Raw genomic sequence first — 101,346 nt, 5'->3', positions numbered from 1 at the left:
CACCGGCGGGCTCGGCGGCCGGCACGGGCCAGACGGCGGGGCCGCCGGCGAGCGCCTCGGCGAGCAGCGCGCGCAGCGCGGCGACCTCCGTCACCGGCACCTGCAGCAGCGGCTTCATCGCGGCATCCGTCGACTCAGTAGTGCCAGGGGAACGGGCCCCAGTCGGGATCGCGCTTCTCGAGGAACGCGTCGCGGCCCTCGACGGCCTCATCGGTGCCGTACGCGAGTCGCGTGGCCTCGCCCGCGAACACCTGCTGGCCGACGAGCCCGTCGTCGACGGCGTTGAACGCGAACTTCAGCATGCGGACGGCGGTGGGCGACTTCGTGAGGATGGTGCGCGCCATCCGGATCGCCTCGCGCTCGAGGTCCGCGTGCGGCACGACGCGGTTCACGGCGCCCATCTCGTAGGCGCGCTCGGCCGAGTACTCCTCGGCGAGGAAGAAGACCTCGCGCGCGAACTTCTGCCCGACCTGCCGGGCCATGTACGCCGACCCGTAGCCGGCGTCGAAGCTGCCGACATCGGCATCCGTCTGCTTGAACCGCCCGTGCTCGCGGCTCGCGATCGTCAGGTCGCAGACCACGTGCAGCGAGTGCCCGCCGCCCGCCGCCCACCCCGGCACGACCGCGATGACGACCTTGGGCATGAAGCGGATGAGCCGCTGCACCTCGAGGATGTGGAGTCGGCCGACCGCGGCGTGCGTCGCGCCCTCGACCACCGCCGTCTCGCTGTCGGAGTACTTGTAGCCGTCGCGGCCGCGGATGCGCTGGTCGCCGCCCGAGCAGAACGCCCAGCCGCCGTCCTTCGGGCTGGGGCCGTTGCCGGTGAGCAGCACGACGCCGATGCGGGGGTTCGTCCGTGCGTCCTCGAGGGCGCGGTAGAGCTCGTCGACCGAGTGCGGGCGGAACGCGTTGCGCACCTCGGGCCGGTCGAACGCGATGCGCGCGATGCGCCCGTCGGTCGAGTGGTGGTACGTGATGTCGGTGAACCCGCCAGCGCCGGTGACGGATGCCGCGGCATCCACCCACTCGCTCGGATCGAACAGTTCCGACACCTCGCCTGCCATGCCGTCCAGCCTACTTCCGCGCCCGCGGGCACGACGCGCCGAGGCGCGGGCTCAGACCGCGGTGCCGGTGACCTCCGCCGGACCGCCGGTGAGGAACGACAGCACGGCGGCGTACACGATCGACCCGACCCAGACGGCGCCGTAGACGAGCGGCACGAGCGCCGCGATGACCACGGCGATGCCCACGACGGCGATCCACGCGTTGCGCGCGGCGGAGTCGTGCACCTCGACGGCGTCGACGCCGAGCGCGTCGATGCCGTCCGTCGTGTCCGCCGGACGGTCCGCGACCGTGCGCTCGTCTGCCATGCGTTCCAGCCTACGTCGCCGGTTCCCTTCTCAGGAGTCCCCGGCGGGATCGCCCGGTTCCTCAGGACGACACGCCGGGCCCTGCAGGCGCCGGCGGCGCGCCGTCCTGAGAAACGCAGCGCGGTGGCAGACTCGGGGCATGAGCGACGTCGCCCTGCCGCCCCTGTCCGACCTGCTCGGCACCGCGCGGGTGGTGGCGCTCCCGCTCGTCACCCGGTTCCGCGGCATCGACGTGCGCGAGGCGGTGCTGATCGAGGGCCCCGAGGGGTGGACGGAGTTCGCGCCGTTCGCCGAGTACGACGACGAGGAGGCGGCGACCTGGCTCGCCGCCGCGGTCGACTTCGGATGGCAGGCGCCGCCGCCGGCGCGCCGCGATCGCGTCCTCGTCAACGCGACTGTGCCGTCGGTCGATCCCGACGCGGTGCCGTCGGTGCTCGAGCGGTTCCCGGGGTGCCGCACCGCGAAGGTGAAGGTCGCGGCATCCGATCAGACCCTGGCGCAGGATGTCGCGCGCGTCCGCGCGGTGCGCGACGCGATGGGCCCCGAGGGTCGCATCCGGGTCGATGGGAACGGCGGCTGGAACATCGACGAGGCCGAGCACGCCATCCACGCGCTCGCACCGTTCGACCTGGAGTACGTGGAGCAGCCGTGCCCGACGGTCGGCGAGCTCGCCGAGATCCGCCGTCGCACGAAGTACATGGGCATCCCGATCGCCGCCGACGAGAGCGTGCGCCGCGCCGAGGACCCGCTCGCCGTCGCGGAGGCCGGCGCCGCCGACCTGCTCGTCGTCAAGGCCGCCCCGCTCGGCGGAATCCGACGCGCCCTCGACGTCGTGGCGCGCGCCGGCCTGCCGATCGTGGTGTCGAGCGCCCTCGACACGAGCGTCGGGCTCGCGATGGGCGCCCACCTCGCGGCATCCGTCGACGACCTCGAATACGACTGCGGACTCGGCACGGCCTCGCTGCTCGCCGCGGACGTGACCCGCGCGCCGCTCCTTCCCCGCGAGGGCGCGATCGAGGTGCGGCGCGTGGTTCCGGACCCGGCGCTGCTCGAACGCCACGCCGCCGATGAGGAGCAGACGGCGTGGTGGCTGGCGCGGCTCGAGCGCTGCCACGCGATCCTCGCGTCCTGAATTATTGAGAACGGTTCTCATTACGCTACGCTGACCGGTGCGCGCGCACGTCACCCGTGTCCACCGACCAGAGAGGATGCCGCGGCACCACCGCGGCGCCACCCACATGATCCGAACCACCACCGTGGGCGCCCTGGCGCTCACCGCCGCAGCCGCACTCGCCCTGAGCGGGTGCGCCACGCCCGGCGGCGCCGCCTCGGCACCCGAGGAGACCGAGGCCGCCTCCGACGTCGCCGAGCTCGACGCGCCCCGGCCGCGCCTGGCCGTCACCCACGACGACGGGGTCGTCGTGCTCGACGCCGCGACGCTCGACGTCGTTGCGGACATCCCGACGGACGCCGCGCCGCGCGCCATCGCCGCCGAGGACGGCCGCCACGCCTTCCTCACCGACCCCGAGGGCGTGAGCGTGCTCGACCTGGGCGTGTGGTCCGACGCCCACGGCGACCACGGCCACTCCTACGAGACCGAGCCCGCCCTCACCGAACTGCGCTTCGAGCTCGCCAAGCCCAGCCACGTCGTCGAGCACGATGGCGTGACCGCCCTGTTCGGCGACGGCGAGGGCGAGGTCGTGCTCGTCGACACGAGCGACCTGGCCGACGGGGCCGACGAGCTCCGCCGCATCGAGCTCCGAGCGGCCCACCACGGCGTCGCGTTGCACCTCGAGGACGGCGTCGTGCTGACGACCGACGGCGACGAGACGGCGAACGACTCCGTCGTCGCGCTCGACGCCGACGGCGAGGAGCTCGCCCGGACGGACGACTGCACCGGCATCCACGGCGAGACGATCGCCGCCGGTGAGACCGTCGCGTTCGGCTGCATCGGCGCCGTGACCACCTACGCCGACGGCGCCTTCGACCGCATCGCGCTCCCCGACGCCGACGGCCGCGTCGGCGGGCCGAAGGGCGACGCGGAGTCGCCCGTGCTGTTCGCCGACTACTCGCGCGAGAGCCAGGAGGGCCGCGACACCGTGGCGCTCATCGACGTCGAGTCCGGCACCGTCCGGCTCGTCGTCCTGCCGACCGGCTACTCGTACAGCTCGCTCGCGCGCGACGGCGAGGACCGCGGCGTCGTGCTCGGCCTCGACGGTGCGCTCCACCTGATCGACCTCGAGACCGGTGAGATCACGGCGTCGATCCCGGCGATCGATGCGTGGACGGCTCCTGAGGGGCACGGCACGCCGACCCCGGGCGTGGTCGTGCACGACGGCGTCGCGTACGTCACCGAGCCCGCCGCCAACCGGGTCACGGCCGTGGACCTCGACGGGGCTTCGGTCCTCGCCGAGGCCGAACTCGACGTGGCCCCGCGCCAGGCTGCGGTCGTCTCCGGCTGAGATCCCACTCGGACGCCCGACGCGGAGACGGACCCGCGTCGGGCGTCCTCGCGCGTCCTCGAGCACTCCAGACGGCGCACCCGAGCTCGGGGTCAGCACGGATGTCCCGATCAGGCGCTCGATCCACGGTAGAGACGGCCGGCCATCGCCGGCCTCGCGAAACCCGATCGAGAAGGAAGACCATGATCTCCAGGACCATGACCAACATCGGCGCCGGCGTTGCACTGGCCGCCGCAGCGGTGCTCGGCACGGGCGCCGCCGCGTACGCCCACGAGTGCTTCAACCCGAACCGCTCGGAGCAGGGCAACGCGGGCGCTTCGAACTCGCAGGCGTGGCTCACGGTGCACGTCGAGGAGCTCACCTCGCACCTCGACGACGTGACCGCCTCCTGCGTGCTCGACGCGTACGCCGAGACCGGCGCACCCTCGTCGTTCACCATCTTGGTGAAGGGCGCGAACGGCCAGGGCGGCACGATCGCCTCGAACAACCCGCACCCGGACAAGGCGTCCGACGGCACCGGCATCGACCAGATCTTCGCCGCCCACGGCACCGACATCATGGGCAGCTTCGACGCCTGCGGGGCCGAGCTGCCGTTCTGAGGATCCGGCCTCCGCACCGCGGTGCGGACACGACGATGCCCGGCGCGTAGGGAGCGCCGGGCATCGCCGTGTGCGCGGGTCGTCGCCCGGGCGGGGGGACCCGGGCGACGGGCCGAGCGTCCGGGCGGAGCGGCGCACACCCGCCCCGCCAGGCCGCGTCAGGCCGTGCCGCGCAGTCGCCGCACGCGGGGCGCGGCGAGCATCAGGCCGACCGCGAGCAACGCGATCGCGAGGAACCCGGCGAGGCTCGCCTGCAGGCCCGTGAGACCGAGCGAGTTCACCGCCGTGAGCTCCGCCACCGCCTCGGTGCCCGAGGCGACGCCGATCAGCCGGATGTGGTGGTCGCCGAGCTCGGTGCCCTCGGGGATGCCGATCTCGAACTCGACCGTGCCGTCCGCGGAGGCGGGCTGTGCCTCCATGAGCGTCGGAGTCGACTCCAGCCACACCTGCACGAGCTCGCCCTTCGCGAAGCCCTTCCCGGACACGGCAAGGGTCGAGCCGGTCTGCACCGACGCCGCGTCCAGGCGGACGACGGGCTTGCCGGGCTGCTCGGGCTTGCCCGGCTTCTCCGGCTTGCCCGGCTTCTCGGGCTTGTCCGGCTTGCCGGGCTTGTCCGGCTTGCCGGGCTTCTCGGGCTTGCCCGGCTTGTCGGGCTTGCCGCCGCCGGGCTTGGCCTGGTCGTCGACGAGCACCGCGGCCGTGCGGGCCGGGATCGTGAGCGTGCCGGTCGCGGCCTCCCACGCGGTCTGCTTGACGACCGCGTCGGTCCCGTTCGCGAGCGCCGGGGCGAGGGCGAACCCGCGACCGGCGAGTCCGTCCACCGCCTCGGTGATCGGCTCGGCGGAGGCGTTGAACACGACCAGTGCACCCTCGAGCTCGGGGTCGACGTCGTCGCCCACGAGGTCGTCGATGAGCATCACGATGAGCCCGTCCGTGGCATCCGCACCGCTGTTCGGGAACGACACCTTCTGCGTGATGAGCTCGGCCGAGCCCAGCTTGAGCAGGTCGACGCTGTCGCGCACGCGCAGCAGGTCGAGCGCGGCGGCCTCGGCCGCGGCGATGTCCGCCGGAGCGGGCTCCAGCGCCGGGTCGGCGAGCAGCGTCGCCATCGTCGGCCAGTGGTCCTCGTTGTCGGACTTCATCGGCAGGCCCGACCCGAAGGTCGACTCCTGGCCGGTCCAGTCGATCCGGTTGAACCAGTCGCCCGAGTTGTAGCTGTTGCGGTCGAGCGACTTCGAGCGGAGCAGCTCGGTGCCGGCGTGCCAGAACGACGGGCTCTGCGAGAACGTCACGGTCGCGAGCGACAGCGTGTTCATGCGGATGCGGTCGGCCATCGACGTCTCCTGCGGCAGCTTCAGCACGCCCAGGTCGAACAGGGTCTCGTTGTCGTGCGCGTCGACGTAGTTGATGACCTCCTCGGGGTGGTCGGCGTAGCCGGCCGGCGACCCGTTGTAGTCGACCTCGGCGCCCGACTTCAGCACCCCGTCGTATCCGGTGAACCGGAAGTCGCGCAGGTTGCCCGCGAGGCCGATCTTCACAAGGTCGGTCTGCTGGCCGAGGTTCCGGATGCCGTCGCGCTGGGGCAGGCCGTTCGGCTCGCCCGCGAGGCCGGTGCCGAAGCCCTGCTCGTACTTCGAGTCGCCCGCGACCGGGCTGCCGCCGTGCACGCCGTCACGCAGCCGGTCGTTGAACGTCGCGATGCCCGTGCCGCCGAGCTGGCCCTGGGAGGCCTGCTCGAATCGCGCGTTGTTCGCGACCTCCCCGAAGTTCCAGCCCTCGCCGTAGAGGAAGACCTTCGAGCCGTCGACGCCGTCCTCGGCGAGCGTGAGCTCGTCGAGCGCCGCGCGCACGGCCAGGAGGTTCGCCTTGGAGTGGTGGCCCATCAGGTCGAAGCGGAAGCCGTCGACCTTGTACTCCTTCACCCAGAGCACGGTCGAGTCGACCATGAGCTTCTCTGCGACGGCGTGCTCGGTCGCGACGTTCTGGCAGCACGTCGAGGTCTCGACGCCGCCGGTCGCGTTCAGGCGGTGGTAGTAGCCGGGCACGACCTTGTCGAGCACCGACTTCTGGCCCTGACCCGACTCGGCGGTGTGGTTGTACACCTCGTCGAGCACGACCTGCATGCCCGTGGCGTGCAGGGCGCCGACCATCTCGCGGAACTCCGCGACGCGTGCGCCGCCGTCGGGGTCGACCGCGTAGGAGCCCTCGGGCGCCTGGAAGTGGTACGGGTCGTATCCCCAGTTGAAGCCGTCGAGGTCGCGGATCGCCTCGATGCAGGCCTGCTGCTCCTCCGACGCCGGACCGTACGACTCGAGGTCGCAGTCGGGGGTCGCCTGCTGGTCGCGGCGCTCCTCGATGGTCGCGATGTCGAACGTGGGCAGCAGGTGCACCGTGTTGATGCCGGCCGCGGCGAGCTCGCGCAGCTGCGCACTGCCCGCACTGTTGCGGGTGAACGCCCGGTAGGTGCCGCGCTCGGCCTCGGGCACCGTCTCATCGGTGATCGAGAAGTCGCGCACGTGCAGCTCGTAGATCGCCCGGTCGACCTGCCGCTCGACGACCGGTGCGGGCGTCTCGGCCCACAGCTCGGGTGCGAGCGCCGGGTCGTCGAGGTCGACGACGACGGTGCGGGCGGAGTTCACGGTGAGCGCGACCGAGTACGGGTCGGTCACCGAGTTGCGCTCCACCTTGCCGGTGGTCGGGGCGTACACCTCGACGAGCCAGCGGTACTCGTCGCCCGCCTCGACGCCCTCGTCGACCGACCACGCGCCGGACTCGGCGTCGAACTCGGCCGGCAGCACCTCGGGGTCGCCGGTCGCGCCGGCGGCCCAGACCTGGGCCGACACCGACTTCGCGGTCGGCGCCCAGACCGAGAGGCTCGCGGCGTCGCCGTCGACCGTGGCGCCGAGCGAGGCGGATGCCACGCCCTGGGCGTAGAGGTCGTCGAGCACGCCCGGCAGCTGCACGCCGGTCATCGCGGTGAGCTCGTCGCCGGCGCGCTGCGCCACCTGGAGCTCGCCCGTGACGAGTTCGGCGATCGCCGCGCGGTCGAGACCGAGGGGCCGGAGCGCCACGTAGCTCGCGAGGTGCGGGAACCGCACGGTGAGCTCCGCGCCGATGCCCGCGGGCTCGTGGGCGAGCTCGACCGTCCGGTCGGCGCCGGTCACGGCGCCGTCGGCGGTCCCGAGTCCGCCGTCGGCGGCGAACTCGAGCGTGTAGGCGCGGTCGGCCGCGTTCGCTCCGCCGAGGAGCGAGGCGGGCCAGGCGAGCGTCTCGGCGTCGAGCCAGTACGCGCGCTGCTGTCCGGTGCCCGCGAGCGGCGGGTCGGCCACGACGACCTCGAGCACGTGGGTCTCGAGCGTGTAGCGGAAGGTGACGAACTCGCCGGCCTTGCCGACGACGAACGAGATGTTGCCGCCGTTGCGGACGCCGTCGACGCCGTAGTTCTCATCCCACGACAGGCCGTGCGCGACCTTCAGTTCGTAGGAGCCGGCCGGCAGGCCGTTCGTCGAGAACTCGTAGACGCCGTCCTTGTCGCCGTCCTGCGCGAAGGTGACCATGCAGTCGGGCTGCCAGTCGCCGGGGCAGCCGAGTTCCGACTGCATGCTGCCGGGCAGCGTGACGATCGGCCCCTCGGCGGTCGACGAGAACACCTTGCTGCGCGGGTCCCAGTAGAAGGTGACCGCGCCGCCGCTCGTCGTGTAGGTGGCGTTCGGGCCGTCCTGCACGCCGTTGGCGCCGTAGTTCAGCGCCCAGCTGCCGTTGATCGCGACCTTGTACTCGTACGTGCCGGCCGGGATCTGGAACGTGCCGGCGTAGATGCCGTCGGCGCGCTTGGTGAGCTTCGCGGCCTCGCAGCCGGGCTGCCAGTCGCCCGGGCAGCCCATCTCCGAGTTGTGGCTGCCGGGGACGGTGACCAGCTCGATGTCGGTCTCGGGCTCCTCGACGACCGCGAGGTTCACGGCGTTGCCCACCGAGGCGTAGGTCGATGCGGCGGCGCGGTTGCCCGCGGCATCCGTCGACACGGCCCGGTACTCGACCAGCGTGCCCTTCGCGAGGCCCGCGGTGTCGTGGTAGACGCGCGGCGTGGTGTCCTCGGCGGTGCCGAGCGGCGTCCACTCGTCGGAACCGGCCACGCGCCAGGCGAAGCTCGTCTCCTGCCAGGTGGCGTCGGCGACGTCGGCCGAGACGGGTGCGATGCCCGTGACGCCGGCCCCGGCGACGGGCACGTCGACGGCGATGGCGGATGCCGCCTCGGGGGCGGTCACCTCGCGGTCGGCCTTCCACACCACGGCGCCGAGCGCCGGCACGGTGACGGATGCGACGCCGTCGGCGTTCGCGGTCAGGGCCTGCCCGTCGCCGTACAGCACCGCGAACGCGCCGTCGGCGGTGAGGGTGGAGACCTCCACGGCCTTGGCCTGGTTCGCGTTGTTCACGGCGACCAGGTACTCGACCTTCTCGTCGCGGTCGACGCGGCTGAACGCGTACACGCCGGCGCCGTCGGCGACGAAGCGCTCGATCTGCGCGCCCTGCTCGAGCGCCGGGTGCGCCTTGCGCAGCTCGGCGAGTCCGGCGATGTGCTCGTAGAGCGGCGCGTCGGTGCCGTAGCGGTCGACGCTGCCGGCGTTCTCGCCGGTGACGAGCGGCTGGTTCACGTACTCGTCGACCTGGCTCGCGAAGAGCGTCTGGCGGGCGTCCTTGTCGCCGCCCGTGCCCGCGAAGCCCTGCTCGTCGCCGTAGTAGACGACCGGCTGGCCGCGCGTGAGGTACATGAGCTCGTGCGCGAGCTCGTTGCGCTGCACCGCGGTGGCGCCCGAGTTCGCGAGGAAGTAGCCGATGCGACCCATGTCGTGGTTGCCGAGGAAGGTCGGCAGTGCGGTGGCCGACGAGTCGGGCGTCGTGTAGTAGTCGTCACCGGCGAACAGCGACTGCAGGTTCTTCGCCGAGTTGCCCGCCGCGAACGACACGGCCTGCGACTGGAAGGTGAAGTCGAGGACCGAGTTCATGTCCGTCTTGCGCACGTACGGCGAGAGCTTCACCGGGTCGGCGTCGTAGACCTCGCCGAACATGAAGAAGTCGGGCTTGCCCTGGGCGTGGGCGTACTCGAGGACCTCGGTCGACCACTCCTCCCAGAACTCGAAGTTCACGTGCTTGGCGGTGTCGATCCGGAAGCCGTCGATGCCGAGGTCGACCCAGTCCTGGTACACGTCGATGAAGCCGTCGACCACGGTGGGGTGCTCGGTCATCAGGTCGTCGAGGCCGACGAAGTCGCCGAACGTCACCGATTCGCCCGACCAGGTCGAGTCGCCGCGGTTGTGGTACAGCGTCGGGTCGTTGAGCCACGCGGGGACCTTGACGTCGGCATCCTCGGGCGCGACGGTCGGCGTGTACGGGAAGCTCGTGGCCGGGTCGAGCGCCGGGAAGTCGGCGCTGCCCGCGATGGTGCTCGGGTCGAACACGTTGCCGTCGGCGTCGCGGTACGGGCTCGTGGCCTTGTCGATGTACGAGTACTGGCCCTCCTCGTACGAGATCACGTCGGCCGTGTGGTTCGTGATGATGTCGAAGTAGACCTTGATGCCGCGCTCGTGCGCCTCGTCGATGAGCGCCTCGAGCTCGGCGTTCGTGCCGAGGTGCGGGTCGATCTGCGTGAAGTCGGTGATCCAGTAGCCGTGGTAGCCGGCGCTGGCGTTCGCGCCCTCGCCCTGCACGGGCTTGTTCTTGAAGCTCGGCGTGAACCAGATCGCGGTCGTGCCGAGGCCCTCGATGTAGTCGAGGTGATCGCGGATGCCCTGGATGTCGCCGCCGTGGTAGAAGCCCTTGTCGGTCGGGTCGAAGCCGTGCGCGAGGTGGTCTCCCGCGATGCCGGCGGTGTCGTTCGACTCGTCGCCGTTGGCGAAGCGGTCGGTCATGACGAAGTAGAAGTTCTCGGCGCTGCCCGGCTGGCGGACGGGCGGCAGCGCGAGTGCGGCATCCGCCTGCTCGTCGTACGCGCCACGGGTGCTCAGCAGCTCGAGGCCGACGCGCTTCTGGGTGTCGTCGAACACGACGCGCACGTCGGTGTCGCCGCCGACCGTGAGCGGGATGTTGTCGCCGCCCCCGTCGAGACCCCACGAGGCATCCCACGAGTCGTTCGCCGCGACCTTGTACTCGTACGAGCCCGCCGGGACGGTGAACTCGGCGGCGTAGAGGCCCGCGGTGTCGGTGGGCAGCAGCTCGGTGGCCTCGCAGCTCGGCTGCCAGTCCTCGGAACAGCCCAGTTCGCTCTGCAGCGAACCGACGAGTGCGAACGTGTCGCCCTCCTCGGCTGCAGCCCCGATGGGAACGACGGCGAGCACGGATGCCGCGACGGCGCCCGTCACCCCCAATGCCAACCAGCTGCGAGCGCGCGCTCGATGCGTCATCTTCGACTCCCGATTTCACGGCACGACGACGTGCCTGAACGACATTGGGTGCGACGCTATCGCGGCAGCACGGTTAATGCAAACGCTTGCAACACACCTCTTGCGCTCGTCGGACCTCGTGCCTATCTTGGGGGGCAGTCGTCGTCGTGACGCGGCTGCCGCAGCGACGCGGCAGTGGCGCGGTCTTCTCAGGGATCCCGGCCTGGAACCGCAGAACTGCAAAGGAATCGGCTCCATGACAGGCCTTCCCGACTCCGGGACGCTTCGACGCCCCGGCCCGCGCAAGCGTTTGCGAACGCTGATCGCGGTCACCGCCGCCGCGGTCCTCGCCGGCCTCGCCGCCATCGGTCCCGGCGCGCCCGCCGGCCCCGCCGAGGCGGCCGCCCCCGGCCCGAAGGACGCCACCGCGGTGCTCTTCTCGTACACCTGGAACGCCATCGCCCGCGAGTGCACCGAGAACCTCGGACCCGCCGGCTACGGCTACGTGCAGACCTCGCCGCCGCAGGAGCACGTGCAGGGCCCCCAGTGGTGGATCCACTACCAGCCCGTCAGCTACCGCGTCGAGTCGCGCCTCGGCACGCGCGCCGAGTTCAAGGCCATGGTCGACACGTGCCACGCGGCCGGCGTGAAGGTCATCGCCGACGCCGTCATCAACCACATGAGCGGGTACAGCGCGGGCGGCGTCGGCTGGGCCGGCTCGTCGTTCCAGCACTACTCCTACCCCGGCATCTACCAGTCGCAGGACTTCCACTCGTGCCGACGCGACATCGCGAACTACCAGGACCGGTGGGAGGTGCAGGAGTGCAACCTCGTGAACCTCGCCGACCTGAACACCGGCTCGGCCTACGTGCAGGGCCGCGTCGCCGCGTACCTCAACGACCTCGTCTCGCTCGGCGTCGACGGGTTCCGGATCGACGCCGTCAAGCACATCTCGGCGGCCGACATGAACGGCATCCTCTCGCGCGTCAACGACCGGGCGCGCCTCTACCTCGTGCAGGAGGTCATCCGCGCCAACGAGCCCGTGCAGCCCGAGGAGTACCTGGGCCTCGGCGACATCCACGAGTTCGCGTATGCGCGCAAGCTCAAGGAGGCGTTCGGCGGCCGCACCCTGAACTGGCTCATCAGCGGCGCGGGCATCGGCCCGAGCTGGGCCGGCTTCCTGCAGAACGCGGATGCCGCGGTGTTCGTCGACAACCACGACACCGAGCGCAACGGCGAGACGCTGAGCTACCGCGACGGCGCGGCGTACGACCTCGCGCAGGTGTTCACGCTCGCGTGGAACTACGGTTCGCCGTCGATCCACTCCGGCTACCAGTTCTCGAACAAGGACGCCGGACCGGCGCTCGCGGGCAACGGACGCGTGGTCGATCCCGTGTGCGGGCAGAACGGCTGGACCTGCAAGCACGCCCAGACGAACATCGAGAACATGGTCGGCTTCCGCACGGCCACCTACGGCACCGCCATCACGAACAAGTGGGACAACGGTTCGTCGGCGATCGCGTTCGGTCGCGGTGACAAGGGCTTCGTCGCCATCAACCGCGGCACCGCGGCGGTCGACCGCACCTGGCAGACGTCCCTGCCGGCCGGGCGCTACTGCAACGTGATCGTCGGGCTGCCGACGGCGAGCGGATGCAGCGCCGGAGGCGTCATCACGGTCGACTCGAGCGGCCGGTTCGCGGCATCCGTCGCCGCCGACACCGCGCTCGCCCTCCACGTCGGCGCGAAGGCCGGCGGCACCGGCACGACCCCGCCGCCGACCGGATCGACGATGACCGTGTACTTCGCGACCACGAAGGGCTGGACGAACCACTACGTGCACCACCGCGTCGGCTCGGGCGCATGGACCGCCCTGCCCGGCGCAGCGATGGCGGCGGCCTGCACCGGTTGGGTGTCCAGGACCATCGACCTCGGATCGGCGACGGGCATCACCGCGGCCTTCACCAACGGCGCGGGCGCGTGGGACAACAACGGCGGGCGCGACTACGCGCTCACCGGATCCGTCGCCGCCGTGAAGGACGGGGTCGTCACCGCGACGAACCCGTGCGCCGCGCAGCCCACCTCGACCACGGTGTACTACGCGACCGGATGGAGCACCGCGAACATCCACTACCGCGTCGGGTCGGGCGCCTGGACGGCGGTGCCGGGCGTCGCGATGGCGAACGCCTGCGCGGGCTGGAAGTCGAAGACCATCGAGCTCGGCGCGGCATCCGGCATCGCCGCGGCCTTCAACAACGGCGCCGGCACGTGGGACAACAACGGCGGGAAGGACTACGCGATCGGGGCGGGCGCGATGAAGGTGCAGAACGGCACCGTCACCGCCGGTAACCCGTGTAGCTGAGAGACCTCACGGCGGCCGGGGCTTCCGGCGCCGTGAGCCGGGAAGGGGCGGCATCGGCGCGAGCTCGCGTCGATGCCGCCCTGTTGCGCGTCAGCGCGGCCGCGGCAACGCTGCGTCACGGCAGGCGTTCGAGTGCGCGATTCGACGACGAGCGCGCGTGCCGGCGCCCGCGCACTCGTCGCGAGAACGCGCGCTCGGCGACCGGGGATCCGCCGGGCGGTCGGATCAGAGACCCGAGTACGCGTGCAGTCCCTTGAAGAACAGGTTCACCACGGTGAAGTTGAACAGCACCGCCGAGAAGCCGATGATCGCGAGCCACGCCGAGCGGGTGCCGCGCCAGCCGCGCGTCGCGCGAGCGTGGATGTAGCCGGCGTAGACCACCCAGATGATGAAGGTCCACACCTCCTTGGTGTCCCAGCCCCAGTAGCGACCCCAGGCCTTCTCGGCCCAGATCGCGCCGGCCATCAGGGTGAAGGTCCAGAGGATGAAGCCGATGATGTTGATGCGGTACGCGAGGTTCTCGAGCGAGGCCGCGCTCGGGAGGGTCGCGAGGAACGACTTCTTCGCGGCATCCGCCGTCGCCGCGATCGCCTCGCGACGCGACTGCATGAGCTGCACGACCGACAGCGCGAAGCCGAGCGCGAAGAAGCCGACCGCGGCGGTCGCCACGAACACGTGGATGACGAGCCAGTACGACTGCAGCGCCGGCGGCAGCGGGACGACGCTGACGTAGAAGTTCACGGTCGCGACGCCGAGCGAGACGAGCACGAGGCCCGTGATGAACGTGCCGAGGAAGCGCAGGTCGGTCGTGCGCGAGAAGGTGATGACGACGAGGTAGACGGTCGTGATGACGAGGGTGCCCGTGAGCGCGAACTCGTACATGTTGGCCCACGGCACGCGCTCGGCGGCGATACCGCGCAGCACCGTCGCGGCGAGGTGCAGCGCCCACGCGATCACCGTCATGGCCACGGCGACGCGCAGCGACGGCGAGCGGCCGTACGCGACGGCGCCGTCGCCACCCGGTCGAGCGGATGCCGCCTTCGCCGGGGCGTTCGCCTTCACCGCGGTCTGCACGGAACCACCGGCCGCCGCGGTCGCGGCAGCCTTCGAGGTCGTGCCGGACGCGGCCGCGACCTGGGCGTCGGCCGCCGTGGCGGACGCCGCCGATCGCTTGGCGAGGTCGATCGAGTAGGCGATGAACGCGATCGCGTACACGGCCATGGCCGAGTACACGGAGAGGATGGAGATCTCGTCGAGCGTCACTGTTCTACCTTACGTCGAAGAATGTTCGGGTTCGCTGGGGGGTCTCGGTACGCGTGCGGCTCCGCCGCGCGCTACTCGGCCACCGGTTCCTTCCCGGCGTGCGCGTCGGCGAACTCCTCGACCGCGCGCTCGAGGCCCGGGTCGTCGCCGCGGGCGAGGCCCGCGTACTGCAGCACCGTCGAGCCATCCGCTCGGGTCACCGCCTTGACCCACATGCGCCGGCGCGGCACGAACAGCGACAGCAGCAGCCCGCCGAGGATCAGCACCGAGAACACCAGCACCCAGCCCTGCGACGGGTCGTGGTGCACGTCGAACGAGGCGAACCGCGGCACGCTCTCGGAGTAGTCGCCGTCCGCGGCATCCGGGGTCGCGTTCTCGAACTCGACCGTGCCGAGCCCGTTCGGCAGCTCGGCGGACTCGCCCGGCATGAGCTCGATCGAGTCGACGCCGGTCTGCCCGCCCGTGAGCTGCTCCATGCCGCTCGTGTCGAGCTGGTACACCGACCGCGGGGTGCCCTCGTTGATGCCGAGGTCGCCCTGGAACACGTTGAGCGTCAGCACCGGATACACGAGGTCGGGGTACGACGACGTGAACGCGCCGGACGACAGCGTGGTCTGCGTCGGATAGAAGAAGCCGACCATGCCGACCTGCTCGTCGAGGCCGTCCGGCACCTTCACGACGCCGATCGAGGTGAGGTTCGCGTCCTGCGGGAGGAACGGCACCGAGTCGGTGAACACGACCTCGCCGTCGGGGTCGCGGACCGTGATCGTCGGGGCGTACCCGTTGCCGAGCAGGTACACGTCGGTGCCGTACTCGTAGAGCGGCTCGTTGACCTTGAGCTCGCGGGCCGCCGCCTCGCCGTCGCCCGTGATCGACACACGCGCCGTGAAGTCGATCGGCTGCCCGAGCGCGTCGCGGTTCTCGGTCTCGTAGACCGCCTCGAGCTCGTCGAGCGTGAGCCGGTACGGGGTGAGCGACGTGTCGTCGAAGAACCGGCCGGGGTTGAACGAGTCGTAGGCGGCGAGCGTGTTCACGAACGACTGCCCCTCGACGATCACGCGCTGACCCGAGAAGCCGAAGCCGCCGCCGATGCCGACGGCGACGAGCACGCCGACGAGCGCGGTGTGGAACACGAGGTTGCCGGTCTCGCGCATGTAGCCGCGCTCCGCCGAGACGGACGGCGCACCGCGCACGTCGTAGCGCTCGACCCGGTACCCGGCGCGCTTGAGGTCGGCGGCGGCGCGCTCGATCGCGGCCTCCGAGGTCGGGGCCCCGTCCGTCGCATCCGACGAGGCGAGGGGGCGCTCGACGTACGCCGGCAGCCGCTCGAGCCGCGCCGGGGTCTTCGGCGGCCGAGCACGCAGCGCCTGGAAATGGTGCTTCGTGCGCGGCACGATGCAGCCGATGAGCGAGACGAACAGCAGCAGGTAGATCGACGAGAACCAGACCGACGTGTACACGTCGAACATCTGGAACGAGTCGAGCACCGGCGCGAGGTCGGGGTTGTCGGCGAAGTACTGCACGACGCCGTTCGGGTCGCTCGAGCGCTGCGGCACGAGCGAGCCGGGGATCGCCGCGATCGCGAGCAGCAGCAACAGCAGCAGCGCCGTGCGCATGCTCGTGAGCTGCCGCCACGCGAAGCGCAGCCACCCCACCGGTCCGAGCTTCGGCCCCGTGACGGCGTCGCCCCGGTTCCGGTCAGCGGATGCCGCGCGGCCGGGGTCGCCCGCGTCCGCGCCGGCGCCCGCGTCCGCGCCCGTCGTGCCGTCGTCGTAGTCGGAGGGGCGCAACGGGTCGACGCCGGTGTCGCGCGCGGACGCGGCATCCGCTCGCTCAGCCTCAGATCGCCGGGACGAAACCACTGATCACCGCCTGCAGGTCGTACATCCAGATGGTCCACAGGCCCGACACCATCAGCAGGCCGATCACGATGAGCAGCGCGCCCCCGACGATGTTCACCGCGCGGATGTGGCGCCGCACGAACGCGAGCGCGTTCGCCGCCCAGCCGAACCCGAACGCGACGAGCACGAACGGGATGCCGAGGCCGATGCAGTACGCGAGGCCCAGCAGCGCACCGCGACCCGGGTTCGCGGAATCCGCGCTGAGCGCGAGCACGACGGCGAGGGTCGGGCCGATGCACGGCGTCCACCCGAGGCCGAACACGATGCCGAGCAGCGGCGCGCCCGCGAGCCCCGTCGCCGGACGCCACGACGGCTTGATCGTGCGCTGCAGGAACGTGAACTGCCCGATGAACACGAGGCCCATCACCACCAGCACCACGCCGAGCACCCGGATGATCAGGTCGGAGTACAGCCGCAGCCACGCCCCGAGCACCCCGAACGCGGTCGTGAAGACGAGGAACACGAGCGTGAACCCGGCGATGAACAGCAGCACCCCGAGCAGCAGGCGACGGCGGGCGCGACGCTGCTCGTCGACCTCGGCGCTCGCCTCAGCGAACCCGCCCAGGTAGCCGAGGTACCCGGGCACGAGCGGCAGCACGCACGGCGACAGGAACGACACGAGGCCCGCCGCGATCGCGATGGGCACGGCCACGAGCAGCTGGCCGCTGAAGATGATCTCGCCGAGTTCCATCCGTCGCCGCCGCTACGCCGCCGCGGCCTCGTCGACGAGGTCGCCGACGATGGTCGACAGGATCGACGCGTCCTTCAGCTGGCCGAGGATCCGCGCTGCGACCCGGCCCTCGGCGTCGAGCACGAGCGTGGTCGGCACGGCCGACGGGGGCACGTCGCCCGCGAACGCGTACTGCACGGCGCCGTCGTTCACGTCGATGATCGACGGGTAGGTGATGCCGTAGTTCTGCTCGAAGGATGCCGCGGTCGCCGCCTGGTCGCGCACGTTCACGCCGACGAACGCGGCGCCCTCGCCGTCGAACTCCTCGTGCACCTGCTGCAGCAGCGGCGCCTCGGCGCGGCACGGCGCGCAGCCGGCGTACCAGAAGTTCACGACCACGACCTCGCCCGCCAGGTCGGCCGAGTCGATCGGCTCGCCCTCGATGGACTCGCCCGCGAACTCGACCGGCTCGCCGCGCTGATCGGCGGGGAACTCGGCGATCGTGCCGTCACCGGCGATGTAGCCCTTGTTGTCGCCCGCGCGGTACTGCTCGGCCAACGGGTCGCTCGAGCATCCGGCGAGCACGAGCACGGATGCCGCGGCGAGCGCCACCGCGGCGGAGAACCTCCGGTGGCCCATCACACCGCCCCCACATCGGTCGCCTGCTCCTGGAGCCCGGCGGCGGGATCGCGGTACCCGACCTCGACGAAGCGGCGGCCGCGCCGCTCGAACGTGGTGATGCTCGAGAGCGCGCAGCGGCGGCGGCGCGGGTCGTGCGCGAGGGACTTGCCGGCCACGCGGCGATGCACCATCCAGATCGGGAGCTGGTGACTGACGAGCACCACGTCGCCGCCGTCGACGGAGTCCGCGGCGTCGGTCATCGCGGCGAGCATGCGGTCGGCGATCGAGCGGAACGGCTCGCCCCAGCTCGGCTCCCACGGGTTGACGAGGAACGCCCAGTTGCGCACGTCGCGCAGGGCCGAGTCGCGCCCCGACATCCGCTTGCCCTCGAACCGGTTCGTCGGCTCGATGATGCGCTCGTCGAGCGTCGGCTCGAGCGAGAACGCCTTGCCGATCGGCTCAGCCGACTGCTGGGTGCGCTGCAGCGGCGAGGAGATGAGCGCGGCGACGTCGCGCTTGCGCATCGCGAGGTCGACCGCGGCCGCTTCGGCCATCGCGTGACCGAGGTCGCTCAGTCCGAAACCGGGGAGGCGACCGTAGAGCACGCCCTGGGGGTTGAAAACCTCGCCATGGCGCACGAGATGGATCTGCTCGGCCGGCACGCCCTCCAGTCTACGAAGCGGTTCCCTTTGAATCCCCCGAGCGCCGGCGCGGGAGCGGGAAGGAGCCCGGTCGGGCGGGGAAACCGCGGCCGGTAGGATGGGCGCTCGTGAACACGCGCACCCTGGTCAAGCAGCTCGCCGCCCTCCCCGACGGCTCCGTCACCGTCGCCGGATGGGTCGAGACCGTCCGTGATCAGAAGAAGGTGCAGTTCATCATCCTGCGCGACGAGTCCGGCGCGGTGCAGCTCGTGAACCCGGCCGTGCGCGAGCTCGACCCCGAGGGCGTCAGCGTCGGCGCCGCCGAGGCGTTCGCGCTGACCGAGCAGATCTCGGCGCTCGGCCACGGCACGTTCATCACGGTCACCGGGCAGCTGAAGCACGACGAGCGCGTGAAGCTCGGCGGGCTCGAGGTGAAGATCGAGTCGCTCGAGATCGTCACCGAGGCCGAGGAGACGCCGATCGCGGCCGACTCCAGCCTCGACAAGCGCATGGACTGGCGCTTCCTCGACCTGCGCCACCCGAAGCAGAACCTCATCTTCCGCGTGCAGACCACGTTCCTGCACGCGCTCCGCACGTACTGGGTCGAGCGCGACTGGGTCGAGATCCAGACGCCGAAACTCATGGCCTCGGCATCCGAGTCGCGTGCCGAGCTGTTCGAGCTCGGGTACTTCGAGGGCAAGGCGTACCTCGCCCAGAGCCCGCAGTTCTTCAAGCAGATGGCGCAGCCCGCGGGCCTCGGCCGCGTGTTCGAGGTGGGCCCCGCGTTCCGCGCCGACCCGTCGTTCACGTCGCGCCACGCGACGGAGTTCACGTCGATCGACGCCGAGATGAGCTGGATCGACTCGCACGAGGACGTGATGCGCATGCACGAGGAACTCCTCGTCGCGGGTTTCACGGCCGTGAAGGAGAAGCACGGCGCCGAGATCGCCGAGCTGTTCGGCGTCGAGGTGACCGTGCCGACCACGCCGTTCCCGCGCATCCCGCTCGCCGAGGCGAAGGAGATCGTCGCGTCCCGCGGCTACGTCGTGCCTCGCGCCGACGCCGACATGGACCCGGAGGGCGAGCGCCAGATCTCGCAGTACGTCAAGGAGGAACTCGGCCACGAGTTCGTGTTCCTCACCGACTACGCGTCGAGCATCCGGCCGTTCTACCACATGCGCCACGAGGGCGACCCGTCGCTCACGAACTCGTACGACCTGATCTACAACGGCGTCGAGATCTCGACGGGCGCGCAGCGCGAGCACCGCATCGACGTGCTCGTCGAGCAGGCGAAGGAGAAGGGCCTCGACCCCGAGGAGCTCGGGTTCTATCTCGACTTCTTCCGCTACGGCGTGCCCCCGCACGGCGGCTTCGGCATGGGCCTCGCGCGCCTGCTGATGCTCATGCTGCACGAGCACTCGATCCGCGAAACGACCTACCTCTTCCGCGGTCCCACCCGCCTCCTCCCCTGACCGTCGTCCTCCCGTGAGCGCGTCGAGATGACGCGAAACGCCGTCGACCCGCCGGCGAACAGCCGATCGCGTCATCTCGCGGCCGACGCGGTCCAGCCGGCGGCGGTGAGGGCGTCGCGCACGCGTTCGATGCGGTCGCTGCGGCGACGGCCGACGTGCGTGGCGTTGAAGCGGATGACGCGCCACCCGGCGTGCGCCAGGTCGTCCAGCCGATCGACGTCGCGGCCGTACTGCCGCCGCTCGAGCCGGTGGTGCTCCCCGTCGTACTCGACGATCACGCGCCACTCGGGGTAGACCAGGTCGGCGATGGCGATCTGCCGCCCGTGGGCGTCGTGGATCGCGACGTTGACCTCGGGCTCGGGCAGCCCCGCCTCGATGAGGTCGAGCCGGAGCTCGGTCTCGGCCGGCGAGTCCGTGCGCGGCCGCACCTTCGCGAGGGCCCGCACGAGCTTCCGGCTCCCGCGCCGCCCGGCCATGCGCCGCGTCGCGGCCCGCAGCTGCTCGAGCGTGGCCGATGCATGGCGCCGGCGCACGAGCGCGTCGCCCAGCACGACCAGCTGCCGCTCGGTGAGCTCGGCCGCGAGCTGGCACCACGCGTCGACCGCCGACACGACCCGCAGGCCGTCGAACTCGACGACGCGGACCAGGTCGGGTCGGAGGCGGTGCCCGCGGACCCCGCGCGCTCGCGGGATCCCGTGGGGTTCGCACGCCCCGACGTCGATGAGCCCATCGCCTCGCGAGGGAACGGGGAGGCCGTGCAGTGCTGCGGCGGTCCGATGCGTGAAGGCCTCGCAGGGCCGCATCCGCTCGCCGTACGCCCGGCATCGCACGCGCAGGTCTGGGTCGACGGATGCCGCGAGCCGGACTCCGTGGAACGGCCGGGTGAGATCGGGCCCCCGGAGCCGGCCCGGCCCGAGGCCGGCGGCCCGGCCCCGCTCGACGGAGAACGGGCCGCTCGCGACCTCGTCCGGCAGTCTCACGCGCGCACCCACCGCGCCAGTGTCCCGCTCGCGCGCCGACGCCCACGCCGGACCCCCCTTCCCCGTGGACGCGCCCCCGTCTCCCCGCCCTGTGGAGAACCAGTCCCCCCTCCCTCCCCCTCCCACCCCGGGCCGTGAGATGACGCGAAGCGCCGCTTGGGCGCGCTCCAGAAGCGATTCGCGTCATCTCACGGCCCGGCGCAGAGGGGCGGGCGTAGGCTCGGGGGGTGGGGGCGACGACGACCCGGATGGTGCGGCTGCCCGGCGGCGCGTTCCGCATGGGCTCGACGGAGCAGCCCGAGGAGGGCCCGGTCCACGTGCGCGAGGTGCCCGCGTTCGAGCTCGACGTGCACCCGGTGACGAACGCGCAGTTCGCCGCGTTCGTCGACGCCACCGGATACCTCACGGTCGCCGAGCGCGACCTCGACCCGTCCGACTTCCCCGGCGCCGACCCGGCCGAGCTCGTGCCCGGGTCGCTGGTGTTCACGCCGACCGACGGGCCGGTCGACCTGCGCGACTGGCGCCAGTGGTGGCGGTGGGTGCCGGGCGCGAGCTGGCGGCATCCGTTCGGCCCGGGAACGACCGTCGACGATCGGCCGGACCACCCGGTCGTGCACGTCGCCTTCGAGGACGGCGCCGCCTACGCGGCCTGGGCCGGCAAGCGGCTCCCGACCGAGGCCGAGTTCGAGTTCGCGGCGCGCGGCGGGCTCGACGGCGCCCGGTTCGCGTGGGGCGACGAGGAACGCCCGGGCGGCCGCCTCATGGCGAACAGCTGGCAGGGCGACTTCCCTTACCGCAACACCGGGGCGAGCGGATGGCGCGGCACCTCCCCCGTCGGCACCTTCCCGCCGAACGGCTACGGCCTCGTCGACATGACCGGCAACGTGTGGGAGTGGACGACCGACTACGCCACCCCGCGCCACGTCGTGCCGGGCGCCGAACCGGGCCGGGGCGTCGAGCGCGGCGGCCGCCGCGACCTGTTGGCGGATGCCGCGGCGAGCGCCGAACCCGGGTCCCGCATGCCGCGCCGGGTGCTCAAGGGCGGTTCGCACCTCTGCTCACCGCAGTACTGCCTCCGCTACCGGCCGGCAGCCCGGTCGCCGCAGGCGGAGGACTCGTCGACGACGCACGTCGGGTTCCGCTGCGCGCGGGACGCCTGAGGCGTCATCCGCTCGTCGTCGCGCCGCGCGTGGCGGCGGGACCGGGTGCTGCCTCGCCGCCCACGGCAGCCGGCTCCTCGACCCCGGCGTCGCGCTCGGCGGTCGCGCTCGAACGCGCGGCGCGGAGCAGGACCTCGAGCGGTGCGGCGTCGGCGCGGGCGAGATCGGCGACCGCGGGGCCCTCGATGCGTCGTCCTCGGTGGTCGAACCGGGAGGCGTGCAGCGGGCAGTCCCAGGTCGACTCGGCGGCGTTCCAGTTCAGCACCCCGCCGAGGTGCGGGCACACGGCCGACACTTCGCACGTGTCGCCGCCGACCGTCGAGATGCCCACCGGGCGGAGTCCGCGCCGGGCGATGCCGCCGGCCCCCTCGGGGGGCGTCGGTGCGATCTCCGCCTCGGGCGAGCGCAGCGCGCCGACCCAGCCCTGCACCGCCGCGACGCCGGTCCGGATACCGGCCACGGCCCCGTTCGCGAGGTCGGCGGGTCGGGTGAGCCGCGTGCCGATCGTGCGGGCCCAGTCGGGTCGGCGAGCGCCGAGGATCTCGTGCGAGATGCGGATGCCGGCGGCGACGCCGTTGGTGAGCCCCCACTTGCCGTACCCGGTGCCGAACCAGACGCGGCCGCGGCCGCGTGGCATCCGCCCGACGAACGGCACGGTGTTGAGCGAGTGGTAGTCCTGCGCGGCCCAGTGGTCGGGGTCGCCCGCGTCGGGCCACCATGCGCGGGTCCAGTCGAGGATCTCGTCGAGCAGTTCGGCGGTGTCGGCGCGACCGGTCGGGTGGTCGCCGCCGCCGATGATGAGGCGGGTGCGTCCGCCCCAGTCGGCCGAGCGGATGCTGCGCGACGGGTCGTCGACCGACAGGTAGAGGCCGTCGGGCAGCCCGGTTCCGGCGCCCGGCGATCCGACCGGCCCCGCCGACGGCAGCTCGAACGACACGAGCATCGAGCGCACGCCGCTCGCCTTCGCCCAGTACAGGCCGCGGTCGAGGATCGGCGTGCCGGTCGCGATGACGACGGATCCGGCGGTGAAGACGCCCGCCGAGGTGCGCACGCGCACCGGGTCGGTCGCCCGCACGCCCAGCACCCGGATGCCGGTGACGAGGTCGCCGCCTGATGCGACGAACAGCTCGGCGAGTCCGCGCATGAGCTCGGCCGGGTCGAGCGCGAGCTGCCCGTCGAGGGCCGCCGCCCCGGCGAGCGGGAACGGCACGTCGTCGGCGACATCGCGCACCCGCCGCACCGGCAGCCCGGCTTCGCGCCCGGCGCGCACCTCGGCGTCGACGGCATCCAGTCCGTCGACGGACTGCGCGTAGCTGTACGCCGTCGCCTCGCGGAAGCCTACTCCGGCGCGCTCGCACGCACGCCGCAGCCAGTCCTGCCCGGCCCGGTTGGCCTGCGCGTAGGCCCGCACCAGCGCCGCAGGGTGGTGCCGACGGATGGTCGACAGGCGCGTGCCCTGCAGCAGGCTGGCCTTGCCGGTGTTGCGTCCGCTCGCGAGCGCGCCCGGGACGTCCTGCTCGAGCACGATGACGCGGCGGCCCGCGTCGCGCAGCATGATCGCCGTCGAGAGCCCGGTGATGCCCGCGCCGACGACGATCACGTCGGCGTGGTCGGGCACGCCGGGGAGGGCAGCAGCGGGCGCATCAGTGGTCGTCATGCGGCCAGTCAACGCCACGCGGCATCCGTCGTCACCCCCTTGAGCGAACGGATGCCGCAGGCTAGCGCCGCACGGGCGCCGCTCAGCCGCGCGCGAGCAGCGCGGTCTTCAGCCGCACCGGGTCGAGCCGCCAGTAGGCGTGCATCTCGCCGTCGATGAGGAGCACCGGGATCTCCTCGGCGTACTGGGCGCGCAGCGCCTCGTCGTCGAGGATGCTCAATTCGTCGAGCGTCGTGCGGGGCGAGCCGGGCGTGGCGGCGAGTTCCTCGCGCACGCAGGCGACCACCTCGCGTGCGTCGTCGCACAGGTGGCATCCGGGCTTGCCGATGAGGGTGAGACGGATGTCGCGGGGGGTCATGCGCTCAGGATACGTCGCCGGAAGGCAGCGAAAAGCGCCAGGCCGACGGCCTGACGCTTCGTGCCGATCGCCGGAGCGACCTACTTCTTGTTGCGACGCTGGTGGCGCGTCTTGCGAAGCAGCTTGCGGTGCTTCTTCTTCGCCATGCGCTTGCGACGCTTCTTGATGACGGAACCCACGAAAACCTCACAAAGATCCGAGTCGGCCGCGCGTGCCGCAGCCGAGGGCCGAAAGGCCTCGCGGTAGTCTAGCCCATTCGCCGATCAGGTCGCGAAACGCCCGGGTCGACGCAGGTGCGGCATCCGCTACCGTCGAGGGATGCCGCGACCCGAACTCGTGATCCGCACCACCGGCGAAGACGACTGGCAGGCGGTGCGCGCACTGCGACTCGAGATGCTGCGCGACACCCCCATCGCCTACGCCGACACGCTCGAGCGGGCCCTCCAGTACGACGAGGCCGAGTGGCGCGTGCGGGCGCGCCGCGGCGAGGGGCCGAACCAGACCGTCGTCGTCGCCATCGAGGACGGCCGGTGGGTGGGCACCATGGGCTGCTACGTGCCGGATGCCGAGACGGGGCCGCTCCTCGTCGGCGTCTACGTGGCGCCCGACCGGCGCGGCGACGACGCGGGCGTGACGCGCGCACTGCTCGCCGAGATCGAGCGCTGGGCCTCTGAGCGAGCCGACACGCTCCGGCTCGAGGTGCACGAGGACAACCCGCGGGCGCGGCGGTTCTACGAGAAGCTCGGCTTCACGCTCACCGGGCACACCCGCCCGTACGAGCTGGAGCCCGGCGGGCTCGAACTCGAGATGGCGAAGCGGCTGCGCTAGGCGCGCTAGCGGCGCTTCTTGGCCGCGACGACCGCCGTGACCTGGTGGGCGGTATCGGCGAACGCCTTGCCGAGCGCCGAGGCGAACGCGCGCTGCTCCTCCTTCAGGCTCGCGTCGCCGGCCGCGTCGACGCCGGCGAGGGCGGCCGCGTCGGCCGCGGCATCCGTCGACACGAACGGGATCAGCCAGTCCTCGAGCCGCTCGAGCGGCCCCCGGTCGAGCCGGTAGTAGCGGTGCTGGCCCTCCTCGCGCACGAAGACGAGGCCCGACTCGCGGAGCACCTTGAGGTGCTTGGACACCGTCGGCTGGCTGACGCCCAGGGCCGTCACGATCTCGCCGACGCTGATCTCGCCGTGCGACTCGGGTACCGAGGTCTCGCGGTCGAGGAGCACCCCGAGGATGTCGCGCCGGGTCGGATCCGCCACCACGTCGAAGATGTCCGCCATGCGTCAAGGGTAGTCACTCGCGACGGGGAGTACCATGACACACGCGTCGAGCGGAGGAGGGCGGATGGCCGCGCAGCCGGGGGGACGCCGTCGACCCTCGCAGCGCCCGCTCGGAGCGCGTCAGCGTCGCTCGTGGCTGGCCGGCGTCCGCGAAGCCGTCGACTCGCTCGTCCGCACGTCGCCGGCCCGCTTCGCGATCCTCATCTTCGCCGGACTCATCGGCATCACGACGCTCCTGCTGTCGCTGCCGATCGCGCGCGCCGGCGAGGTGAGCGCCACCCCGCTCGCCGACGCGCTCTTCACGGCGACCTCGACCATCTGCGTGACGGGCCTCACGACGGTGGACATGGCGACGTACTGGTCGCCCTTCGGCAACGCCGTCATCTTCATCGGCATGAACATCGGCGGCATGGGCGTGCTGACGATGGCGTCGATCCTCGGCCTCGTCGTCTCGCGGCGGCTCGGCCTGCGGGCGCGGCTCATCGCCGCGAGCGACACGAACGCCGCCCGCGCGCACGCCGGACCCGTGTCCGAGCAGCAGGCGATCCGGCTCGGCGAGGTCGGCGGGCTGCTCGCGACCGTCGCACTCAGCACGCTCGCGATCGAGTTCGTCATCTTCGTCGGCATGATCCCGAGCGTGCTCGCGCAGGGCTACGACTTCGGCACGAGCGTCTGGTACTCGGCCTACTACTCGGTCAGCGCGTTCACCAACACGGGCTTCAACCCGAACCCGCAGGGGCCGGTCGAGTTCTTCGACGACTACTGGTTCCAGTCGCTCATGATGCTCGCCGTGTTCCTCGGCAGCCTCGGGTTCCCGGTGATCTTCGCGCTGCTGCGCACGTGGCGGGTGCCCCGGCGCTGGAGCGTGCACGTGAAGCTCACGCTCACGACGACCATCAGCCTCTGGATCGCCGGCGCCCTCGCCCTCCTCGTGCTCGAGTACGACAACCCCAAGACCTACGGTGCGTTCGGGTTCGGCAAGACGCTGTACGAGGCGTTCTTCATGTCGACGATGACGCGGTCGGGCGGGTTCGCGACCATCGACATGGCCGACCTCTACGGCTCGAGCCTGCTCGTCACCGACATGCTCATGTTCGTCGGCGGCGGCTCCGCGTCGACCGCGGGCGGCATCAAGGTCACGACGCTCGCCGTGCTGTTCCTCGCCGCCTACGCCGAGGCCCGAGGCGCGCCCGCCATGGAGGCGTTCGGCCGCCGCATCCCGCGCGACATGCTGCGACTCGCCGTGAGCGTCGTGCTGTGGGGCGCGACGATCGTGGCCGTGTCGACGGTCATCATCGTGCAGATCACGAAGGCGCCGCTCGACTTCGTGCTGTTCGACGTCATCTCGGCGTTCGCGACCTGCGGACTGTCCACCGGCCTCACCGAGTCCCTCCCACCGGAGGGCAAGTACGTGATGGCTGCGACCATGTTCATGGGACGTGTCGGCACCGTCACGCTGGCCGCGGCCCTCGCGGCGGCGCAACGGCGCCAACTGTTCAAGCGACCGGAAGAGAGGCCCATCGTTGGTTGATCGCATCAAGCACGACGCCCCCGTGCTCGTCATCGGACTCGGCCGGTTCGGGGCGGCCACCGCCGGCCAGCTCGACCGACTCGGCCGCGAGGTGCTCGCGGTCGACGAGGACGAGAACCTCGTCCAGAAGTGGGCGGAGCGCGTGACGCACGCCGTCGTCGCGGACGCGCGCTCGCTCGAGGCGCTGAAGCAGATCGGCGCGCAGGAGTTCTCCATCGCGGTGTGCGCGGTCGGCTCCTCGATCGAGGCGTCGGTGCTCATCACCGCGAACCTCGTCGACCTGAAGATCCCGCAGATCTGGGCGAAGGCGATCTCGAGCTCGCACGGCAAGATCCTCGAGCGCATCGGCGCCAACCACGTGATCTACCCCGAGCGGCAGGCGGGCGAGCGCACCGCGCACCTGGTGAGCGGCCGCATGCTCGACTTCATCGAGTTCGACGACGACTTCGCGCTCGTGAAGATGTACCCGCCGAAGCCGATCCGCGGCAAGAACCTCACCGAGTCGGGCGTGCGTTCGCGGCACAACGTCACGGTGGTGGGCGTGAAGAGCCCCGGCAAGCCCTTCACGTACGCGACCGAGAAGACGGTCGTCTCGACCCACGACCTCATCATCGTGTCGGGCACCGAGGGCGACATCGAGCGGTTCGCCGCGCTCGAGTGACGGATGCCGCGACCCGGCGTCAGTCGATGAGGCCCGCGACCGTCGACGCGATCGTCGCGAGCAGGCCGATCGAGAGCAGGATCGCCGCGAGGCCGCCGAGCGCGCGCGGCAGCGGCGAGTCGGGCTGGAAGCGGAGCCGGTCGGGCGTGCGGCGCCGGTAGTACGCCGGCTGCGACTCCCCCGGCTCGATGTGCTGGCGCTCCTCCTCGTCGAGCGGCCGCTCGTGGAACTCGCCGCCCGCGAACCAGCGCACGCATCGCCCGGCGGGTCCGTCGGCGACGACGGCTTCGGTGGGCTCCCAGGTGCCGTCGACCATGCGTGCGAACGCGAACGCCAGCAGGCACAGGGCGCCGCCGACGAACGTGATCCACGCGACCACCTCGCCGACGAGCGCGATCACGACGAGCACACCCATGCGCTGAGCGTACCCGCGCGATCGGGCGACGGATGCCGCGGGGCCGGCGCCGCGACATCCGCCCCTACCGTCGTGCCCGCGCCGGGCGTACCATCCGCGCCATGACCACCGTGATCAGCACGCGCGCCCTCGAGAAGCGGTTCGGGCGGACGGTCGCCCTCGACGGGTTGGACCTCGAGGTTCGGGAGGGCGAGATCCACGGCTTCCTCGGGCCGAACGGCGCGGGCAAGTCGACGACGATCCGCATCCTCCTGGGGCTCGCGCGACCCACCGGCGGCGAGGCCCGGCTGTTCGGCGACGACCCGTGGCGGAACGCCGCCGCGCTGCACCGGCGGGTCGCGTACGTGCCGGGCGACGTGAGCCTGTGGCCGAACCTCACGGGCGGCGAGGCGATCGACCTGCTCGCGCGTCTTCGCGGCGGCGTGGCCGACCGGCGGACGTACGAGGATCGGAAGGCGCGGCTCCTCGAGGCGTTCCAGCTCGATCCGCGCAAGAAGGGCCGGGCCTACTCCAAGGGCAACCGGCAGAAGGTCGCGCTCGTGGCCGCGCTGGCGACGCCGGCCGAGCTGTACATCCTCGACGAGCCGACGAGCGGCCTCGATCCGCTCATGGAGCAGGTGTTCAACCGGGAGATCACGCGCGCGGCGGGCGAGGGCGCGACGGTGCTGCTGTCGAGCCACATCCTGTCCGAGGTCGAGGTGCTGTGCGACCGCGTGACGATCATCCGCGCCGGGCGGCGCGTCGAGTCGGGGACGCTGCCGGAGCTGCGGCACCTCACCCGCTCGTCGGTCGCGTTCGCCCACCGCGCAGGGCAGGAGTCCGAGCTCGCCGCGCTCGAGGGCATCCACGACCTCGCCGTCGACGACGGCCGCGTGAGCTTCACGGTCGACAGCGATCGCATCGCGCACGTCCTCCCCGAGCTCGGGCGCCTGGGCGTGCAGGGACTCACCGTCGCGCCGCCGTCGCTCGAGGAGCTGTTCCTCCGGCACTACGGCGACGAGCTGTCGCCAGTGGGCGAGGGGGCGACCCGGTGAACCGGCTCGCGGTGCTCCTCGGGCACCGGATGCGACGCGATCGGGTGCAGCTGGCGCTCTGGATCGTCGGCACGGCGGCCCTCGCGCTCATGGCGACCACGGCCGTCGCCGACACGTTCGGCGACCGGGCCGAACGCGAGTCGATCCTGCGGCTGACGATCCTCGCCCCGGCGATCCTCGTCTTCCGCGGCACGCCCAACGGGGCCGGCGAGGGCGAGTTCGCGACGTTCCTGATCCTCGCCTTCCTCGCGCTGCTCGCCGGGCTCATGAGCACCTTCCTCGCGGTGCGCCACACGCGCGGCGACGAGGAGCAGGGGCGCGCCGAACTCGTCGAGGCGACACCGGCCGGGCGCACGCTCCCGACGGCCGCGACCGTGGTGCACGGCGTGCTCGCGAACGCGCTGCTCGGCATCGCGGTCGCCCTCGCGTTCGCCGTGAGCGGGCTGCCCGCCGACGGCTCGGCGGTCGCGGGCGCTGCGGTCGCGGCGACCGGGCTCGCCTTCTTCGCGATCGGCCTCGTCGCCGCCCAGGTGTTCCGCACGTCGCGCGGCGCCAACGGGTTCTCGGTCGCGATCGTGCTCGGCGCGTACCTGGTCCGTGGGCTGGGCGATGCCCTGGGCACGGCGTCCGAGGACGGGCTGACCCGGACGGCCGCGTGGCCGAGCTGGCTGTCGCCGATCGGCTGGGCGCAGCGGACCGAGCCGTTCGCGGCGAACGACCTCGCGCCATTGCTGCTGTCGGTCGGCGTCGCGGCGCTGCTCGTCGGCCTCGTCTTCGCGTTCCAGTCCGCTCGCGACAGCGGTGCGAGCATCCTGCCCGACGCGCAGGGCCGGTCGCATGCCGGTCCGCTGCTCGGCAGCGCGATCGGGCTCGCGTGGCGGCTCAACGCCGGCGCGATCCTCGCCTGGGCGGTGGGCGCGACGGTGTTCGGCGTGCTGGCCACGACGATGTCACCGCTCGTCGACGAGATCGGCTCGGATGCCCCGGCGATCGCCGAGACGCTCCGACGGTTCGCCGGCGAGACCGCCTCGTTCGAGGAGGCGTTCGTCACGACCTTCTTCACGATGGTCGGCATCCTCGCGGCCGCCGCGGCACTCCAGGCGGTCATGCGCGCCCGGCTGGAGGAGGCGCACGGCACGGCCGAGCCGGTGCTCGCCGCACCCGTCGCCCGGGAGCGCTGGCTCGGCGGGTACGCCGCGGTCGCCACGATCGCCGCGGCCGTGGTCGTCGGCCTCTCCGCGGTCGGCGCGGTGGTCGGCGCGCAGAGCACCGACGACCCTGGCGCGACGACCGAGCTCGCGCTGCGGGCGGCGGTCGCGCAGCTGCCGGCGGCGCTCGTCTACCTCGGCGCCGTGCTGGTGCTGTTCGTGCTCGCCCCGCGACTCGTCATCCCGCTGGGGTGGGCGCTGCTCGCGCTCGGGGCGTTCTTCGGCGTGTTCGGCGAGCTGCTCGGCATCCCCGAGTGGATGCACGAGCTGTCGCCGTTCGCGCACGTGCCGGTGCCCGTCGGCGGCGACGTCGACTGGACCGGCGGGACGTGGCTGCTCGCGATCGCGGTCGGGCTCGTCGCGGCATCCGTCGTCGGGATGCGCCGCCGCGAGCTCGTCACCGAAGGCTGACCGCGGGCCGGCCGCGGGGCCGACCGCGCGACGCCCCGCGTACCCTTGACGGGTGCAGTGCCCGTACTTCGACGCGGGGCGATGCCGGTCGTGCTCGCTCATGGGTCGGCCGTACCCGGCGCAGCTCGCCGACAAGCAGGCGCTCGCCGAGCAGCTGCTCGCCCCGTTCGACGTGCCGGCCTGGCTGCCGCCCGTGGCATCCGGCGAGCGCGACTACCGCAACAAGGCGAAGATGGTCGTCGGCGGCACCGTCGAGGCGCCGACGATCGGCATCCTCGACGCGGACGGGCACGGCGTCGACCTGCAGGCGTGCGGCATCTGCTCGCCCGGGCACCGGGCCGCGTTCCCCGTGCTCGCGCGGTTCATCACGCTCGCGCGCATCACGCCGTACGACGTCGCCGCCCGGCGCGGCGAGCTCAAGCACGTGATCGTCACCGAATCACCCGACGGCGAGCTCATGGTGCGCTTCGTGCTGCGCTCGACCGAGCCCCTCGGCCGCATGCGCAAGCACCTGCCGACGCTGCTCGCCGAGCTGCCGAACGCGCGCGTCGTCACCGCGAACCTGCTGCCCGAGCACAAGGCCGTGCTCGAGGGCGCCGACGAGGTCGTGCTCACCGAGGCCGACACCCTGCCGATGCGGCTCAACGACGTGACGATGCACCTGCGGCCGCAGAGCTTCTTCCAGACGAACACCGCGATCGCCGAGGCGCTCTACGCCGAGGCGCGCGACTGGATCCGCGACCTCGCACCCGAGGACGCGTGGGACCTCTACTCCGGCGTCGGCGGGTTCGCGCTGCACCTGGCCGACCCGGCCGGGCGCACCGAGGTCACCGGCATCGAGACGAGCGTCGAGGCGGTCGCGAGCGCCGAGCTGAGCCGAACGGATGCCGCGCTCTCACGGGTGCGCTTCGCCGCGGGTGACGCGACCGCGTACGCCCTGGCCGCGGCATCCGCCCCCGACCTCGTGGTCGTGAACCCGCCGCGGCGCGGGATCGGCGCCGAACTCGCGGGCTGGCTCGAGCGGTCGGATGCCGCGCACGTGCTCTACTCGAGCTGCAACGTCGCGTCGCTCGCGAAGGACCTCGCGGCGATGCCGTCGCTGCGGCCCGTGAAGGCGCGCGTGTTCGACATGTTCCCGCAGACGACCCACTTCGAGGTCATGGTCCTCCTCACCCGCAACTGAAGCGTGCGAGGCCATGGTCCGCCTCGCCCGCAACTGAAGCGTTTCTCAGGACGCCCGGCCGGAAACGGCACCGTTCTCAGGAGGACACGCCGCCCGCGATCGCGACCCGCCGCATAACTCCTGAGAAACGCAATCGCACACGTGCGCGCTGAGGAGGGCGCCCGGGCCTAGGCGCCGGCGGCGAGCTCGCGGGCGCGGGCGAGGGCCGCGTCGGTCGCGCGGTCGAAGAGGGCCGCGAGGTCGGCCTCCTGCAGGACGGCGACCGCGCGCTCGGTGGTGCCCTTGGGGCTCGTCACCCGACGCCGCAGTTCGGCCGGGTCGTCACCGGATGCCGCGAGCAGCTCGCTCGCTCCGCGGAACGTGCCCTGCACCATGACCGCCGCCTGTTCCGGCGTGAAGCCCTTCGCGACCGCCGTCTTCGTGAACTCCTCGATGAGCAGGAACACGTAGGCGGGGCCGGACCCGGAGATCGTCGACAGCGCGTCGAGCTGCGCCTCGGGCACCACGAGCACCTCCCCGACGGTCTCGAACATCGACACCACGAGCGCCAGGTCGGCGTCGCCCGACCGGGTGCCCGCCGAGACGCCCGTCACCGCGCGACCCACGACCGCGGGCGTGTTCGGCATCGTGCGGACCACCGAGACGTGCGACGGGAGGTGCGACTCGAAGGTCGCGACCGTCACCCCGGCGGCGACGCTCACCACGACCGCGCCCGGCTCGAGCGCGTCGGCGATCTCGTCGAGCAGGTCCGGCACCATGCCGGGCTTCACCGCGACGACCACGAGCTTCGCGCCGGCGACCGCGCGACGGTTCGCCTCGGCATCCGCTTCGGTCGCGTACGCCGTGACCCGCGGCTCGTCGTCGAACTCGGCCGCCTTCGCCGCCGACCGGTTCGTCGCGCGGATGCCGCCGGCGACCTCGACCTGCGGCTGGAGCAGCCCCGCGAGGATGGCGCGGGCCATCGAACCGGCCCCCAGGAAGGCGATCGCGGGCAGGTCGACGGTCTGGCGGGAGGTCATGGCGACCATCCTAGGATTGGCCCATGAGCGCATCCGGCGGCACGAAGGCGATCCTGGCGGCATTCCTCGCGAACACCGGCATCGCCGTGACGAAGTTCATCGCGTGGCTCGTCTCGGGGTCGGCGTCGATGCTCGCCGAGGCCGTGCACTCGGTCGCCGACGCGGGCAACCAGCTGCTGCTGTTCCGCGGCGGGCGCAAGGCCCGCAAGGAGGCCGACCGCGAGCACCCGTTCGGCTACGGCCGCGAGCGGTACGTGTACGCCTTCGTGGTCTCGATCATCCTCTTCGCCCTCGGCGGCATGTTCTCGATCTACGAGGGCGTGCAGAAGATCCTCGACCCGCACGAGATCACCAACGCGTGGGTGCCGCTGACCGTGCTGGCCGTCGCGATCGTGCTCGAGGCGTTCTCGCTGCGCACGGCCGTGCGCGAATCGAACCAGGTGCGCGGCAAGCAGAGCTGGGTGCAGTTCGTGCGCCGCGCGAAGGCCCCCGAACTCCCGGTGGTGCTGCTCGAGGATGTCGCCGCGCTCGTCGGTCTCGTCTTCGCGATGTTCGGCGTCGGCCTCACGGTGATCACGGGCGACACGATCTTCGACGCCATCGGCACGCTCATGATCGGCACGCTGCTCGTCATCATCGCGATCATCCTCGGCATCGAGACGAAGAGCCTGCTCGTCGGCGAGGGCGCGAGCGAGGGCGACGTGGGCCGCATCGAGAAGGCGATCCTCGCGGGTCCCGAGGCCGAACGCATCATCCACATGAAGACCCTCTACCTCGGTCCCGACGAGCTGCTCGTCGCCGCCAAGCTCGGGTTCCACGCCGACCTGCGGCTGCAGGAGGTCGCGACGGCGGTGAACGTCATCGAACGCCGCATCCGTGACGCCGTTCCGGCCGCCCGCGTCATCTACCTCGAGCCCGACATCTGGGTCGACCCGAACCTGCAGGCGCCGCCCACCGACGCGATCGTCATCAAGGGGCTCGAGTGACGGATGCCGCCGGCCGCCCGACCGCGCTCGTCCTCCGCCACGACTCCGCGATCGGCCTCGGCAACCTCGGGCCCGTCCTGGAGGAGCACGGCTACGAGGTCGTCGTCGTCGACGCCCCTCGGGAGGACGTGACGGCGGTCGACGCGCTCGCACCCGACCTGGTCGTGGTGCTCGGCGGCGACGAGGCCGCGTACGAGACCGACCGCTACCCGTACGTCGGGCATGAGATCGAGCTGCTCCGGCAGCGGGTCGCCGCCGAGGCGCCCGTCTTCGGCGTCTGCCTCGGGGCCCAGATGCTCGCGGAGGCGATGGGTTCCCGGGCGTACCGCGGCCCCCGCAAGGAGGTCGGCTGGCTCGGTGTCGACCTCACCGAGGCGGGGGCGTCGTCGCCGGTGCGCCATGCGCGCGGCATCCGCTTCGTGCAGTGGCACGGCGACACGTTCGACCTGCCGGAGGGCGTCGAGCGGCTCGCGTCGTCGCCGCAGTATGCGAACCAGGCGTTCCGTGCGGGCGACTGGCTGCTCGCGGTGCAGTTCCACCCCGAGGTGACGCCGGCGATCCACGAGGACTGGCTGGCCGCGTGGGGCGACGAGCTGCCCGAGTACGACCTCACGGTGGAGCGCATGCGCGCGCTGCAGGGCGAGCACGGCCCGGCGGCGGAGGCGGCCTCGCGCGCGATCCTCGGCGAGTTCCTCGACGGGCTGGGTCAGGGCCGGCGCGCCGGGTCCTCGAAGAAGTCGACGAGCAGCTTCGACGAGGCATCCGCCTCGACGCCCGCGTAGACCTCGACGCGGTGGTTGAGCCGCCGGTCGCGCAGCACGTCGTAGAGCGACCCGCCCGCGCCCGCCTTCTCGTCCCACGCGCCGAACACGACGGTCGGCACGCGCGCGGCCAGGATGGCGCCGGCGCACATCACGCACGGCTCGAGGGTGACGACGAGCGTGCAGTCGGTGAGGTGCCGGTCGCCGGTGACGCGGGCGGCCTCGCGGATCGCGAGCAGCTCGGCGTGCGCCGTCGGGTCGCGGTGCAGCTCGCGCTCGTTGCGGCCGGTCGCGATGACCTCGCCGTCGCGCACGACCACGGCGCCCACGGGCACGTCGCCGGTGGCGAGGGCGGCGGATGCCTCGGCGAGCGCGAGCCGCATCCACTCGACGTGCTCCGGGCGGGGCAGCGGCATCCGTTCGGCCCTTCTCACCGGCGGGCGGCCCCACCGTCTTCACGCGCGGGAACCCCCCCGCAACTAGACTCGAGCCTATGCGAGTCCATGTTGCCGACCACCCGCTCATCACCCACAAGCTGACGGTGCTCCGCGACTCGCAGACCACCTCCCCCGTCTTCCGTGCGCTGGTCGAGGAGCTCATGACCCTCCTCGCGTACGAGGGCACGCGCGATGTGCGCGTCGAGCCGGTCGACATCATCACCCCGGTCGCGCCGACGACGGGCGTGCGCATCGCCGAGCCGAAGCCGCTCATCGTGCCGATCCTCCGCGCGGGGCTCGGCATGCTCGAGGGCATGGTGAAGCTCCTGCCGTCGGCCGAGGTCGGCTTCCTCGGCATGGCGCGCAACGAGGAGACGCTCGAGCCCACGACGTACGCCGAGCGCCTGCCCGACGACCTGTCCGGTCGCCAGTGCTTCGTGCTCGACCCGATGCTCGCCACGGGCGGGTCGCTGATCGCCGCGATCGACTTCCTCCTGCAGCGGGGGGCGACGGATGTCACGGCCATCTGCATCCTCGCCGCGCCGGAGGGGCTCGAGGCCGTCGAGAAGGCCATGTACGGACGCGACGTGACGGTCGTGCTCGGCGCGGTCGACGAGAAGCTCAACGAGCACGGCTACATCGTGCCGGGCCTCGGCGACGCCGGCGACCGTCTCTACGGCACCGTCTGAGTCACCGGTCGCGTCGCGCCCGCCAGGGTGGGCGCGGGTGTGCTAGCGCGCCTCACATCGCAGGATCTTCGTCGTGAGACACGCCGACGCTGATGCGATCTGGCGAAATTCGACGAAATCCCCCCATACCGAAGGATCTTGCACTCGGCTCGACGGGTGCGCGGAACCCCCTCTCCCCTGCGCAGGGCGCGCGCACCGCGTGCGACGTCGCGACGCGTCATCCGTCGTCACTATTTGACACATCCTCGGCGTCCCGGTTGACTTCCCCCATGACTGACACCGCACGCACCCTGATCGCCCTCGAGGCTCAGAGGTCTGCCGGCACGATGATGCCGGCGCGTGCGCCCATGTGTTGTCGAATGTGCCGCTGACCAGCGACCCCCCCGCCGAGTCACGCGACTGATCCCACCCCGATCGGCGCGGCTCCGTCGAACCCGATGCGCTTCCGGGTTCTCCCGGCCCATCTCGCGGCCATCGCTCCGACCCCATGACCGGGGTCCACGACGCATCCTCAGCACTAGGAATCCGCCATGTCTCTCACGCTCGCCCGTCCCGTCCGCACCACCCACCCCGCCGTGCGCACCGCGCACCCCGCCGCCTACGTGCCGCAGCCGGCCGCTCGCCCGGTCGCCGCACCCGCACCGACGCCTCGAGCCGCCTCGGTGCCGGCCTCGCCCGCTCCGGCAGCCGAGCGCTCGGCGCCCCGCGTCCGCGCGGTGCCCGAGGGCACCGAGGCCCGCGGCTTCGTGCTGTACGTCGGCATCGACGAGGCGAAGGCCGAGGCCGACGGCACGAGCCTGCACCGCATCGTCGAGGCCCTCCGCACCCTCACCGCCGAGCTCGCACCGTCGGCCGAGACCTACGCCGCCGTCGCCCTCGCGCCTGAGGGCGCAGGCGGCCGCGACGTCGACGTCGTCCGGCTGGCCCTGCAGGACCCGGCGGCGCTCGCCAAGCAGCGCGAGGAGCAGGGCTCGGGTCTGCGCGCCGACGCCGACCGCCACCCCGACGGCGTGATCATCGACATCTCGCGCAAGCGCGTGCTGCTCGACGGCGAGCCGGCCGGCCTCACCTACAAGGAGTTCGAGCTGCTGCAGTACCTCGTGCTCCGCGAGGGTCGCACCATCGACCGCCACGAGCTCATCGACGGGCTGTGGTCCGATGAGGACGACGTGCCCAACGAGCGAACCATCGACGTGCACGTGCGCCGCCTGCGCGCCAAGCTCGGGCACTACCAGGACATCGTGCGGACGGTTCGCGGTGTCGGCTACCGCTTCGACCGGCACGCGGACGTCTCGATCCGCCAGGCCTCCACGCCGAGCCCGGACGTCTTCTAGGACGCCCCGCATTCGGGGCACAGAGGACTAGCGCCCGTTACCTTTCCGTTATATATTCGGAGTGCGCCGGTTGTTTGCTGTGGCGGCCGGCGCGGAATGTGATTGCAGGACACTCTTGGTGCAAGGGCGAGGGCCGGTCGTCAGCCTCTACGACCGGCCCTCAACCGTTCCCGGCGCGGCTTCCCCCAGAAGGGGTGACGTGCGCGCACGGTCCCCCGCACCGGGCCCGCGCTTCCCTATCCTTGACAGACCGGCGGCACGTCGCCTCGACGGCGTCGCAGCCGGGACGACCCGAGGAAGGAGCACGGCGTGGGGGATCGCGCGGCGGCGGTGGCGGCATGGGAGGCGCTGTTCCGCGCCCAGGTGCAGGTGATGCGCGGGCTCGCCGCCGAGTTCCCGACCGAGGTGATGTCGTTCAACGAGTACGACGTGCTGCTCTACCTCTCGCGGGCCCCCAACCGGTCGCTCCGACTCAAGGAGCTCAACCGCCACGTGCTCATCTCCCAGCCGAGCGTGAGCCGGCTCATCGACCGCCTCGCCGGACGCGGGCTCGTCGAGAAGTCCGACGACCCGAACGACGGCCGCGGCACCCTGGTCCGCCTCACCCCGCACGGGTTCGAGCAGTTCCGGCGCGCCGCGATCCTGCACATGCAGTCGATCACCGACCGCGTCGGCACCGCTCTCGAGGACGATGAGCTGCGCGAGCTGACCGCCCTGTGCGACCGGCTCCGCGAGGCGCAGGAGGAACGCGCGGCTCGGACGCGCTCGAACACGCCGGCAGTGGACTGACCGCGCGTCGAACGGGCGCGCGGTCAGTGCCGCGCGTCACTCCTTGTTGAGCTTGTCCTGAAAGCGGCCGGCCACCTTCTCCACGGTGTTCGGAACGTCGGTCGTGCCGTAGAACCGCGCATCGGGACGGGTGGGCGGCGGCATCGGCGCGGACGTCGTCGGGCCGTCGTGGTAGCTGAACTCGCCCTTGCCGTCGGGCGTGGGGCCGGACGCCCAACTCCCCTCCGCAGCGGCGACCCCGTCGCTGAAGTTGAGGTATTGGTAGGCGACGTCGCGCTTCTCCTTGGAGAGCGGGAAGTTGCTCGGCACGGGCAGTTCCTCGACGCCCTCCTCGCGGAGTTCCGCCGCGGCGGCGAGCCACTGGTTCTGGTGCATGGTGTCGCGCGCGAGGAGGAACGCGAGCAGGTCCCGGATGCCGTGGTCGTCGGTCATGTGGTACAGCCGGGCGACCTGGACGCGTCCCTGCATCTCGGCGTTGGCGTTCGCGGTGAAATCGGCGAGTAGATTGCCGCTCGCGGTGATGTAGCTCCCCTGCCACGGGTTGCCGTTGCTGTCCACCGGGCGCGCTCCGGCCCCGGCGACGATTCCCTGCTGCACGTCGGTGCCGCCGATGACCGCGGCCACCGTCGGGTCGTCCTGGACGGCGTCGCCGGTGATGCCGAGCGGCGCCTTCTCGAGGAGCTGGGCGATCATCACGGCGAGCATCTCGACATGGCCCATCTCCTCCGCTCCGATTCCGAACACCAGGTCGCGGTACTTGCCCGGCAGGTGCATGTTCCACGCTTGGAACTGGTACTGCATGGCCACGGTGATCTCGCCGTACTGTCCGCCGAGCACCTCCTGGAGCTTGCGCGCGTAGGCGGCGTCCGGTGCGTCGGGCTTCGCGGAGTGCTGGAGTTCCTGTCGGTGGAAGAACATGGATGGTCCCCTCGTTCGTGACGTTCAGTCGACGCAGACGCGCACTGAAGCCCACCGAACGACGGAAGCGGCGAGTCGCCGATGCCCTCCCCTGGCGGACGTGGGGGCCACGGTACGTTCCGGGCTCGTCAGCGTTGAGGGGCTTGACAGTCGGCTCGCGGAGATCGACCCTGAGCTCCCGGCGGAATGACGGTGGGGCGGGAACCCTACCTCCCGCCCCACCGCGGCCTCGCAAGAGGCCCTCCCCGCCGAGCGACCCGAACTGAGCTCGGCGAGCTGGATCCCGAGCGACCTCTGCTGGGACATCCGGTCGCATGCGGCGTCTTTCGACGACTGCCGGGCTCGGGGACCCGGCTCGGGTGTTGAGCGATCGTATCGTCCCGCGCGTGCCCGGCACACCGCCCCAGAGCGGGGGTCACGCCCGGACGGCCCGGGTCAGCCCTCGCGCGGCGCGCCCTCGGGCCAGTCGACCGACGCCTCGTAGCCGTCGTGGCGACGCAGGTACGCGGCGATGAACGGGCAGCGCGGCACGATGCGCTCCCCGCGGGAGACCGCGTCGTCGAGGACGTGGCGGGCGAGCATGCTGCCCAGCCCTTGCCCCTCGCGGCCGGGGAGCACCACCGTGTGGGTGAACACGATGGTGCCCTCCGGCCGGATGCGGAACTCGGCGAATCCGGCGAGCTCGCCGTCGACGTGCATCTCGTAGCGGCGAGCCTCGTCGTCTCGACGGAACCGCACCCCGGTGTCGGTCACGACTCGACCGGCTGGATGGACTCGCCGCCCGCGGCGACGGACCGCGTCGAGTCGGCCGACTCGACGACGACCTTGCGCGGCTTGGCCTTCTCGCTCACCGGGATGGTGACGCTGAGCACGCCGTTGGCGTAGCTGGCCGAGATGCGCTCGGTGTCGACGCCCTGGCCGAGGCTCAGCTGGCGCAGGAACGAGGCGGCCTCGCGCTCACGCGTGATCCACTTGACGTCGTCGCCCGAGGGCAGCGTGCGCTCGGCGCGGATCGTGAGCAGCTGCCCGTCGACGTCGATGTCGACCGAGCCCGGGTCGATGCCCGGCAGGTCGGCGGTCAGCACGTAGTGGTCGCCGTCGCGGTACAGGTCCATCGGCATGCGACGCGGCCCTCGGCGCGTCGTGTCGAAGATCGCGGACGCGAGGCGGTCCAGGTCGCGGAACGGGTCGTTGGTGGCCATGATCGGATCTCCTTTCGGTCGCGGCGAAGTTGAGTCGCATCGACTCATGCTCTACCACAATCGTACGAATTGAGTCGGCTCGACTCAAGTTCTGATCGGAGTCAACCGCGCGAACGCCCCGGCCATTCCCGGCGGTGAGACGACGGATGCCGCGCGGCGGGCGGGTCCACGCGACGCACCCGCCGGCTCGAGCACCGCGGTGCCGTCCACGGCGCCGCGCATCGACTCGCCGGCCGGTTCGTCGACCAGCGGCTCGAGCTCGGCGAGCTCGTGGATCACCACCGGGTGCGTCGTCACCACGAGGGTGATCAGCCATACGAAGACGAGGGCGAACGCGACGATCTCGAACACCGTCAGCGACACGAGCCCCAGCCGCTCGTAGATGACGAACGCCGACACCTCGAGCGCGAGCGACGCCCGCGACGTGCGGACCAGCACCCGCGGCATCCGTCGCACCAGGACGGGCGTGAGCGAGGCGAGCAGCGCGAACGCCGCACCGGCGCCGCACGCGAACACGTTGTGCAGCACCTCGTCGGTGTCGATCGGCACGACGCCCACCCCGGCGAGCGCGACGCCGATGACCGCGATCAGCGCCCGGACGGTCGGCACCGCGCCGCGCCGGGCGTCGTAGGCGCGTCGGGCGATGCCGCTGGCGAGTCGGCCCGACATCGCGGCCATGGCGCCGCCGGAGAGGATGAGGGCGAGGTTGAAGCACGCCGCGGCGATGTCGTTCGAGGTGCCCAGGGTGCTGAAGTTCAGGGACCACCAGTCGCCCGTCGACGTCAGGCTCATGCTCGCCAGGCAGCCGGCCGCGAGCAGCATGGCGACGACGTTGAACGACCGGTACGCCGACTGCCGGTGCGCCCGCCGGTGCACGGCGCCCGTGACGGCGGCCAGCGCACCCGCGATCAGCGCGGCCGCGACGACCGCACCGCCGGGAAGCGGGGTGAAGGCGTCCCCCGCCGCGCCGACCGCGAGCGCCGCAATCGCCGCCCACACCGCGGCGTTCGCCGCGGCGCGGCGGCCGCTCGTGAGCCGGAGGCTGCCGCGCGACGCGACCTCGGCCGGAGGCCGGTGGTCGGCGCCGGCGACGATCAGCGCCCCGAGCAGCACCGTCGCGACGACGACCGCGACGATGAGGCATGCGGTCGCCACCGCCGCATCGACCGCGCCGATCGCCCGTCCCGACCATCGCAGCAGCAACTGCACGACGGCGACGGCCACCGCGAACGCGATGGCGGTCATGGCGGCGAGCATCGCCGCGCGACGGATGATCGGCGCCTGGCCGATCGTGGTGGTACCCCTCATAGTCGACCCCGATCGCGGAAGACAAGCCGGTTCCGAGGGTATCCGGGAGTCCTGAGTGCGCGACATCGCGTTTCGCCTCGGGACGGCCCGCGGGAGGCCCCGATCGCCGCAGATCCGCGTGATCACGCGGAAAGCGCGGTTGTCCCCCAAACCGGGGGACACGGGCCCGGAATGGTGCAGTCTTGACGTATGGCACGCCTGGGAACCGACGCCGCACGTGATCTCGCAGACATCCGCCGGGCGCTGCCCGCGGCATCCGTCACCGCCGATGCGGCGTTCGGGGCGCGCCTCGCCGCGCACTTCCCCACCCTGCACGGGCTGTTCCGACGCCTGTACGGCGACCGGCCCGACGCGCTCGAGGCCCTGACGGGCGTCGTCGCCGACGCCGGTGCGTCGTGGGCGGCCCGTCCGGCCGACCTCAAGGCCGCCGACGCCCGCCGCGAGCAGGACACCGGATGGTACCTGTCGAACCGGATGCTCGGCGGGGTCTGCTACGTCGACCGCTACGCCGGCGACCTCGAGGGCGTGCGCGCGAAGATCCCGGAGTTCGTCGAGCTCGGCCTCACCTACCTGCACCTCATGCCGCTGTTCGCGGTGCCCGAGGGCAACTCCGACGGGGGCTACGCGGTCACCAGCTACCGGGCGGTCGCGCCGCACCTCGGCACGATCGACGACCTGCAGCAGCTCGCGACCGAACTCCGCGCCAACGGCATCTCGCTCGTGCTCGACTTCATCTTCAACCACACGGCGTCGAACCACGAGTGGGCCGAGCGCGCGGTCTCGGGCGACCCCGCGTACGAGGACTTCTACCTGATCTTCCCCGACCGCACGATGCCCGACGCCTACGAGCGGACCGTGCGGGAGATCTTCCCCGACGACCACCCCGGCTCGTTCGTGCAGCTGCCCGACGGCCGCTGGATCTGGGCGACGTTCCACTCGTTCCAGTGGGACCTGAACTACGCCAACCCGGCGGTGTTCCGCGCGATGGCCGGCGAGATGCTCTTCCTCGCCAACCTCGGCGTCGACGTGCTGCGCATGGACGCGGTCGCGTTCATCTGGAAGCGACTCGGCACGCCGTGCGAGTCGCTCCCCGAGGCGCACCTGCTGCTGCAGGCGTTCAACGCCGTGCTGCGCATCGCCGCGCCGAGCCTGCTGTTCAAGTCCGAGGCGATCGTGCACCCCGACGAGGTCGTCGAGTACATCTCGCTCGGCGAGTGCCAGCTCTCGTACAACCCGCTGCAGATGGCGCTCACCTGGGAGGCGCTCGCGACGCGCGACCCGCGGATGCTGCGGCAGGCGCTGGAGCGCCGGCACGCTTTGCCCGACGGGTGCGCGTGGGTGAACTACGTTCGCGGCCACGACGACATCGGCTGGACCTTCGCCGACGAGGATGCCGCCGAGTTCGGCATCGACGGGTTCGACCACCGCCGGTTCCTCAACGCGTTCTACGTCAACCGGTTCCCGGGCAGCTTCGCGCGCGGCGTCCCCTTCCAGGAGAACCCGCGCACGGGCGACGCGCGCGTGGCCGGCACCACCGCCTCGCTCGCCGGCATCGAGGCCGGCGACCCGCACGGCGTCGACCGGGTGCTGCTCGCCCACGCGATCGCGCTGTCGACGGGCGGCATCCCGCTCATCTACCTCGGCGACGAGGTCGCGCAGCAGAACGACTACTCGTACGTCGACGACCCGGCGCTCGCCGACGACAGCCGCTGGGTGAACCGACCGCACTACCCCGCCGAGGCGTACGCGCGCCGCCACGACCCGTCGACGCCCGCGGGCGCCGTCTACGCGGGGCTGCGTCGCCTCGTGCAGGTGCGGCGCTCCACGCCCGAGCTCGCGGGCGGGCGGCTCGTCCCGTTCGACGCGAAGCACCCCACGGTGCTCGGCTACCAGCGGCCGGGCGGGGCGGATGCCGCGGCATCCGCCGACACCACGGTCGTGCTCTGCCTGGCCAACGTGGGTGACGCGCCCGCGACCGTCGACGCGCTGACCCTCTCCGGGTTCGCGCCGGAGGCGCACGAGCTCATCACCGACCGGCGCATCACGCTCGACCGCGGCATCGTGCTCGACCCGTGCCACGTGGCGTGGCTGCACGTGCGGCCGGCCGACGCGCCGCCGCGCTTCTAGCCGACCGCTCCGGCGGGCCGCACCCGGAAACGACGAACGGCCCGCCGAAGCGGGCCGTTCAGTGGTTCCGCGCGCCCGGAGGGACTCGAACCCCCAACCTTCTGATCCGTAGTCAGATGCTCTATCCATTGAGCTACGGGCGCATGGGATGTCGCCTGCGCGATCTCCGCTCATCAGGCAACCCCGTTACTCTAACCCACCCGCCGCCGCGGCGCCAATCGACGGCCCGACCGCCTCCCGTCAAGCCCATGCCGGAACGCGCTGCTCGGGGAGTACGTTCCGAGCATGAGGCTCGTGTTCACCGCGTGGGTGGTCGGCATCTTCGCCGGGCTCGCGTACATGTTCGCCGTCGCACTCTCCGGGAGGTAGCCATGCGCGTCCGCCAGCACCTGCTCAGCATCGTCTTCGCCGCGCTGTTCCTGATCTCGCTGGGCCTGCAGTCCCTCGCCGGTCTCGCGGTCGTGAACGAGGAGCACGTCGAGCACGGCCAGCCGGTCGAGACCTGGGTGCAGTTCGTGACCTCGTCCGACTTCGTGGTCGACGTCGCCGAGAACTGGCAGTCCGAGTACCTCCAGTTCTTCGCCTTCATCCTCGCGACGATCTGGTTCGTGCAGCGCGGGTCGCCCGAGTCGAAGCAGCCCGGCGAGGAAGGCGTGGAGGGCGACGACGAGCAGCACGTCGGCCGGCACGCCCTCCCGGACTCGCCTCGCTGGGCTCGCGTCGGCGGCTGGCGTCTGTGGCTCTACAGCAACTCGCTCCTGGTGACGATGGGCGCGATCTTCCTGCTCTCGTGGCTCGCGCAGGCCCTCACCGGACAGGTCGTCTACAACGAGGAGCAGGCCATGCACGGCGAGCCTGCCGTCACCCTCGCGGAGTACGTCGTGAACCCGGACTTCTGGAACCGCACCCTGCAGAACTGGCAGTCGGAGTTCCTCGCCGTCGGCAGCATGGTCGCCCTGACCATCGTCCTGCGACAGCGCGGCTCGAGCGAGTCGAAGCCCGTGGGCACGCCGCACGACGTCACCGCGGTCGAGGGCTGAACGGATGCCGCGAGGCGGGGCGTGGGGGGCGCGGCCGGCCCCGCGGCATCCGCTCGTCTAGCCCTTGAGTCCCGTCGAGGCGACCCCGTCGATGATCCGCTTCTGCGCGAGGAAGAACACGATGATCAGCGGGATCGTCGTGATCACGCTTGCCGTGACGATGATCTCCCAGTGCCACTCGCCGCCGAAGCCGTAGGCGTCGACGAGCGACTTGAGGCCGCGCGGCACCGTGAACGTCGACGAGTCGCGCAGGTAGATCAGCGCGCGCATGAGGTCGGTCCACACCGCCTGCACCTCGAACACGAGCACCACGGCGAGCGCCGGACCCGTGAGGGGCAGGGCGATGCGCCAGAAGACGCCCCACTGGCTCGCCCCGTCGATGCGCGCCGCCTCGAACAGGTCGCGCGGCAGCCCGAGGAAGAACTGCCGCAGCAGGAAGATGTAGAACGCGCTGCCGAAGAGGTTGCCCGCCCACAGCGGGGTGAGCGTGCCCACCTGTCCGAGCGCGTTCCAGATCAGGAACGTCGGGATCATCGTCACCGCGCCCGGCAGCATCATGGTCGCCAGCACGAGCCCGAACAGCACCCCGCGGCCCCGGAAGCGGAAGTAGGCGAATCCCCACGCGACCATGGCGCTCGAGATCGTGACCGTCACGGCCGCGAGCACCGTGACGATCGCGGTGTTCAGGATCCAGAGCGCGAGCGGCGCCTCCTGCCACACCTGGAAGTAGTTGTCCCAGGTGAACGTCTCCGGGATGAGCCGGTTGTCGAAGACGTCGCTGCGCGGCTTGAAGGATGCGCTGACCAGCCACACGAACGGGTACACGAACACGATGCCGAGGAGCGAGAGCGCGACCCACGCGAGCACCGTGCCCACGCGTCGCTTGGTTCGCGCCCGGCCCCGGGGGCCGGCCGGGACCGACCGGGTGGCGGCATCCGTGCCGCTTCGATCGGGCTGCACCGCCTCGGATTCGGCGGCCGCCACGCGGATGTCGGTGCTCATCGGTCCCCCTCGTAGTAGACGAGCCGGCGCGAGACGACGAGCTGGATCGCGGTGATGATCATGATGACGAGGAACAGCAGCCACGCCATGGCGGACGCGTAGCCCATGTTCAGGAACTCGAACGCCTGCTGGAACAGGTAGATGACGTAGAACAGGGCCGCGTCGTTGCTGTACGTGGAGTTGCCTGCGCCGAAGAACGCGGTGTACGCCTCGTCGAACGTCTGCAGCGCCGCGATCGTGTTGACGACGATGATGAAGAACAGTGCCGGGCTGATCATCGGCAGGGTCACGCTCGTCGCCTGCCGCCAGAAGCCCGCACCGTCGAGCTGTGCCGACTCGTAGAGCTCCTTCGGCACGTTGCGGAGGGCGGCGAGCAGGATGATCACCGACGCGCCGACCGTCCAGAGCGACATGAGCACGAGGCCCGGCTTCACCCAGTTCGGGTCGGTCGTCCACGACGGACCGTCGATGCCGACCATCCCGAGCGCGGCGTTCACGATGCCGTTCGAACCGTTGAACAGCAGGAGGAACAGCACGCCCACCGCGACCGGAGGCGTCATCTTCGGCAGGAAGAACACCGTGCGGAAGAAGCCCGACGCCCGGCCGGCGCGGTCGAGGAGCAGGGCGAGGCCGAGCGAGACGACCACGTACATCGGCACCTGGAGCAGGGCGAAGAACGCCGTGTTGCCGAGCGCGAGGAGGAGCTTCTCGTCCGAGGCCATCGCCACGTAGTTCTCGATCCCGACGAACTCGGGATTGTTGATCACGTCGTAGTCGGTCAGCGAGAGGTACGCGCTGTAGATCATCGGCCACGCCGTGAAGACGAGGAAGCCGATCATCCACGGGCTGAGGAACAGCAGCGCCGAGAAGAGGTTGCGTCGCCGCGCCCGCGCCCGGTTGCGGGGAGCCGCCCCGGTCGGCGGCGCGACGCGCGCGCCGCCGACCGGGGGCTTCGAGTCATCCGGCTGGGAGCTGACGCCGCCCGGCCGGGTCGCCGTGGTCATCAGTCACCGCCCTCGAGCTCCGCCCATGCCTCGTCGAGCGCCGCCTGCGCGGTCTGCTGCGCCTTGGCGAGCGCCTCGGCCGGCTCGGCCTGGCCGTTCAGCACCCGGTTCACCGCCTCCTGCATCGCGTCGTCGAACTCGGCGTCGGCCGGGTTCGCGGGGAGCGTGCGGGTGTTCTGGTTCGCCTCGTACATCGCGGCGACGCCCTCGCTCCACGGCGCCTCGTCGGCGGTGGTCATGCCCTCGATCTCCTCGTCGGCGACCGTGTTGCCGGTGAGGATGCCGGTGAAGGGCAGGCCCTCCTCCTCGCGGAGCGCGACTCGCGCATCGGCGGCGGCGCGCCAGGCGTCGACCGAGGTCATGACGCGCGCCCAGCGGCAGGCCGCCTCGGGGTTGTCGCTGCCGGCCGGGATCGCCCACGCCGAACCGCCGGCGAAGGCGATGGGCTCGCCCTCGGTCGTGCGGACCGTGTCGAAGGCCATCGGCGCGTCGGGCGACACCTCGTTCAGCACGTTGAGGTACCACTGCTCCATGGGCATGGCGCCCAGCGTGTTCGTGGCGAACTGGTTGCCGCCGCCGAAGAAGTCGGCCGCGTCGCGGGTCGCCTTGATCGCGCTGAACCCGCCCTGCTGCTCGTAGATGTCGACCGCCCACTCGAGCGACTCGATGGTCGTCTCGTCGTCGAGCTGGGCGGTGCGGCCGTCCTCGCTCATGACGGATCCGCCCGCAGCGGCCACCCACAGCGGAAGGAACTCGGGCAGCTTGGAGTCGACGCCGATGACGCTGACCTTGCCGCCGTCGTTCTGGGCCATCGCGGCCGCCGCCTCGGTCATCGCCTCGCGGTCCGACCCGTTGACGTCGTCGATGCTCATGCCGGCCGCCTCGAGGAGGTCGGCGTTGGCCATCGTGAGCTGCACGGTGTTGAACTCGGGGATGCCGTAGACGGTGCCGTCGAGCGTCACCTGGTTGAGCGCGGACTCGACGAAGTCACCGGTCTCGATCCCCTCGCCGTCGATGCAGTCCTCGAGCGGGAGGATCGCGCCGCGGGCGGCGAGCGAGCCGATCTGGTCGCGGTCGGCGTACAGGAGCGAGGGCGGGTCGCCCGTCGCGACGGCGGAGAGGAACTGCTGGATGTCCAGTTCGCCCTCGATGAGCTTGACGTTCACGTCGCCCAGTTCGGACTCGGCGAGTTCCATGCGCGAGGTCGCGACCTCGTCCACGCCCGAGAATCCCATCACCGTCAGGTCGCCCGACAGCTCCGCACCGGAGTCGAACTCGGCGTCGGTTCCCCCGGACTGTCCGCCCGTGCCGACGGCGCATCCGCTCAGCAGCAGACCTGCCGCGGCGAACACCCCCAGCGCACGTGCGCGTCGATCGATACCCATGCCAACCCCATTCGTCTGCGTCCACGTCCCCCGGACGGAGCAAAGCTAGGCGGGTGCGGGCGGTGCCGAGAAGGGCCTTGACAGAAGCGCTTCTCTGGCGAAGCGGTTGTCCCCTCGCCGGGGGACAACCGCTTCGCCGATCGGCTCCGGATGGGCGGGCTCAGGGCTTCAGGACGACCTTCACGCAGCCCTCGCGCTTCTCCTTGAAGAGGTCGTACATGGCCGCCGCCTCGGTGAGGGGGGCGCGGTGCGTCGCGAAGTCGGCGAACCCCAGCGGGTCGTCGTCGGCCTCGGCCAGGGGCACGAGGTCGTCGAGCCACCGCTGCACGTTGGCCTGGCCGAACCGCACGGTGAGTTGCTTGTCGAAGATCGTCATCATCGGCATGGGGTCGGCGTTCCCGCCGTACACCCCGACCACCGACAGCCGACCCCCGCGGCGGACGCCGTCGATCGAGAGGTTCAGCGCGGAGAGCCGATCGACCCCGGCCTTCATCAGCATGCCCTTGGCGAGTCCCTTCGGCAGCGACCCGACGACGTTCTGCAGGAGCGCCGCACCCGGACTGCCGTGCGCCTCCGTGCCGACGGCGTCGATGACGGCGTCCGGCCCCGCGCCGCCGGTCGCGCTCAGGAGGCCGTCCACGGCCTCCTCGTGGCCCGCGTAATCGAGCGTCTCGACGCCGTACCGCTCGGCCATGAGCCGGCGCTCCTCGACCGGGTCCACCCCGAGGACCCGATGCCCGCGGTGGCGGGCGATGCGCGCGGCCATCTGGCCGACCGGGCCGAGGCCGACCACCGCGACGGTGTCGCCCGGCTCGAGCCCCGCGTACTCCACTGCCTGCCAGGCCGTCGGTGCGACATCCGTGAGGAAGAGGTACCGCTCGTCGGGCAGGTCGCGCCCGACGACGCGCAGGTTCGCATCGGCGAGCAGCACCCGGAGTGCCTCGGCCTGCCCGCCCATGACCCGCCCGTAGAGCTCGGTGTACCCGTACAGCTTGGCGCCGGTGCCCTGGTCCACGTTGCGGGTCGTCTCGCACTGCGTGTTCAGGCCGCGCCGGCACATCGAGCACGCGCCGCACGAGATCACGAACGGCACGATGACGCGGTCGCCCACCGCCACGCGCTCCACGGCCGACCCGACCGCCTCGACGACGCCCATCGCCTCGTGGCCGAGGATGTCGCCCCGGTGCATGACCGGGCCGAACACGTCGAGCAGGTGCAGGTCGGATCCGCAGATCGCCGTCGACGTGACCCGCACGATGGCGTCGGTCGGATCGACGATGCGCGGGTCGTCGACCTCGTCGACGCGGATGTCTCGGGCAGCGTGCCAGGTCACGGCTCTCATGCGTGCCATCCCAGCGGGCCCTGCCGCGAGGCGTCAGGGGGTTGACACCCCCTCGCCGCCGTCATGGTACGGGGATCAGGCCCTCCGGCGCGTTAGAGTCTCGGCATGGGCAAGCTCATCTACAACTCCTCGAACCGCGAGATCGAGATCGAGGACCGGACCCTCGCGCACCTGCGCGTGGCGATCATCAACAAGCTGCGCCGTTCCGAGAGCTTCGCCATGACCTGGGAGCACGGCATCGAGCACGGAAGCGGTCGCACCACCCTCTGGCTGCACGAGTCGATCCCGCTGCAGTTCGTCTTCAGCGGCAATCGTCCGCCGAAGCTCAACCGCCTGTGGATCGAACAGCTGCTGCTGTCGGCGAACAGCACGGCCGGGCTGCAGTACGTGCCCGAGCCCACCGAGGACGAGCCCCTCGAGATCGAGTGACGCGCGTCGCGCCGAGGTTCGAGCCGGTCAGTCGACCGGCTCGATCTGCGTGCGGATGAACCGCACGTCGGCGTCGGAGAGCCGCTCGGGCGCCTCCCCGTCCGAGTGCTCCGCGATCTCGCGTCGCACGTTCTCGGGCAGGTCGCCCTCCAGGTCGTCGAGGATGGCGTGCTTCGCCTCGATCGACACGTGCGGCCACCACCGCTCGGCATCCGTCGCCTGATCACCCATTCGCGCACCCCCGAGCTGTCGTCGTCCCTCCGTGGTATCAGCGGCCGACGGATGCTGCAACCCCTCGACCCCTCGGAGGCGCCTGCCTAGCGTGAGGTCTGGGCGCGCACCGAGCGTGCCCGGAACGGAGGATCAGCATGAGCACGACCGTCACCGCTGACATCGAGGTGGACGTGCCCGTTCGCGTGGCCTACGACCAGTGGACGCAGTTCGAGTCGTTCCCGCACTTCATGAGCGGCGTCGAGTCCGTCACGCAGGTCGACGACACCACCACGCACTGGGTGGTCTCGATCGCGGGCGTGAAGCGCGAGTTCGACGCCGACGTCTCCGACCAGGTGCCCGACGACCACGTCGCATGGCGCAGCACCGCCGCCGAGGTCCAGCACCGCGGCCGCGTCGACTTCCGGCCCGGATCGGACGGACGCACCCGGATCGACCTCACCATCGAGTGGGAGCCCGAGGGCTTCATCGAGAAGGCCGGCGCTGCACTTCAGCTCGACGACGCGCAGGTCAAGCGCGACCTGCACCGGTTCAAGGAGTTCATCGAGGACCGCAACGCCCCCACCGGGGCCTGGCGCGGCGAGGTGCACGGCGGTCAGGAGACCACGCCGGGCACCGGCGGCACCGGCACCGCGGGCGCCGGGATGGGCGGCGGCACCGCCGCACCGGGTTCCGTGAACCCGCCCACGAGCGACGGCGTCGCCGGCAGCGACCCCGACCTCCGCGCCTGACGCACTAGTCGGCGCGCGCCCCGACACCGGGTTCGATCGCGAGCGGGTCCACCGTCGCGATCGGCCCGGTGTCGAGCTGTTCCGGCACGAGTCGGATGCCGCCGGTGGAGTTCGCCGACCGCATCAGCTCCTCGATCCACGCCCGGCTGAGCTCCGGAGGCTCCGGCTCGTCGAACACGAACCGCAGCGGGATGTTGGGATGCAGCCAGAGCGTCGATCGCCCGCGTGGCTGGTCGTCGGCGTGCTGCCAGGAGACCGTGAAGGACTCGCCCCGGCGCAGCTTCGTGATGATCGCGACCTTGAGATGAGCGAGCGCGCGATCCTCGATGCCGATCGGGGTCGCGGCGTCGCCGTAGAACAGCGTGCCCATGCCCCGAGGGTACTCCCGCACGACGACGGCGGGCGCCTCCCGAAGGAGACGCCCGCCGTGAGGTCGGTGCGGTCGGTCAGACCGCCTTCTTCCCACCGAGGTAGCGCACCAGGAACACGATGACGGCCAGGACCGCGAGCACGAGGCCGACCCAGAGCAGGAACTGCAGGGACTGCACGACGCCGCCCGTGATCAGCAGCACGATGGCGGCGATGGCGATGATGGCGATGAGGATGTTCATGATCTCTCCTTCGGGTTCCGTCGCGTGGACGGTTCACGGCCCGCCGGGCTCGGCGGGCCTCCGAGGCAGCCAGTGGCCTCGTGCCCTCGACCGTACGGGGGACGCGACGCCGGTCGCGAGGGGTTGCCGCTGCTTCGCGGCGCGTGATACCCGCGCGGCATCCGCTCGCCCCGCCCCCGCCGCGCAGCGCCTCGGCGGCGCCTGTCAACCCTTCGCGGCGGCCGTTGGCCGCGCGTACGGTGGCATGGTCCGGACGAGCTGGAACCGACACGAGGAGGTCCCATGACCGACCACCTGATCGACCCGACCACCAAGCACGCCGCCGAGCCGTTCCCTCGGCAGGAGCAGCAGCCGCCCGGCCTCACGCCGGCGATGTCGCCGCAGCCCGACCACGGCGAGTACAGCTACCGCGGCTCGGGTCGGCTGACCGGCCGCCGGGCCCTCATCACCGGCGGCGACTCCGGCATCGGCCGCGCCGTCGCCATCGCCTTCGCCCGCGAGGGCGCCGACGTCGCCATCTCCTACCTGGAGTCGGAGCAGGCCGACGCGGAGGAGACCGCCCGCTGGGTCACCGACGCCGGTCGCAAGGCCGAGCTGCTGCCGGGCGACCTGCGCGACGAGCAGCACTGCGCCGACCTCGTCGACCGCACGTGCGACGCGTTCGGCGGCATCGACCTGCTCGTGCTCAACGCGGCCCATCAGCGCGACCGCGGCGGCATCGACGAGGTGCCCTCGGCCGACTTCGACGCCGTCATGCGCATCAACCTCTACGCGAGCGTGTTCCTCGCCCGGGCCGCCGTGCCGAGGATGCAGGCGGGGGCGTCGATCATCACGACCTCGTCGATCCAGGGCTTCGACCCGTCGTCGCGCCTCGTCGACTACGCGATGACGAAGGCGGCGCTCGTCGCGTTCACGCGCGCGCTGGCCGAGGAGCTCGGGCCCCGCGGCATCCGCGTCAACTCGGTCGCGCCGGGTCCCATCTGGACCCCGCTCATCCCGGCGACGGGATGGCCCGACAAGCTGCCGAAGTTCGGCCAGGACACGCCCCTCGGCCGTGCCGGCCAGCCGGCCGAGCTCGCCGGCGCATACGTCTACCTCGCCTCGGACGACGCGTCGTACACGTCCGGGGCGATCCTCCCGGTCACCGGGGGCAAGCCGCTCTGAGCCACGGGCGGCCGCAGCAACGAGGAAGGAGCAGGTCATGCCGGCGAATCGACGGGGACAGTCGTCCCTGAAAGACCCGGAGCTCTACGAGAAGCTCCGCGACGAGGGGAACTCGAAGGAGAAGGCGGCCCGGATCTCCAACGCCGCCGCTGCGCGCGGCCGCAGCTCGGTCGGTCGCAAGGGCGGCAAGTCGGGCGACTACGAGGACTGGACCGTGCCCGAGCTGAAGAAGCGGGCGAAGGAACTCGGCCTCTCCGGGTACAGCAGCAAGCGCAAGGGCGAGCTCATCAGCGCCCTGCGCAACCACTGAGGGGCAGCGGATGCCGCGACTGCGACGCGTCGAACCGTACGCGTCGCCCGGCATCACGCGGCTCCGCCGGGGTCGCGGCTTCGCCTACCGGCACGCCGACGGCACGCCCGTCGACCGCGTCGACCGCAACCGGATCGCCGACCTGGCCATCCCGCCCGCCTGGGACGACGTCTGGATCGCCGAGGCACCGAACGCGCACATCCTCGCGGTGGGCGTCGATGCCGCCGGGCGCCGGCAGTACCTGTACCACCCGGTGTGGCGCGAGCAGCAGGACATGGAGAAGTTCCTGCGGATGACCGCCCTCGCCGAGGCGCTGCCGGGTGCCCGGCGCAGCGTGCGCCGCGACCTGGCCCTCGCGGAACTCGTGCGCGAGCGCGTGCTCGCGGCGGCGTTCCGGACCCTCGACCTCGGCGCCATCCGCATCGGCTCGGAGGAGTCGCTCGCGACGGCGCGCAGCCGCGGCCTGACGACGCTGCTCGTGCGCAACGCCCGGCTCGAGGGCGAGGACGTGGTGCGCCTGAAGTTCCGCGCGAAGGGCGGCATCTCGCAGGACCTCAAGCTCTCGGACGAGTCGCTCGCGGCGTTCATCGCGGCGATGGAGGGCCGCTCCCCCAGCTCCCGGCTGTACGCGTTCAGTCACGGACGCCGGATGCGGCCGCTCGGGCCGGTCGACGTGAACGAGGACATCCGCGGTCGCACGGGCGGCGACTTCACGGCGAAGGACTTCCGCACGCTGCGCGGCACCGTCGCCGCGGCCGACCGGCTCGCACAACTCGGCACCGCCGGCACCAAGCGGGCTCGAGCGGCATCCGTCAAGGAGGCGATCGTGCACGCGAGCGAGGTGCTGGGCAACACCCCGGCGATCGCGAAGGCGAGCTACGTCGACCCGCGGGTGATCGAGGCGTACGAGCACGGGCGGCTCGTGAACCTCCGCGGCACCCGCGAGACGGCGCTGCTCCAGCTGCTCGTCGACGACGTCTCCGAGGAGTCGTAGCATCGCCCACCCGTGTGCCGGGTGGCGGTCTGCTGGGGATCTGCCGGACATGCCCCACGCGGTACGCACTCCGACGTACGCTTGCGATATCTGCAGCGGGCATTCGCTCGTGCTACACCGGCTGGGAAGTCGACGACGACGACAGGCCGGATCATCACGACGCTCAGCCCTTCCGCGCACCTCGGTGCCGTTCGCTCCACCTCGCCCCGCGGGAACCGTCCCGCGGTCACCCAGAGCTACTCCGCGCTCTCGCAGGTCATCAAGGAGAGCGGCCTGCTGCGACGCACGCCGTGGTTCTACAGCCTGCTCGTGGGCGGGCTGGCAGTCGCCCTCGGCGGCGCCATCGCCGGGTTCGTCCTGCTCGGCGACTCGTGGTTCCAGCTGCTCATCGCCGCGGCGCTCGGCATCATCTTCACGCAGTTCGCGTTCTTCGCGCACGAGGCCTCGCACCGCGCGGTGATGTCGTCGGGCAAGGCGAACGACCGTGTCGGCCGGGTGGTCGCGACCGCCGTGGTGGGCATCAGCTACCAGTGGTGGATGACCAAGCACACCCGGCACCACGCCAACCCGAACCAGGTCGGCAAGGATCCGGACATCGAGTTCGACACCGTCTCGTTCACCGAGGAGTCGGCGGCGAAGCAGCGCGGTCTCATCCGCTGGATCACACAGCGCCAGGGGTGGCTCTTCTTCCCCCTGCTGATGCTCGAGGGCATCAACCTGCACGTGACGTCGATCCGGTCGCTCTTCGAGCGGCGCGCCGTGCCCGGCCGTGCGCTCGAGCTCGGGCTCATCGGCACGCGTCTCGCACTGTACGTGGGCGTCGTGTTCTGGTTCCTGCCGCTCGGGATGGCGTTCGCGTTCCTCGGGGTGCAGCTGGCCGTCTTCGGCGTCTACATGGGCGCCTCGTTCGCCCCGAACCACAAGGGCATGCCGCTCGTGCCGGCCGGCGCGAAGCTCGACTTCCTGAGCAAGCAGGTGCTGACCTCGCGCAACATCACGGGCCGGTGGACCAGCCCGCTGATGGGCGGTCTCAACCACCAGGTCGAGCACCACCTGTTCCCGAGCATGCCGCGCCCGCACCTCGGCAAGGCGCGCGACATCGTGCGGGAGCACTGCCGCTCCCTCGACATCCCCTATACCGAGACGACCCTCATGCGCTCGTACGGGATCGTCGTGGAGTACCTGAACCGGGTCGGGCTCGCCGCCCGGGATCCCTTCGACTGCCCCGCGGCGGGCGAGCTGCGCCGCCGCTGACGGCATGGCGAATGCCGGCCGTCCCGTAGCGGACGGCCGGATGCGTCGGACCGGCGTACCCCCCGGGTCAGGCCGCTTCGACGGGCTTCGGCCCGACGTGCGTGCCCAGTTCCTTCGCCATCCGCTCGGGGTCGAGCTGGATGCCGCCGCCGGAGTTCGCGGACCGCATGAGTTCTTCGATCCAGTCGCGGCTGAGTTCGCCGGCCTCGACCTCTTCGAAGACGAAGCGGAGCGGGATGGCGGGGTGCAGCCAGAGCGAGCTGCGCCCGCGAGGCTGGTCGTGGCCGTGGCGCCACGAGAGCATGAAGCTCTCGCCGCGTCGCAGCTTCGTCGTGATCGCGATCTTCAGATGCGCGAGCGCGCGATCCTCGACCTCGACCGGAGTACCGGAATCGCCGTAATAGAGAGTGCCCACGGGGCACACGGTACCCCCGTTCGGGGGCGACCGCACTCATCTTGTTCCACAATGACCGCTCTGTACGTCGATTCACAGGTCGTTCGGGCAACCGCGTTCCCCTGAACGACCTCAGGCGCCGTCCTGCGGCTCCTCCAGCCGGATGTCCTCCGGCCGCTTGTCGGGTCGCAGTCCGCGCCACCTGGGGTGCCGGGCGACCCCCGTGCGCGTCCACTCGCCGAACTCGATCTCGCCCACCAGCTCGGGTCGGACCCAGACGGCGTCGACGAGATCCTCGCCGGGGACGCCCGGCACCGGCGGCTCCGGCACGCTCATCCCGTCGAGCCGCTCGAGCAGGCGTTCGGCGTCGCGCTCACGCAGGCCCGAACCGACCCGGCCCGCGTAGCGCCATCCGCCCTCGGCCGTCGGCACGCCGAGCAGCAGCGAGCGGATGCGACCGGCACGGCCGCCCACGCCCCGCCGATACCCCACGACCACGACCTCCTGCGTGCGCGACAGCTTGACCTTCACCCAGTCGTCGCTGCGCGCCCCGGGACGGTAGGTCGACCGGCGGCGCTTGGCGACGAGCCCCTCGAGGCCGAGGCGGCGGGCCTCCTCGAGCGCCTCCTCGGGCGGCATCCCGACGCCGGCCGGCAGGTCGACCGGGACGTCGTCGCGACGCCGCACGAGCCGCTCGAGCCGCTCGCGCCGCCGCTCGTACGGCTCGTCGACCGTCGCCGTGCCCGCGACCTCGAGCACGTCGAACAGGTGCAGCACGACCGGCACGGATGCCGCGGCCGCCTCGATCTCGCGCGGCTTCGACAGGTTCATGCGCCGCTGCAGCAGCCCGAAGTCGGGGCGCTCGGCCTCGTCGAGCGCGACGATCTCGCCGTCGACGACCGCGTCGGCGCGGAGCACGCGTGCGAGTTCGCCGAGCTCCGGATAGGTGGCGGTGACGTCGATGCCGTTCCGGCTCACGAGCCGGGTCTCGCCGTCCTCGACCTGGGCGATCACGCGGATGCCGTCCCACTTCCACTCGAGCGCCCAGTCGTCGCCCGTCACGCGGCCGATGGTGCCCGAGGTCGCCAACATCGGCTTCGGCACGGCCGGCAGTCGAGCGGATGGCGCGGATCCGCCGCGGGCCCGCGGCCGGCGGGCGGCCGGCGGCGCGGGGTCGGCGACCGTGGCCCGGGCGGCGGGCTCCGTCTCGGCCCGGGTCGGCTCCGCGGCCGACGCGTGCTGCTGCTCCTTCATGCGGTGCAGCAGCCACTGGCTCTTCTCGCCCTCGCCCTCGGTCCGGATGAGCGCGAGCCGCACGCGGCCGAGCGGACCGCCGACGCGACCGGAGAGCGTGAAGATGACCTCGTCGTCGCGCCACTTCTCGGTCTCGTACGTGCCGGTGTCCCACACCGTCATCGAGCCCGCACCGTACTGTCCGTCGGGGATGGTGCCCTCGAAGACGAGGTACTCCATCGGGTGGTCCTCGGTCTGCACGGCGAGGCTGTTGCGCTGGGCCGTCTCGGGCACGCCCTTCGGCACCGCCCAGCTCTTCAGCACGCCGTCCCGCTCGAGCCGCAGGTCGTAGTGGAGCCGGCGGGCGTGGTGCTCCTGGATCACGAACCGCGGGTCGCCGTCGTTCGCGACGCCCCACGGCGACTCGGGCATCGGCTCGGGGGTCGCGCCCGCGGTGCGCATGGACAGGTACGTGCTGAGCGGGCCCTCGGCCGACGCCTGCGTCACCGCCAGCATCGGGTCGCCCCGCTCGGCGACGAGGGCGACCACCTCGTCGGCCTCGAGGTGCCGCAGCTCCGGGTCGTCGAGCTCCTCCCACGTGCGCGGCGCCGCCACGGTGGGGCGGAACCGGCCCCGCAGCGAGTACGGCGCGATGGTCGTCTTCTTCCCGTTGTTCTGGCTCCAGTCGATGAGCACCCGGCCGCCGCGGATGCTCTTCTTCATGCTCGACACGATGAGGTCCGGGTGGTCGGCCTCGAGCGCCTTCGCCAGCTCGTGCGCGACCGCGGAGATCTGTTCCGAGGTCTGCGAGCCGTCGAGCGCGGCGTACAGGTGGATGCCCTTGCTGCCGCTCGTGACGGGCACCGCGTCGAGCCCCATGCCCGCGAGGATGCCGCGGACCATGCGGGCGACCTCCGCGCACTCGGGCAGCCCCATGCCCTCGCCCGGGTCGAGGTCGAAGACCATCCGGTCCGGGTTGCCCTGGTCGCCCGCGGGCGTGAATCGCCACTGCGGCACGTGCAGCTCGATCGCGCCCATCTGCGCCAACCAGACGAGCGTCGCCCGGCTGTCGGCCATCGGGTACGACTTGTCGCCGTCGCTGTGGTGCTGCACGCCCCGGCGGATCCAGTCCGGCGCGTGCTCCTCGAGGTGCTTCTCGAAGAAGGCCTGCTCCGGATGCTGCGGCGTGCCCACGCCGTTCACCCACCGCTTGCGCGTGATCGGCCGACCGGCCAGGTGCGGCAGCATAACCGGGGCGATCTCGGCGTAGTACGCGATCATCTCGCCCTTGGTCATGCCCGTCTCCGGGTACATGACCTTGTCGAGGCTCGTCAGGCGCAGCCGCCGTCCGTCGACGTCGACCATCTGGTACGGGCCCTGCGCCATGACCCCATCCTGCCGGGCCGGATCCCGCAAGGGGTACCGCTGGCGGCATCCGCGGGTGTCTACTAAAGGGATGCGAGCCGTCTGGAAAGGGGCGGTCACATTCGGCCTGGTCAATGTGCCCGTCAAGCTGTACAGCGCCACCGAGGACCACGACGTGTCCCTGCACCAGGTGCACGACAAGGACGGCGGTCGGATCCGCTACCAGCGCGTGTGCGAGATCGACGGCGAGGTCGTGCCCTACCAGCACATCGACAAGGCGTACGACGACGGGGACCGCACCGTCATCATCACCGACGAGGACCTGAAGTCGCTGCCCGCCGAGCGAAGCCGCGAGATCGAGGTCGTCGAGTTCGTGCCCACCGAGCAGATCGACCCGATCATGTTCGACCGCAGCTACTACCTCGAACCCGACTCGGCATCGAACAAGGCCTACGTGCTGCTGCGCGAGGCGCTCGAGTCCACCGAGCGCACGGCGGTCGTGCGGATGGCGCTGCGGCAGAAGACGCGGCTCGCGGCGCTCCGCGTGTTCGGCGACGTGCTCATGGTGCAGACGCTGCGGTGGAGCGACGAGGTCCGCGAGGCGAAGTTCCCCGCGCTCGACGAGCCCGCGAAGATCACGTCGAAGGAGCTCGAGCTGTCGAAGCAGCTGATCGAGAGCCTCTCGAGCGACTTCGACCCCGAGGAGTTCGTCGACGAGTACCAGCAGGAACTGCGCACCCTCATCCAGGCGAAGCTCGAACAGGGCGACGCGATCGACACCGCGGCGACGTTCGGCGAGCAGCCCGAGGAGGAGGGCGGCGAGGTCATCGACCTCATGGAGGCCCTGCGGCAGTCCATCGCCGCGAAGCGCGGGGGCGGAGGCGCCGCCGAGGACGAGGACGCGGAGAAGAAGCCCGCGAAGAAGCCCGCCGCGCGGAAGTCCACCGCCAAGGGCGCCGCCAAGGGCTCGTCGAAGGGCGACGACGAGGAGAAGCCCGCGGCGAAGCGCCGCACGTCGAAGAAGGCGGGCTGACGGCCCGCCGCGGGAGCGTCAACCCCTGTGCCCTCGCGGTCGCGCCGACGTAGCGTGGCGCCATGAGCGACAACGACGACATCCTCTCGCGCTTCGCCGCCGGCGAGGGCGAGGACGGCCCGCCGCCGCCCCGGGCGGACACGAGCGGGTCCGGCGACGACATCCCCGGCGCCAACACGAATCCGGACGACGAGCGCACGAGCCCGAGCTCGGAGAACGAGACGGCGGCCAAGCAGTCCGACCCCGTCCCCGACCGGGTCGCCGACGACGTCGACGAGTCGCGGATCCGCGCGGTGCCGGGCACTGGTGGCCCCGACGACGCGGGCGACGTCGAGGTCGATCCCGACGAGCTGAACCTGCCCGGTCGGAGCTGAGTCCGACCGGGCCGTTCTGGATCAGCCGAGGAGTCCCGCGGCGACCTCGCGCGCGATCGCGACCGCCTGGCCCTCGTCGTCAGACTGCACCTGGAGCCAGTCCGCGCCTACGACGAGGTCCACCGTGCACGTGTACTCGGTGCATCGCAGGAGCGCGCGGTCGGGTGCGGTGAGATCCAGCCCCGGGTCGGATCCCGCCGGCACGAGCGCCCCCGCCTCGTCCAGGCGGTCGGCGGCCCAGCGACCGCCGCGGATCCACGAGACGGCGGCCACCGACTCCTCGGTGTCGGGAGTGGTCCACCGGCACCAGCCGTTCCCCGCGATCGACATGGCCTCGGCCCACTCGCTCCAGCCCCCGGCCGACGTGGTGGCGACGAGACCGCTCGTCCCGGTGAGCGACTCGACGGCGGTGGTCGGCACGAGCGCCTCGCACTCCGTCGGGATCGCGGAGTCGGGCTGCGTCGGGGCGGCGGACGGGCTCGCCGCCTCGATCGCGGCGGCCGCGGCATCCGCGACCGCGGCGGCGGCGGCCGAGTCGGCGGCGACCTCCTCACCGAGGCGGCTCTCCGCGGCGACCCAGGCGTCGGCCGTCGCGCGGGTCATCGAGCAGAAGCTCGCCTCGCACCACTCCCCCGGCTGCGGCATCCCGTACTTCGTCGCGCGGGACGACCAACCGGCATCCGGCATCGGGACCACCGTCACGAGCAGCCCGACGTACGCGGGGTTGGTGCCGAACTGGCTGTTGTTGGGCTCGCCGTTGCTCCACTCGCACGCGAGGCCGCCGATGGCGACGACGGAGGTCATGCGCGGAATCGAGGGTCCGGCGCTCGCGGCCGTCGCGAGGGGGTCGGCGGGACCGACCGCATCGCCCATCAGCGCGGACACGAGGTCCGCCGGGACGAGGTCGTCGCAGTCGAGGTCGTAGCGCGACTCCGGCGCGACCGATCCGGGCACCGGCGTCGGGGCCGGCGTGGCCGTCTCGGTCGGGGGCGGAGCGGCATCCGTCGTCTCGGCGGGCGCGGACGGAAGACCGGTGCACGCGCTCAACGCGAGTGCACCGAGGATGACGACGATGCCGACCATCGTCGTCGGGCGTCGGGTCATGGTGCGGGCGCCTCCGGAGGAGCGCTCGTGGTGAAGGGTGTCCATGGCCGAACAGTAGGGGGCCGGTCCCGACGTCGTCCTCAGGGCGGCCCCCGAGTCGGCGCCGTCCCGGCGATCAGTGCACGAGCAGGACGGCCGCCGACTCGGCGGGCAGCGCCAGCACTCCGTCGGCCGGGACCTCGTCGGCGAGCGCCGGGCCCGTGGTCAGCAGGATGCTCGCGGGTTCGCCGAGTTCGACCTGCCAGGCGTCGGGGCCGAGGTTCGCCAGCACGACGACGCGTTCGGGCGCGCCGGGCGCACCGCGTTCCATGCGGAACCGCTTGGTCGCGTCATCCGCCCAGGCGCTCGTGTGGCCGAACGCCGGGTCGGTGAGCTCGGGCCGCGCGCGGCGGAGGGCGATCAGGCGGCGGTGCAGGTCGAGCAGGCGGGCGTTCGCGCCATCCGTCGGCTCGGCCCAGTCGAGCTTCGACCGGCGGAACGTCTCGGGATCCTGCGGGTCGGGCACGACCGACTCATCCCAGCCCATGCGGGCGAACTCGGCGATGCGGCCCTCGGCGGTGGCCCGCCCGAGCTCGGGTTCCGGATGCGACGTGAAGAACTGCCACGGCGTCGACGCGCCCCACTCCTCGCCCATGAAGAGCATGGGCGTGTACGGCGTCGTGAGGTTCAGGACCGCCGCGATCGCGAGCCGCGGCTCGGACAGGGTCTGCGAGATGCGGTCGCCCGTCGCGCGGTTGCCCACCTGATCGTGGTCCTGCGTGAACGTGACGAGGCGCCACGTGGGCGTCGCGGGGTCGATGGGGAAGCCGTGGTCGCGGCCGCGGAACGACGAGAAGGTGCCGTCGTGGAAGAACCCCCGCGTCGTCGTCTTCACGAGCGCGTCGAGCGACGCGAAGTCGGCGTAGTAGCCCGCCGTCTCGCCCGTGAGCGCGACGTGCATGGCGTGGTGGTGGTCGTCGCTCCACTGCGCGGTGAGGCCGTAGCCGCCGGCGTCGCGCGGGGTGATCAGCTTCGGGTCGTTGAGGTCGGACTCGGCGATGAGCGTGAGCGGTCGGCCGAGGTCTACCGAGAGCGCGTCCGCGTGCTCCGCCAGCTCCTGCAGGATGTGCCGCTCGGAGCCGTCGCGCAGGGCGTGCACCGCGTCGAGCCGCAGGCCGTCGACGTGGAAGTCGCGCAGCCACATCATCGCGTTGTCGACGATGTAGCGGCGCACCTCGGGCTCGTCGAGGTTCACCGAGTCGCCCCAGGTGTTGCGCTCGGCCGCGCGGAGGTAGGGTCCGAACCGCGGCAGGTAGTTGCCGCTCGGGCCGAGGTGGTTGTACACGACGTCCTGGATCACGCCGAGGCCGCGCGCGTGGCACGCGTCGACGAACCGCTGGTAGGCGGCCGGCCCGCCGTACCCCTCGTGGACGGCATACCAGAGCACGCCGTCGTAGCCCCAGTTGTGGGTGCCGTTGAACGCGTTCACGGGCAGCAGCTCGACGAAGTCGACGCCGAGGTCGACGAGGTGGTCGAGGCGGTCGATGGCGGAGTCGAGGGTGCCCTCGGGCGTGAACGTGCCGAGGTGCAGCTCGTAGATCACCCCGCCCGCGAGCTCGCGGCCCGGCCATGCGGCATCCGCCCACTCGTGCGCCCCGAGGTCGACGGCCGCGCTGAGGTCGTGGACGCCGCGCGGCTGGCGGCGCGACCGCGGGTCGGGCAGGGCCCGGTCGTCGTCATCGAGGACGAAGCCGTACTCGTCGCCGACGGCGAGGTCGACCTCGGCGCGCCAGTGACCGGCGTCGTCGCGCCGCATCGGCAGGTCGTCGTGGCCGGGCCGGCGGAGCACCACCCGCTGCGGGATGGGCGCCCAGAGCTCCACGGTCATCGGGTCTCCTCGGATTCGGCGGGGGTGAGCAGGGCCACGGGATAGGTCGCGAGCAGGTCGGCGAGGCGCACCCGGCCGCCGTCGAACCGCCGGCCGGTGAGTGCGTCCCGCAGCGGCATCCGCCGCACGAGCACCTCGGTGTCGCCCCAGGCCTCGGGGCCGACGGATGCCGCGGGGTCGCCCCCGGCACGCTCGGCGAGGGCGACGGGGAGTCGCGTGGCCACGGTGATCGCGCCGCCGCGATCGAACGCGACCGCGTGCCGTGCCGCATCGCCGACCACCTCGAGCGGGGTGTACCTCGTGAACCGCTCGGGGCGGTCGCGCCGCAGCCGGAGGGCGCGCGACGTGAGAAGGAGCTTCGCCGCAGCGGTCCCGTCGACGTCCGGCAGCTCGCCGCGCTCGAAGCCGGCGTCGACCTCGCGCAGGAGGCGCCGCCGCAGGTCGAAGTCGACCGGCCGGCGGTTGTCGGGGTCGACGAGGCTCGTCTCCCACAGCTCGCTGCCCTGGTAGACGTCGGGCACGCCCGGCATGGTGAGCTGCAGCAGCTTCGCGGCGAGCGAGTTGGACCAGCCGGCGGGGGCGAGCCACGCCACGAACGCGTCGAGGCGTTCGCGCACGGCCGCCACGTCGAACGCCCGGTCGATGACCTCGTGCATGCGCCGCTCGAACGCCTCGTCGGGCGCGGTCCAGTGCGTCGACACGGATGCCTCGCGCGACGCCTTGTCGGCGTAGGCGTGCGCCCGTTCGCGCTCGAGCGGCCACGCTCCGACGATCGCCTGCCAGAGCAGGGCGTCGAAGGGGCCGTCGCCCGTGGAACCGGCCGTCGCGCGCAGCCCGTCGAGTTCGAGCGACCAGCGTTCCGGGATCTCGGCGAGCACGTCGATGCGGGCGCGGACGTCCTCGCCGCGCTTGGTGTCGTGCGTCGAGAGGGTCGTCATCGACGCCGGCCACGCCGCGTGCCGCCGCAGCTGGCGGGCGTGGAAGGCCGCGACGTCGATCGCGAACTCCGACGGGTCGCCGCCGACCTCGGTGAGCGATCCGAGGCGCGTGAAGCGGTAGAACGCCGTGTCCTCCACGCCCTTCGCCATGACCATGCCGCTCGTCTGCTGGAACCGGATGGCGACCGGATGGGTCGGATCGGCGAGCACGGGCAGCAGCGCGTCGACGGATGCCGCGAGGTCGGGCCGGTGCTCGCGCGCGAGCCGCGCGGCCTCGTCGAGGTGCTCGCGGCCGGCCGGGAGGTACGAGCGGTACACCGGGAAGCACGCGAGGAGCTCGGCGAGCGCGTCGGCGGCGTCGGCCGGTCGGGGGTCGGGCAGCATCCGCTCGAGCCGGAGCACCTCGCTGCGGAGGATGCCGTCGGCGATGCCGCGCTTGGTGCCGTGGATCAGCTCGTGCCAGTCGGTCGGGCCGTCGATGCCGGTCTCGGCGCGGAGGCGGGCGTCGAGGGCGTCGAGCGCGGCCTCCCCCGCCGGGTCGACCAGGACCCGGTCGACGTCGGCGAGCGCGTCGTAGCCGGTCGTGCCGTCGGTGCGCCAGTGCGGCGGCAGCGGCTCGTCGCCCTCGAGGATCTTCTCGACGAGCACGTAGGCGTCGTCGGTCGCGTCGGCCAGTCGGTCGAGGTAGTCCCCCGGCGCGGCCAGCCCGTCGGGGTGGTCGACCCGCAGCCCGTCGGCGAGGCCCTCGCGCACCCAGCGGACGATCTCGGCGTGCGTGCCGTCGAACACGTCGGGCCGTTCCACGCGGATGCCGGCGAGCTCGTTCACCGCGAAGAAGCGCCGGTAGTTGAGTTCGGCGTCGGCGCGCTGCCAGTTCACGAGCTCGTAGTGCTGTCGTCCGTGCACGTTCAGCGCGTCGGCGCCGTCATCGGCCGAGCCGGGCGCGAGCGGGAACCGGTGCTCGAAGTACCGCAGCTCGCCGTGCTCCACCCGCAGGTCTCCCGCGGCGGCCGCCTCCTCGACCGTGCCGCCGAGCACCGGCAGGCGCACCCGCCCGCCCGTCAGCGCCCAGTCGACGTCGAACGTGTCGGCGTGGGGCGACTCTGGCCCGTGCTGGAGCAGGCTCCACCAGGCCGGGTTCTGCGCGGCATCCGCGACGCCCACGTGGTTCGGGACGATGTCGACCAGGATGCCGCGGCCGCGAGCGTGCGCGGCATCCGCCACCGCCTCGAGGCCCGCCTCGCCGCCGCGCGCCGGGTCGACCCGGTCGTGCGCGACGACGTCGTAGCCGTGGTCGGAGCCCGCACGCGACGGCAGGATCGGCGACAGGTAGACCCAGTCGGCGCCGAGGGCGTCGAGGTAGTCGACGACGGATGCCGCGTCGTGCAGGTCGAACGACGGCCGCACCTGCAGCCGGTACGTCGAGCGCGGCGCGCGCCGCGGCGCCCGGCTCACGCGCCGGCCTCGGCCTTCGGGGGCGACCCCTCGCTCGTGCCGGAGCCGGCCATCGCGGACAGCGACGCCGCGACCGAGTGGTCGACCTCGTCCGGCTCGGGGTCGCGCTGGCAGAGCACCATCATCGACCGCTGCTCGAGCGCGATCGCCTCACCCGGCTCGATCGGCCCCGCATCGGCCCGCTTGCCGGCGGTGTCGATGACGACCTCCCACTCCGGCGAGAACTCGTGCATCGGGATCCTGAACTCGACCGTGTCGTCGTGGGCGTTGAAGAGCACGATGAAGTGGCGGTCGACGATCCGCTCGCCGCGCCGGTCGCGTTCGCGGATCCCCTCGCCGTTCAGGAACACCCCGATGGCCTTGCCGAACCCGGCATCCCAGTCCTCGGGCTCCATGGTGGAGCCGTCCGGACGCAGCCAGACGATGTCGGGCACGGGGTCGCCCTCGCCGCGCCGGACGGGCCGGCCGTCGAAGAACCGGCTGCGCCGGAACGTCGGGTGCTCGGCGCGCAGCTTCGCGACCGCCGCGGTGAACTCGACCAGCGGCTGGTCGGCGTGCTCCCAGTCGATCCAGCTCAACTCGTTGTCCTGCGCGTACACGTTGTTGTTGCCCTGCTGGGTGCGCCCGAGCTCGTCGCCGTGCAGGAGCATCGGCACGCCCTGCGACAGCAGCAGCGTCGTGATGAAGTTGCGCTGCTGCCGAGCGCGGAGGGTGAGGATCTCGGGATCGTCGGTCGGCCCCTCGACGCCCAGGTTGTACGATCGGTTGTGCGATTCGCCGTCGTTGTTGTCCTCGCCGTTGGCCTCGTTGTGCTTCTCGTTGTACGAGACGAGGTCGCGCAGCGTGAACCCGTCGTGCGCGGTGACGAAGTTGATGGATGCCACGGGCCGGCGACCCGAGTGCTCGTACAGGTCGGCCGAGCCCGTGAACCGCGAGGCGAACTCCCCGAGGGTGGCGGGCTCGCCGCGCCAGAAGTCGCGCACCGTGTCGCGGTACTTGCCGTTCCACTCGGTCCACTGCGGCGGGAAGTTGCCCACCTGGTAGCCGCCGGGACCGACATCCCACGGCTCGGCGATGAGCTTGACCTGCGAGACCACCGGGTCCTGCTGCACGAGCTCGAAGAAGGTCGACAGCTTGTCGACCTCGTAGAACTCGCGGGCGAGGGTCGAGGCGAGGTCGAAGCGGAACCCGTCGACGTGCATCTCGAGCACCCAGTAGCGCAGCGAGTCCATGATGAGCTGCAGCGAGTGCGGGTGGCCGACGTTCAGCGAGTTGCCGGTGCCGGTGTAGTCCATGTAGTACCGCTTGTCGTCGTCGACGAGGCGGTAGTAGGCGGCGTTGTCGATGCCGCGCATCGAGAGGGTCGGGCCGAGGTGGTTGCCCTCGGCGGTGTGGTTGTAGACCACGTCGAGGATGACCTCGATGCCCGCCGCGTGGAGCGACTTCACCATCCCCTTGAACTCCTGCACCTGCTCGCCGCGCTGCCCCGTCGAGGCATAGGCGTTGTGCGGCGCGAAGAACGCGATGGTGTTGTAGCCCCAGTAGTTCGACAGGCCCTTCTCCTGGAGGGTGCCGTCGTTCACGAACTGGTGCACCGGCATCAGCTCGATCGCCGTCACGCCGATCTTGACCAGATGGTCGATGACGGCGGGGTGCCCGATGCCGGCGTACGTGCCGCGGAGCTCGTCGGGGATGCCGGGGAGCGTCTCGGTGAGGCCCTTCACGTGCGCCTCGTAGATGAAGGACGCGGCGTACGGGGTGCGCGGGTGGCGGTCGCCCGTCCAGTCGAAGAACGGGTTGGTCACGACGCCGAGCATCATGCTCTTCGCGGAGTCGTCGTCGTTGCGCTTCTCGGGCTTGCCGAACTGGTACCCGAACAGCGACTGGTTCCAGTCCAGCTCGCCGTCGACCGCCTTGGCGTAGGGGTCGAGCAGCAGCTTGTTCGGGTTGCAGCGCAGCCCCTGGTCGGGGTCGTTCGGCCCGTGCACGCGGTAGCCGTACCGCTGGCCGGGCTGCACCTGCGGGAGGTAGGCGTGCCAGATGTAGGCGTCGACGTCGATGAGCTCGACCCGCGTCTCGCGACGGCGGTCGTCGAACAGGCACAGTTCGACCTTCTCGGCGACCTCGCTGAAGAGCGCGAAGTTCGTGCCGTTGCCGTCGAACGTCGCCCCCAGCGGGTAGGTGGAACCGGGCCAGGTGTGCATGCATCCCCCAACGGTCAGCTTCAGGTCATCGTAGGCGCCAGCGCCCGGTGCGTCGTACGGCCCCCGAACCGGATGGTCCGGTTGGAGGTGCGCCGAGACGACGAGACGGCGCGGGCCGGGTGTCGATGCGGTATCGCACCCGGCCCGCGCCGGTCGTGGTTCGCGGACCGGCTAGCGGTCCTCGCCGCAGACGGCCGTGACCTCGCCGGCCGCCTCCTGGACGGCGGTCTGGCGCTCGGCGAGCTCCTCCGGGTCCTGCTCGATCGCGGTGACCGACGGGTCGTCCTCGGTCGGCGCCTCCGTGAGGCCGCCGGCGTACTCGCCGACCGCGTCGAGCTCGCTCTTGAAGTCCTCGACCGCGGACTTCAGGTCGTCGTCGTCGCCCGCCTCCTCGGCGGCGGCGTCGACCCGCGACTGCGCGTCGCTCAGGTAGGACTCGATCTCGTCGGTCGACGACGCGGATGCGAGCGTGTTCTGCACGCCGTTCGAGACGTCGCGCACCTCGCTCGCGACCGTGGTGCAGGTGTCGCCGCTCGAGCCGGCGGTGTCTCCGCCGCCCTCGGCTGCGCAGCCCGACAGGGCAAGGGCACCGGCGAAGACCAGTGCGGCAGGCATGGCGATGCGTCGCATGCGTATTCCTCCGTGTTCTCGTGAAACAGATGGAGTCTACTCAGCGGCGCCGACAGGGCCCGGGGGGTTGCGCCTGACGGCCCCGACCCATGGCGGATACGACGAAGGCCGCCCCTCGGGGCGGCCTCTCATCGAGCGGAGACGGCGGGATTTGAACCCGCGGTCCCCTTACGGGGACTCCACCTTAGCAGGGTGGTGCACTCGACCGGACTATGCGACGTCTCCATGCGCGAACCCGGAGGCGCACGCGACTGCCATCATAACCGGCATCCGCTGCGATGGCGATTCGGGCACGGATGCCGCGTGGCGGCCTACTGGTCGGCGAGCGTGCGACCGGCCGAGCAACGCGTCTCGGCGGCGGTCTGGCCGGTGACGTCGGAGGGCAGGGCCTGCTCGGTGGGCGCGGGCGCGGCCTCGCCGGTCTCGCCCGTCTCGCCTGTCTCCGCGTCGCCGGTCTCGGTCGCCGTCTCGGGCGCAGCCTCGGGCGCGGGCGCGTTCGGGTCGCCGACCGACGCGTACGAGTTGTCCTCGAGCGCCGTCGGGTCGAGCACGATCGGCACGTCCTGCTGGAGCGCGAGGTTGACCGCCTCCGCCGAGTCGGTCGGCATCACCGCGCTCCAGTCCTCGGAGTACGCGGTCGGGTACTGCACGAACGCGATCTTGGCGAGGTCGATGTCCTTCGCCGCCTTGGCGATCGAGACCATCTTGGTCGGGTCGGCGAGGGAGTTGGACAGCTGCATGTTGTCGAGCGCCGCCTTGGCGATCGAGTACATCTTCGTCGGATCGGTGAGCGTGCCGTTCGACTGCAGCTCACGGGCGAGCGCCGACATGAAGACCTGCTGGTTGGAGATGCGGCCGAGGTCGGACCCGTCGCCGACGCCGTAGCGCGTGCGGAGGAACTGCAGCGCCTGCAGGCCCTTCAGCTCGTGCGAGCCGGCAGTGAGGTAGAGGTCGGTGTGCTCGTCCTCGATGGGCTCGGCCACGCACACCTCGACACCGCCGACGGCCTCCGAGATGGCCGCCGCACCCATGAACTGCACGATGCCCGCGAACGGCACCGTGACGCCGGTCAGGTTCTCGACGGTCTTCACCACGCACGGCATCCCGCCGTAGTCGAGCACCGAGTTCAGCTTGACGCCGTACTGCTCCCAGAGCTCCTCGCCCGTCTCGGGGTCGGTGCAGCCCGCGGGCACGTCGACGAGCATGTCGCGCGGGAAGCTCACGACGGACGCGTGCGTGTGGTCCTGCGAGATGTGGAGCAGCAGGTTGACGTCGTTGAGCACGCTCGTCTCGAGGTCGGGGTCGCCGAACCCGTCGCCCTGGCCCTCGCGGCTGTCGCTGCCGATGACGAGCAGGTTCACGCCGCCCTCGATGGCGCCGACGTCGGGGATGCCGTCGAGCGCCGACTCGTTGCCGAGCTCGATCGTCGGCTTGGCGGTCGCGGCGAGGTCGAACGCGGCGTACGCGGCGACGGCCGTGCCCGACGCGAGGACGACGGCGAGCACCGAGGCGGTCGCCTTCGCGACCGTGCCCCAGACGCCGTGACGGCGAAGACGGCCGTGACGGGCGATCGCCGGCGCGTCGTCGGCGCCACGAGTGGTTCGCTGGCGGCTCACTCCGGGGATCTCCTCTCGGCTCGTCGAAGTCGTTGCTGATCAGGGTCTTGTGGTGCGGAGGGCGTGGGATTCGAACCCACGAGGCATTGCTGCCCACCGGTTTTCAAGACCGGCTCCATCGGCCGCTCGGACAGCCCTCCTCGCCGCGCATCGGCGCCGGCTGGGCGGTGCCGAGTGGCGGACAGGCCCCGATTCTAGCCGACGCGCACTTCCGAAAGCCTGCCACGGCGTGCCTGTGGGAGCGCTGAAACGGATGGCGCGCCGCGCCGATCCGGTCGGATCAGCCGGGATTCGCCGTGGCGCAGCGCTCCTCGGCCGCGGTGAGGCCGGTCACGTCCTGCGGCAGCTGCTCCGCGGCGGGCACGGTCGCGGGAACCGTGGGCACGGGCGTGTCGGCGGGGTCCGATGCGGGCGGCTGGTTCGCGGCATCCGTCGGCGGCGCGTTCGGGTCGGCCGTGCCGTACGACGCCTCGCTCGTGGCGTTCGGGTCGAACACCACGGGTTCGTCCTGCTGCAGCGCCCGGTTCACGATGTCGGCAGACGACGTCGGCTCGACGGCCGAGAAGTCCCACGTGTAGGCGGTCGGGTACTGGATGAAGGCGATCTTCTCGAGGTCGACGTCGGCGAGCGTGCGCGCGACCGAGATGAGCCGGCCCGGATCCTGCAGGGACGTCGACAGCGTCATGTTCTGCAGGACGGCCTGCGCGATGCCGTAGAGCTTGACCGGATCCCGAAGCGTGCCGCTCGACTGCAGGGTCCGCGCCAGCGACGCCAGGAAGGTCTGCTGCACCGAGATGCGGCCGAGGTCGCTGCCGTCGCCGACGCCGTGGCGGGTGCGGAGGAAGGCGAGCGCGTCGTAGCCGGAGATCTTGTGGCGCCCGGCGTCGAGCTTCAGCCCGGAGCGCGGGTCGTCGATCGGGTCGACGAGGCACACCTCGACGCCGCCGACCGCCTCCGACAGCGCCGCCACGCCCTTGAACTGCACGATGCCGCCGACGGGGATGGTGATGCCGGTGAGCTGCTCGATGGTCTTCGCCACGCAGGGCAGGCCGCCCCAGGAGAGCACCTGGTTGAGCTTCACGTCGTAGCCCGGCGGAAGCGTGCTCGAGGCGTCGGCCGGGTCGGTGCACTCGGGCACGTCGACCAGCATGTCGCGCGGGAAGCTCACCACCTCGACGTGGGAGTGGTCCTGGGAGATGTGCAGCAGCATCGTGACGTCGTTGAGCTCGGCCGAGTCGATCTCGGGGTCGCCGAACGACCCGTCGGCGGGTCGCTTGTCGCTGCCGACGAGGAGGAAGTTGAGGCCGCCCTCCATCGCGCCGATGTCAGGCACGTCGGCGAGGATCTCCTCGCTCTCGAACACGACGCCGGGCTGCACGCCGCGCACCAGGTTGCCGACGGCGTACGCGCCCACCGCCGTCGCGCTCACGGCGACCACGGCGACCGCGGCGCCGACCACCTTCGCGACCGTGCGCACCGTCGAACGACGGGTGAGACGCCCGTGACGGGCCGGCGGCACGTCGGCCTCGCCGAGCACCGGGGTGCCCGTGTGCGTCCGTGAGGGCGCGGGCGGCACGGGCGTGTCGATCAGCCCATCACCGGCGGGCGCATCGGCCGCGGGCGCAGCGTCGATCGGCGCATCGCTCGTGGGCGCATCGGTCTCGGGCGCATCCGTGCCCGCGTCGCCGTCCGTCGCCGGCGCCGCCCCGTCGCGCTCCGCATCACGCGGACCCGGATCCTCATCGCCCATTCGCGTGTCCCCCACCGTCGATCCTACTCGCGGCGGGGCGGCACGGCCGTCAGGGCAGGGAGTCGAGAACCGCCGCGAGTCCCGCGTCGTCGATCGTGCCGGTCGCCTCGCTCGCGGCCGCCAGCACCTCGCCGGGCGCCTGCCCCATGGCGACGGCGCGACCCGCCGCCTTCGCCCAGTGGAACATCTCGATGTCGTTGCGTCCGTCGCCGACCGCGATGACCCGGCGCAGGGGCACGTCGAGCCAGCCGCGCACGCGTTCGAGCGCCGTCGCCTTGTTCACGCCGTCGGGGGCGATGTCGAGCCAGGCCGTCCAGCCGACGGCGTAGCTGACGTGGTTGAGGCCCATCTCGTCGACGATCGCGAAGAACTCGTCGAGCTCGTGGTCGATCGACGTCGCGACGACGCGGATGGCGGGCTGCCCGAGCAGTTCGTCGAACTCGACCTTGCGGGCACGCTCGAGGTTCCAGTCGGTCATGCCCTCGGTGAAGAGCCGGTAGCCGTCGGCCAGCTCGACGAGGAAGCGGCCGCTCGGCAGGACCTCGCGGATCTGCCGCAGCACCGGCGTGGCGTCGAACGTCTCGACGTGCGCCTGCACCCAGCCGTCTGGCGACGAGGGGTCGCGCCGCATGGTCATGGCGCCGTTCGCGCACACCACGTACTCGGGGTCGAGCTCGAGGTGCTCGAGCACGGGCCTCGTGGTCGACCACGATCGGCCGGTCGCGAGGGTGACGCGGTGGCCGCGGGCGACGGCGGATGCCACGGCGTCGGCCACGCGCGCGTCGATCGACTCGTCCTCATGCATGATCGTGCCGTCGACGTCGAGCGCCACGAACCAGCGGTCGGCCTCGGTCGCGGGGGCGGGGGCGTCCCGTCGAGCCGCGCTGCGCGGCATCCGCTCGCTCATCGCTCCACGGGGCGGAGCACCTCGAGGCCGCCGAGGTAGCTGCGGAGGGCCTCGGGCACGACGACCGAGCCGTCCTCCTGCTGGTGCGTCTCGAGGATCGCGACGATCCACCGGGTCGTGGCGAGCGTGCCGTTGAGGGTCGCGACCGGCGCCGTCTTCCCGCTCTGGGTGCGGTGGCGGATGTCGAGGCGCCGGGCCTGGAACGTCGTGCAGTTCGACGTGGAGGTGAGCTCGCGGTACGCCTGCTGCGTCGGCACCCACGCCTCGACGTCGAACTTGCGCGCCGCGCTCGAGCCGAGGTCGCCCGCGGCGACGTCGATCACGCGGTACGCCAGGCCGAGCGCCTGCAGCATCTCCTCCTGCCATCCGAGGAGCCGCTCGTGCTCGACCTCGGCGTCGGCCGGGTCGACGTACGAGAACATCTCGAGCTTGTCGAACTGGTGCACGCGGATGATGCCGCGCGTGTCCTTGCCGTGGCTGCCCGCCTCGCGGCGGTAGCAGGTCGACCAGCCGGCGTAGCGGATGGGGCCGTTCGACAGGTCGAGGATCTCGTCGGCGTGGTACCCGGCGAGCGCGACCTCGCTCGTGCCCGTGAGGTAGAGGTCGTCGGCCGGCAGGTGGTAGACCTCCTCGGCGTGCGCGCCGAGGAAGCCGGTGCCCTGCATGATCTCGGGCCGGACGAGCGTGGGCGTGATGAGCGGCGTGAAGCCGTTCGCGATCGCCTTGTCGAGTCCCATGTTCATGAGCCCGAGCTGCAGGCGGGCACCCACGCCCTTGAGGAAGTGGAAGCGCGCACCCGACACCTTGGCGCCGCGGGCCATGTCGATGCCGTCGAGCAGCTCGCCGATCTCGAGGTGGTCGCGCGGCTCGAAGCCGAACGCGGGGATCTCGCCCACCTCGCGCAGGATGTCGAAGTCCTCTTCGCCGCCGGCCGGCACGCCCTCGATGACGACGTTGCCGATGCGCTGGACGGCCGCGCCGAAGGCCTCCTCGGCGGCGCTCGCGTCGGCGTTGGCCTGCTTGACCTTCGCCGCGAGCTCCTGCGCCTGCGCGACCAGGGCGGCCTTCTCCTCCTTCGGCGCCTTCGCGACCTGCTTGCCGAACGCGTTCTGCTCGGCGCGGAGGGTCTCGAACGACGCGATGGCGGCGCGGCGCGCGGCATCCGCGGCCACCGCCTCGTCGACGAGGGCGGCAGACTCGCCGCGCGCCTCCTGCGAGCGCTTGACCAGGTCTGGGTTCTCGCGGAGCAGCAGCGGGTCGATCACCCGTGCAAGTGTAGTCGCGGCATCCGGCGGCACCCCCGCGCGGTCAAGCCCCCGGCGCGAAGACGGCCGCACGGCTCGCTCGCGGCGACCATGCCCTAGATTCAACCCATGAGGGCTGGCGACGAACAGGTGACGGATGCCGCGGGCGGCAGCAAGCGCGCCGCGGTGATCTTCAACCCGATCAAGGAGGGTGTGGAGGAACTCCGCACCGTGGTGACGGAGGTCGAGCGGGAGCACGGCTTCGGCCCCACCCTGTGGCTCGAGACGACACCGGAGGACCCGGGCACCGGGCAGGCGCGGAAGGCCGTCGAGGAGGGCGTCGACCTCGTCATCGCCGCCGGCGGCGACGGCACGGTCCGCGCGGCGGTCGAGGGCCTCGAGGACTCGGGCATCCCGGTCGGACTGATCCCGCTCGGGACCGGCAACCTCTTCGCCCGCAACCTCGACATCCCGGTGAACGACATCCCCGCCGCGACCGCGCTCGCGTTCACGGGCGTCGACCGCGCCGTCGACGTCCTCCGCGCGCGCGTGCGGCGCCCCGACGGCACCACGCACACCGAGGTCTCGCTCGTCATGAGCGGCATCGGGTTCGACGCCGCCATGATCGCCAACACCGACCCCGACCTGAAGAAGCGCGTCGGCTGGCTCGCCTACGTCGACGCGGGCATCCGCGCCATCCCGAACTCGGCGCCCTTCCGCGTGGCCCACCGCATGGACGACGGCCGCACGCACCGGTCGCGCGTGGCCAGCGTGCTCATCGCCAACCTGGGGTACCTCCCCGGCAACATCGAGCTCATCCCCGAGGCGGCCATCGACGACGGCCGGCTCGACGTCGTCCGCCTGCAGCCGCGGAACGTGTGGGGCTGGCTCATGGTGTGGCGGAAGGTCGCGTGGGAGAACCGGGTGCTGCGAAAGACCGCGCTCGGCCGTCAGCTCATCGACCTGACCGGCGGCAACAAGCGCCGCGAGGTGGTGTACGCCAGCGGTCGCACGGTCGACATCGTGATCGACGGCGAGGCGCAGGAGTTCGAGATCGACGGCGAGGAGATGGGGCAGATCACCGCCGCCCGCTTCGCGATCGACCCGAAGGCGCTCGTCGTCCGCGTCGCCGAGCAGACCGCCGAGCGGGCGTCCGAGGAGGCCACGGAACGCGCGACCGAGAAGGCGGCCGCGGGTGAACCGCCGGCCGACGAGGAACTCGACAGCGAACTCGACGAGGCGGAGCTCGAGGCGGCCGAGGCCGCCGCCGAGGAGGCGGTCGCGACCCAGCCCGTGTCCGGCGAGATCTCGACCGCGGAGATCGCCGCCGCCGACGTGGCGGCGTCCGAGCGGGACGACGCCGAGCGGTAGACCCCGGTCAGCCGGCGCGACCGCGGGACCGCACGCGTCAGTCCTCCTCGGGCTCGCCGCTCAGGATGCCGCGCAGCCAGTCGCGCGCCTCGATGAAGATGTCGTCCTCGTACTTGGAGTGGTACTGCGCCTCGCGCCGGTCGGCGCGGGCGTACGAGCCGAGGAAGATGACCTTCGGGCTGAAGCGGCGGAGGCCGAGCAGCGCGTCGGCGACCCGCTCGTCCTCCACGTGGCCCTCGAGGTCGACGACGAACCGGTACCGGCCCATCTCGTCGCCGATCGGGCGGGACTGCAGCAATGACAGGTTCACGCCCCGCGTCGAGAACTGCTCGAGCATGGCCAGCAGCGATCCGGGCTCGTCATCGGGCAGCTCGACGATGAGGCTCGTCTTGTCGGCGCCCGTGCGCGGGGCGATCCGGCGCGACCGGCTCACGAGCACGAACCGCGTCATCGCGTTCGGGTTGTCGCCGATCGACTCGGCGAGCACGTCGACGTCGAGGTGGTCGACGATGCCGGGCGGGGCGACCGCGGCATCCGCCAGGCCGTTCTCGAAGAGGGATGCCGCGGCCTGCACGTTGCTCGTCGCCGGGATGTGGCCGTGCTCGGGCAGGTGGCGCTCGAGCCAGCCCCGCGACTGCGCGTACGCGACCGGGTGCGCGTTGACGACGCGGACCTCGTCGAGCCGCGTGCCGGGGCGCGCGACGAGCACGAAGTTGACCGGCACGAGGTACTCGCCGACGATGCGCAGGCCCGGGACGGTCGCGAGCGCGTCCTGGGTGGCGGTCACGCCGCCGTCGACGGAGTTCTCGATCGCGATCATCGCGGCGGTGGAGCGCCCGGCGAGCACGTCGGCGAGCGCCTCCCCGACGTTGTTGACGCTGCGCCAGTGCTTGCCGGCGGCCTCGGGCACCTGCTTGAGCGCGGCCTCGGTGAAGGTGCCGGCCGGGCCCAGGTACGAGTACGTCTCGTCGGGTCGTGGCGTCGCGGCATCCGTCATGCGCCCAGCCTACGGCGCACGCTTTTCTCAGGAGTTCTTCGGCGGGTCGGGGCAGGGTGCGGCGTGTTCTCCTGAGAAAGCGGCAGATGCGGCGAACACTCCTGAGAAAGGGATGGTGCAGCGATGACCGAGACGACGGATGCCGCCACGCGGCGTCGCACGCTGCCGACCGACGCCGAGCGGCTCGACGCCCTCGTGCGCATGAAGCGGCTCGCGACGAGCCTGCTGCTCGTGGCCGCGGTGGTGTTCGCGTTCGCGTTCGCCCTGCAGGACTCCGTGCCCTGGCTGGGCTACGTGCGCGCCGCCGCGGAGGGCGCGATGGTGGGCGCGCTCGCCGACTGGTTCGCGGTCACCGCGATCTTCCGCCACCCGATGGGCCTGCGGATTCCGCACACCGCGATCATCCCCAACCGCAAGGACGAGATCGGCGCGGCGCTCGGCGCGTTCGTGCAGGACGAGTTCCTGCGCGACGACGTCGTGCGCGACAAGCTGCAGCGCATGGGGCTCGCCCGGCGCGCGGGCGAGTGGCTGCGCGAGCCCGCCAACGCGGAACGGGTCGTCACCGAGGCATCCGTCGCCGGGCGCGGCGTGCTCACCCTGCTCTCCGACGACGACGTCGCCGAGGTGCTCGAGCAGCTCGCCCGACGGCACCTGCTCGAACCCGAGTGGGGACCCGCGATCGGCCGGGTCGGCGCGCGACTCGTCGAGGCCGACCAGCAGCGCGCCGCGGTGGACGCGGTGTTCGAGCGCGCCGAGGCCTGGCTCGCCGAGCACCCGGAGGCGTTCGGGAGCATGGTGTCCGAGCGGCTCCCCCGCTGGATGCCGGGCTTCGTCGGCCGCGTCGTAGACGACCGGGCCCACCGCGAGATCGTCGGGTTCGTGGCCGGGGTGCGGGAGGACCCGCGACATCCGCTGCGCCTCGCCATCGACGAGTGGCTCGCCGAACTCGCGCACGACCTGCAGCACGACCCGGCCGTGATCGCGCGCGTCGAGCAGCTGAAGCACGACCTCGCCGACAGCCCGCGGCTGCGCGAGTTCGCCGGCGAGGCGTGGTCGTCGATCAAGGAGACGGTGACCGCCGCGCTCGACGACCCCGACAGCGACCTGCGGCGCCGGGCTCGCCGGGCGCTCGCCGAGCTGGGCACGCGACTCGCGACCGATGCGGCGCTCGCGGCGAAGGTCGACGCGTGGGTGACGGATGCCGCGACCTACGTCGTCGGCCGCAGCCGTCACGAGATCGCGGGGCTCATCACCGAGACCGTCGAGCGGTGGGACCCCACGGAGACGACCGAGAAGCTCGAACTGCAGGTGGGGCGCGACCTGCAGGTCATCCGCATCAACGGCACCGTCGTGGGGGCGCTCGCGGGCCTCACGATCCACGCGATCGCGACCACCGTCCAGTCCCTCGCGTGAGCCCCTTCTCAGGAGTCCTGCGTCCGGCGGCGCGTGTCGCCGGCGTGTCGTCCTGAGAAAGGTTCCGTTCCGCCGCGCCGCTCCTGAGAAGAGTGCGAGGGAGGCGCAAGGGGTGTCGCCGATCCGGAGGGCGCGGCAGGATGGGGGCATGCACGAGCGAGCGGGAACTCCGGCGACCGAATCCGACCTGATCGACGTGGAGGCCCTGCTCAGGGCGTACTACGACCGGCATCCGGATGTCTCGATCCCGGAGCAGCGCGTCGTGTTCGGCACCTCGGGGCACCGCGGGTCGAGCCTCAACACCGCCTTCAACGAGGACCACATCCTCGCGATCACGCAGGCCGTCGTCGACTACCGGAACAGCCAGGGCATCACCGGCCCGCTGTTCATCGGCGCCGACACGCACGCGCTGAGCGGCCCCGCCCAGACCACGGCGCTCGACGTGCTCGTCGCCAACGGCGTGCGCGTGCTCGCCGACGAGTTCGACGACTACGTCCCCACGCCGGCGCTCAGCCACGCGATCCTGAAGTGGAACAACGACCCCGCCAGGCGCGCCGAGGGCGAGGCCGACGGCATCGTCATCACGCCGAGCCACAACCCGCCCCAGGACGGCGGCATCAAGTACAACCCGCCGCACGGCGGCCCGGCCGACTCGGATGCCACGAAGTGGATTGCGGACCGTGCCAACGAGCTCATCGCCGGCTCGCTCCGCGAGGTGAACCAGGCCGAGCCGAGCGCCGTCGAGACGTACGACTTCCGCGGCAACTACGTCGAGGACCTGGCGCAGATCATCGACTTCGACGCGATCAGGGCGAGCGGCATCCGCATCGGCGCCGACCCGCTCGGCGGTGCGTCGGTGGGCTATTGGGGCGCCATCCGCGACCGGTACGGCATCGACCTCGAGGTCGTGAACGAGAAGGTCGACACGCGCTGGTCGTTCATGACGCTCGACTGGGACGGCAAGATCCGCATGGACCCCTCGAGCCCGAACGCGATGGCGTCGGTGCTGGCCAACCGCGACCGCTTCGACATCCTCACCGGCAACGACGCCGACGCCGACCGGCACGGCATCGTCACGCCCGACGGCGGACTCATGAACCCGAACCACTACCTCGCGGTCGCGATCGAGTACCTCTACACGCACCGTCCCGGCTGGCCGGCGGATGCCGCGATCGGGAAGACCCTCGTCTCGAGCTCGATGATCGACCGGGTCGCCGAGGCGCTCGGCCGGAAGCTCGTCGAGGTGCCGGTCGGGTTCAAGTGGTTCGTGCCGGGCCTCCTCGACGGCTCGGTCGCCTTCGGCGGCGAGGAGAGCGCGGGCGCCTCGTTCCTCCGCAAGGACGGCACGGTGTGGACCACCGACAAGGACGGCATCCTGCTGTGCCTGCTCGCATCCGAGATCCGCGCGGTCACGGGCAAGAGCCCCTCGCAGCTGTACGCCGAGCTCGTCGAGCGGTTCGGCGACCCGGCCTACGAGCGAACGGATGCCGCGGCATCCGCTGCGCAGAAGGCCGCGCTCGGCAAGCTCGACGGCGCCGCCATCTCGGCCACCGAGCTCGCGGGCGAGCCGATCCTCGCGAAGCTCTCGTCGGCGCCGGGCAACGGCGCGGCGGTCGGCGGCGTGAAGGTCGCGACCGAGCACGCGTGGTTCGCGGCCCGCCCGAGCGGCACGGAGGACGTGTACAAGATCTACGCCGAGTCGTTCCGCGGGCCGGAGCACCTGGCCGAGGTGCAGGCCGAGGCGAAGCGGATCGTCGACGCGGCGCTGCAGTCCGCGGGCTGACGCGCGCGCCCTCGACGCCGGCCGGCGGGGCGCCGACCCGGCCGCCTCAGGCGGCCGAGCGCGCGCCTTCGACGAGCGCCTCGTACGCGAGCTCGGGTCCAGGCCGCTCGGCCTGGCGCGCCGCGGCGTCGTCCAGACGCGACCGCGCGGCGGGGTCGAGGTCGAGCACGCGGCGCAGCGCGACGGCGAGGTCGTCGACGGATGCCGCGTTCGGGTCGAGCGCGACCCCGAACCCGGCACGCTCGATCGACGCGGCACCCGCGAACTGGTCGGTCGAGAACGGCAGCACGACGAGCGGCACCCCGGCGCCGATCGCCTCGGTCACCGAGTTGTTCCCGCCGTGCGTGACGGCCGCCGCGGCGTCGTCCAGCAGGCGCACCTGCGGCAGGTAGCGGCGCACCAGCCAGTCGTCCGGGAGGTCGCCGAGCTCCGCGGCAACGGTCGACCCGGTGGCCACGGCCGCCCGCAGACCGAGCTTCCGGAGCGCCTCGACGACCCGGCGCAGCACGTCGCCGCGCACGGAGAGGAAGCTGCCGAAGCTCACGTAGACGAACGGCCCGGCGCCGGCGATCCACCGCTCGATGTCGTCGTCGACCCGCTCGATCCGCCGGGCGGAGCCGAGGAACCGGTGCGGCGGCAGGAGGTTCCGTCTGTCGTCGTCGGCCAGCTCGGCCGGCGAGTTGTACAGGACGAGGGGCCCGTGCTCGGCGAACGCGTCGGCCGTCGGCGGGTGCGACGGGGCGAGCTCGCGTGCGGCGGCGTTCCACTCGGCGGTGAAGCGCGCCGAGACCCGCTCGCAGAGCTCCCGCAGGCCTGCGAGCTCGGCGGGCTCGGGACGGAAGGCGGACGGCCACGCCGGCGGATACCCGTACACCTCGTCGCCGACGGGCAGGGCGGTCGGGTGGCCGAGCACGACGTCGCCGTGCGGGACGCCCCCGGTCTGCAGCCCGAGCCGAGCACTGAAGGCCAGGTGATCGACGATCACGCGGTCGGGACGCACCTCGTCGACGATGCGGCGCACGGCACGGGCCGCCTCGACGGGCCGCGACATGAGGTCGGTGAGCCGTTCCGCGGCCTGGTACGCGAGGGTCGGCACGGCCCCGTCCCGGGTCGCGGCGAAGAAGCCGCGCAGCGACTCGCCCTCGCCGACTGGCTGCTCGTCGGCGGCGATGACGCCAGGGTTGCTGCCGCGACCCAGCCGCAGGTCGACCCGCTCGAGCCCGAACTCCTCGACGATGGCGGCCGTGGCCGGCCCGGTCGCGACGACGACGCGCTCGCCGCGATCGCGCCACGCGGTGGCGAGCGTGGCGAGCGGCAGCAGGTGCGAGGCGTAGTCGGGACTGATCACGAGGAGCGTCATGCGACCGCCTCGGCGCGGCGGAGCAGTTCGGCCTCGGCCCGGGCGACGCCGTCGTAGACGCCGGCGAGCGCCTGCGACATCCGCTCGATGGTGAATTCGGCCCGCACCGTCGCCCGGGACAGGTCGGCTCGCGAGTCGTCGCCCGCCGCCGCTTCGCCGCCGGCCGTGTCGAGCGCGGCGGACAGCGCCGCGCGGAGGCGGTCCGGTTCGGACGTCGCGGTGAGGATGCCGGTGACGCCGTCGTCGACGTACGTCGCCGGTCCCCCGCCGTCGGGGGCGACGACGAAGAGGCCGGTCGCCATCGCCTCGAGGATCGCGAGGCCGAACTCCTCCTTCATGCTGGCGCAGGCATACACTCCGCCGGGGGCGGCGAGGTCCGGCAGGCCGACGCGGGCGGCCGCCATCCAGCGAGCGGTGACGCCGTTCGGCCGGTGGCCCGCGAGGATCAGTCCGGCGGCGGCGCGATCGGCCGGCGGCACGCAGGCGTCGATGCGGTCGAGCTGCTCGCGCTCGTCGGGTGACGGATGCCGCAGGTCGCCTCCCACGATGAGCAGGTTCGCTCGCGATGCGAGCCCGCTGCCGGCCCACGCCTCGACGAGCGCCGCCATGCCCTTCACGCGGTGGAGCCGCCCGACGCTGATGACGATCGGGAGTCCGCGGCGCTCCGGGGCGAGGTCGGCGAGGAGGTCGCGGAGTTCGGCGATCGCCGGTCTCGGCGCGCCGCCGTCGGCGTGACCGGTCGCCTCGGCCACGGCCCCCTCGATCGTCGCGAAGTCGACGCCCTCGGGCACGATCGTGTGCCGTTCGGCATGCGCGGTCAGGTCGACGCCGACGAGCCGGAGCAGGTCCTCCTCGAGTCGCGGCCGCGGGAACAGCACCGTGTGGGCGGCGTTCGCCGCGACGCGCTGCACGAGCCGCGCGCGGAACCAGAAGTGCTCGGCGAGGTCGGTGCGCCCGAAGTTCTCGCGCGTGAGCCGGCCGGCGCGGTCGAGGGTCTCGATGACCCCGTGGGGGTCGGGAGCGAGCGAGAACACCACGGGGATGCCGAGCTCGCGGGCGGCCTCGACGGCGGCGAGCGTCCCCACGTCGGCCATCCGGAGGTGCAGCGCGTCCACGCGCCCGGCCGCGCGGAGCACGCGACGGATGGCGCGCTCGGCCGGAACCCGGAGCGGCCACGCCGCCGCGGACGGCACCGGGTCGTGCAGCAGCGGGATGCGGCCGTACACGTGGCCCGCGGCGTCCTCGCGGAGGGCGTCGAGGTCGACGACCGCCTGCCGTGCCGATCCGCGCGAGAGGGTGAGCACGCGCCGGATCCCCGCGTCCGGCGACGCCGCGAGCGCATCGCCGAGCCGGACCAGCAGCGTGGCGATGCCCCCGTTGTCGCCCGCGCCCGCCGCGCTGAGCGCGGGGTCGATGTCGGCGTGCAGGAAGAGCTGCGCGACCGTGATGCCGGAGCGGGCCGTCCGGGTCGCCGCGTCGGGCGCGGGTTGGGCGAGGTCCGCCAGCGCGAGGCGGGCCACGTCCGCCAGGAGCCCGTCGCCGTCCGCGAGGCGCTCGAGCTCGGCGAGCGGCTCGGGGCTCGCGGGGCGGTCGCCGAGCGCGGCGATCGCGGCCACGCGGACGGGCTCGGGCTCGGCGGCATCCGTCGCCACCCGGACGAGCGCGGCCGTCGCGATCGGGTCGCGGACGAGGCCGAGCGTCTCGACGAGCCGGGCGCGGGCTGCGGGCTCGCGAACCCCGAGGAGGGCGCCCTCGACGCCGACGACGAGCGGGTCGGCGTTCGACTCGGCCCACTGCTCGAGGGGGCGCTGCGCGATCATGCCCGTGAAGCCGCCGTCCGTCACGAGGCGGAGCAGCGCGCCCATCGCGTCGGCCCGCGGCAGACCTGATGCGAGCGCCCATGCGGCGTGCTCCCGGAGGAACGCGCGCTCGTCGGACAGCAGGCGCACGAGCAGCTTCGCCGCCCCCGCGTCGAACACCCCGGCGAGCGCGTGCGTCGCCGCGATCGCGGTGAGCTCGTCGTCGCCCTGGAAGGCCTGCGCGAGCACGCGCACGGTGCGGAGTCCGGGATCGCGGCTCGCCTCGAAGGCGAGGTCATCGGCCAGGCGCATCGCATCGACGATGGCCGGCGCGCCCGTGACGGCGTCGAGTGCGGTCTGAACGCCCATCGGTGGTCCCCTCGTCGGCACGCGCGGGCGGGCTCCGCGGCGTGACACCGGTGCGGGCGCCGGAATGCCGCCCCCTCGCGGATCATATGGTCGCGAGGTTGACGATTCGCTACGGCTTGCTGGGAATGCGGTGAGGGCCGGAGGGTCGCTCGCTGGACGCGGTCGGGCGTCAGCCCACGACGACGGTGCGGCGGGGGCCGCTCGTCGGGCGGCGGTTGCCGACGCGGTCGGCGCGGTGGCGCGGATGCCGCGGGCGCTCCCCCGCGGGCCCGGCGACGAACGACGACCGGGCGACCTGCGGCCGCGGTGCGCTCGTTCCGGTGGCCGCCTGCTCGCCGGCGAGGCCGTGGCGACGCGCCGCCGCCGCGCGGTCCTCGGCCGCCTCGGCGGCGAGGCGCTCCTCGACGAGTCGCCGCTGCTCGAGCAGTGCCGTCTCGATCGACTGGCTCCGCAGGTCGTCGAGCTCGGCGAGTTCGGCGGCGGGTCGGCGGTCGTCGTCGACGCTGGCCCCGGGCAGGGCGAGGTCGAAGCGCGCGGCGGCCTCGGGATCGGGGGCGCGGAAGGTCGAGCGGCGGAACGTGGGGAGGAGGATCTTACGAGGCACGGTGGGCGGGGGTTCTCATGTCGGCATTAAGGGGGACATGACCATGAGAACACGGCGCCGTGTGAGGATCCCTCGCACTGGCTGGGAACCGGGTGAACGCTCAGCCGTACTCGGGGGCCGGCGGGAGGCCGAAGAACTCCTCGAGCGTCGTGATGCCCTGGGTCCGCATCTCGGCCGCGAGGTCCGTGCCGACGTAGCGGAAGTGCCACGGCTCGAACTGGTACCCGGTCACCGCCTGCTTGTCGGCCGGGTAGCGCAGGATGAACCCGAACCGGTGGGCGTTGTCGCGCAGCCACTGCCCCTCGGGCGTGTCGGCGAAGCACACGTCGAGCGAGCACACGCCCGACTCGGGGCCGATGTCGATGGCGAGTCCGGTCTGGTGCTCGCTGAAGCCGGGGCGTGCGGTGAGGTCGTCGTCGCCGGCGTAGATGCTCTCCTGGGCGCCGTACGAGCGGTAGGCGCTGTTCGAGGCGAGCGCGAGACCGGCCTCCTGCGCGGCGGCGTCGAACATGGCGACGGCGGCGTCGGCCGCCTCCTGGCGCAGCAGCGGCTCCCAGGTGTGGGCGACGGGCACGGCGACGAGGTCGGCCGGCTCGTAGTCCTGCGGCTGCAGCGGGCGCAGCTTGTCGACGACGACCCAGATGCTCGCGGGGTCGTCGATCGAGTGCGCACCCTTGTCGAACGCGGGCACCACCGGCTCCGGCGTGGCGGTCTCGGCGGGCGCGGGGCGTTCGGTCGCGGGGGCGAGCGTCGCCTCGGCGGATGCCGCGGGCTCGCCGTCGGCCCCGCGACCGGCCGTCCCGGCGCCCGTCGCGATGAGCGCGGTGAACGAGCCGATGATCAGGACGACGCTGAGCACGGACGCCACGATGAGCCGTCGTCGCTGCACCTCGGGGCTGGGTCCGGTTCCCTCCGACATCAGCCGGCCAGGCGCCAGTAGTAGACCGAGGCCCCGGGGTGCTCCTCCGTGATGGCCACGTCGACGTCGCGGTAGTCGCTGTCGCGCGTGTGCCCGGCGAAGTAGACCTTCACGTCGCCGTCGTCGCTGCGCTCGATGCGCGTGACGATGCCGGTGTGGTCGCGGTCCCCCGAGTCGTCCCAGTCGAACTGGACGAGGTCGCCGAGCTGCACGTCGGCACGATCCGAGTCGTCGAGCGGCGTCGCGAGGTCGGGGCGGGTCGAGAGCCACTCGTGCATCGCCGTAGAACTGCGCCAGGTCGGGCTGGACGCGTAGGGGTCACCACCGTGGAACCACTCGTCGTCCTGCTCCCAGCCGCGGACGACCAGCGCCTGGCTGGCGAAGTTCACGCAGTCGTTGCCCTCGAGCACGCCCCACTCCTCGTCGTTGTAATCCGACCAGTATGCGAGGACGTACTCGAGCTGCGCCAGCACGGCCGGGTCCGACGTCTCGTCCGCGACGTACTCGGACTCGACGTCCGACCGCTCGCCCGAACCCGCGACGCCGGCGCGCGGCACGGAGGCGGCGGCGTCGGGCGAGGTCGCCTGCGGCGGCAGCGGGGGGATGCCGGCGCAGCCGGTCGCGCACAGCGCGAGTCCCGCGGCCAAGCCGGCGGCGAGGAGGGTTCGGATCACGCGGGCCACGCTAACCGCGCCGGCTCCGAGGACGCCGGGAGCGGCATCCGCTGGGCCTGAGTGCGAGGTGGGCAGACGCCGGGACCGGCGGCGGGCTCCCCGACGCCGCGGGATGCCGCGCCCCGCCGGTCACGATCAGGTCACGGCGCGACATCTGTGAGAGCGCTCTCTTGACAAGTCGCATTCCGGGTCCCTAGCATCGGGAACCGCATCGTGAGAGCGCTCTCACCACTCGGTGACGCGTGCTCGCGAGGCCCCCGTCAACCACGCACACAAGGGAGTGACCGTGATGCTTTCACGACGCACCAAGGCGTTCGCGGCCGTCGCCGGCGCCGCTTCGTTCGCCCTCATCGCCACCGGCTGCGCCTCGGGCGCCGACAGCGCCTCGGAGGAGGGCGGCCCGGTCGAGCTGACCATCGCCACGTTCAACGACTTCGGGTACACCGACGAGCTCCTCCAGGAGTACATGGACGAGAACCCGGACGTCACCATCGTCCACAACCGCGCCGCCACCTCCAACGACGCGCGCGCCAACTACTTCCAGAAGCTCGGCAAGGAGGGCCTCGCCGACATCGAGGCCGTCGAGGTCGACTGGTTCACCGAGGCGATGCAGTACTCCGACCTGCTCGCCGAGGTGCCCGACAGCGCCAAGGGCCGCTGGCTCGACTGGAAGGAGGCCGCAGCCACCGACGCCGAGGGCCGCCTCGTGGGCTTCGGCACCGACATCGGCCCGCAGGGCGTCTGCTACCGCGCCGACCTGTTCGAGGCCGCCGGCCTCCCGACCGACCGCGGCGAGGTCGCCGCCCTGCTCGAGGGCGACTGGGAGAACTTCTTCGACGTCGCCGACCAGTACACCGCCGCCACGGGCAAGCCGTTCATCGACTCCGCGAACTCGGTCCTCCAGGGCATCGTGAACCAGCTCGAGACCGCGTACGAGGAGCCGGACGGCACCATCGTCGCGACCGAGAACGCCGACATCGAGGAGGCGTACAACACCGTCGTCGAGCGCGCCGTGCCGATCTCGGCCTACGCCGGCCAGTGGAGCGACGACTGGTTCGCCTCGATGGCCAACGGCGAGTTCGCCGCCATGCTCTGCCCGGGCTGGATGCACGGCGTGATCTCCGGCAACGCGCCCGAGATCGAGGGCTGGGACGTCGCCGACGTCTTCCCCGGCGGCGGCGGCAACTGGGGCGGCTCGTACCTGACCGTCCCGGCCAACGGCAAGCACGTCGAGGAGGCGCTGAAGCTCGCCGACTGGCTCACCGCGCCCGAGCAGCAGGTCAAGGCGTTCGCCAACGCCGGCACCTTCCCGAGCCAGACCGAGTCGTACGCCGACGAGGACCTCACCGCCTTCACCAACGAGTACTTCAACGACGCCCCCACCGGTGAGATCGGCATCGCCCGCGCCGAGGCCGTGACCGTCGCGACCTTCAAGGGCCCGAAGTTCTTCCAGTTCCACGACGCCCTGCAGAACGCGGTCACCCGCGTCTTCGACGGCGTCGAGGACCAGACGACCTCGTGGAACACGTGGGTCACCGAGGTCAGCGCCTTCTAGTCCCCCGCTGACCGGGTGGGGGCCGCGCGCCCGCACGGCCCCCACCCGCCCTCGATCGCCCACCGCACACACCGGGAGTCCCCGTGACCGCCACCGCCACCAGGCCGCCCGCCGCACCGACGAGCGGACCGCCCCGCCAGCCGCGCGTGATCTCGTTCAGCCAGCGGCTCAGCCGCTGGGACCTGAAGGTCTCGCCGTACCTCTACATCTCGCCGTTCTTCATCATGTTCGCGATCGTCGGGCTCTTCCCGATCGTGTTCACGGCCGTCATCTCGTTCATGGACTGGGACCTGGTCCGCAACTCCGGCGAGTTCATCGGCTTCGACCAGTACGCGTGGATCCTCGGCCAGCCGCAGTTCTGGACCGCCCTGCGCAACACCTTCAGCATCTTCCTGCTCTCGAGCGTGCCGCAGCTCATCGTCGCGCTGTTCATCGCCGCCATGCTCGACCGCAACATCCGCGCCAGGACCTTCTGGCGCATGGGCGTGCTCGTGCCGTTCGTCATGGCGCCCGTCGCCGTCGCGCTGATCTTCAGCAACATGTTCGGCGACAACCACGGGCTCGTGAACAACGTGCTCGCCGACATCGGCATCAGCCCGATCCCGTGGCACAAGGACCCGTTCTGGAGCCACGTCGCGATCGCGACGATGGTGAACTTCCGCTGGACCGGCTACAACACCCTGATCCTGCTCGCGGCCATGCAGGCGATCCCGCGCGACTACTACGAGGCGGCCAAGGTCGACGGCGCGGGCGCGTTCCGCCAGTTCTGGAGCATCACCCTCCCGTCGCTGAAGCCCACGCTCATCTTCGTGATCATCACCTCGACGATCGGCGGCCTGCAGATCTTCGACGAGCCGCGCATGTACGACCAGTTCGGCCGCGGCGGCGCCGCGCAGCAGTGGCTCACGATCACGCTCTACCTCTACGACATCGGCTGGGGCCAGTGGAACTTCGGCCGGGCGGCCGCGCTCGCCTGGATCCTGTTCCTCATCATCCTGATCATCGGCCTCATCAACCTGCTCGTCACGAGGCGACTCGTGCGCGACGAAGGGCGGCGATAGCCATGACCGCACTCGACACCTCCCCCGCCTCGGCGCCCGCCCCCGAGGCGACGCCGGGCGCAGCCGAGCGGATGCCGCGTGGCCGGGCGCCCCGCGGCCGCCAGCGCACCACGCGCATCCGCGGCGCCCGCGCCGGCTTCTGGGTGTACGGCGGCCTCACGGCCGTGCTCCTGGCCTCGCTGTTCCCCTTCTACTGGTCCTTCCTCATCGGGTCGGGCGACGCGTCGACGCTGAACGACCCCGACATGTCGTGGATCCCCGGCGGGAACTTCCTGAAGAACGCGGCGACGGTCGTCAACGACCCGGCCGTGAACTTCTGGCCCGCGCTGTGGAACTCGATCTACAGCTCGGCCCTCATCGCGGCATCCGTCGTCGTCACCTCGACGCTCGCCGGCTGGGCCTTCGCCAAGCTGCGGTTCCCCGGGTCGAAGCCGCTGCTGGTGTTCGTCGTCGCGACCATGGCCGTGCCGATGCAGCTCGGCGTGGTGCCGCTGTACATCCTGTTCGCCGACCTCGGCTGGACGGGCACGATCGGGGCGATCATCGTCCCGGCCCTCACGAGCGCCTTCGGCGTGTTCTGGATGACGCAGTACCTGCGCCAGGCCGTGCCGGACGAGCTCATCGAGGCCGCGCGCGTCGACGGCGCATCGATGATCCGCACGTTCTGGACCGTCGGCGTCGTCGCCGCCCGGCCCGCTGCCGCCATGCTCGCCCTGTTCACGTTCGTGACGGCCTGGAACAACTTCTTCTGGCCGTTCATCGTGCTCGACCGCAGCGACCCGACCCTGCCCGTCGCGCTCTCGCTCCTGCAGTCCAACCACTTCGTGGACTACTCGATCGTGCTCGCCGGCGTGCTGCTGTCGACCCTCCCGCTGCTGCTGCTGTTCGTCGTCGCGGGCAAGCAGCTCGTTTCCGGAATCATGCAAGGAGCCGTCAAGGGATGACCATCACCACCCACCCCGCCGCCGAACCGATCGCCGCGGCGGTCCGCCGCTTCCCCGAGGGCTTCCTCCTCGGGGCGGCCGCGGCCGCCTACCAGATCGAGGGCGCCGCCCACGAGGACGGGCGCACGGACTCCATCTGGGACGCCTTCAGCCGCGTGCCCGGCGCCGTGGTCAACGCCGACAACGGCGACGTCGCGTGCGATCACTACCATCGCTACCGCGACGACGTCGCGCTCATGCGCGAGCTCGGCCTCAACGCCTACCGGTTCTCGACGTCGTGGGCGCGCGTGCGTCCCGACGGCGGGCCCGTCAACCCGAAGGGCGTCGACTTCTACTCGCGCCTCGTCGACGAGCTCCTCGAATCGGGCATCACGCCGTGGCTCACCCTCTACCACTGGGACCTGCCGCAGGCCCTCGAGGAGCAGGGCGGCTGGGCGAACCGCGACACCGCGTACCGGTTCCGCGACTACGCGCTGAGCGTGCACGACGCGCTCGGCGACCGCGTGGGCATCTGGACGACGCTCAACGAGCCGTGGTGCTCGTCGTTCCTCAGCTACACGGGCGGTGCGCACGCGCCGGGCCGGCAGGATGTCGCGGCGGGCCTCGCCGCGGCCCACCACCTGCTGCTCGGCCACGGCCTCGCCGTGCAGGCGCTGCGCGAGCGCGACGCCTCGCTCGACCTCGGCATCACCCTGAACCTCACGGTCGCGAAGCCCGTCGACCCGGCCCACCCCGGCGACCTCGACGCGGCCCGCCGCATCGACGGGCAGTTCAACCGCGTCTTCCTCGACCCCCTCTTCCGCGGGCACTACGCCGACGACCTGCTCGCGGACGTCGGGCCCCTGGGCCTCGACGCGGTCGTGCAGCCCGGCGACCTCGAGGTGATCTCGTCGCCGATCGACGCGCTCGGCGTGAACTACTACCACGGGGAGTACGTGAGCGACCGTCCGGCGGCGAACCCCGTCGAGGGCCAGGCGCCCACCGACCGGCCGACCCGGTCGCCGTTCCCCGCCGCCGAGGGCGTGCACTTCCACTCGCAGGGCCTGCCGCGCACGGGCATGGGCTGGGAGGTGCAGCCCGACGGCCTCCGCGAACTGCTCGGCCGGGTGCACCGGGAGTACACCGGGCCGGCCGGGGTGCGCCTGTTCGTGACCGAGAACGGCGCCGCCTACGACGACGAGGTGTCGCCCGACGGGGCCGTGCACGATGTCGAGCGCACCGGCTTCCTGCTCTCGCACCTGTCGTCGATCCTCGACGCGATCGACGAGGGCACGCCCGTGCACGGCTACTTCTACTGGTCGATCCTCGACAACTTCGAGTGGGCCTGGGGCTACGACAAGCGGTTCGGCATCGTCCGGGTCGACTACGAGACCCAGGAGCGCACCATCAAGGACAGCGGCCTGGCGTACCAGGCCGTCATCCGCGACCGCGCGCTGCCCGCGGCATCCGCTCGCTGACCCCCGCCGGACCCCCGGACCCGACCACCGCGTGCCACCCGGAAATAGACTGACGGCATGCAGGGGGTGATCGGGTCCGGGGCGCGTCCGCCCGCGCCGACCCTCGAGATGGTCGCGCGAGAGGCCAACGTGTCGCGTGCGACCGTGAGCCGCGTCGTGAACGGCTCGCCGAAGGTCTCGCCCGAGGTCGTGCGCGTGGTCAACGAGGCGATCGCGAAGCTCAACTACGTTCCCAACCGGGCGGCGCGCTCGCTCGCGAGCCGCACGTCGGGCGCGATCGCGCTCGTCGTGCCGGAGGACACCACCCGGTTCTTCGGCGACCCGTACTTCGCCGCGATCGTGCAGGGCATCACGCGCCGGCTCGACGTCAGCGAGTACCTGCTCAACCTGCTGCTGTCGACGAGCGACCCGACGCGCAAGACCCTCCGGTACCTGCGATCCGGCGTCGTCGACGGCGCGCTCGTGGTCTCGCACCACGAGGGCGACCACTCGCTGCACGAGGCCGCGCACGAGATGCCGATGGTGTTCGGCGGCCGGCCGCCCAACATCACCGACGACGACATCTTCGTCGACGTCGACAACATCGAGGGCGGCATGACCGCCACCGAGCGGCTGCTGGCGATCGGCCGCCGGCGCGTGGGCACCATCACGGGTCCGCTCGACATGCCCGCCGCCGTCGACCGGCTCGAGGGCTACCGGCGCGCGGTCGCGACCGCCGGCCTGCCCGACGACGCGGTCGAGACCGCCGACTTCTCGGTCGCCGGCGCGGTGGATGCCACCCGGCGACTCCTCGACCGCGCACCCGACCTCGACGGGCTGTTCGTCGCGAGCGACCTCATGGCCACGGGCGCGCTCTCGGTGCTCCGCGAGCGCGGCCGGCGGGTGCCCGAGGACATCGCCGTGGTCGGCTACGACGACAGCCCCGCGGCCACGTCGTCGGCGATCCCGCTGACGACCGTGCACCAGCCCTCGGAGGAGATGGGCTACCTCATGGCCGACCTGCTCCTGCGCCTGCTCGCCGGCGAGGACGTGCCGCATCGCAACATCATGGCGACGCGGCTCGTGCGTCGCGCGTCGGCGTAGGCCTCAGGCTCCGGCGGCCGCGTCGGTCGGCGTCGGGCGTTCGAAGCGGATGCCGCCGGCCTCCGCGAACCGGCGGCGCATGACGTCGATCGCGTCCGCGTGCTCGTCGATCAGCACGAACCGCCGGTCGAGCGACCGCGCGACGGCGCCCGTCGTGCCGGACCCCGCGAACGCGTCGAGCACCCAGTCGCCGGGCCGGCTCGACGCCTGCACGATCCGACGCAGCACGCCCTCGGGCTTCTGCGTCGGATACCCCGTCTTCTCGCGGCCGGTCGGCGAGACGATCGTGTGCCACCACACGTCGGTCGGCAGCTTCCCCGCCGCCGCCTTCTCGGGCGTGACGAGACCGGGCGCCATGTACGGCTCCCGATCCACGGCGGCCGAGTCGAAGAAGTACCGCTCCGGATCCTTCACGTAGACGAGGATCGTGTCGTGCTTCGTCGGCCAGCGGCGCTTCGACTTCCCGCCGTAGTCGTAGGCCCAGATGAGCTCGTTGAGGAAGCACTCCCGCCCGAACAGCGCGTCGAGCAGCACCTTGGCGTAGTGCGCCTCGCGGTAGTCGAGGTGGAGGTAGAGGGTGCCGTCGTCGGCGAGCAACCGCCACGCCTCCACCAGCCGCGGCTCGAGGAAGCCCCAGTAGTCGTCGAACCGGTCGTCGTACCGCATGAGGTCGCCCCGGATGCGCTCGTACCGCTTGCCGGCGAACCCGGTGATGGTGCCGGACGGCGCCGGCACCGCGGCATCCGTCGCGCCCTGCCGCACGTGCCGGGTGGACTGCCGTGACTGCGCCCGCCCCGTGTTGAACGGCGGATCGAGGTAGACGAGCGTGAACGAGCCGTCGGCGAGCGTCGGCAGCACGTCGAGGTTGTCGGCGTGGATGACGCGGTCGGGCTCGGCGACGGGCACCGGTCAAGTCTGCCAGTGCGCACGCCACCGGCCGAAGGTCCCACTCGGCACGGCACGCGCCGCCGTAACGTGGCCCGCCAGGACCCGAACGAAGGAGCGAGGAGCATGATGCGCGCGCTGGTGGTGTACGAGACGATCTGGGGGAACACGGGCGAGCTCGCGCGTGCGATCGCCGAGGGGTTGCGGTCGAGCGAGGGCGTGGACGCGGTCGACGTGGTCGAGGCCGTCTCGGCGGCGGACGAGATCGACCCCGACGTGGACCTCGTCATCGTCGGCGGGCCGACGCACGCGTTCTCGATGACCACCGAGTCCACGCGCGAGTCCGCCCGCCAGCAGGGAGCGACGACGATTCCCGCGCGCGGGATCCGCGAGTGGCTCGACGCGCTCGCCCCGCCGTCGTCGCCGATCGCGGTCGCGACCTTCGACACGCGCACGGTGAAGCCGCGCCTTCCCGGTTCGGCCGCGAAGAAGGCGTTGAAGAAGCTCGTCTCGAAGGGGTTCCGGCCGGTGGACCACCCGGTGACGTTCGGGGTGCACGGCTACTCGGGCCCCGTCGCCGACGGTGAGCTCACGCGGGCGCGCGAGTGGGGGGCGACGCTCGTCGACGCCTAGGGCGCGCTGCGGCGATGCGGCCGCGCGCGCTCCGCGTCAGCGGATGCCGCGCCTCAGCGCTCGACGTCGAGGCGGATGCGACCGCGGAACCGGTCCGGGTCGTTGTCGCCGGCGTCGGCCGCCGCGTAGGAGATGCCCTTGTCGCCGTCGCCGGGCACCGGCGCCGGGACGGGCAGGCGCGCCTGGCGGTCGACCTCGACCTGCGCCTCGTACTTGCGCGGGGCGAACACCTCGTCGCCGATCATGAGGACGGCCGAGCCGCTCGGCTTGCCCTGCTTGGTCTTGTCCGACAGGTCGATCCAGCGCAGGCGCACCGCGAGCGCGCCGAACGCGAGCACCGCGCCGGCGATGAGCAACGCCATCCACCAATCCACCCGGCGAGTCTAACGGCGTGACATCCGCTCACGTTCAGCGGTTCCCCAGCCGGGGCCACGGGTTTCGCAGGAGGCGACGCGGCTCACGGCACGCGCTGCAGCCACTCCTCGGTCGCGAACTTCGAGGCCACGAGCGCCTCCGCCTCGGCGAGCTCGTCGGCGGTCACCGAACCGGACGTCGCACCGTACAGCTCGGCGAACGTCTGCTTCAGCCGCTCGATGATCTCGGCCCGCGCGAGGCCCGTCTGCGAACGCAGCGGGTCGACGCGCTTCGCGGCCGACGCGATGCCCTTGTCGCTGATCTTCTCGCGCCCGATGCGCAGCACCTCGAGCATCTTCTCGTTGTCGAGGTCGTACGCCATGGTCACGTGGTGCAGCACGCCGCCCGATCCGAGGCGCTTCTGCGCGGCGCCGCCAATCTTGCCGGCGGGGCTCGCGATGTCGTTCAGCGGCTGGTACGTCGCCTCGATGCCGAGCGCCCGCAGCCCCTGCAGCACCCAGTCGTCGAGGAACGCGTACGAGTCGGCGAAGCTCATGCCCTGCACGAGCTCGGCGGGCACGTACAGCGAGTAGGTGACGACGTTGCCCTTCTCCATCATCATCGCGCCGCCGCCCGAGATGCGGCGCACCACGTCGAAGCCGTACTTCGCCGCGCCGTCGGGGTCGACCTCGTTGCGCACGGACTGGAACGAGCCGATGACGACGGCCGACTCCTCCCATTCCCAGAACCGCAGCGTGGGCTTGCGGCGCCCCTCGCCGACCCGCGTGGCGAGCACCTCGTCGAGCGCGAGGTGCAGGCGCGGCGACACGGCGGGATCGTGGACGATCTCCCACTCGTAGTCGGCCCAGGTGGTGGCATCCGTCAACGCCCGGCGCACGGCGACGGCGACCGCCTCGGGCGAGAAGCCCAGCATGACGGCGTCGGCCCGCAGCCCCTTGGTGATCGCCGCGGCGATCTGCTTCGCCTCGGATGCCGCGGGCAGCCCGTCGAGCGCCGCATTGAGGTCGTCGAGCGCCTCGTCGGGCTCGAGGAAGAAGTCGCCCGCGACGCGCGGGTTGCGGATCGCGCCGTCGACCACGTCGAGGTCGACGACCACGAGCTTGCCGCCGGGAACCTTGTACTCACCGTGCATGGGCCCAGCCTACGGACCCGGGGCCGGGCGTAGGCTCGGGCCAGGTCCGATCCGACGACAGAACGGATGCCGCGATGAGCACGCTCCTCCTCGTCCGCCACGGCGAGACCGTCTGGCACGCCGAGCACCGGTACGCGGGCTCGTCCGACGTGGAGCTCACCGACCACGGACGCGCGCAGGCCGACGAGCTCGCCGAGTGGGCCGCCAGGGCGCGCCTCTCGGCGGTCGTCGCCTCACCGCTGCAGCGGGCTCGGCTCACGGCGGCGCCGTCCGCGGCCGCCACCGGCCTCGACGTGCGGATCGACCCGCGGCTCGTGGAGATCGACTTCGGCGCGGGCGAGGGCCTCACCCCGGGCGAGCTCGACGAGCGGATGCCGGCGGAGTGGGCGGCCTTCGAGCGGCATCCGGCCCGCCAGCCGATGCCCGCCGGCGAGTCGGGGGTCGAGGGCGTCGCGCGGGCGTTGCCGGCGCTGCTCGAGCTCGTGGACGAGTTCCCGCACGGGCGCGTACTCGTGGTCACGCACGCGACGCTCATGCGGCTCGTGCTGTGCGAGCTGCTCGGCATCGACCCCGACCGCTACCGGGAGCTGTTCCCGGTCGTCGGGAACTGCGCGCCGACGATCCTGCGGTTCGAGGAACTCGGCGGCGAGCGCCGCGCCCGCCTGCTCGGCTTCAACATCCCGCCTCGCCCCTGACCCGCCATCCGCTCGCTCGGGCACGTGCTTCTTCTCGGGCACGTGCTTTTTCAGGACCGACGGCCGTTTCGGCGGGTTTCTCAGGACGACACGCCGACGGTCGGCAGGACACGCCCGCAGCGCTCCTGAAAAGGGGTTCAGTCGACGGCGAAGCGCTCGTCGAGCCAGCGGACGAGGTCGGCGCGGACCTCCTCGCGGTTGGTCTCGTTGAAGATCTCGTGGCGGGCGCCGTCGTAGACCACGAGGGTGACGTCGACGAGGCCCGACCGACGGGCGTACGCGTTCGCGAGCCGGACTGCGCTCTGCTCGCCGCCGAGCGAGTCGTCGGAGCCGACCATGATGAGCACGGGCAGCTCGGCGGGCAGCGACCGGCGCGGGCGGCCCACCAGCCGGGCGGCCTCGATGAGTCCGAAGAGCTCCTGCAGCGGGACGGCGGTGGTGTACGGGTCGCGCACGAACGCCTCGGCGACGGCCGGGTCGCGCGACAGCCACTCGAGGCCGGTCGTGCCGAGGTGGCGGTGTCGGCGGTTGAGGTCCCCCGAGTTCATGTGCGGCGGCATCCGGTACGCGGTGCCGCTGAGGACGACGGCGTCGTACTCCTCGGCGGAGCGGTTGACGATGATCTGCGCCATGAGCGAGCCCCAGGAGTGGCCGAGCAGCACGAGAGGCACCTCGTCGCCCTCGGTCTCGCGGATGACGCCCGTGAAGCGGTGCACGTCGTCGATGGCGGCGCGCAGCCCGCCGGGACCGAGCCGGCCCATGCGGTCGAGGTCGCCGCCGTGCTGCTCGAACCCGGTCTGGCCGTGACCCCGGTGGTCGTCGGCCCACACCGAGTACCCGGCGGCGTTCAGCTCGGCGACGAGTTCGCCGTAGCGGCCGATGTGCTCGCCGACGCCGTGCACGAGCTGCACGACCGCGACCGGCTCGGGCACGCGCCAGTGCTCGTAGTGGATGCGAACCCCGTACGGATCGGTGAACGTCGCCATGCGCTCATCTTGTCATCGACCCGGGGGCGGTGCGGCGGGCGCCGCGCGGCATCCGCTTTACTTAGCATTGCTAATTTGTTATGCTAAGGAACCCATGGGGACGATCGCCGAGCAGAGCACCGCGCTCCGCATGTCGACGCTGCGACTGGCCCGCCGGCTCCGCGCCGAGCGGGTCGACCCGAGCCTGTCCGACGGGCAGTTCGCGGTGCTGGGCTGGCTGCACAAGCACGGGCCGCTCACGCTGACGCAGCTCGCCGAGCACGAGCGCGTGTCCGCGCCCTCGATGAACCGCACGGTCAACTGCCTCGAGGAGTCCGGCTACCTCGTGCGCGAGGCCGACGAGGCCGACCGGCGGCGCAGCAACATCCGCCTCACCGGGACCGGCCGCGACATCGTCACCACCACCCTCAAGCAGCGCGACGCGTGGCTCACCACGCGCCTTCGAGACCTGTCGAAGGAGGATCGCGCCACCCTCGCCCGAGCCGCCGAACTGATGGGAGACCTCGCCACCCTGTGAAAGCCATGTTCCGCTCCCTCGCGTCGGTCGACTACCGCATCTGGTTCGTCGGCGCGCTCATCTCCAACATCGGCGCCTGGATGCAGGCCACGGCCCAGAGCTGGGTCGTGCTCACCGAGCTGACCGACAACGACGCGTTCGCCGTCGGCATCACGATGGCGCTGCAGTTCGCGCCCCAGCTCCTGCTCGTGCCCGTCACCGGGCTCATCGCCGACCGGTTCGAGCGGCGCAAGGTCCTCATGTTCACGCAGTCGGCGCTCATGGCGCTCGGCCTCGCCCTCGGCGCGCTGCTCATCTTCGGCCACGCCGAGCTGTGGCACCTCTACGGCTTCGCCGGCCTCCTCGGCATCGTCAACGCCGTCGACCTGCCCGCCCGCCAGACGTTCGTCGCCGACCTCGTGTCATCGTCGAACATGTCGAACGCGGTCGCCCTGAACTCCGCCTCGTTCAACGCCGCCCGCATGATCGGGCCGGCGCTCGCGGGCCTGCTCATCGTCCTCGTCGGCTCCGGCTGGGTGTTCGTCATCAACGCGATCACGTTCGTGGCGGTGCTCGTGGCGCTCGCCAAGCTGCGCGTTTCGAGGCTGCGACGGATGCCGCGGGCGCCGCGCGAGCGCGGCCAGTTCGTCGCCGGCTTCCGCTACGCCGCAGGCCGCCCCGACCTCATGGTCGTGTTCGTCATCGTGTTCCTCGTCGGCGCGTTCGGCATGAACTTCCCCATCTTCGCCTCGACCATGGCCGTCGAGTTCGGCCGCGGCGCAGGCGAGTACGGGCTGCTGTCGTCGATCCTCGCCATCGGTTCGCTCACCGGCGCGCTGCTCGCCGCCAAGCGCGAGCGCGCCCGCATGCGCGTCATCATCGCGGCGGTCGCGTTCTTCGGCGTCGCCGCGACGGTGGCCTCCGTCATGCCCACGTACTGGCTGTTCGCCGCGTCGACGGTGTTCATCGGCTTCAGCGTGGTGACCATGCTGACTACGGCGAACGGCTACGTGCAGACCACGACCGACCCGCTGCTGCGCGGCCGCGTGATGGCGCTGTACATGGCGATCCTCTCCGGCGGCACGCCCATCGGCGCGCCGATCGTGGGCGCCGTGGCGAACGCCTGGGGTCCGCGCTGGGCGCTCGGCGTCGCCGCCGTCGCGGCCGGTATCGCCGCGCTGATCGGGATCGGCTGGCTCATCGTCGCGCGCGGGCTGCGGGTCGTCCGGCATCCGGCAGACGGGTGGATGCCGCGCTTCGGGCTCGACTACGCCGAGGCGCCGACCGCGGCGATCGCGGTGCCGGTCACGCGCCCGGTCGCGGTCACCCGGCCGGATGCGGTGCCCACCGCGGCGCCGTCCGCGGCGCACGTCGCCGCGCGACGCACCGGCCCGCTCGCCCTCGGGCCGACCCCCGGTCGACCGGCTCGAGCGGGAACCGCACCCGACCGGGCGTGAGCTGCGCGCGGTGCGCGGCCGCCGCGCCGCGCGGATCAGTGCCCGTGCGCGAGCTGCTGCAGCGCGACGACCGCGAGACCGAGGGCGACCAGCGCGCCCAGCGCCACCAACTGCTTCCACCACTCGGCGCGCGTGCGGCGCACGGCGACGAGCCCGATGAGGCCGAGCGTCACGAGGTAGAGGATCGAGGCGGCTCGCAGCGCGGGCTCGAGGTCGAACAGTCCGAACGCGGCGAGTGCCAGCACCACGAGCGGTCCCGCAGCGGAGGCGATCGCGGTGCCCGAGACGCGCAGCATGCGGCCGACCTCCGCGCGGTCGGGGAATCCGCCGTGCACGGCGACGTGGGCGACCACGTCGGCGACGAAGCCCGCCGCGGTGATCGCGACGATGCCGATGAGCAGCGTGGCGGTGGCGCGGGCCGCCCCGACGTGCTCCACGTTCTCGAGCTGCACGAGCACGATCGCGAGGCCCGTGAAGCTCGCGTACACGCGTTCCTTCAGCGCCTCAGCGAGCTCCTCGCGCGGCCGCCGCGAGCGCTCCCGGTGGAGCCGATGGGCACGTCCGTGACGCGCGGGATGCCCCGCCACCGCAGCACCGTCGACGTCGATCGCGTCAGGACGACCCGCCGGCGCCGCGCCCACCCCGTCGGGCGCTCCCGCCCTCTCGTCCATGCGCGTCACGGTACCACCCGCGCCGGTCGCCGGCGCGGACGTTCTGGGAGGATCGTCGCATGACCGAGACCCGGCCCCTCCTCGTCACCGTGCCCGGCGCGACGCTCCGTCGCGCGCTCGAACAGACGCCCGGCGGCGTGCCCGACGGGGTCGAGCTGGTCGAGTGGGACCTGGCCGGTCCGCCCCCCGGCGCGGCATCCGGTCGCCGCATCGACGTGGTGGTGCCGCCGTACATGGGGGCGTCCGGCCGGCTCGGCGCCCTCGAGGGGCTCGACGTGGGCCTCGTGCAGTCGCAGTCGATCGGGTACGACGACATCGCGGCGGCACTGCCGCCGGGGCACGTGTTCGCCAACGCGGCATCCGTGCACGAGACCTCGACGGCCGAGCTCGCGGTGGGCCTCGCGATCGCGGCGCAGCGCGGCCTGCCCGACTTCGTACGAGCGGCGACCGAGGGGCGATGGGCGCCGGCGCGCCACGCGAGCCTCGCCGACCGACGCGTGCTCCTCGTCGGCTACGGCGGCGTGGGCCGGGCGATCGAGGCCCGCCTCGCGCCGTTCGAAGTCGAGCTGACCCGCGTCGCCAGCCGTGCGCGCGACGACGAGGTCGGCCGCGTCCACGGCATCGACGAGCTGCCCGCGCTGCTCCCCCGGGCCGAGATCGTGATCGTCGTCGTGCCGTTGACGGATGCCACGGCCCGCCTCGTGGACGCGGAGTTCCTCGCCGCGCTGCCCGACGGTGCGCTCGTGGTGAACGTCGCTCGCGGGCCGGTCGCCGACACGGAGGCGATCCTCGCCGAGGCGTCGAGCGGGCGGCTCCGCTTCGCGCTCGACGTCACCGATCCCGAGCCGCTGCCCGACGGGCACCCGCTCCTCGCGCTGCCGAACGTGCTGATCTCCCCGCACGTCGGCGGCGCCACGACCGCGATGATGCCGCGCATGGCGCGGCTGCTGCGAGACCAGATCGAGCGGATGCGACGCGGCGAGGAGCCGCGGAACGTCGTGCTCCGCACCTGATCGCCCGAGCGACCGACGGGTCAGCCGACGAGGCGGACCGAGTTGAAGCCGGAGCCGATCGCGTTCCCGGTGGTCCACGATGACGGCCCCGTGCGGACGTACCGCCAGAGCACGCCGGACGGGTCGCGCGCGATCAGCACGCGATCACCGCCGGTCACGGCGGTGAAGGTGCACCACCCGGAGCCGATCGGGCCGCTGTTGCGCAGCGACCCGTCGCCGGTGCCGGAGTAGAGGAGCAGGTCGTACCCGCAGGCGATCGTCTGGCCCTCGTCGTTGGCGCTCGGGGTGGAGACGAGATCGGCGCGCCCGTCGAAGTCGAGGTCGCCCCCGCCGACCACGTGCTGGAAATCGGCGAAGCCGGTGCCGATGACCCGCGGCGTCAGCCATCCGCCACGGCCGTTGCCGGGATAGAACAGCAGCTGCCCCTGGGGGTCGCGGGCGGCGACATCGGGCGCGCCGTCGCTGTTGAGGTCGCCGGCGCCGAACACCGAGATGAACCCCTGCCAGCCGCGCCCCGCCTGGTACGGCGCGAGCCACCCGCCCGTGCCGTTGCCGGGGTAGACGAAGAGGTCGCCCGCCGCGTTGATCGCCATCACGTCGGCGCGCCCGTCGCCGGTGAAGTCGCCGGGGACGAAGACGCGGTCGAACCCGCTCCAACCGGTGCCGATCCGCACGCCGCCCGTCAGCGAACCGCTGCCGGTGGCGCGGTACATGAGCAGATCGCCCGACTCGCTGATCGCGAGGGTGTCGTCGATGCCGTCACCGGAGAAGTCCCGCTCGGGGCCGGAGCCCGGCGCGGCGACCACGGCGGCGACCGGCCCACCAGGGGGTGCGGCGGTCGCCGGGGCGGCGACGGCGACGAGCGGTCCGACGAGGGCCGCGATGCCCGCGAGGGCGATCAGCGAACGACGGTGGCGAGCGTGCGGCAGTGCAGTCATCAGGGTCTCCCGAACGTCCCGGATCCGGCAGGGTTCGCTCAATGTACCCCTCTTCGGGGTACATCCGCATCTGCCAGCACGCGCGGAACCTCAGGTGACGATGCGCAGGTTGCTCCAACCGGTGCCGACGACCACGGGCGACGCCCACGAAGCGGGTCCGGTGCGCACGTAGCGGAGCAGGGTACCGGAGGCGTCGCGGGCGATGAGGACGCGGTCGCCGCCGCCCATCACGGTGTTGAAGGGGCACCATCCCGAGCCGATCGCCCCGGAGCGGGCGAAGCCGCCGCGACCGGTGCCGGAGTAGAGCAGGAGGTCGGCGCCGCTGCCGCAGCCCGGGGCCGGACCCTCGACCTCGCCGTAGGCGACGGCGAGCACGTCGGCGGCTCCGTCGAAGTCCATGTCCCCCGCCGCGGAGAGGAACTTCAGCCGGCCCCAGCCCGAGCCGATCTGGGTGGTGGGCAGCCACCCGCCGGCGCCGTTGCCGGGATAGAGCAGGAGTCGACCGGAGGCGTCGCGGCCGATCACGTCGCTCGTCCCGTCGCCGTTGAAGTCGCCCGCCCCGAGGATCGCGGTGAACCCCTGCCAGCCGTAGCCGACGCGACCGCCGCCGAGCCAGCCGCCGTTGCCGTCGCCCCGGTACAGGAAGAGGTCGCCGCCGAGGTCGCGCGCCATCACGTCGGGGCGGCCGTCGCCCGAGAAGTCGCCGACGGCGAAGACGAGGTCGAAGTTGGCCCACCCGTTGCCGACGCGGGTACCCGCGCGGAGCGGACCGGCCTCGGTGCCCCGGTAGAGGAGGAGTTCACCGGTCCCGCCGATGGCGAGCACGTCGGCGACGCCGTCGCCGTCGAAGTCGCGGTCCGGCCCGCCGTTCGGCACCTGCGGCGCCATCACGGGTCGGACGGGCGCCATCGCGGGTGCGGCGGAGGGCATCGCGGCGGCCGGCGGGCCGGTGATCGCCGTGGTGAGGAGGAGTGCAGCGCCCGCGCCCGTCGCGAGGAGACGCACGAACCGGGGAGCGGCCGACGGCGGACGGTGCGGCATGACGACCTCCAGCAGGGTTGGGTCAGCAGGGTGCGTCCACGGTACCGGCGTGGTCGCGGTGCCGCCATGATCCGGGCGCGCGAGCCCCGAGCCCGCGCCGACCGGGCGGCGCCGATCACGGACGGGGCCTACGATCGGAGGACACCCCGACGGAAGGTCGACATGGCCACTACGGCAGAACCCCGGGTCGCGCTCTACTTCGACTTCGACAACATCGTCATCTCCCGGTACGACCAGTTGCACGGCGACAGCTCGTATCGCAAGGACACCAGCCGCACCAAGACGGTCGCTCCGGGCACCCAGGCGTGGAAGCGCCTGCAGCAGGCCACGGTCGATATCGACGCCGTGCTCGACTTCGCGGCGACGTTCGGCACGATCGCGATCGCGCGCGCCTACGCGGACTGGTCGACGCCGGTCAACGCCAGCTACCGCGGCCAGCTGATCGACCGTGCGGTCGACCTCGTGCAGCTGTTCCCGCTCTCGGCGACGAAGAACGGCGCCGACATCCGGCTCTCGGTCGACGCGATCGAGGACCTCTTCATGATCCAGGACCTGTCGCACATCGTGATCGTCGCGGGCGACTCCGACTACGTCGCCCTCGCGCAGAAGGCCAAGAAGCTCGGCCGCTACGTCGTCGGCATCGGCGTGGCCGGCGGCACGAGTCGAGCGCTCACCGCCGCGTGCGACGAGTACGCCGACTACGACGCGCTGCTGGCCACGGATGCGGCGGTCGCGGACGACGAGGATCGCGCCACGTCGCGAGGCGCCGAGCCGAAGTCGTCGACGACCGGCGCGCCCGAGCCCGAGCCGGCGGCCGAGCCGGCGCCCGCGCCCGCGCGGCGCCGGC

At 72.0% G+C, this 101,346-nt stretch carries 92 protein-coding genes and 3 tRNA genes; 41 read left to right on the top strand and 54 right to left on the bottom strand.

What is annotated here, in order from left to right:
- Nucleotides 1–134 precede the first annotated feature (134 nt).
- Together AVP42_RS09240 and AVP42_RS09235 are read right to left on the bottom strand one after the other, a co-directional pair.
- Entirely contained in the window at nucleotides 135–1,064 is a 930-nt protein-coding gene (locus tag AVP42_RS09240) for a 1,4-dihydroxy-2-naphthoyl-CoA synthase (protein ID WP_067948301.1), read from the bottom strand.
- A gap of 51 nt (nucleotides 1,065–1,115) precedes the next feature.
- Nucleotides 1,116–1,370: a hypothetical protein gene (locus AVP42_RS09235; RefSeq protein WP_067948299.1), complete on the bottom strand. Its 255-nt coding sequence runs from the start codon at nucleotides 1,368–1,370 to the stop codon at nucleotides 1,116–1,118.
- A gap of 139 nt (nucleotides 1,371–1,509) precedes the next feature.
- Here AVP42_RS09235 and AVP42_RS09230 point away from each other — a divergent pair, with 139 nt between their 5' ends.
- The 3 genes from AVP42_RS09230 to AVP42_RS09220 all read left to right on the top strand — a co-directional run bounded on the left by AVP42_RS09230 (nucleotide 1,510) and on the right by AVP42_RS09220 (nucleotide 4,431).
- Entirely contained in the window at nucleotides 1,510–2,502 is a 993-nt protein-coding gene (locus AVP42_RS09230) for an o-succinylbenzoate synthase (RefSeq protein WP_067948297.1), read from the top strand.
- Between the two features lie 106 nt (nucleotides 2,503–2,608).
- Nucleotides 2,609–3,832, top strand: a complete 1,224-nt coding sequence (locus tag AVP42_RS09225; RefSeq protein ID WP_067948295.1) for a hypothetical protein — start codon at nucleotides 2,609–2,611, stop codon at nucleotides 3,830–3,832.
- Nucleotides 3,833–4,014: 182 nt separating this feature from the next.
- The gene (locus AVP42_RS09220) at nucleotides 4,015–4,431 is read left to right on the top strand and encodes a hypothetical protein (RefSeq protein WP_157356776.1); all 417 of its coding nucleotides are present in this window, start codon (nucleotides 4,015–4,017) and stop codon (nucleotides 4,429–4,431) included.
- Nucleotides 4,432–4,589: 158 nt separating this feature from the next.
- Here AVP42_RS09220 and pulA read toward each other — a convergent pair whose 3' ends face one another.
- Nucleotides 4,590–10,829 (bottom strand): pullulanase-type alpha-1,6-glucosidase, encoded by a 6,240-nt coding sequence (gene pulA / locus AVP42_RS09215; RefSeq protein WP_197466994.1) that lies wholly within the window; start codon nucleotides 10,827–10,829, stop codon nucleotides 4,590–4,592.
- 235 nt (nucleotides 10,830–11,064) lie between these two features.
- Here pulA and AVP42_RS09210 point away from each other — a divergent pair, with 235 nt between their 5' ends.
- Complete coding sequence (locus tag AVP42_RS09210) at nucleotides 11,065–13,167, top strand: carbohydrate binding domain-containing protein (protein WP_082847132.1); 2,103 nt, start codon at nucleotides 11,065–11,067, stop codon at nucleotides 13,165–13,167.
- Nucleotides 13,168–13,392: 225 nt separating this feature from the next.
- On the opposite strand, the gene ccsB is transcribed toward AVP42_RS09210, so the two are convergent.
- The 5 genes from ccsB to AVP42_RS09185 form a co-directional block, all read right to left on the bottom strand.
- Nucleotides 13,393–14,388, bottom strand: a complete 996-nt coding sequence (ccsB, locus tag AVP42_RS09205) for a c-type cytochrome biogenesis protein CcsB (protein WP_067948322.1) — start codon at nucleotides 14,386–14,388, stop codon at nucleotides 13,393–13,395.
- 113 nt (nucleotides 14,389–14,501) lie between these two features.
- Entirely contained in the window at nucleotides 14,502–16,292 is a 1,791-nt protein-coding gene (locus tag AVP42_RS09200) for a cytochrome c biogenesis protein ResB (protein ID WP_231878594.1), read from the bottom strand.
- Nucleotides 16,270–17,022, bottom strand: a complete 753-nt coding sequence (locus AVP42_RS09195) for a cytochrome c biogenesis CcdA family protein (RefSeq protein WP_067948287.1) — start codon at nucleotides 17,020–17,022, stop codon at nucleotides 16,270–16,272. Before AVP42_RS09195 ends, AVP42_RS09200 begins: the two co-directional genes overlap by 23 nt.
- A 12-nt stretch (nucleotides 17,023–17,034) precedes the next feature.
- Complete coding sequence (locus AVP42_RS09190; protein ID WP_067948285.1) at nucleotides 17,035–17,640, bottom strand: TlpA disulfide reductase family protein; 606 nt, start codon at nucleotides 17,638–17,640, stop codon at nucleotides 17,035–17,037.
- Nucleotides 17,640–18,284, bottom strand: coding sequence for a histidine phosphatase family protein (locus AVP42_RS09185; RefSeq protein ID WP_067948283.1), 645 nt, complete (start codon nucleotides 18,282–18,284; stop codon nucleotides 17,640–17,642). The genes AVP42_RS09190 and AVP42_RS09185 overlap by 1 nt, the downstream gene beginning before the upstream one ends.
- A gap of 107 nt (nucleotides 18,285–18,391) precedes the next feature.
- Here AVP42_RS09185 and aspS point away from each other — a divergent pair, with 107 nt between their 5' ends.
- The gene (gene aspS, locus AVP42_RS09180) at nucleotides 18,392–19,735 is read left to right on the top strand and encodes an aspartate--tRNA(Asn) ligase (RefSeq protein ID WP_067948281.1); all 1,344 of its coding nucleotides are present in this window, start codon (nucleotides 18,392–18,394) and stop codon (nucleotides 19,733–19,735) included.
- A 71-nt stretch (nucleotides 19,736–19,806) separates the two neighbouring features.
- Here aspS and AVP42_RS09175 read toward each other — a convergent pair whose 3' ends face one another.
- The gene (locus AVP42_RS09175) at nucleotides 19,807–20,715 is read right to left on the bottom strand and encodes an endonuclease domain-containing protein (protein WP_231878593.1); all 909 of its coding nucleotides are present in this window, start codon (nucleotides 20,713–20,715) and stop codon (nucleotides 19,807–19,809) included.
- A 248-nt stretch (nucleotides 20,716–20,963) separates the two neighbouring features.
- Between AVP42_RS09175 and AVP42_RS09170 the strand changes: the two genes are divergently transcribed.
- Nucleotides 20,964–21,875 (top strand): formylglycine-generating enzyme family protein, encoded by a 912-nt coding sequence (locus AVP42_RS09170; protein ID WP_067948318.1) that lies wholly within the window; start codon nucleotides 20,964–20,966, stop codon nucleotides 21,873–21,875.
- A gap of 4 nt (nucleotides 21,876–21,879) precedes the next feature.
- Here AVP42_RS09170 and AVP42_RS09165 read toward each other — a convergent pair whose 3' ends face one another.
- The 3 genes from AVP42_RS09165 to AVP42_RS16250 form a co-directional block, all read right to left on the bottom strand.
- Nucleotides 21,880–23,532 (bottom strand): FAD-dependent oxidoreductase, encoded by a 1,653-nt coding sequence (locus tag AVP42_RS09165; RefSeq protein WP_082847131.1) that lies wholly within the window; start codon nucleotides 23,530–23,532, stop codon nucleotides 21,880–21,882.
- An 82-nt stretch (nucleotides 23,533–23,614) separates the two neighbouring features.
- Nucleotides 23,615–23,890 carry a glutaredoxin family protein gene (locus AVP42_RS09160; RefSeq protein ID WP_067948280.1) on the bottom strand — a complete coding sequence of 92 codons (276 nt, stop codon included), beginning with the start codon at nucleotides 23,888–23,890 and terminating at the stop codon, nucleotides 23,615–23,617.
- A gap of 80 nt (nucleotides 23,891–23,970) precedes the next feature.
- A complete protein-coding gene (locus AVP42_RS16250; RefSeq protein ID WP_003792170.1) occupies nucleotides 23,971–24,069 on the bottom strand; it encodes a 30S ribosomal protein bS22 in 99 nt (32 codons plus the stop codon).
- A 139-nt stretch (nucleotides 24,070–24,208) separates the two neighbouring features.
- Between AVP42_RS16250 and AVP42_RS09155 the strand changes: the two genes are divergently transcribed.
- Nucleotides 24,209–24,718, top strand: a complete 510-nt coding sequence (locus AVP42_RS09155) for a GNAT family N-acetyltransferase (protein ID WP_067948277.1) — start codon at nucleotides 24,209–24,211, stop codon at nucleotides 24,716–24,718.
- 5 nt (nucleotides 24,719–24,723) lie between these two features.
- On the opposite strand, the gene AVP42_RS09150 is transcribed toward AVP42_RS09155, so the two are convergent.
- Nucleotides 24,724–25,164: a helix-turn-helix transcriptional regulator gene (locus tag AVP42_RS09150; protein ID WP_067948275.1), complete on the bottom strand. Its 441-nt coding sequence runs from the start codon at nucleotides 25,162–25,164 to the stop codon at nucleotides 24,724–24,726.
- A 64-nt stretch (nucleotides 25,165–25,228) separates the two neighbouring features.
- Between AVP42_RS09150 and AVP42_RS09145 the strand changes: the two genes are divergently transcribed.
- Nucleotides 25,229–26,695: a TrkH family potassium uptake protein gene (locus AVP42_RS09145; protein WP_082847130.1), complete on the top strand. Its 1,467-nt coding sequence runs from the start codon at nucleotides 25,229–25,231 to the stop codon at nucleotides 26,693–26,695.
- Nucleotides 26,688–27,356: a TrkA family potassium uptake protein gene (locus AVP42_RS09140; RefSeq protein WP_067948273.1), complete on the top strand. Its 669-nt coding sequence runs from the start codon at nucleotides 26,688–26,690 to the stop codon at nucleotides 27,354–27,356. Before AVP42_RS09145 ends, AVP42_RS09140 begins: the two co-directional genes overlap by 8 nt.
- Before the next feature lie 19 nt (nucleotides 27,357–27,375).
- Here AVP42_RS09140 and AVP42_RS09135 read toward each other — a convergent pair whose 3' ends face one another.
- Nucleotides 27,376–27,771, bottom strand: coding sequence for a hypothetical protein (locus tag AVP42_RS09135; RefSeq protein ID WP_067948271.1), 396 nt, complete (start codon nucleotides 27,769–27,771; stop codon nucleotides 27,376–27,378).
- Nucleotides 27,772–27,872: 101 nt separating this feature from the next.
- Between AVP42_RS09135 and AVP42_RS09130 the strand changes: the two genes are divergently transcribed.
- From AVP42_RS09130 to rlmC, 3 genes are read left to right on the top strand one after another with little or no spacing between them, the layout of a single operon-like run.
- Nucleotides 27,873–28,805, top strand: a complete 933-nt coding sequence (locus AVP42_RS09130) for an ABC transporter ATP-binding protein (RefSeq protein WP_067948268.1) — start codon at nucleotides 27,873–27,875, stop codon at nucleotides 28,803–28,805.
- Nucleotides 28,802–30,424: an ABC transporter permease gene (locus AVP42_RS09125; protein ID WP_157356775.1), complete on the top strand. Its 1,623-nt coding sequence runs from the start codon at nucleotides 28,802–28,804 to the stop codon at nucleotides 30,422–30,424. The genes AVP42_RS09130 and AVP42_RS09125 overlap by 4 nt, the downstream gene beginning before the upstream one ends.
- Before the next feature lie 52 nt (nucleotides 30,425–30,476).
- A complete protein-coding gene (gene rlmC, locus AVP42_RS09120) occupies nucleotides 30,477–31,607 on the top strand; it encodes a 23S rRNA (uracil(747)-C(5))-methyltransferase RlmC (protein WP_067948266.1) in 1,131 nt (376 codons plus the stop codon).
- 167 nt (nucleotides 31,608–31,774) lie between these two features.
- Here the strand turns inward: rlmC and proC are convergent, their stop codons facing one another.
- Nucleotides 31,775–32,626: a pyrroline-5-carboxylate reductase gene (gene proC, locus AVP42_RS09115; RefSeq protein WP_067948264.1), complete on the bottom strand. Its 852-nt coding sequence runs from the start codon at nucleotides 32,624–32,626 to the stop codon at nucleotides 31,775–31,777.
- A 23-nt stretch (nucleotides 32,627–32,649) separates the two neighbouring features.
- Here proC and AVP42_RS09110 point away from each other — a divergent pair, with 23 nt between their 5' ends.
- Nucleotides 32,650–33,612 (top strand): cation diffusion facilitator family transporter, encoded by a 963-nt coding sequence (locus AVP42_RS09110; protein ID WP_067948262.1) that lies wholly within the window; start codon nucleotides 32,650–32,652, stop codon nucleotides 33,610–33,612.
- A complete protein-coding gene (locus AVP42_RS09105) occupies nucleotides 33,609–34,394 on the top strand; it encodes a gamma-glutamyl-gamma-aminobutyrate hydrolase family protein (RefSeq protein WP_082847129.1) in 786 nt (261 codons plus the stop codon). The genes AVP42_RS09110 and AVP42_RS09105 overlap by 4 nt, the downstream gene beginning before the upstream one ends.
- On the opposite strand, the gene tadA is transcribed toward AVP42_RS09105, so the two are convergent.
- Nucleotides 34,319–34,789: a tRNA adenosine(34) deaminase TadA gene (gene tadA / locus AVP42_RS09100; RefSeq protein WP_067948260.1), complete on the bottom strand. Its 471-nt coding sequence runs from the start codon at nucleotides 34,787–34,789 to the stop codon at nucleotides 34,319–34,321. The genes AVP42_RS09105 and tadA overlap by 76 nt on opposite strands.
- Before the next feature lie 77 nt (nucleotides 34,790–34,866).
- Here tadA and upp point away from each other — a divergent pair, with 77 nt between their 5' ends.
- The 3 genes from upp to AVP42_RS09085 all read left to right on the top strand — a co-directional run bounded on the left by upp (nucleotide 34,867) and on the right by AVP42_RS09085 (nucleotide 37,622).
- Nucleotides 34,867–35,499 (top strand): uracil phosphoribosyltransferase, encoded by a 633-nt coding sequence (gene upp, locus AVP42_RS09095; RefSeq protein WP_067948258.1) that lies wholly within the window; start codon nucleotides 34,867–34,869, stop codon nucleotides 35,497–35,499.
- Nucleotides 35,500–36,029: 530 nt separating this feature from the next.
- Nucleotides 36,030–36,833 (top strand): winged helix-turn-helix domain-containing protein, encoded by an 804-nt coding sequence (locus AVP42_RS09090; RefSeq protein ID WP_082847128.1) that lies wholly within the window; start codon nucleotides 36,030–36,032, stop codon nucleotides 36,831–36,833.
- Between the two features lie 309 nt (nucleotides 36,834–37,142).
- The gene (locus AVP42_RS09085) at nucleotides 37,143–37,622 is read left to right on the top strand and encodes a MarR family winged helix-turn-helix transcriptional regulator (RefSeq protein ID WP_067948256.1); all 480 of its coding nucleotides are present in this window, start codon (nucleotides 37,143–37,145) and stop codon (nucleotides 37,620–37,622) included.
- A gap of 36 nt (nucleotides 37,623–37,658) precedes the next feature.
- On the opposite strand, the gene AVP42_RS09080 is transcribed toward AVP42_RS09085, so the two are convergent.
- The 4 genes from AVP42_RS09080 to AVP42_RS09065 form a co-directional block, all read right to left on the bottom strand.
- Entirely contained in the window at nucleotides 37,659–38,540 is an 882-nt protein-coding gene (locus AVP42_RS09080; RefSeq protein WP_067948254.1) for a manganese catalase family protein, read from the bottom strand.
- A gap of 435 nt (nucleotides 38,541–38,975) precedes the next feature.
- Nucleotides 38,976–39,293 carry a GNAT family N-acetyltransferase gene (locus AVP42_RS09075; protein ID WP_067948252.1) on the bottom strand — a complete coding sequence of 106 codons (318 nt, stop codon included), beginning with the start codon at nucleotides 39,291–39,293 and terminating at the stop codon, nucleotides 38,976–38,978.
- The gene (locus AVP42_RS09070) at nucleotides 39,290–39,742 is read right to left on the bottom strand and encodes an Hsp20/alpha crystallin family protein (protein ID WP_067948250.1); all 453 of its coding nucleotides are present in this window, start codon (nucleotides 39,740–39,742) and stop codon (nucleotides 39,290–39,292) included. The genes AVP42_RS09075 and AVP42_RS09070 overlap by 4 nt, the downstream gene beginning before the upstream one ends.
- Nucleotides 39,743–39,826: 84 nt before the next feature.
- Nucleotides 39,827–41,050 carry a DUF998 domain-containing protein gene (locus tag AVP42_RS09065; RefSeq protein WP_067948249.1) on the bottom strand — a complete coding sequence of 408 codons (1,224 nt, stop codon included), beginning with the start codon at nucleotides 41,048–41,050 and terminating at the stop codon, nucleotides 39,827–39,829.
- Nucleotides 41,051–41,239: 189 nt separating this feature from the next.
- Between AVP42_RS09065 and AVP42_RS09060 the strand changes: the two genes are divergently transcribed.
- Nucleotides 41,240–43,177 carry an alpha-amylase family protein gene (locus tag AVP42_RS09060; protein ID WP_067948247.1) on the top strand — a complete coding sequence of 646 codons (1,938 nt, stop codon included), beginning with the start codon at nucleotides 41,240–41,242 and terminating at the stop codon, nucleotides 43,175–43,177.
- 70 nt (nucleotides 43,178–43,247) lie between these two features.
- Here the strand turns inward: AVP42_RS09060 and AVP42_RS09055 are convergent.
- Nucleotides 43,248–43,320 (bottom strand) — tRNA-Arg (locus tag AVP42_RS09055).
- Nucleotides 43,321–43,548: 228 nt separating this feature from the next.
- On the opposite strand from AVP42_RS09055, the gene AVP42_RS09050 reads away from it, so the two are divergent.
- Nucleotides 43,549–44,217: a DUF6766 family protein gene (locus AVP42_RS09050; RefSeq protein WP_067948245.1), complete on the top strand. Its 669-nt coding sequence runs from the start codon at nucleotides 43,549–43,551 to the stop codon at nucleotides 44,215–44,217.
- Nucleotides 44,218–44,274: 57 nt separating this feature from the next.
- Here AVP42_RS09050 and AVP42_RS09045 read toward each other — a convergent pair whose 3' ends face one another.
- The 4 genes from AVP42_RS09045 to AVP42_RS09030 form a co-directional block, all read right to left on the bottom strand.
- The gene (locus tag AVP42_RS09045) at nucleotides 44,275–45,219 is read right to left on the bottom strand and encodes a carbohydrate ABC transporter permease (protein WP_082847127.1); all 945 of its coding nucleotides are present in this window, start codon (nucleotides 45,217–45,219) and stop codon (nucleotides 44,275–44,277) included.
- Nucleotides 45,216–46,223: a carbohydrate ABC transporter permease gene (locus tag AVP42_RS09040; RefSeq protein WP_082847126.1), complete on the bottom strand. Its 1,008-nt coding sequence runs from the start codon at nucleotides 46,221–46,223 to the stop codon at nucleotides 45,216–45,218. Before AVP42_RS09040 ends, AVP42_RS09045 begins: the two co-directional genes overlap by 4 nt.
- Nucleotides 46,223–47,608 (bottom strand): ABC transporter substrate-binding protein, encoded by a 1,386-nt coding sequence (locus AVP42_RS09035; protein WP_082847125.1) that lies wholly within the window; start codon nucleotides 47,606–47,608, stop codon nucleotides 46,223–46,225. The genes AVP42_RS09040 and AVP42_RS09035 overlap by 1 nt, the downstream gene beginning before the upstream one ends.
- A gap of 160 nt (nucleotides 47,609–47,768) precedes the next feature.
- Complete coding sequence (locus AVP42_RS09030; protein WP_067948243.1) at nucleotides 47,769–48,950, bottom strand: alcohol dehydrogenase catalytic domain-containing protein; 1,182 nt, start codon at nucleotides 48,948–48,950, stop codon at nucleotides 47,769–47,771.
- 105 nt (nucleotides 48,951–49,055) lie between these two features.
- Here AVP42_RS09030 and AVP42_RS09025 point away from each other — a divergent pair, with 105 nt between their 5' ends.
- Complete coding sequence (locus tag AVP42_RS09025; RefSeq protein ID WP_067948241.1) at nucleotides 49,056–49,379, top strand: ATP-dependent DNA ligase; 324 nt, start codon at nucleotides 49,056–49,058, stop codon at nucleotides 49,377–49,379.
- Nucleotides 49,380–49,406: 27 nt separating this feature from the next.
- On the opposite strand, the gene AVP42_RS09020 is transcribed toward AVP42_RS09025, so the two are convergent.
- Nucleotides 49,407–49,610 (bottom strand): hypothetical protein, encoded by a 204-nt coding sequence (locus AVP42_RS09020; protein ID WP_067948239.1) that lies wholly within the window; start codon nucleotides 49,608–49,610, stop codon nucleotides 49,407–49,409.
- Between the two features lie 137 nt (nucleotides 49,611–49,747).
- Between AVP42_RS09020 and AVP42_RS09015 the strand changes: the two genes are divergently transcribed.
- On the top strand, nucleotides 49,748–50,341 hold the full coding sequence (locus AVP42_RS09015) for an SRPBCC family protein (protein WP_067948238.1): 594 nt from the start codon (nucleotides 49,748–49,750) through the stop codon (nucleotides 50,339–50,341).
- Between the two features lie 4 nt (nucleotides 50,342–50,345).
- On the opposite strand, the gene AVP42_RS09010 is transcribed toward AVP42_RS09015, so the two are convergent.
- Together AVP42_RS09010 and AVP42_RS16680 are read right to left on the bottom strand one after the other, a co-directional pair.
- Entirely contained in the window at nucleotides 50,346–50,711 is a 366-nt protein-coding gene (locus tag AVP42_RS09010) for a hypothetical protein (RefSeq protein ID WP_231878592.1), read from the bottom strand.
- 76 nt (nucleotides 50,712–50,787) lie between these two features.
- A complete protein-coding gene (locus AVP42_RS16680) occupies nucleotides 50,788–50,952 on the bottom strand; it encodes a hypothetical protein (protein WP_197466993.1) in 165 nt (54 codons plus the stop codon).
- Between the two features lie 282 nt (nucleotides 50,953–51,234).
- Between AVP42_RS16680 and AVP42_RS09005 the strand changes: the two genes are divergently transcribed.
- The 4 genes from AVP42_RS09005 (at nucleotide 51,235) to AVP42_RS08990 (ending at nucleotide 54,674) form a co-directional block, all read left to right on the top strand.
- Nucleotides 51,235–52,116, top strand: a complete 882-nt coding sequence (locus AVP42_RS09005) for an SDR family oxidoreductase (protein WP_067948236.1) — start codon at nucleotides 51,235–51,237, stop codon at nucleotides 52,114–52,116.
- A gap of 37 nt (nucleotides 52,117–52,153) precedes the next feature.
- Nucleotides 52,154–52,426 carry a Rho termination factor N-terminal domain-containing protein gene (locus tag AVP42_RS09000; protein ID WP_067948234.1) on the top strand — a complete coding sequence of 91 codons (273 nt, stop codon included), beginning with the start codon at nucleotides 52,154–52,156 and terminating at the stop codon, nucleotides 52,424–52,426.
- Nucleotides 52,427–52,436: 10 nt separating this feature from the next.
- On the top strand, nucleotides 52,437–53,420 hold the full coding sequence (locus AVP42_RS08995; RefSeq protein WP_067948232.1) for a DNA topoisomerase IB: 984 nt from the start codon (nucleotides 52,437–52,439) through the stop codon (nucleotides 53,418–53,420).
- Nucleotides 53,421–53,573: 153 nt separating this feature from the next.
- Nucleotides 53,574–54,674: an acyl-CoA desaturase gene (locus AVP42_RS08990; protein ID WP_067948306.1), complete on the top strand. Its 1,101-nt coding sequence runs from the start codon at nucleotides 53,574–53,576 to the stop codon at nucleotides 54,672–54,674.
- 67 nt (nucleotides 54,675–54,741) lie between these two features.
- On the opposite strand, the gene AVP42_RS08985 is transcribed toward AVP42_RS08990, so the two are convergent.
- Both AVP42_RS08985 and AVP42_RS08980 read right to left on the bottom strand, forming a co-directional pair.
- Nucleotides 54,742–55,089, bottom strand: coding sequence for a hypothetical protein (locus AVP42_RS08985; RefSeq protein WP_067948230.1), 348 nt, complete (start codon nucleotides 55,087–55,089; stop codon nucleotides 54,742–54,744).
- 111 nt (nucleotides 55,090–55,200) lie between these two features.
- The gene (locus tag AVP42_RS08980) at nucleotides 55,201–57,687 is read right to left on the bottom strand and encodes an ATP-dependent DNA ligase (RefSeq protein WP_067948228.1); all 2,487 of its coding nucleotides are present in this window, start codon (nucleotides 57,685–57,687) and stop codon (nucleotides 55,201–55,203) included.
- A gap of 70 nt (nucleotides 57,688–57,757) precedes the next feature.
- Here AVP42_RS08980 and AVP42_RS08975 point away from each other — a divergent pair, with 70 nt between their 5' ends.
- Both AVP42_RS08975 and AVP42_RS08970 read left to right on the top strand, forming a co-directional pair.
- A complete protein-coding gene (locus AVP42_RS08975; protein ID WP_067948224.1) occupies nucleotides 57,758–58,699 on the top strand; it encodes a Ku protein in 942 nt (313 codons plus the stop codon).
- 62 nt (nucleotides 58,700–58,761) lie between these two features.
- Complete coding sequence (locus AVP42_RS08970; RefSeq protein ID WP_067948222.1) at nucleotides 58,762–59,073, top strand: hypothetical protein; 312 nt, start codon at nucleotides 58,762–58,764, stop codon at nucleotides 59,071–59,073.
- A 21-nt stretch (nucleotides 59,074–59,094) separates the two neighbouring features.
- On the opposite strand, the gene AVP42_RS08965 is transcribed toward AVP42_RS08970, so the two are convergent.
- The 11 genes from AVP42_RS08965 to serS form a co-directional block, all read right to left on the bottom strand.
- The gene (locus tag AVP42_RS08965) at nucleotides 59,095–60,177 is read right to left on the bottom strand and encodes a hypothetical protein (protein WP_067948220.1); all 1,083 of its coding nucleotides are present in this window, start codon (nucleotides 60,175–60,177) and stop codon (nucleotides 59,095–59,097) included.
- Between the two features lie 115 nt (nucleotides 60,178–60,292).
- Complete coding sequence (gene treZ, locus AVP42_RS08960; RefSeq protein ID WP_067948218.1) at nucleotides 60,293–62,044, bottom strand: malto-oligosyltrehalose trehalohydrolase; 1,752 nt, start codon at nucleotides 62,042–62,044, stop codon at nucleotides 60,293–60,295.
- A complete protein-coding gene (gene treY / locus AVP42_RS08955; protein ID WP_067948215.1) occupies nucleotides 62,041–64,437 on the bottom strand; it encodes a malto-oligosyltrehalose synthase in 2,397 nt (798 codons plus the stop codon). Before treY ends, treZ begins: the two co-directional genes overlap by 4 nt.
- Nucleotides 64,434–66,641 carry a glycogen debranching protein GlgX gene (gene glgX, locus AVP42_RS08950; RefSeq protein ID WP_067948213.1) on the bottom strand — a complete coding sequence of 736 codons (2,208 nt, stop codon included), beginning with the start codon at nucleotides 66,639–66,641 and terminating at the stop codon, nucleotides 64,434–64,436. The genes treY and glgX overlap by 4 nt, the downstream gene beginning before the upstream one ends.
- A gap of 171 nt (nucleotides 66,642–66,812) precedes the next feature.
- Nucleotides 66,813–67,271 (bottom strand): hypothetical protein, encoded by a 459-nt coding sequence (locus tag AVP42_RS08945; protein WP_067948211.1) that lies wholly within the window; start codon nucleotides 67,269–67,271, stop codon nucleotides 66,813–66,815.
- A 136-nt stretch (nucleotides 67,272–67,407) separates the two neighbouring features.
- Nucleotides 67,408–67,496 (bottom strand) — tRNA-Ser (locus tag AVP42_RS08940).
- Between the two features lie 86 nt (nucleotides 67,497–67,582).
- Entirely contained in the window at nucleotides 67,583–68,887 is a 1,305-nt protein-coding gene (locus tag AVP42_RS08935; RefSeq protein ID WP_067948209.1) for an LCP family protein, read from the bottom strand.
- A gap of 55 nt (nucleotides 68,888–68,942) precedes the next feature.
- Nucleotides 68,943–69,027 (bottom strand) — tRNA-Ser (locus tag AVP42_RS08930).
- Nucleotides 69,028–69,167: 140 nt separating this feature from the next.
- Nucleotides 69,168–70,652 carry an LCP family protein gene (locus AVP42_RS08925; protein ID WP_157356774.1) on the bottom strand — a complete coding sequence of 495 codons (1,485 nt, stop codon included), beginning with the start codon at nucleotides 70,650–70,652 and terminating at the stop codon, nucleotides 69,168–69,170.
- A 34-nt stretch (nucleotides 70,653–70,686) separates the two neighbouring features.
- Nucleotides 70,687–71,532, bottom strand: coding sequence for an HAD family hydrolase (locus tag AVP42_RS08920; protein WP_067948205.1), 846 nt, complete (start codon nucleotides 71,530–71,532; stop codon nucleotides 70,687–70,689).
- An 8-nt stretch (nucleotides 71,533–71,540) separates the two neighbouring features.
- Nucleotides 71,541–72,809: a serine--tRNA ligase gene (serS, locus tag AVP42_RS08915; RefSeq protein WP_067948203.1), complete on the bottom strand. Its 1,269-nt coding sequence runs from the start codon at nucleotides 72,807–72,809 to the stop codon at nucleotides 71,541–71,543.
- Between the two features lie 108 nt (nucleotides 72,810–72,917).
- Between serS and AVP42_RS08910 the strand changes: the two genes are divergently transcribed.
- Nucleotides 72,918–74,159 carry a diacylglycerol kinase family protein gene (locus AVP42_RS08910; protein WP_082847124.1) on the top strand — a complete coding sequence of 414 codons (1,242 nt, stop codon included), beginning with the start codon at nucleotides 72,918–72,920 and terminating at the stop codon, nucleotides 74,157–74,159.
- Nucleotides 74,160–74,196: 37 nt separating this feature from the next.
- On the opposite strand, the gene pheA is transcribed toward AVP42_RS08910, so the two are convergent.
- Nucleotides 74,197–75,156, bottom strand: a complete 960-nt coding sequence (pheA, locus tag AVP42_RS08905; RefSeq protein ID WP_067948200.1) for a prephenate dehydratase — start codon at nucleotides 75,154–75,156, stop codon at nucleotides 74,197–74,199.
- Between the two features lie 123 nt (nucleotides 75,157–75,279).
- Here pheA and AVP42_RS08900 point away from each other — a divergent pair, with 123 nt between their 5' ends.
- Both AVP42_RS08900 and pgm read left to right on the top strand, forming a co-directional pair.
- Nucleotides 75,280–76,569, top strand: a complete 1,290-nt coding sequence (locus AVP42_RS08900; protein WP_067948198.1) for a DUF445 domain-containing protein — start codon at nucleotides 75,280–75,282, stop codon at nucleotides 76,567–76,569.
- Between the two features lie 148 nt (nucleotides 76,570–76,717).
- Entirely contained in the window at nucleotides 76,718–78,352 is a 1,635-nt protein-coding gene (pgm, locus tag AVP42_RS08895; RefSeq protein ID WP_067948196.1) for a phosphoglucomutase (alpha-D-glucose-1,6-bisphosphate-dependent), read from the top strand.
- Nucleotides 78,353–78,398: 46 nt separating this feature from the next.
- Here pgm and AVP42_RS08890 read toward each other — a convergent pair whose 3' ends face one another.
- From AVP42_RS08890 to AVP42_RS08870, 5 genes are all read right to left on the bottom strand, one after another.
- A complete protein-coding gene (locus tag AVP42_RS08890) occupies nucleotides 78,399–79,712 on the bottom strand; it encodes a glycosyltransferase (protein WP_067948194.1) in 1,314 nt (437 codons plus the stop codon).
- A complete protein-coding gene (locus AVP42_RS08885) occupies nucleotides 79,709–81,880 on the bottom strand; it encodes a glycosyltransferase (RefSeq protein WP_067948192.1) in 2,172 nt (723 codons plus the stop codon). The genes AVP42_RS08890 and AVP42_RS08885 overlap by 4 nt, the downstream gene beginning before the upstream one ends.
- A gap of 169 nt (nucleotides 81,881–82,049) precedes the next feature.
- Entirely contained in the window at nucleotides 82,050–82,484 is a 435-nt protein-coding gene (locus tag AVP42_RS08880) for a hypothetical protein (RefSeq protein ID WP_067948190.1), read from the bottom strand.
- 100 nt (nucleotides 82,485–82,584) lie between these two features.
- Nucleotides 82,585–83,403 carry a M15 family metallopeptidase gene (locus AVP42_RS08875; protein ID WP_067948188.1) on the bottom strand — a complete coding sequence of 273 codons (819 nt, stop codon included), beginning with the start codon at nucleotides 83,401–83,403 and terminating at the stop codon, nucleotides 82,585–82,587.
- Nucleotides 83,403–84,077, bottom strand: a complete 675-nt coding sequence (locus tag AVP42_RS08870; protein WP_067948186.1) for an amidase domain-containing protein — start codon at nucleotides 84,075–84,077, stop codon at nucleotides 83,403–83,405. The genes AVP42_RS08875 and AVP42_RS08870 overlap by 1 nt, the downstream gene beginning before the upstream one ends.
- A 289-nt stretch (nucleotides 84,078–84,366) precedes the next feature.
- Between AVP42_RS08870 and AVP42_RS08865 the strand changes: the two genes are divergently transcribed.
- The 5 genes from AVP42_RS08865 (at nucleotide 84,367) to AVP42_RS08845 (ending at nucleotide 90,177) form a co-directional block, all read left to right on the top strand.
- Nucleotides 84,367–85,632: an ABC transporter substrate-binding protein gene (locus AVP42_RS08865; RefSeq protein ID WP_067948304.1), complete on the top strand. Its 1,266-nt coding sequence runs from the start codon at nucleotides 84,367–84,369 to the stop codon at nucleotides 85,630–85,632.
- 83 nt (nucleotides 85,633–85,715) lie between these two features.
- Nucleotides 85,716–86,693 carry a carbohydrate ABC transporter permease gene (locus AVP42_RS08860; RefSeq protein ID WP_067948184.1) on the top strand — a complete coding sequence of 326 codons (978 nt, stop codon included), beginning with the start codon at nucleotides 85,716–85,718 and terminating at the stop codon, nucleotides 86,691–86,693.
- Between the two features lie 2 nt (nucleotides 86,694–86,695).
- On the top strand, nucleotides 86,696–87,637 hold the full coding sequence (locus tag AVP42_RS08855; protein WP_067948182.1) for a carbohydrate ABC transporter permease: 942 nt from the start codon (nucleotides 86,696–86,698) through the stop codon (nucleotides 87,635–87,637).
- Nucleotides 87,634–89,094 (top strand): GH1 family beta-glucosidase, encoded by a 1,461-nt coding sequence (locus AVP42_RS08850; RefSeq protein ID WP_067948180.1) that lies wholly within the window; start codon nucleotides 87,634–87,636, stop codon nucleotides 89,092–89,094. The genes AVP42_RS08855 and AVP42_RS08850 overlap by 4 nt, the downstream gene beginning before the upstream one ends.
- Nucleotides 89,095–89,151: 57 nt before the next feature.
- Nucleotides 89,152–90,177, top strand: coding sequence for a LacI family DNA-binding transcriptional regulator (locus AVP42_RS08845; RefSeq protein WP_067948178.1), 1,026 nt, complete (start codon nucleotides 89,152–89,154; stop codon nucleotides 90,175–90,177).
- A gap of 3 nt (nucleotides 90,178–90,180) precedes the next feature.
- On the opposite strand, the gene AVP42_RS08840 is transcribed toward AVP42_RS08845, so the two are convergent.
- Nucleotides 90,181–91,083 (bottom strand): site-specific DNA-methyltransferase, encoded by a 903-nt coding sequence (locus AVP42_RS08840; protein ID WP_067948176.1) that lies wholly within the window; start codon nucleotides 91,081–91,083, stop codon nucleotides 90,181–90,183.
- 105 nt (nucleotides 91,084–91,188) lie between these two features.
- Here AVP42_RS08840 and AVP42_RS08835 point away from each other — a divergent pair, with 105 nt between their 5' ends.
- Entirely contained in the window at nucleotides 91,189–91,695 is a 507-nt protein-coding gene (locus AVP42_RS08835; protein ID WP_231878591.1) for a hypothetical protein, read from the top strand.
- 53 nt (nucleotides 91,696–91,748) lie between these two features.
- Here the strand turns inward: AVP42_RS08835 and AVP42_RS08830 are convergent, their stop codons facing one another.
- Entirely contained in the window at nucleotides 91,749–92,069 is a 321-nt protein-coding gene (locus AVP42_RS08830) for a hypothetical protein (RefSeq protein WP_157356773.1), read from the bottom strand.
- Nucleotides 92,070–92,152: 83 nt separating this feature from the next.
- Complete coding sequence (locus AVP42_RS08825; RefSeq protein ID WP_067948172.1) at nucleotides 92,153–93,202, bottom strand: biotin/lipoate A/B protein ligase family protein; 1,050 nt, start codon at nucleotides 93,200–93,202, stop codon at nucleotides 92,153–92,155.
- A gap of 74 nt (nucleotides 93,203–93,276) precedes the next feature.
- On the opposite strand from AVP42_RS08825, the gene AVP42_RS08820 reads away from it, so the two are divergent.
- Nucleotides 93,277–93,897 (top strand): histidine phosphatase family protein, encoded by a 621-nt coding sequence (locus AVP42_RS08820; protein WP_067948170.1) that lies wholly within the window; start codon nucleotides 93,277–93,279, stop codon nucleotides 93,895–93,897.
- A gap of 137 nt (nucleotides 93,898–94,034) precedes the next feature.
- On the opposite strand, the gene AVP42_RS08815 is transcribed toward AVP42_RS08820, so the two are convergent.
- Complete coding sequence (locus AVP42_RS08815) at nucleotides 94,035–94,883, bottom strand: alpha/beta fold hydrolase (protein WP_067948168.1); 849 nt, start codon at nucleotides 94,881–94,883, stop codon at nucleotides 94,035–94,037.
- Nucleotides 94,884–94,977: 94 nt separating this feature from the next.
- Between AVP42_RS08815 and AVP42_RS08810 the strand changes: the two genes are divergently transcribed.
- Both AVP42_RS08810 and AVP42_RS08805 read left to right on the top strand, forming a co-directional pair.
- Complete coding sequence (locus tag AVP42_RS08810; RefSeq protein WP_067948166.1) at nucleotides 94,978–95,400, top strand: MarR family winged helix-turn-helix transcriptional regulator; 423 nt, start codon at nucleotides 94,978–94,980, stop codon at nucleotides 95,398–95,400.
- A 5-nt stretch (nucleotides 95,401–95,405) separates the two neighbouring features.
- A complete protein-coding gene (locus AVP42_RS08805; RefSeq protein ID WP_067948164.1) occupies nucleotides 95,406–96,836 on the top strand; it encodes an MFS transporter in 1,431 nt (476 codons plus the stop codon).
- A gap of 35 nt (nucleotides 96,837–96,871) precedes the next feature.
- Here the strand turns inward: AVP42_RS08805 and AVP42_RS08800 are convergent, their stop codons facing one another.
- Nucleotides 96,872–97,507, bottom strand: coding sequence for a hypothetical protein (locus tag AVP42_RS08800; RefSeq protein ID WP_067948162.1), 636 nt, complete (start codon nucleotides 97,505–97,507; stop codon nucleotides 96,872–96,874).
- A 59-nt stretch (nucleotides 97,508–97,566) separates the two neighbouring features.
- Between AVP42_RS08800 and AVP42_RS08795 the strand changes: the two genes are divergently transcribed.
- Nucleotides 97,567–98,520: a 2-hydroxyacid dehydrogenase gene (locus AVP42_RS08795; protein WP_067948161.1), complete on the top strand. Its 954-nt coding sequence runs from the start codon at nucleotides 97,567–97,569 to the stop codon at nucleotides 98,518–98,520.
- A gap of 20 nt (nucleotides 98,521–98,540) precedes the next feature.
- Here the strand turns inward: AVP42_RS08795 and AVP42_RS08790 are convergent, their stop codons facing one another.
- Together AVP42_RS08790 and AVP42_RS08785 are read right to left on the bottom strand one after the other, a co-directional pair.
- Nucleotides 98,541–99,458 (bottom strand): VCBS repeat-containing protein, encoded by a 918-nt coding sequence (locus AVP42_RS08790; RefSeq protein WP_067948159.1) that lies wholly within the window; start codon nucleotides 99,456–99,458, stop codon nucleotides 98,541–98,543.
- Nucleotides 99,459–99,548: 90 nt separating this feature from the next.
- A complete protein-coding gene (locus AVP42_RS08785; RefSeq protein WP_067948157.1) occupies nucleotides 99,549–100,499 on the bottom strand; it encodes a VCBS repeat-containing protein in 951 nt (316 codons plus the stop codon).
- Nucleotides 100,500–100,661: 162 nt separating this feature from the next.
- Here AVP42_RS08785 and AVP42_RS08780 point away from each other — a divergent pair.
- Nucleotides 100,662–101,346, top strand: a 685-nt coding sequence (locus AVP42_RS08780) for an NYN domain-containing protein (RefSeq protein ID WP_067948155.1), incomplete at its 3' end; no start/stop codon positions are given.

The sequence above is a fragment of the Agromyces sp. NDB4Y10 genome (genome assembly GCF_001620055.1).
GTDB lineage: Bacteria > Actinomycetota > Actinomycetes > Actinomycetales > Microbacteriaceae > Agromyces > Agromyces indicus.
Note: the sequence above shows the minus strand (reverse complement) of the source record. Positions and strands in the feature narration are given on the sequence as shown.

Bases quoted from the DNA above. Each gene is read 5' to 3' on its own strand.
- AVP42_RS08920 (WP_067948205.1), bottom strand. From the start codon at position 71,532: ATGCCGCGCAGCGCGGCTCGACGGGACGCCCCCGCCCCCGCGACCGAG.
- AVP42_RS09225 (WP_067948295.1), top strand. From the start codon at position 2,609: ATGATCCGAACCACCACCGTGGGCGCCCTGGCGCTCACCGCCGCAGCC.
- AVP42_RS08885 (WP_067948192.1), bottom strand. From the start codon at position 81,880: ATGGGCGTTCAGACCGCACTCGACGCCGTCACGGGCGCGCCGGCCATC.
- AVP42_RS09040 (WP_082847126.1), bottom strand. From the start codon at position 46,223: ATGACCACGGCGACCCGGCCGGGCGGCGTCAGCTCCCAGCCGGATGAC.
- AVP42_RS08850 (WP_067948180.1), top strand. From the start codon at position 87,634: ATGACCATCACCACCCACCCCGCCGCCGAACCGATCGCCGCGGCGGTC.
- AVP42_RS08980 (WP_067948228.1), bottom strand. From the start codon at position 57,687: ATGGCGCAGGGCCCGTACCAGATGGTCGACGTCGACGGACGGCGGCTG.
- AVP42_RS09130 (WP_067948268.1), top strand. From the start codon at position 27,873: ATGACCACCGTGATCAGCACGCGCGCCCTCGAGAAGCGGTTCGGGCGG.
- AVP42_RS08800 (WP_067948162.1), bottom strand. From the start codon at position 97,507: ATGGACGAGAGGGCGGGAGCGCCCGACGGGGTGGGCGCGGCGCCGGCG.
- AVP42_RS09135 (WP_067948271.1), bottom strand. From the start codon at position 27,771: ATGGGTGTGCTCGTCGTGATCGCGCTCGTCGGCGAGGTGGTCGCGTGG.
- ccsB (WP_067948322.1), bottom strand. From the start codon at position 14,388: ATGGCCGTGTACGCGATCGCGTTCATCGCCTACTCGATCGACCTCGCC.
- AVP42_RS08845 (WP_067948178.1), top strand. From the start codon at position 89,152: ATGCAGGGGGTGATCGGGTCCGGGGCGCGTCCGCCCGCGCCGACCCTC.
- AVP42_RS08805 (WP_067948164.1), top strand. From the start codon at position 95,406: ATGTTCCGCTCCCTCGCGTCGGTCGACTACCGCATCTGGTTCGTCGGC.
- AVP42_RS08965 (WP_067948220.1), bottom strand. From the start codon at position 60,177: ATGACCCGACGCCCGACGACGATGGTCGGCATCGTCGTCATCCTCGGT.
- AVP42_RS08875 (WP_067948188.1), bottom strand. From the start codon at position 83,403: ATGTCGGAGGGAACCGGACCCAGCCCCGAGGTGCAGCGACGACGGCTC.
- proC (WP_067948264.1), bottom strand. From the start codon at position 32,626: ATGACCTCCCGCCAGACCGTCGACCTGCCCGCGATCGCCTTCCTGGGG.
- upp (WP_067948258.1), top strand. From the start codon at position 34,867: ATGCGAGTCCATGTTGCCGACCACCCGCTCATCACCCACAAGCTGACG.
- AVP42_RS09145 (WP_082847130.1), top strand. From the start codon at position 25,229: ATGGCCGCGCAGCCGGGGGGACGCCGTCGACCCTCGCAGCGCCCGCTC.
- AVP42_RS16680 (WP_197466993.1), bottom strand. From the start codon at position 50,952: ATGAACATCCTCATCGCCATCATCGCCATCGCCGCCATCGTGCTGCTG.
- AVP42_RS09220 (WP_157356776.1), top strand. From the start codon at position 4,015: ATGATCTCCAGGACCATGACCAACATCGGCGCCGGCGTTGCACTGGCC.
- AVP42_RS09210 (WP_082847132.1), top strand. From the start codon at position 11,065: ATGACAGGCCTTCCCGACTCCGGGACGCTTCGACGCCCCGGCCCGCGC.
- AVP42_RS08910 (WP_082847124.1), top strand. From the start codon at position 72,918: ATGAGGGCTGGCGACGAACAGGTGACGGATGCCGCGGGCGGCAGCAAG.
- AVP42_RS09030 (WP_067948243.1), bottom strand. From the start codon at position 48,950: ATGAGAGCCGTGACCTGGCACGCTGCCCGAGACATCCGCGTCGACGAG.
- AVP42_RS08785 (WP_067948157.1), bottom strand. From the start codon at position 100,499: ATGCCGCACCGTCCGCCGTCGGCCGCTCCCCGGTTCGTGCGTCTCCTC.
- AVP42_RS09165 (WP_082847131.1), bottom strand. From the start codon at position 23,532: ATGACGACCACTGATGCGCCCGCTGCTGCCCTCCCCGGCGTGCCCGAC.
- AVP42_RS09025 (WP_067948241.1), top strand. From the start codon at position 49,056: ATGGGCAAGCTCATCTACAACTCCTCGAACCGCGAGATCGAGATCGAG.
- AVP42_RS08865 (WP_067948304.1), top strand. From the start codon at position 84,367: ATGCTTTCACGACGCACCAAGGCGTTCGCGGCCGTCGCCGGCGCCGCT.
- AVP42_RS09020 (WP_067948239.1), bottom strand. From the start codon at position 49,610: ATGGGTGATCAGGCGACGGATGCCGAGCGGTGGTGGCCGCACGTGTCG.
- AVP42_RS08810 (WP_067948166.1), top strand. From the start codon at position 94,978: ATGGGGACGATCGCCGAGCAGAGCACCGCGCTCCGCATGTCGACGCTG.
- AVP42_RS09080 (WP_067948254.1), bottom strand. From the start codon at position 38,540: ATGTTCTTCCACCGACAGGAACTCCAGCACTCCGCGAAGCCCGACGCA.
- AVP42_RS09005 (WP_067948236.1), top strand. From the start codon at position 51,235: ATGACCGACCACCTGATCGACCCGACCACCAAGCACGCCGCCGAGCCG.
- AVP42_RS09035 (WP_082847125.1), bottom strand. From the start codon at position 47,608: ATGGGTATCGATCGACGCGCACGTGCGCTGGGGGTGTTCGCCGCGGCA.
- AVP42_RS09010 (WP_231878592.1), bottom strand. From the start codon at position 50,711: ATGGGCACGCTGTTCTACGGCGACGCCGCGACCCCGATCGGCATCGAG.
- AVP42_RS09235 (WP_067948299.1), bottom strand. From the start codon at position 1,370: ATGGCAGACGAGCGCACGGTCGCGGACCGTCCGGCGGACACGACGGAC.
- AVP42_RS08795 (WP_067948161.1), top strand. From the start codon at position 97,567: ATGACCGAGACCCGGCCCCTCCTCGTCACCGTGCCCGGCGCGACGCTC.
- glgX (WP_067948213.1), bottom strand. From the start codon at position 66,641: ATGCACACCTGGCCCGGTTCCACCTACCCGCTGGGGGCGACGTTCGAC.
- pgm (WP_067948196.1), top strand. From the start codon at position 76,718: ATGCACGAGCGAGCGGGAACTCCGGCGACCGAATCCGACCTGATCGAC.
- AVP42_RS09060 (WP_067948247.1), top strand. From the start codon at position 41,240: ATGGCACGCCTGGGAACCGACGCCGCACGTGATCTCGCAGACATCCGC.
- tadA (WP_067948260.1), bottom strand. From the start codon at position 34,789: ATGCCGCTGCCCCGCCCGGAGCACGTCGAGTGGATGCGGCTCGCGCTC.
- AVP42_RS08890 (WP_067948194.1), bottom strand. From the start codon at position 79,712: ATGACGCTCCTCGTGATCAGTCCCGACTACGCCTCGCACCTGCTGCCG.
- AVP42_RS08970 (WP_067948222.1), top strand. From the start codon at position 58,762: ATGAGCGACAACGACGACATCCTCTCGCGCTTCGCCGCCGGCGAGGGC.
- AVP42_RS08995 (WP_067948232.1), top strand. From the start codon at position 52,437: ATGCCGCGACTGCGACGCGTCGAACCGTACGCGTCGCCCGGCATCACG.
- AVP42_RS08975 (WP_067948224.1), top strand. From the start codon at position 57,758: ATGCGAGCCGTCTGGAAAGGGGCGGTCACATTCGGCCTGGTCAATGTG.
- AVP42_RS08790 (WP_067948159.1), bottom strand. From the start codon at position 99,458: ATGACTGCACTGCCGCACGCTCGCCACCGTCGTTCGCTGATCGCCCTC.
- AVP42_RS09015 (WP_067948238.1), top strand. From the start codon at position 49,748: ATGAGCACGACCGTCACCGCTGACATCGAGGTGGACGTGCCCGTTCGC.
- AVP42_RS09050 (WP_067948245.1), top strand. From the start codon at position 43,549: ATGCGCGTCCGCCAGCACCTGCTCAGCATCGTCTTCGCCGCGCTGTTC.
- AVP42_RS08820 (WP_067948170.1), top strand. From the start codon at position 93,277: ATGAGCACGCTCCTCCTCGTCCGCCACGGCGAGACCGTCTGGCACGCC.
- AVP42_RS08835 (WP_231878591.1), top strand. From the start codon at position 91,189: ATGATGCGCGCGCTGGTGGTGTACGAGACGATCTGGGGGAACACGGGC.
- AVP42_RS09170 (WP_067948318.1), top strand. From the start codon at position 20,964: ATGGTGCGGCTGCCCGGCGGCGCGTTCCGCATGGGCTCGACGGAGCAG.
- AVP42_RS09110 (WP_067948262.1), top strand. From the start codon at position 32,650: ATGAGCGCATCCGGCGGCACGAAGGCGATCCTGGCGGCATTCCTCGCG.
- AVP42_RS08855 (WP_067948182.1), top strand. From the start codon at position 86,696: ATGACCGCACTCGACACCTCCCCCGCCTCGGCGCCCGCCCCCGAGGCG.
- AVP42_RS08900 (WP_067948198.1), top strand. From the start codon at position 75,280: ATGACCGAGACGACGGATGCCGCCACGCGGCGTCGCACGCTGCCGACC.
- AVP42_RS09160 (WP_067948280.1), bottom strand. From the start codon at position 23,890: ATGACCCCCCGCGACATCCGTCTCACCCTCATCGGCAAGCCCGGATGC.
- AVP42_RS09195 (WP_067948287.1), bottom strand. From the start codon at position 17,022: ATGGAACTCGGCGAGATCATCTTCAGCGGCCAGCTGCTCGTGGCCGTG.
- AVP42_RS09045 (WP_082847127.1), bottom strand. From the start codon at position 45,219: ATGAGCACCGACATCCGCGTGGCGGCCGCCGAATCCGAGGCGGTGCAG.
- AVP42_RS09240 (WP_067948301.1), bottom strand. From the start codon at position 1,064: ATGGCAGGCGAGGTGTCGGAACTGTTCGATCCGAGCGAGTGGGTGGAT.
- AVP42_RS09155 (WP_067948277.1), top strand. From the start codon at position 24,209: ATGCCGCGACCCGAACTCGTGATCCGCACCACCGGCGAAGACGACTGG.
- AVP42_RS09150 (WP_067948275.1), bottom strand. From the start codon at position 25,164: ATGGCGGACATCTTCGACGTGGTGGCGGATCCGACCCGGCGCGACATC.
- AVP42_RS09000 (WP_067948234.1), top strand. From the start codon at position 52,154: ATGCCGGCGAATCGACGGGGACAGTCGTCCCTGAAAGACCCGGAGCTC.
- AVP42_RS08815 (WP_067948168.1), bottom strand. From the start codon at position 94,883: ATGGCGACGTTCACCGATCCGTACGGGGTTCGCATCCACTACGAGCAC.
- treZ (WP_067948218.1), bottom strand. From the start codon at position 62,044: ATGACCGTGGAGCTCTGGGCGCCCATCCCGCAGCGGGTGGTGCTCCGC.
- pulA (WP_197466994.1), bottom strand. From the start codon at position 10,829: ATGACGCATCGAGCGCGCGCTCGCAGCTGGTTGGCATTGGGGGTGACG.
- pheA (WP_067948200.1), bottom strand. From the start codon at position 75,156: ATGACGGATGCCGCGACGCCACGACCCGACGAGACGTACTCGTACCTG.
- AVP42_RS08825 (WP_067948172.1), bottom strand. From the start codon at position 93,202: ATGCACGGTGAGTACAAGGTTCCCGGCGGCAAGCTCGTGGTCGTCGAC.
- AVP42_RS08945 (WP_067948211.1), bottom strand. From the start codon at position 67,271: ATGCGACGCATCGCCATGCCTGCCGCACTGGTCTTCGCCGGTGCCCTT.
- AVP42_RS09090 (WP_082847128.1), top strand. From the start codon at position 36,030: ATGTCTCTCACGCTCGCCCGTCCCGTCCGCACCACCCACCCCGCCGTG.
- AVP42_RS09190 (WP_067948285.1), bottom strand. From the start codon at position 17,640: ATGGGCCACCGGAGGTTCTCCGCCGCGGTGGCGCTCGCCGCGGCATCC.
- AVP42_RS09065 (WP_067948249.1), bottom strand. From the start codon at position 41,050: ATGAGGGGTACCACCACGATCGGCCAGGCGCCGATCATCCGTCGCGCG.
- AVP42_RS09070 (WP_067948250.1), bottom strand. From the start codon at position 39,742: ATGGCCACCAACGACCCGTTCCGCGACCTGGACCGCCTCGCGTCCGCG.
- AVP42_RS09230 (WP_067948297.1), top strand. From the start codon at position 1,510: ATGAGCGACGTCGCCCTGCCGCCCCTGTCCGACCTGCTCGGCACCGCG.